The organism is Streptomyces sp. NPDC048566 (assembly GCF_043199735.1).
In the GTDB taxonomy this organism is placed as follows: domain Bacteria; phylum Actinomycetota; class Actinomycetes; order Streptomycetales; family Streptomycetaceae; genus Streptomyces.
The window spans coordinates 1-90,433 of the sequence record NZ_JBICWL010000025.1 but is presented as its reverse complement, the minus strand read 5'-3'; the positions used below and the strand labels follow the sequence as shown (position 1 = coordinate 90,433).

The 90,433-nt window shown below is 72.6% G+C and carries 76 protein-coding genes and 1 riboswitch; of the genes, 22 read left to right on the top strand and 54 right to left on the bottom strand.

The features are described from left to right. Window positions 1-304 precede the first annotated feature (304 nt). Window positions 305-766: a winged helix-turn-helix transcriptional regulator gene (locus tag ACGFS9_RS27600; protein WP_393256914.1), complete on the bottom strand. Its 462-nt coding sequence runs from the start codon at window positions 764-766 to the stop codon at window positions 305-307. A gap of 91 nt (window positions 767-857) precedes the next feature. On the opposite strand from ACGFS9_RS27600, the gene ACGFS9_RS27595 reads away from it, so the two are divergent. The 3 genes from ACGFS9_RS27595 to ACGFS9_RS27585 all read left to right on the top strand — a co-directional run bounded on the left by ACGFS9_RS27595 (window position 858) and on the right by ACGFS9_RS27585 (window position 3,500). Further along, complete coding sequence (locus ACGFS9_RS27595) at window positions 858-1,712, top strand: NAD(P)H-binding protein (protein ID WP_393256913.1); 855 nt, start codon at window positions 858-860, stop codon at window positions 1,710-1,712. A 199-nt stretch (window positions 1,713-1,911) separates the two neighbouring features. Beyond that, complete coding sequence (gene rarD, locus ACGFS9_RS27590; RefSeq protein ID WP_393256912.1) at window positions 1,912-2,898, top strand: EamA family transporter RarD; 987 nt, start codon at window positions 1,912-1,914, stop codon at window positions 2,896-2,898. 137 nt (window positions 2,899-3,035) lie between these two features. Further along, the gene (locus ACGFS9_RS27585; protein ID WP_393256911.1) at window positions 3,036-3,500 is read left to right on the top strand and encodes a VOC family protein; all 465 of its coding nucleotides are present in this window, start codon (window positions 3,036-3,038) and stop codon (window positions 3,498-3,500) included. Window positions 3,501-3,566: 66 nt separating this feature from the next. Here ACGFS9_RS27585 and ACGFS9_RS27580 read toward each other — a convergent pair whose 3' ends face one another. Together ACGFS9_RS27580 and ACGFS9_RS27575 are read right to left on the bottom strand one after the other, a co-directional pair. Further along, on the bottom strand, window positions 3,567-4,280 hold the full coding sequence (locus ACGFS9_RS27580) for a hypothetical protein (RefSeq protein WP_393256910.1): 714 nt from the start codon (window positions 4,278-4,280) through the stop codon (window positions 3,567-3,569). Window positions 4,281-4,424: 144 nt separating this feature from the next. Further along, entirely contained in the window at window positions 4,425-5,915 is a 1,491-nt protein-coding gene (locus tag ACGFS9_RS27575; RefSeq protein ID WP_393256909.1) for a tetratricopeptide repeat protein, read from the bottom strand. A gap of 547 nt (window positions 5,916-6,462) precedes the next feature. Between ACGFS9_RS27575 and ACGFS9_RS27570 the strand changes: the two genes are divergently transcribed. Further along, window positions 6,463-7,047, top strand: coding sequence for a flavodoxin family protein (locus ACGFS9_RS27570; RefSeq protein WP_393256908.1), 585 nt, complete (start codon window positions 6,463-6,465; stop codon window positions 7,045-7,047). A 21-nt stretch (window positions 7,048-7,068) separates the two neighbouring features. Here ACGFS9_RS27570 and ACGFS9_RS27565 read toward each other — a convergent pair whose 3' ends face one another. The 4 genes from ACGFS9_RS27565 to ACGFS9_RS27550 form a co-directional block, all read right to left on the bottom strand. Beyond that, window positions 7,069-8,070 carry an ABC transporter permease gene (locus tag ACGFS9_RS27565; RefSeq protein WP_393256907.1) on the bottom strand — a complete coding sequence of 334 codons (1,002 nt, stop codon included), beginning with the start codon at window positions 8,068-8,070 and terminating at the stop codon, window positions 7,069-7,071. After that, complete coding sequence (locus ACGFS9_RS27560) at window positions 8,057-9,067, bottom strand: ABC transporter ATP-binding protein (protein WP_393256906.1); 1,011 nt, start codon at window positions 9,065-9,067, stop codon at window positions 8,057-8,059. Before ACGFS9_RS27560 ends, ACGFS9_RS27565 begins: the two co-directional genes overlap by 14 nt. A 30-nt stretch (window positions 9,068-9,097) precedes the next feature. Next, the gene (locus ACGFS9_RS27555; protein WP_393256905.1) at window positions 9,098-10,345 is read right to left on the bottom strand and encodes an outer membrane lipoprotein carrier protein LolA; all 1,248 of its coding nucleotides are present in this window, start codon (window positions 10,343-10,345) and stop codon (window positions 9,098-9,100) included. A gap of 436 nt (window positions 10,346-10,781) precedes the next feature. Then, entirely contained in the window at window positions 10,782-11,792 is a 1,011-nt protein-coding gene (locus ACGFS9_RS27550) for a polyprenyl synthetase family protein (protein ID WP_393256904.1), read from the bottom strand. Window positions 11,793-13,721: 1,929 nt separating this feature from the next. After that, a riboswitch (cyclic di-AMP (ydaO/yuaA leader) is annotated at window positions 13,722-13,916 on the top strand. 4 nt (window positions 13,917-13,920) lie between these two features. Between ACGFS9_RS27550 and ACGFS9_RS27545 the strand changes: the two genes are divergently transcribed. Further along, window positions 13,921-14,637 carry a transglycosylase SLT domain-containing protein gene (locus ACGFS9_RS27545; RefSeq protein WP_393256903.1) on the top strand — a complete coding sequence of 239 codons (717 nt, stop codon included), beginning with the start codon at window positions 13,921-13,923 and terminating at the stop codon, window positions 14,635-14,637. 201 nt (window positions 14,638-14,838) lie between these two features. Here ACGFS9_RS27545 and ACGFS9_RS27540 read toward each other — a convergent pair whose 3' ends face one another. The 3 genes from ACGFS9_RS27540 to ACGFS9_RS27530 form a co-directional block, all read right to left on the bottom strand. Further along, window positions 14,839-15,660 (bottom strand): HAD family hydrolase, encoded by an 822-nt coding sequence (locus tag ACGFS9_RS27540; protein ID WP_393256902.1) that lies wholly within the window; start codon window positions 15,658-15,660, stop codon window positions 14,839-14,841. A gap of 383 nt (window positions 15,661-16,043) precedes the next feature. Then, window positions 16,044-17,267 (bottom strand): FAD-dependent oxidoreductase, encoded by a 1,224-nt coding sequence (locus tag ACGFS9_RS27535; RefSeq protein ID WP_393256901.1) that lies wholly within the window; start codon window positions 17,265-17,267, stop codon window positions 16,044-16,046. 27 nt (window positions 17,268-17,294) lie between these two features. Continuing rightward, complete coding sequence (locus ACGFS9_RS27530; protein WP_393256900.1) at window positions 17,295-18,560, bottom strand: ATP-grasp domain-containing protein; 1,266 nt, start codon at window positions 18,558-18,560, stop codon at window positions 17,295-17,297. A gap of 226 nt (window positions 18,561-18,786) precedes the next feature. Here ACGFS9_RS27530 and fahA point away from each other — a divergent pair, with 226 nt between their 5' ends. After that, a complete protein-coding gene (fahA, locus tag ACGFS9_RS27525; protein WP_393256899.1) occupies window positions 18,787-20,016 on the top strand; it encodes a fumarylacetoacetase in 1,230 nt (409 codons plus the stop codon). Between the two features lie 200 nt (window positions 20,017-20,216). Here the strand turns inward: fahA and recQ are convergent, their stop codons facing one another. Next, the gene (gene recQ / locus ACGFS9_RS27520) at window positions 20,217-22,256 is read right to left on the bottom strand and encodes a DNA helicase RecQ (protein WP_393256920.1); all 2,040 of its coding nucleotides are present in this window, start codon (window positions 22,254-22,256) and stop codon (window positions 20,217-20,219) included. A gap of 374 nt (window positions 22,257-22,630) precedes the next feature. On the opposite strand from recQ, the gene ACGFS9_RS27515 reads away from it, so the two are divergent. Then, window positions 22,631-23,635: a hypothetical protein gene (locus ACGFS9_RS27515; RefSeq protein ID WP_393256898.1), complete on the top strand. Its 1,005-nt coding sequence runs from the start codon at window positions 22,631-22,633 to the stop codon at window positions 23,633-23,635. 84 nt (window positions 23,636-23,719) lie between these two features. Here the strand turns inward: ACGFS9_RS27515 and ACGFS9_RS27510 are convergent, their stop codons facing one another. The 15 genes from ACGFS9_RS27510 to ACGFS9_RS27440 form a co-directional block, all read right to left on the bottom strand. Then, entirely contained in the window at window positions 23,720-25,549 is a 1,830-nt protein-coding gene (locus tag ACGFS9_RS27510) for a stealth family protein (protein WP_393256897.1), read from the bottom strand. 343 nt (window positions 25,550-25,892) lie between these two features. Beyond that, window positions 25,893-27,551 (bottom strand): NADH-quinone oxidoreductase subunit NuoN, encoded by a 1,659-nt coding sequence (gene nuoN / locus ACGFS9_RS27505; RefSeq protein ID WP_393256896.1) that lies wholly within the window; start codon window positions 27,549-27,551, stop codon window positions 25,893-25,895. Continuing rightward, window positions 27,548-29,119 carry an NADH-quinone oxidoreductase subunit M gene (locus ACGFS9_RS27500; RefSeq protein WP_393256895.1) on the bottom strand — a complete coding sequence of 524 codons (1,572 nt, stop codon included), beginning with the start codon at window positions 29,117-29,119 and terminating at the stop codon, window positions 27,548-27,550. Before ACGFS9_RS27500 ends, nuoN begins: the two co-directional genes overlap by 4 nt. Window positions 29,120-29,124: 5 nt before the next feature. Next, window positions 29,125-31,038: an NADH-quinone oxidoreductase subunit L gene (gene nuoL / locus ACGFS9_RS27495; protein WP_393256894.1), complete on the bottom strand. Its 1,914-nt coding sequence runs from the start codon at window positions 31,036-31,038 to the stop codon at window positions 29,125-29,127. A 14-nt stretch (window positions 31,039-31,052) separates the two neighbouring features. Beyond that, on the bottom strand, window positions 31,053-31,352 hold the full coding sequence (gene nuoK / locus ACGFS9_RS27490; RefSeq protein WP_393256893.1) for an NADH-quinone oxidoreductase subunit NuoK: 300 nt from the start codon (window positions 31,350-31,352) through the stop codon (window positions 31,053-31,055). Next, on the bottom strand, window positions 31,349-32,164 hold the full coding sequence (locus ACGFS9_RS27485; protein WP_393256892.1) for an NADH-quinone oxidoreductase subunit J: 816 nt from the start codon (window positions 32,162-32,164) through the stop codon (window positions 31,349-31,351). Before ACGFS9_RS27485 ends, nuoK begins: the two co-directional genes overlap by 4 nt. Further along, window positions 32,161-32,790: an NADH-quinone oxidoreductase subunit NuoI gene (gene nuoI, locus ACGFS9_RS27480; protein WP_393256891.1), complete on the bottom strand. Its 630-nt coding sequence runs from the start codon at window positions 32,788-32,790 to the stop codon at window positions 32,161-32,163. Before nuoI ends, ACGFS9_RS27485 begins: the two co-directional genes overlap by 4 nt. Then, window positions 32,783-34,156 carry an NADH-quinone oxidoreductase subunit NuoH gene (nuoH, locus tag ACGFS9_RS27475; protein ID WP_393256890.1) on the bottom strand — a complete coding sequence of 458 codons (1,374 nt, stop codon included), beginning with the start codon at window positions 34,154-34,156 and terminating at the stop codon, window positions 32,783-32,785. The genes nuoI and nuoH overlap by 8 nt, the downstream gene beginning before the upstream one ends. Continuing rightward, window positions 34,153-36,657, bottom strand: a complete 2,505-nt coding sequence (locus ACGFS9_RS27470; RefSeq protein ID WP_393256889.1) for an NADH-quinone oxidoreductase subunit G — start codon at window positions 36,655-36,657, stop codon at window positions 34,153-34,155. Before ACGFS9_RS27470 ends, nuoH begins: the two co-directional genes overlap by 4 nt. Then, a complete protein-coding gene (gene nuoF, locus ACGFS9_RS27465) occupies window positions 36,654-38,003 on the bottom strand; it encodes an NADH-quinone oxidoreductase subunit NuoF (RefSeq protein WP_393256888.1) in 1,350 nt (449 codons plus the stop codon). Before nuoF ends, ACGFS9_RS27470 begins: the two co-directional genes overlap by 4 nt. Next, a complete protein-coding gene (nuoE, locus tag ACGFS9_RS27460; RefSeq protein WP_393256919.1) occupies window positions 38,003-38,872 on the bottom strand; it encodes an NADH-quinone oxidoreductase subunit NuoE in 870 nt (289 codons plus the stop codon). Before nuoE ends, nuoF begins: the two co-directional genes overlap by 1 nt. Before the next feature lie 29 nt (window positions 38,873-38,901). After that, window positions 38,902-40,242, bottom strand: coding sequence for an NADH-quinone oxidoreductase subunit D (locus ACGFS9_RS27455; protein WP_393256887.1), 1,341 nt, complete (start codon window positions 40,240-40,242; stop codon window positions 38,902-38,904). Further along, entirely contained in the window at window positions 40,239-40,979 is a 741-nt protein-coding gene (locus ACGFS9_RS27450) for an NADH-quinone oxidoreductase subunit C (RefSeq protein ID WP_393256886.1), read from the bottom strand. Before ACGFS9_RS27450 ends, ACGFS9_RS27455 begins: the two co-directional genes overlap by 4 nt. Beyond that, window positions 40,976-41,530: an NADH-quinone oxidoreductase subunit B family protein gene (locus tag ACGFS9_RS27445; RefSeq protein WP_007383964.1), complete on the bottom strand. Its 555-nt coding sequence runs from the start codon at window positions 41,528-41,530 to the stop codon at window positions 40,976-40,978. The genes ACGFS9_RS27450 and ACGFS9_RS27445 overlap by 4 nt, the downstream gene beginning before the upstream one ends. A gap of 14 nt (window positions 41,531-41,544) precedes the next feature. Continuing rightward, complete coding sequence (locus tag ACGFS9_RS27440; protein ID WP_129307483.1) at window positions 41,545-41,904, bottom strand: NADH-quinone oxidoreductase subunit A; 360 nt, start codon at window positions 41,902-41,904, stop codon at window positions 41,545-41,547. Window positions 41,905-42,612: 708 nt separating this feature from the next. Here ACGFS9_RS27440 and ACGFS9_RS27435 point away from each other — a divergent pair. Then, entirely contained in the window at window positions 42,613-43,464 is an 852-nt protein-coding gene (locus ACGFS9_RS27435; protein WP_393256885.1) for a C40 family peptidase, read from the top strand. A gap of 510 nt (window positions 43,465-43,974) precedes the next feature. Here the strand turns inward: ACGFS9_RS27435 and ACGFS9_RS27430 are convergent. Further along, window positions 43,975-45,276 (bottom strand): geranylgeranyl reductase family protein, encoded by a 1,302-nt coding sequence (locus ACGFS9_RS27430; protein ID WP_393256884.1) that lies wholly within the window; start codon window positions 45,274-45,276, stop codon window positions 43,975-43,977. A gap of 99 nt (window positions 45,277-45,375) precedes the next feature. Here ACGFS9_RS27430 and ACGFS9_RS27425 point away from each other — a divergent pair, with 99 nt between their 5' ends. Then, window positions 45,376-45,882: a GNAT family N-acetyltransferase gene (locus tag ACGFS9_RS27425; RefSeq protein ID WP_393256883.1), complete on the top strand. Its 507-nt coding sequence runs from the start codon at window positions 45,376-45,378 to the stop codon at window positions 45,880-45,882. 51 nt (window positions 45,883-45,933) lie between these two features. Here ACGFS9_RS27425 and ACGFS9_RS27420 read toward each other — a convergent pair whose 3' ends face one another. Beyond that, window positions 45,934-46,629: a demethylmenaquinone methyltransferase gene (locus ACGFS9_RS27420; protein WP_393256882.1), complete on the bottom strand. Its 696-nt coding sequence runs from the start codon at window positions 46,627-46,629 to the stop codon at window positions 45,934-45,936. Between the two features lie 718 nt (window positions 46,630-47,347). On the opposite strand from ACGFS9_RS27420, the gene ACGFS9_RS27415 reads away from it, so the two are divergent. Beyond that, the gene (locus tag ACGFS9_RS27415) at window positions 47,348-48,376 is read left to right on the top strand and encodes a chitinase (protein WP_393256881.1); all 1,029 of its coding nucleotides are present in this window, start codon (window positions 47,348-47,350) and stop codon (window positions 48,374-48,376) included. Window positions 48,377-48,397: 21 nt separating this feature from the next. On the opposite strand, the gene ACGFS9_RS27410 is transcribed toward ACGFS9_RS27415, so the two are convergent. From ACGFS9_RS27410 to ACGFS9_RS27395, 4 genes are all read right to left on the bottom strand, one after another. Further along, window positions 48,398-48,997: a hypothetical protein gene (locus tag ACGFS9_RS27410; protein ID WP_393256880.1), complete on the bottom strand. Its 600-nt coding sequence runs from the start codon at window positions 48,995-48,997 to the stop codon at window positions 48,398-48,400. 7 nt (window positions 48,998-49,004) lie between these two features. Further along, complete coding sequence (gene mqnC, locus ACGFS9_RS27405; RefSeq protein WP_393256879.1) at window positions 49,005-50,204, bottom strand: cyclic dehypoxanthinyl futalosine synthase; 1,200 nt, start codon at window positions 50,202-50,204, stop codon at window positions 49,005-49,007. 306 nt (window positions 50,205-50,510) lie between these two features. After that, a complete protein-coding gene (locus ACGFS9_RS27400) occupies window positions 50,511-51,245 on the bottom strand; it encodes a prepilin peptidase (RefSeq protein ID WP_393256878.1) in 735 nt (244 codons plus the stop codon). Between the two features lie 325 nt (window positions 51,246-51,570). Further along, the gene (locus tag ACGFS9_RS27395) at window positions 51,571-54,588 is read right to left on the bottom strand and encodes a BTAD domain-containing putative transcriptional regulator (RefSeq protein ID WP_393256877.1); all 3,018 of its coding nucleotides are present in this window, start codon (window positions 54,586-54,588) and stop codon (window positions 51,571-51,573) included. 288 nt (window positions 54,589-54,876) lie between these two features. Here ACGFS9_RS27395 and ACGFS9_RS27390 point away from each other — a divergent pair, with 288 nt between their 5' ends. The 6 genes from ACGFS9_RS27390 (at window position 54,877) to ACGFS9_RS27365 (ending at window position 59,131) form a co-directional block, all read left to right on the top strand. Then, window positions 54,877-55,728 carry a helix-turn-helix domain-containing protein gene (locus ACGFS9_RS27390; protein WP_393256876.1) on the top strand — a complete coding sequence of 284 codons (852 nt, stop codon included), beginning with the start codon at window positions 54,877-54,879 and terminating at the stop codon, window positions 55,726-55,728. Window positions 55,729-55,735: 7 nt separating this feature from the next. Then, window positions 55,736-55,939, top strand: a complete 204-nt coding sequence (locus ACGFS9_RS27385; protein WP_393256875.1) for a DUF397 domain-containing protein — start codon at window positions 55,736-55,738, stop codon at window positions 55,937-55,939. A 106-nt stretch (window positions 55,940-56,045) separates the two neighbouring features. Then, on the top strand, window positions 56,046-57,626 hold the full coding sequence (locus ACGFS9_RS27380; RefSeq protein ID WP_393256874.1) for a putative T7SS-secreted protein: 1,581 nt from the start codon (window positions 56,046-56,048) through the stop codon (window positions 57,624-57,626). Window positions 57,627-57,668: 42 nt separating this feature from the next. Beyond that, the gene (locus tag ACGFS9_RS27375) at window positions 57,669-58,064 is read left to right on the top strand and encodes a hypothetical protein (protein ID WP_393256873.1); all 396 of its coding nucleotides are present in this window, start codon (window positions 57,669-57,671) and stop codon (window positions 58,062-58,064) included. Between the two features lie 46 nt (window positions 58,065-58,110). Then, window positions 58,111-58,755, top strand: a complete 645-nt coding sequence (locus ACGFS9_RS27370; RefSeq protein WP_393256872.1) for a hypothetical protein — start codon at window positions 58,111-58,113, stop codon at window positions 58,753-58,755. A gap of 34 nt (window positions 58,756-58,789) precedes the next feature. Beyond that, window positions 58,790-59,131: a hypothetical protein gene (locus ACGFS9_RS27365; RefSeq protein WP_393256871.1), complete on the top strand. Its 342-nt coding sequence runs from the start codon at window positions 58,790-58,792 to the stop codon at window positions 59,129-59,131. A gap of 68 nt (window positions 59,132-59,199) precedes the next feature. Here the strand turns inward: ACGFS9_RS27365 and ACGFS9_RS27360 are convergent, their stop codons facing one another. The 9 genes from ACGFS9_RS27360 to ACGFS9_RS27320 form a co-directional block, all read right to left on the bottom strand. Beyond that, window positions 59,200-59,679: a pilus assembly protein TadG-related protein gene (locus ACGFS9_RS27360; RefSeq protein WP_393256870.1), complete on the bottom strand. Its 480-nt coding sequence runs from the start codon at window positions 59,677-59,679 to the stop codon at window positions 59,200-59,202. Beyond that, on the bottom strand, window positions 59,676-60,122 hold the full coding sequence (locus ACGFS9_RS27355) for a TadE/TadG family type IV pilus assembly protein (RefSeq protein ID WP_393256869.1): 447 nt from the start codon (window positions 60,120-60,122) through the stop codon (window positions 59,676-59,678). The genes ACGFS9_RS27360 and ACGFS9_RS27355 overlap by 4 nt, the downstream gene beginning before the upstream one ends. Further along, the gene (locus ACGFS9_RS27350; protein WP_393256918.1) at window positions 60,119-60,499 is read right to left on the bottom strand and encodes a TadE family protein; all 381 of its coding nucleotides are present in this window, start codon (window positions 60,497-60,499) and stop codon (window positions 60,119-60,121) included. Before ACGFS9_RS27350 ends, ACGFS9_RS27355 begins: the two co-directional genes overlap by 4 nt. Window positions 60,500-60,597: 98 nt before the next feature. After that, entirely contained in the window at window positions 60,598-60,849 is a 252-nt protein-coding gene (locus ACGFS9_RS27345) for a hypothetical protein (protein ID WP_393256868.1), read from the bottom strand. Between the two features lie 78 nt (window positions 60,850-60,927). Beyond that, a complete protein-coding gene (locus ACGFS9_RS27340) occupies window positions 60,928-61,851 on the bottom strand; it encodes a type II secretion system F family protein (protein ID WP_393256867.1) in 924 nt (307 codons plus the stop codon). Further along, complete coding sequence (locus tag ACGFS9_RS27335) at window positions 61,848-62,777, bottom strand: type II secretion system F family protein (RefSeq protein ID WP_393256917.1); 930 nt, start codon at window positions 62,775-62,777, stop codon at window positions 61,848-61,850. The genes ACGFS9_RS27340 and ACGFS9_RS27335 overlap by 4 nt, the downstream gene beginning before the upstream one ends. A 116-nt stretch (window positions 62,778-62,893) precedes the next feature. Beyond that, the gene (locus ACGFS9_RS27330; RefSeq protein WP_393256866.1) at window positions 62,894-64,204 is read right to left on the bottom strand and encodes a CpaF family protein; all 1,311 of its coding nucleotides are present in this window, start codon (window positions 64,202-64,204) and stop codon (window positions 62,894-62,896) included. Continuing rightward, a complete protein-coding gene (locus ACGFS9_RS27325) occupies window positions 64,201-65,115 on the bottom strand; it encodes a hypothetical protein (protein ID WP_393256865.1) in 915 nt (304 codons plus the stop codon). The genes ACGFS9_RS27330 and ACGFS9_RS27325 overlap by 4 nt, the downstream gene beginning before the upstream one ends. Window positions 65,116-65,135: 20 nt before the next feature. Continuing rightward, entirely contained in the window at window positions 65,136-65,855 is a 720-nt protein-coding gene (locus tag ACGFS9_RS27320) for a hypothetical protein (protein ID WP_393256864.1), read from the bottom strand. 760 nt (window positions 65,856-66,615) lie between these two features. On the opposite strand from ACGFS9_RS27320, the gene ACGFS9_RS27315 reads away from it, so the two are divergent. Next, window positions 66,616-67,266 carry a hypothetical protein gene (locus tag ACGFS9_RS27315; RefSeq protein WP_393256863.1) on the top strand — a complete coding sequence of 217 codons (651 nt, stop codon included), beginning with the start codon at window positions 66,616-66,618 and terminating at the stop codon, window positions 67,264-67,266. A gap of 197 nt (window positions 67,267-67,463) precedes the next feature. Then, entirely contained in the window at window positions 67,464-68,282 is an 819-nt protein-coding gene (locus ACGFS9_RS27310) for a hypothetical protein (RefSeq protein ID WP_393256862.1), read from the top strand. A 349-nt stretch (window positions 68,283-68,631) separates the two neighbouring features. Here ACGFS9_RS27310 and ACGFS9_RS27305 read toward each other — a convergent pair whose 3' ends face one another. After that, window positions 68,632-68,940, bottom strand: a complete 309-nt coding sequence (locus tag ACGFS9_RS27305) for a WXG100 family type VII secretion target (protein WP_393256861.1) — start codon at window positions 68,938-68,940, stop codon at window positions 68,632-68,634. Window positions 68,941-69,599: 659 nt separating this feature from the next. Here ACGFS9_RS27305 and ACGFS9_RS27300 point away from each other — a divergent pair. Then, window positions 69,600-74,282, top strand: a complete 4,683-nt coding sequence (locus tag ACGFS9_RS27300) for an FtsK/SpoIIIE domain-containing protein (protein WP_393256860.1) — start codon at window positions 69,600-69,602, stop codon at window positions 74,280-74,282. 544 nt (window positions 74,283-74,826) lie between these two features. On the opposite strand, the gene ACGFS9_RS27295 is transcribed toward ACGFS9_RS27300, so the two are convergent. Together ACGFS9_RS27295 and ACGFS9_RS27290 are read right to left on the bottom strand one after the other, a co-directional pair. Beyond that, entirely contained in the window at window positions 74,827-76,731 is a 1,905-nt protein-coding gene (locus tag ACGFS9_RS27295; RefSeq protein ID WP_393256916.1) for a serine/threonine-protein kinase, read from the bottom strand. Between the two features lie 85 nt (window positions 76,732-76,816). Continuing rightward, window positions 76,817-77,665 carry a menaquinone biosynthetic enzyme MqnA/MqnD family protein gene (locus tag ACGFS9_RS27290; protein ID WP_393256859.1) on the bottom strand — a complete coding sequence of 283 codons (849 nt, stop codon included), beginning with the start codon at window positions 77,663-77,665 and terminating at the stop codon, window positions 76,817-76,819. A gap of 343 nt (window positions 77,666-78,008) precedes the next feature. Here ACGFS9_RS27290 and ACGFS9_RS27285 point away from each other — a divergent pair, with 343 nt between their 5' ends. Next, the gene (locus tag ACGFS9_RS27285; protein ID WP_067282429.1) at window positions 78,009-78,212 is read left to right on the top strand and encodes a cold-shock protein; all 204 of its coding nucleotides are present in this window, start codon (window positions 78,009-78,011) and stop codon (window positions 78,210-78,212) included. Between the two features lie 123 nt (window positions 78,213-78,335). On the opposite strand, the gene ACGFS9_RS27280 is transcribed toward ACGFS9_RS27285, so the two are convergent. Then, window positions 78,336-80,240, bottom strand: a complete 1,905-nt coding sequence (locus tag ACGFS9_RS27280) for an AMP-dependent synthetase/ligase (RefSeq protein ID WP_393256858.1) — start codon at window positions 80,238-80,240, stop codon at window positions 78,336-78,338. Between the two features lie 445 nt (window positions 80,241-80,685). Between ACGFS9_RS27280 and ACGFS9_RS27275 the strand changes: the two genes are divergently transcribed. Continuing rightward, the gene (locus tag ACGFS9_RS27275; protein ID WP_393256857.1) at window positions 80,686-81,702 is read left to right on the top strand and encodes a MaoC family dehydratase; all 1,017 of its coding nucleotides are present in this window, start codon (window positions 80,686-80,688) and stop codon (window positions 81,700-81,702) included. A gap of 37 nt (window positions 81,703-81,739) precedes the next feature. Here the strand turns inward: ACGFS9_RS27275 and ACGFS9_RS27270 are convergent, their stop codons facing one another. The 8 genes from ACGFS9_RS27270 to ACGFS9_RS27235 form a co-directional block, all read right to left on the bottom strand. After that, the gene (locus tag ACGFS9_RS27270; protein ID WP_393256856.1) at window positions 81,740-82,393 is read right to left on the bottom strand and encodes a TetR/AcrR family transcriptional regulator; all 654 of its coding nucleotides are present in this window, start codon (window positions 82,391-82,393) and stop codon (window positions 81,740-81,742) included. Window positions 82,394-82,462: 69 nt separating this feature from the next. Next, window positions 82,463-82,768, bottom strand: coding sequence for a DUF4229 domain-containing protein (locus tag ACGFS9_RS27265; RefSeq protein WP_393256855.1), 306 nt, complete (start codon window positions 82,766-82,768; stop codon window positions 82,463-82,465). A gap of 84 nt (window positions 82,769-82,852) precedes the next feature. Beyond that, on the bottom strand, window positions 82,853-83,386 hold the full coding sequence (locus ACGFS9_RS27260) for a GNAT family N-acetyltransferase (RefSeq protein WP_393256854.1): 534 nt from the start codon (window positions 83,384-83,386) through the stop codon (window positions 82,853-82,855). A 1-nt stretch (window position 83,387) separates the two neighbouring features. Next, window positions 83,388-84,551, bottom strand: coding sequence for an aminofutalosine synthase MqnE (gene mqnE / locus ACGFS9_RS27255; protein ID WP_393256853.1), 1,164 nt, complete (start codon window positions 84,549-84,551; stop codon window positions 83,388-83,390). Between the two features lie 92 nt (window positions 84,552-84,643). After that, on the bottom strand, window positions 84,644-85,099 hold the full coding sequence (locus ACGFS9_RS27250; RefSeq protein ID WP_393256852.1) for an Lrp/AsnC family transcriptional regulator: 456 nt from the start codon (window positions 85,097-85,099) through the stop codon (window positions 84,644-84,646). Between the two features lie 89 nt (window positions 85,100-85,188). Next, complete coding sequence (locus ACGFS9_RS27245; RefSeq protein WP_393256851.1) at window positions 85,189-85,878, bottom strand: UbiX family flavin prenyltransferase; 690 nt, start codon at window positions 85,876-85,878, stop codon at window positions 85,189-85,191. Window positions 85,879-85,909: 31 nt separating this feature from the next. Next, a complete protein-coding gene (mqnP, locus tag ACGFS9_RS27240; protein ID WP_393256850.1) occupies window positions 85,910-86,812 on the bottom strand; it encodes a menaquinone biosynthesis prenyltransferase MqnP in 903 nt (300 codons plus the stop codon). After that, window positions 86,809-88,260: a menaquinone biosynthesis decarboxylase gene (locus ACGFS9_RS27235; RefSeq protein ID WP_393256849.1), complete on the bottom strand. Its 1,452-nt coding sequence runs from the start codon at window positions 88,258-88,260 to the stop codon at window positions 86,809-86,811. Before ACGFS9_RS27235 ends, mqnP begins: the two co-directional genes overlap by 4 nt. Before the next feature lie 87 nt (window positions 88,261-88,347). Between ACGFS9_RS27235 and ACGFS9_RS27230 the strand changes: the two genes are divergently transcribed. Beyond that, window positions 88,348-88,746, top strand: a complete 399-nt coding sequence (locus tag ACGFS9_RS27230; RefSeq protein WP_393256848.1) for a PLD nuclease N-terminal domain-containing protein — start codon at window positions 88,348-88,350, stop codon at window positions 88,744-88,746. 200 nt (window positions 88,747-88,946) lie between these two features. Here ACGFS9_RS27230 and ACGFS9_RS27225 read toward each other — a convergent pair whose 3' ends face one another. Continuing rightward, on the bottom strand, window positions 88,947-90,149 hold the full coding sequence (locus ACGFS9_RS27225) for an IS110 family transposase (RefSeq protein ID WP_393256915.1): 1,203 nt from the start codon (window positions 90,147-90,149) through the stop codon (window positions 88,947-88,949). Window positions 90,150-90,433: the final 284 nt, after the last annotated feature.

Genomic DNA, 90,433 nt, shown 5'->3' with positions numbered 1-90,433 from the left:
TGAGCGACCAACTCGACACCGCCACCGAACGCGACGGCAAAGGCGACCTCACCACCCTCCTCACCGGCGCCGACACCTGGACCGTCATCGGCTGAGCAGAACGCCGCGGCCGGGCCGGCGCGGTGCGCCCGCGCCGGCCCGGCCGGCCCACGGCGGCACGCCCGGCGGCCGGCGCGGCGGTCACCGACCTGCGGCACGAGCGCCCGGGCCGGCGTGGCCCGGCGGAGCCCCGCGCACCTCGGGCGGAGCCCCGCGCACCTCGGGCGGGGCCCCGCGCGGCTCGGCGGGGCCCCGCGTCCGGTGCCTACGCGTCCCGGGTCCGGTGCGCGAGGCGCGCCGTCGGCCCGGGCGGCGGCGCGGGCCGGTCCCGCAGTTCCCGGGCCTCGTCGTACGCGTGACGGGAGCGTTCGACGTCGGCCATCCGCTCCTTGGTCCACAGCGCCAGTCCGCGTACCTGCTCGGCGGCCTCACGGCCCAGCTCGGTGAGCGAGTAGTCGACGCGCGGCGGGATCACCGGCTTGGCGTCACGGTGGACCAGGCCGTCCCGCTCCAGCGTCTGGAGGGTCTGGGTCAGCATCTTCTCGCTGACCTGCCTGCCCACCCGGCCCACCGCCCGGCGCAGCTCGCCGAACCGGTACGGCCGCTCCAGCAGCTCGATCAGGACGAGGACGCCCCAGCGGCTGGTGACGTGTTCGAGGACCAGGCGATACGGGCACATCGCCTCGCCCACGTCGCGCCCGTCCACCCCCTTGCTGCTTACCGTCATGCCAGTACCTTACTTCAAGGTGGGTACTTTCCAAGAGTTAGCGCCCCTCCTAGGGTGAGTGTTCACCGCACCCCACAGGGAGAGACACACCATGAGCATCGTCGTCACCGGAGCCACCGGACACCTCGGCCGCCACGTCGTCGGGCAGCTGCTGGAGAAGGTACCGGCCGAGCAGATCACCGCCGTCGTCCGCGACGAGGCCAAGGCCGCCGACCTCGAGGCCCGCGGCGTGCGGCTCGCGGTCGCGGACTACAACACGCCCGCCACCTTCGACGGCCTCTTCTCCGCCGGCGACCGGGTGCTGCTCATCTCGGGCAACGAGTTCGCCAAGGGCCGCGCCGCACAGCACCAGGTCGTCATCGACGCGGCCGGGGCGGCCGGAGTCGCCCTGCTCGCGTACACGAGCGCACCCGGCGGCCTCACGGCCTCGCTGGCGGACGACCACCGCGCCACCGAGAAGGCCCTGCTGGCCTCGGGAGTGCCCCACACCCTGCTGCGCAACGGCTGGTACCACGAGAACTACACGGAGAACCTGGCCCCCGTCCTGGAGCACGGAGCGGTCGTGCAGGCCGCCGGGGACGGCCGGGTCGCCTCCGCCTCGCGCGCCGACTACGCCGCGGCGGCGGTCGCCGTGCTGACCGGCGAGGGCCACGAGAACGCGACCTACGAATTGAGCGGCGACACGGCGTGGGGATTCGCCGAGTACGCGGCCGAGGTGGGCCGGCAGACCGGCCGGGAGATCGCCTACCGCTCCGTCTCGCCCGAGGACTACGCCGCGATGCTGACCGGCGCCGGACTCCCCGAGGCGCTCGCCGGAATCCTGACCGGCGTCGAGGCCGCCATCGAGAAGGGCGAGCTGGCCGCCACCGGCGGCGACCTGTCCCGGCTCACCGGCCGCCCCAGCACCCCGCTCGCGGAGGCCGTGGCGGCCGGCCTCAAGGGCTGACGGGCCGGCCCGCCGCCCTCGGGCGCGGGACCCCGGGACCTCGTAGGCGCCTGTCATGACCGTATGGCGATACGGGCATGACAGGCGGTGGGGTGCGGCGCTACCTTCTTGGTGGCCGCACCCGGTTCCGGTACACGGAACCCGGACGGGCGGCCGGGACGCGACGGGCGTCCACGAGCCGCACGAGAAGGAGTTGCCGGTGGCCGGGAAGCCGAAGGGCGAGCAGCGCGCGGGTCTGCTGAACGGCTTCGCCGCGTACGGCATGTGGGGACTGGTCCCGCTGTTCTGGCCGCTCCTCAAACCCGCCGGGGCCGGTGAGATCCTCGCCCACCGCATGGCCTGGTCGCTGGTGGTGGTCGGCGCCGTCCTCCTCGTCATGCGCCGCTGGGCGTGGGCGGGAGAGCTGCTGCGCCAGCCCCGCAGGCTGGGCCTCGTGGCCGTCGCCGCCGCCGTCATCACCGTCAACTGGGGCATCTACATCTGGTCGGTGAACTCGGGGCACGTGGTCGAGGCCTCGCTCGGCTACTTCATCAACCCCCTCGTCACCATCGCGATGGGCGTGCTGCTCCTCAAGGAACGGCTGCGGCCGGTGCAGTGGGCGGCGGTGGGCGTCGGCCTCGCCGCCGTCGTGGTCCTGACCATCGGGTACGGCCGACCGCCCTGGATCTCGCTCTGCCTCGCCTTCTCCTTCGCCACGTACGGCCTCGTGAAGAAGAAGGTCAACCTCGGCGGCATCGAGTCGCTGGCCGCCGAGACCGCGATCCAGTTCCTGCCGGCGCTGGCCTACCTGCTGTGGCTGGGCTCCCGGGGCGACGCGACGTTCGGCACGGAGGGGGCGGGGCACGCCGCGCTCCTCGCGGCGACCGGCGTGGTCACCGCGATCCCGCTGGTCTGCTTCGGCGCCGCCGCGATCCGCGTCCCGCTGTCCACGCTGGGCCTGCTCCAGTATCTGGCGCCCGTCTTCCAGTTCCTCCTCGGCATCCTCTACTTCCACGAGGCCATGCCCGCCGAGCGGTGGGCCGGGTTCGCGCTGGTCTGGCTCGCCCTGTCGCTGCTGACGTTCGACGCGTTGCGGACCGCCCGCAACGGAGCCCGTGCACTGCGCGCGTCGGCCCGCGCCGCGGCGAACCCCACCGGGGTGACGGTCCCCGCCGTGCGGGAGGAGTCCGGCGCCCCCGGCGCCTGAGCGACGCCGTCCGCGGCGGCCCCGCACCGGACGGGAGCCGCGCCCCGGCGCCGCACGAGGCCGGGGCGAGGGCGGTACGAGAGCGCGAAAGGCCGCTTCCCGCGCGAGCGGCACCCCGGGTGCGTATAAGTGGAGGCATGACGCCGACTCCCGTACCCGTGCACTGGAAACTGGTCATCGACGCCGCCGACCCGCACGCACAGGCCGCGTTCTGGTCCGCCGCCCTCGGGTACGAGATCGAGGACAACAGCGCTTTCGTCGAGCGGTTGCTGGGCCTCGGCGCCCTGCCGTCCGCGGCCGTCACGGAGGTCGACGGCCGCCCGGCCTTCCGGGACCTCATCGCCGTACGGCATCCCGACGACCCCTACGACGCCGAGCGCGGCACCGGGCTCGGGCGACGCGTTCTCTTCCAGCGGGTGCCCGAACCGAAGTCCGGCAAGAACCGCCTCCACCTCGACCTCCACCCCGGCGAGGGGCGCCGGGCCGCCGAGGTGGAGCGGCTGGGCGCCCTGGGGGCGACGGTGCTGCGGGACGTGCGGGAGCCGTCCGGCGCGTGGGTGGTGATGGCGGACCCCGAGGGGAACGAGTTCTGCGTGCACTGACGCCGGCGCGTCCCACCGCCGGTCCCGGCCGCGGCCCCGGCCCGCCGCGCACGGCGGGCGCGGTGCTCAGCGGTGACGGCCGCGGGCGGGCGCGGTGACCTGCGGCACCGGTCGCGCGGCGGCGCTCCTGCGGCCCAACTCCCGTGTCGTGTCGGCGCGCTCCTCGCCGAGCGCGTGCACGGACGCCGGGGTGGCCGCCGCACGCAGCGGGGCCGCCACCGAGCGGGGCAGCCGCGCGCCGAGGGCCAGATCGGCTTTGACGTGCGAGCGGAGCACGGCGACCACGGCCAGGTGACGGCGCAGGTGCTCCGGAGGCAGCGACGCCACCGAGACGTTCACGGCGGCCCGGACGTCCGCCGGATTCGTGGGCAGGGGCGCGGCTCCCTCGGAGGTGGCGGGGCGGACACCGGGCGGGGCCGGGGCGGTCCGGTCCCGGCGCGGCCCGGCACCCGGCCGGTTCCCTGCTCCGGCCGCCGGCGGCCGGACCGTGCGCCAGCTCATCATCCCGGTCAGCTCGTTGACGCTCACCTCCACCCGCGGGCGCGGGGCGTCGCGGGCGACGGAACCGCGGCGGGACACCGCCGGACGGGCGTGGGCGGCGGCGACCCGGGCCCGGTCGAGCACGGGATCGGGGAGCAGGGAAACGACGGCGCGCGGTACGGCCGTGCCGGCGGCCCGGCGCGAGCCGCGCCCGGCCACGGGCACGATCCCCAGCCCGCCCGGCGTCTTCTGCACGGCCTCGGCCTCGGCCTCCGCCTCGGCGCGCCCGACGCCGGGCACTCTCCTGTTTCCCGCCCCTCGACCCATCGGACGTCCCTCCCGTCGCCTCTCCCCCATCCTTTCCCCCGACCCGCGGCCGTCACGCGCTCCGAGGGACCGGGACGGGCGGCGGGGCCGGTCGGGGGCGTGGGCCGCCGGATGACGTCACGGGGTGTCGTTCAGGGCGCGGGCCCGCCCGGCGAGGCGGCCCATCCGGGTACGGGCGGACTCCAGCGGCCCGATGTCGTCGGCCGCCGGGCCGCCGTCGGCCGCGAGCTCGGTCCACACGCCGATCAGGTCCCGTCCGAGGTGCAGCCCTTGCAGCGGGTCGCGCACGGCACGCCACGCCGTGGCAGCGCTCTGCACGTTGCCGTACGCCCCCTCCGCGTCCCGCAGCCGGCGCCGGACCCGGGCCAGGTCGAGCGACAGGTGGAAGGACCTGAGCGCGTCCCCGGCCAGGTAGGCGATGTAGGCGGTCGTCTCGCGCAGCCTCAGCACCTCGGGATGCTCGTCGCCGAGGGCCTGCGCGGCAGCCGCGGCGGTGCGTTCCGCGAGGGCGGCGGCCTCGTCGATGCGGCCCGTCCGCACCGCCGCGTTGATGCGGGCTACCGGCTCCGCGGAGAACGCCGTGGCACCGTCCCCCGCGCGGGACGAGGCCGGCGTGAGGGACGCTTCCGCCTCCGGGGCGAGCATCGCCTCGGCCAGGGCGTCGAACCCGCGCGCGGGAGCGGGTTTCGGGTCCGGTTCCCGCACGGAGGCGGTCGGGGACACCGCCTCCGTGGGAGCGGGGGCCGCCGGCGCCGGTACGGGCGGCAACTCCACCGAGGGGTCCAGCACCGGGGCGGGGCCGAACTCGCCCAGCGGGGCCGGTGCGGGCCCGCCGGGCACGATCCCGGTCGCCGCGCCGCCGGGCAGCGGCGCGGGCTCCTGCCGAGGCCCCGCCCCAGCCCCGGCCCCAGCCGACGGCGACGGGACCGTGGAGGGGGCGGAGGGGGCGGACGTCGCTGGTCCGGAGGGCCGGACCGGTTCGGCGGCCTCGCCCGACGCCGTCGGGACGGGCGTGGGCGCGGGTGCCACCGGTGCGGCGGCGGGTGGGGCGGCGGGTGCGGGGCCGGCGGAACCGGCGTCGTCGAGGCGGCGGGGCGCCGGAGCCGCGGGTGCGGATTCGGGGCGGGGCGCGGCTGCGACGGGCGCGTGCGGGGGAACCGGGCCCGCCACCGGCGGTGGCGCGTAGGCGGGCGCCGCCGGCGCCTGCACGGGAGCCGCCTCCGGGCGGGCCGCGGCCGTCCCGGACCGCGGCGGCGTCCGCACCGGCTCGCCCGCGTAGCGACTGGAGCCGTCGGCGGAGACCTGGAGCGGCACGACGAAGCCGATGCGCTCGTCGTGCACGGCGGCGACCACCGGGTGCCCGGCGGCACGCGCCAGGCCACGCAGGTGGCGGAGGACGGCGGCCTGCACCGGCTCGCCCGGTGCGGCCGTGATCGGACTGCCGTCCGCCGTCGCCACGGCGTCCGGGGTGCCGGAGGCCGCGCCGGCCGGCGCGGCGGTCACACGGACGTCGACCGGGACCGCTCCCGCGGCCGGGAGGTCCCCGGCGTCGGCCGCCGGGTCCTGCCACTGGGGTTCGCGCTGCCGGTCGCGGCTGGGTCGAGACATCGGTTCCCTCACGAAGGGGTGGTCGGGGGTGAGGACGGGATGGGGAGCAGGGGCGGGGACACGGGGCGAGGGGGTGACGGCGGGACTGGGCCCGTCGCCCGTCGGGCGAGCCGGCGAGGGCGGACCCGCCGCCGTCGGTGGACGGCCACGGCGTCGTCGCCGGCTCCCTGTGCGGGTACCCGCTCCTTTGCCGTCGCCACCCACCGCGACCGCCCGGTCACTCCCGCGCGCGGGATGGTCCCCATTCTCGCCCCCGCACTCGTCCGGCCAGGCCGGGATTCCGGATGATCGATGGATGCGGCGCCGCTCCGCCCACGGAGTGGACCGCCGGCCGAAGGGCCTCCGCCGCCCGCCGTCCGGGGCTGCCCGGCCGGGGCCGCCCGCGTCCACCACCGAGTCTCCCCGCTGTCCCCTGCCTCCCAGGTCACCGCCACGTCACAGGCTCGTCCCAGGGCCGGGCGCAGCACCCTGGACATGTAGATGCACGTGCATATATCCTCGTCGCATCCAGTCGTCGCCGCATCGCGGTGCGCCTCCAGGGGGAGCCATGACCCGCAGTTTCCTGTTCGTACTGGGCAGCAGCCGCACCGAGGGCAACAGCGAACTGCTGGCCCGCAGAGCGGCCGAGCAACTCCCCCCGGACACCGGGCAGCGCTGGCTGAGCCTGGCCGAGCCCGCGCTCCCCGACTTCGTCGACCTGCGCCGCGACGGCGACCACGTCCGCCCGCCCGCCGGCAGCGTCGCGGCGACGCTCCTCGACGCCACCCTCGCGGCCACCGACATCGTGATCGTCTCGCCGCTGTACTGGTACGCGGTGTCCGGCCTCACCAAGCGGTACCTGGACCACTGGTCAGGCTGGCTGCGCACGCCCGGCGTCGACTTCAGGGCGACGCTGGCCGGCCGCACGCTCTGGGGCGTCACCGCCCTCGCGCACGAGCAGCCGGAGGTAGCCGACCCGCTGATCGGCACGCTGAACAACTCGGCCGCCTACATGGGGATGCGGTTCGGCGGCGTCCTGCTCGGCAACGGCAGCCGGCCCGGTGACGTGCTGGAGGACGCCGCCGCCCTGGCCCGCGCGAAGACGTTCTTCGCGGGGGAGGCCCCGTTCGCCCGCTTCCCCGGCGAGAGGTGAGCACCGGGAGCCGCCGCGCGCTCAGGCGGTGATGTCCCCGGCCGTAAAGCGCGCCCACGCCGCCGATCCGAACACGGCGGCGTACAGCGCCTGGAGGCCGAGGTCGCGCGTCAGGTCGTCCCAGTAGACCGGGTCGCGCATCAGGTCGGCGAACGACAGCCAGTAGTGGGAGAAGAAGTACGGCTGGATCGCGTGCAGTTGCGGGATCTGGTCGAGGATCTGGACGGTGATGAGGAGACCGACCGTCGTCGCCATGGCCGCGATGCCGCTGGTGGTGAGGGTCGACACGAACAGACCGAGCGCGGCGACCCCGACCAGGGACGCGGCGACGACGAGCGCGATGAGGAACGCCCGGCCCAGCCCCTCGCCGAAGCCGATCCGGGTCCCGGAGATGGTGGCCAGGTCGCCGAGCGGGAACAGCAGGGCTCCCACGGTGAGGGCCGAGACCGCCACCACGAGGGTCGCGGCCAGGCAGAACGTCAGGGTCGTCGCGTACTTGGTCAGGAGCAGCCGGGTCCGGCCCGCGGGGGCGACGAGGAGGTAGCGCAGGGTGCCCGTGCCGGCCTCGCCGGCGATCGCGTCGCCCGCGACGACGCCGACCGCCATCGGCAGGAAGAAGGGGAGGGTCGCGGCCAGCGCCGTGAAGACCAGGAACAGGCCGTTGTTGGTGATCTGCGCGATGAAGGCGGGGCCCTCGCCGCCGCGTCCGCCCACCGGCGAGCCGTCGCTCGTCTCGATCCTGACCGCCACGCCGATGAGCACCGGCACGGCCGCGAGGACGCCGAGCAGCGCGATCGTCCGCCAGCGCCGGAAGGTGGTGACCACCTCGTTGCCGAACAGGCCCAGCGTCCACAGCCGCCCCGGAGGCGGCCCGGCGGGTGCGGGGCGGGTGGCGGAGCCCTCGGGCCGTGTGCCCGCGGCGGCCTCCGACGGGTTGGCGGGCACCGGTCCGGACCGCGACCGCGCCCCCGGTCCCACCACCGCACCGGGGCGCTCGTCGCGGCGGTCCTCAGCCCGCGACATCGAAACCCTCCCCGGTGAGCGCCACGAACGCGTCCTCCAGCGAGGCCCGTTCGATGCCGAAGCCGCGCACCCGCACGCCCTCCTCGACCAACGCGGCGTTCACGTCGGCCAGTTCACGGTCCGGCGGTTCGGCGGTCACGGTGGTCCGCGTGACGACCAGGTCCGCCAGGCCCTGTTCCTCCAGTACCCGGGCCGCGTCCGCGGTGTCCGGGGTGGTCACGACCAGCCGCCCGCGTGCTCCCGCCGCCAGGTCGGCGACCGCCCCCTGGGTGATCAGCCGGCCCCGCGCCATCACGGCCGCGTGCGTGCAGACCTGCTCGATCTCGTCGAGGAGGTGCGAGGAGAGGAAGACGGTGGTGCCGTCCGAGGCCAGCTCCCTGACCAGGGAGCGGATCTCGCGCATGCCCTGCGGGTCGAGGCCGTTGGTCGGCTCGTCCAGGACGAGCAGCCGCCGAGGCCGCAGGAGCGCGGCGGCGAGCCCGAGCCGCTGCTTCATGCCCAGGGAGTACGCCTTGGCCTTCCGGCCGCCCGCCGCGGTCAGGCCGACCCGGTCGAGGGCCGCCGCCACCCGGGCCCGCCGGGTACGGGGGTCGGCCGCGGGGTCGGCGGCGTCGTACCGCAGGAGGTTGTCCCGCCCGGAGAGGAAGCCGTACAGCGCGGGGCCCTCGATGAGCGCCCCGACGTGGGGCAGCACGGACCGCGCGGCCCGGGGCATCGGCTGCCCCAGGACGCGGGCCGTGCCCGAGGTCGGCTCGATCAGGCCCATCAGCATGCGGATGGTGGTGGTCTTGCCCGAGCCGTTCGGCCCGAGGAAGCCGAAGACACTGCCCGCCGGGACGGTGAGGTCCAGGGCGTCCACGGCGAGCTGCCCGCCCCGGTAGCGCTTGCTCAGGGAGCGCGTCGCGATCACCGCGTCCGCGTCGGACACGCCGCCGCGCGGGGCGGGCGCCGGCTCCGGGGCGGACGCCTCGGACCCGGCGGCGGACAGCTCCTCCATGGGCTCCCTCGGTTCGGTGTGCCTGGGGACTCAGTGGGCCGCTTCGGCCGCCTTAACCAGCGCGTCCTTGGTGACGGCACCCGCGTAGACCGTGCCGTCGTCCGTGATCAGCGCGTTGACCAGGCGGGTCGAGAAGACCGTGCCGGAGCCGAACGAGCCGGTGACGTGGTCGCCGAGGGAGTTCAGGAACCCGTCGACGTCGCTGTTCCCGGAGGAGCCCTTGCCGCCGGACGGCAGGCCCGTGCCGCCGGTGTGGAACTCGGCGATGGTGCTCCACCCCTTGCCGATGGTCTTCACCCCGTCGAGCCCCTCGCCGCCCTTCGGCACCGCCGTGCCCGCTCCCGGGGGCATCGCCCGGCCCATGCCCCGGGGCAGGCCCTTCCCCGTGTCCGCGTGGTCGTCGCCCTCGGTGACCTTCGCGCCCTTCGGCGGGGTGAAGTCGAAGGTGGACGCCGCCGGCCGGGAGAAGTCGACCTTGGTGAAGCCGACGTCCACGACCGCCGCTCCCCCGCTCGCCGGGGTCAGCGTGAACTTCAGCGGCAGCCCGGTCCTCGCGTCCACCGCGATGGAGATCGCGCCGACGGTGGAGCCGGACTGCTTCGGCTCGACGACCAGCTTGTAGGCGTCGCGGCCCGCGACCTGCGCGGTGCCGTCGACCTTCACGGACGTCGTGTCGTCGACGGACTCGAGCGCCTCGTCGGCGAGGTCCCCGGGGGTGGCCGGCATGTCGTGCGGCGCCTTGCGCCCGGCGCCCGCGGGGGCCGTCGCGTGGTAGACCTCGTTGGACTTGCTGTCGTAGCCCCACACGTCCTTGCCGTTGTGGACGACGCTGTACTCGGCGGCGTCCTCCAGGAGCGAGACCTTGCCCCGGTCGGGGCCGTCGGTCGCGACGCGCAGGGTGTGCGTTCCCGAGACCAGCTCCATCAGCTTGGACTGCGGGTCGGCGGAGGAATCGCCGTCCCCCCGGACGGCTCCGGAGGCGAAGCCGCCCGCCAGGCCGCCCAGATCGGGCAGCCCGAGGTCGGCGGAGACCTTCACCGTGCCGGACAGCTGCTCGACGTCCGACGCGGCGATCTTCTCCAGGAGTTCCCGGGCGGTGACCTTGGGCAGGTCGGGGTCCCCGGAGGACGCGAGGGCGGGGACGAGCCCGATCGTCGCCGCCGCGACCCCCACCACCGCGACCGGAACGACGTAGCGCGCGGCCCTGTGTCGCCCGGCGCGTCGGTCGTCGGCCTCGTCGGCGGCCTTCGCGCGGTCGTCGGTTTCGTACGGTGCCATGTGTGCCTTACCTCCGTCGTCGGCGGCGGCTCTGTGGTCCTGTCCCTGCTCCACCCCTGGGCCGCCATTCTCACCCGAACCGGTGAGGAGTGGTGTTCTCCATATGACCAAATCGGCCGGACGGAAGCGTCAGCCCGCGGAATCAACTCCGCGTAGTCCTGCGGTATGACGCCGGACGACGGCATCCGGCCGGACCCGTAGGGGTCGTACGGGGAGCACGTGCCCCCGGCGTGTCACGCGTCGCGGACGCCCCGCACGGCGCACGGGTCACCGACCGGCACGCACCGCCGGAGGGGGCACCGACGGCATCCACCGCACGGCGGGTCACGCGGCGGCACGGCGTGGGGCCGCACCGGGCGTCACGGGCCGGTGCATCCTTCCGGCCCGGCACCGGGGGAAGCCGGTGCGGGGGCCGCGGGGCGGCCCCGGCGGCCACTCAGCCGGCGCGGTGCACCACGGCGTCCGCCAACTCGACCAGCGCGGCCTTCGCGTCGCCGTCGGGCAGCGGCGCGAGCGCGGCCCGCGCGTCCTCCGCGTAGCGCACGGTGTCCCGGCGGGCCTGCTCCAGCGCGGGGTGCTCCCGCAGCCGGGCCAGCGCCTCCGCGTGCCGCGCGTCGTCCGTCAGGTCGGAGTCCAGCAGCTCGCACAGCGCGACGTCCTCGGCGAGCCCCAGCCGCTCGGCCCGCTCGCGCAGCCGCAACACCGGCAGCGTGGGAATGCCCTCGCGCAGGTCGGTGCCCGGGGTCTTGCCGGACTCGTGCGACTCGGACGCGATGTCGAGGACGTCGTCCGCGAGCTGGAAGGCGACGCCGAGCCGCTCGCCGTACTGCGTCAGCACGTCGACGACCGTCTCGTCGGCGCCCGACATCATCGCCCCGAAGCGGCAGGCCACGGCGACCAGCGAGCCGGTCTTGCCGCTCAGCACGTCCAGGTAGTGGTCGACCGGGTCCCGCCCGTCGCGCGGCCCGGCGGTCTCCAGGATCTGGCCGGTCACCAGCCGCTCGAACGCCTCGGCCTGGATGCGGACGGCGTCGGGACCCAGGTCGGCCAGGATGTAGGAGGCGCGGGCGAAGAGGAAGTCGCCGGTGAGGACGGCCACCGAGTTGCCCCAGCGGACGTTGGCGCTGTCGACGCCGCGCCTGACGTCGGCCTCGTCCATCACGTCGTCGTGGTACAGCGTGGCGAGGTGCGTCAGCTCGACGACCACGGCCGAGGGCACGACACCCGGCGCGTAGGGATCACCGAACTGGGCGGCGAGCATCACGAGGAGCGGCCGGAACCGCTTCCCGCCGGCCCGCACGAGGTGCTGGGCGGCTTCCGTGATGAAGGGGACCCCGCTCTTGGTGGCTTCGAGCAAACCCTCCTCGACAGCCGCCAATCCGGCCTGGACATCGGCTTCGAGAGCCTGGTCCCGCACGCTCAGCCCGAACGGCCCGACGACGGTCACGAGAGGTTCTCCTGTCTGCTGACGATCACATGGCGAACTCGGTCGATCATTCTTTCGATGACACGGTTTGTCGATGTGTCGCTGCCATCACTCAAGTCAGCGTATCCGGTCACGTTTCGATCACCACGAGCGCCCACCGTCCCCCGGCCGACGTGACCCCGCCGGGAGGTACGCCGGAATACACCTGTAAGACACACGGAACCGCCCGTGCGCCGCATGCCGCGGGTACCCCTCCCGTCCGGGCGGTATCCGACGGCCGTCGACATGTTCACGATCACCTACTGCTCCGCCGACGGCCCGGCGCCCCGCCCCCGGGCCCTGCGGGGCCGGGGGCGCACGGGAGAGAGGGGCGTGGCCCCCGGTTCGTCCGCGTCCGGCCCCGAGCCCGGCCCGCGGACGATCACCCCGCCCCCGACCCGTCCCGCTCCCCCGGCGCGGCTTTCCGCCAGGGGCACGGAACCGCCGCCCGCACGCCCCCGCGTCCTCCCCCACGCCGTCCCGCGCGACCTCGGCCGCGCCGCCCCCGCGCCTCCTCCCTCCCGCCCGCCGTCCCCCACGACCCGGTCCGGTTGCCGCACCACCGTTCGACGCGTCCCGTGCGCCGAGGCGAGCCCCCGGGCATCCGTCCGGCCCTCCCCCGTGGAGCCGCGCGCAGGACGCCCTCGCCCCACTCCACCCCTCCCCGACGGCGCCCGACCGCTCGCCCGGACGCGGCGCCCGGCGGCCGACAAGCCACCCCGACGCTCCGACGCTCCGGGGGCGCCTCCCCGACCCGCCGACCGGCCGGACCCCACCACACGGCCGCCGGCACCCCTGGGTAAGCCGGACTCCGCCCCCCGCCCGCGTCCGGGGCCGCCCTGCACGGTCTCGGCACAGCGGACGGCACGGCGGACGGCACGCCGGACGTCGCGCGGGGCACGACCGGAGGCCCTTCCGCGTGCCGGGACCTCGGTCGCCCAGCGGCCCGCCACCCCGACCCTGGCCACCGGCCGCGCGGGCGGTTCGGTTCGGCATCCCATCGGGACCGCCCGACCGCGCCGCGGGGCGCCACCCGCGCGCCCGCCCCGCCGGGGGCGGTCGTCGCGGTCCGCCGGGCGGACGACCGCCGTGACGCACGGGCACCCCCTCCAGGCGGTTCCGACCTCGGCACGGGCCCGCCCGGGGGTCAGCCGTGCCCGCCCCGGCGGCCGGACCGCCGGCCCGGTGCCCGCCCGTGAGGTGATGGGGCGTGGCACATGGACGGGGCGCCCGGCAGGCTTCACCCGTCTCCGGTTGACCGCCCGCGCGGGGTCGGCCCGGCGCCAAGCCCGGCGCCGGGTCACATCGGATCGGGTCGATGCGGGTCGGGTCGGGTCGAGGCGGGTCGGGTCGAATCGGGGCGGGGCACAACGTCGCCCCGCTGAGTCGACGGCGTCCCGTCCCCTGACGCCGCCTCCTTTCTCCGAGGTCCGGCGGACCGACGCCGGGCCCAATCGGCCGCGCACGCAACGGCGTTCGCCCGGCGGCCCGCGCCGCTTCCGCCCCACCCCCGTCAACTCATCGCGCGCGGCGCGGCGTTCGCCGGGCCGGCCGGCCTGCGGCGCCTCCGCCGGTCCGCTCGTGCGTGACGCACCCCGGCAGGGCCTGTCCGGCATGCGGGCGCCACCGTGACCGTCCCGTAACTCCCGGCACGCCAAACGGCGGTGGCGTAATGCCCGACTTGCCCGTCATGCCGCGTTGGCGACCGTTGCACGCGTGAATTGAGTCACCCGCCGACCAGTGGATCACCCTCGGCCCACCACCCACGAACCCCTTCACCAAAGGCAAGTTGAGGATTCAATTCCGGCGCAAACGGACGTTTCGCCACGCCCCCAAAAGGGCGAAAGCGATCTTCAACGCCACATCGGGCCTTGTTCCCGACATGTGCAGTCGCATACGTTCTCGTCGACCCCGGGCGGATCGCCGAATCCTGCCGTCGCCCGGAACCCATCCACCCACGCACACACGGCAGGAGCGGGGGAACCACAGGTAGGCCGCCGATCCGGAAGACCGGACCGGCTAGGGGTGAAGCCGCGCCCGAAACGCGGCCGGGCATCTCCCGCCCGAACCCGACAGCTCACCTCGCAGGCGTCGGAGAGGACAATTCGTCATGCCCGCAGGCACGCACCGCCCCGCCCGCAAGAACATCGTCACCCGCGGAATGATCGCCGCGGGGACGGGCGCCCTGGCCTTGGCCCTGCCGCTCGTGAGCGCGACCGGCGCCCACGCCGCCACCCCCCAGGCCGCCAAGACCGCGGCCGTCCCCAACGTCCAGCTCATCACCTACAAGGTGGTCGCCGGCGACACGCTGACCAAGATCGCGAAGAAGTACCCGTCGAGCGGCGGCTGGAAGAAGCTGTACACGGCGAACCGCGCGGTCATCGGGAACGACCCGAGCCACCTGCGCACGGGCCTGACGCTCACGGTCGGCACCAAGACCCTGAAGTCGGCCGCGGCCACGACGACCGCCAAGACCACGGCCACCCAGGCGTCCGCCACCACGTACGCGAACAACCTGGACGGCTGGATCAAGGAGTCCCTGGACATCATGGGCAAGGCGGGCATCCCCGGCACCTATGACGGCATTCACCGCAACGTGATGCGCGAGTCCTCGGGCAACCCGAAGGCCATCAACAACTGGGACTCCAACGCCGTCGCGGGCACCCCCTCCAAGGGGCTCCTCCAGGTCATCGACCCCACGTTCCTGGCCTACCACGTGCCCGGCACCTCGATGGACCCCTACGACCCGGTCGCCAACATCACGGCGGCCTGCAACTACGCCGCCGCGAAGTACGGCTCGATCGACAACGTCAACGGCGCCTACTGATCCCCGCGGCGCACCCTCTCCCCCCACACCACGACATCGGCCGGCGGCACCCACGGGTCCGCCGGCGGTGCCGTACGAGAGGGGCGCCTCCGGATCGCGCGGGCACCCTCCGGGGGCCCGGCCCGCCGGGCCCCGCCGGGAGGTCCGCGCGGGCACCCTCCCGAGGCCGCGGGGCGGGCGGCGCCGGTACCGAGGCCCGGGTCAGCAGCGCTCTCCGCACCCGAAGACCCGCTCCAGGACCACCGCGATGCCGTCGTCCTCGTTGGACAGCGTCACCTCGTCGGCCACCGCTTTCAGTTCGGGATGCGCGTTGGCCATCGCGACCCCGTGTGCCGCCCAGTCGAACATCGGGATGTCGTTCGGCATGTCCCCGAACGCGAGCGTCCCCGACGGGCTCAGCCCGAGACGGGCCGCGGCGAGCGCGAGACCGGTGGCCTTGGTCACTCCGCATGGCTGGAGTTCGACGGTACCGGGCCCCGACATGGTGACCGTCGCCAGCGAACCGACCACTCCCCGCGCCGCCGAGGCCAACTCGTCGTCGGACAGCGACGGATGGCGCAGCAGCACCTTGCTGATCGGCTGCGCCCACAGGTCGTCCCGGCTCCGCACCCGCACAGCGGGCAGCGTCGGGTGCGGCATGACGTAGCCCGGCTCGATGAGGGTCAGCCCGTCCACGCCGTCCTGGTCCACCGCCGCGTACAGCAGGCCGACCTCCGCCTCGATCTTGCCGAGCGCCGTCTCCGCCAACTCCCGTTCCAGCGTGACCGACCAGAGCATCCGGTCGGTTCCGGCGTCGTAGAGCTGCGCGCCCTGCCCGCACACCGCCAGTCCCCGGCCGCCGAGTTCGTCCAGCAGCGGCCTGACCCGCGGTGCGGGGCGGCCCGTCACCACCAGGTGCCGGGCACCTGCCGCGGTCACTTTCGCCAACGCGGCCCGCGACCGGTCGGAGAGCGTGTCGTCGCCGCGGAGCAGCGTTCCGTCCAGGTCAGTGGCGATGAGTGAATATGCAGTCGGAGCGGCCATGATCCGAAGAATACGGATCGCGGGACCCGTCGACCCCGCCGGAACCGGACGACGTCCGGTATCCCGTCGGCAACGCCGTTCACCGCACGGTGGCAGGCGCGTTGCGACCGGTTGGGATCACGCACGGCCCGCTTCCGTCCGGTCGGACTTTCCCGTGCAGGACCGATCACAACGGCTCAACACCGCCGTTCCCCCCGCGCCCGTCCCACCCGAACCACCGGAGCGGCAGCACACGACGGGGTGCCGGCGGCCGGTTCCGGGACCGGGGGGGGACGCGGGCGGTCACCCCGGCGGGCAGGCGGAAACGTCCGTCGCCCGATCGGGCGACGGACGTCCACGCGCCCGGCCGGTCCCGGGTCCACCGGTGACCGGCCACCGGACGCTCACCCGTGGGCGGCCGCCAGATGCCGGGCCAGACGCGGCGACGCGAACCGGGTGCCGCACACGAACCGCATGACCGGACCGTACGAGGACGCCGCGGGCAGGCCGGTGAAGTACAGGCCGGGAACCGACGAGCGGTATCCGGCGCCCAGCCGCGGAGTGCCGCGGCTGACGGCCAGCGCGGTCCGCAGCCCGTCCCCGAGGAAGTCCATCGCGGCGATGTCCACGCGGTATCCGGTCGCCGCCACGACGTGGTCGGCGGACAGGTCGTCCAGCCGGCCGCCGTGGGTCTGCACCGTGAGGACGGGCTTGCCCTCCGCGGCTCCCGCCCGGACGATCCGCCGCACCTCGCGGACGGCGACCCTGCCCTCGAAGCGGTCCCGCAGCCACCAGGCGCCGAGCGGTCCGAGCACCCGGCGGACCAGGTAGTGCCGTGCCCCGGCGGGCAGATGGCGGTAGGGCTGCGCGTGGTGGCTGAGGGCCCACAGCGACCAGGCCCGCCCGAACGGCGACTCCGGGCGCAGCTTCGGCTGGTCCCACGGCGGCGCGCCGAAGTCCACCGCTCCCCGCCCCCGGGACACCACCGTCACCCGCGCGCCCGCCTCCGCCGCCAGCACCGCCGTCTCCAGCGCGGACTGGCCCGCGCCGACGACGATCAGGTCCTTGCCGGCGAACCGGCTCAGGTCGTGGTGCTGCGAGCTGTGCGACAGGGGTCCCGAGGGCGTCGGCCCGTCCGCCGCCGCCTCGGCCAGCGCGGCGGGCAGATACGCCAGCCCGGACAGCCCGGTGGCCACGACGACCGCCCGCGCCGTGAAGGACTCCCCCGAGTCGAGCTTGAGGACGAAACCGTCCGGGCCGCCCGGGGAGCCCCGGCCGCTCCCGCGGTCGACCGAGACGACCCGGACCTGCTCCAGACCGGGCACGAGCCGCTCCTGGAACCACTGCCCGTAGCCGATGAACGTCTCGACGGGAATGATGTCCTCGTCCGTGGCGAGCGGCCGCGTCCCCGCGGCAGCGCAGTAGTCGCCGAGGGTGTGCCCCCGCTGCGGGGCGTCGATGCTCGACGCGGCCGGGGTCGACTTCAGGAGCATCCCCTCGGGCATGTGGTCGCGCCAGCTGACCATGGGTTCGCCGAAGACCCGCACCGGAATGCCCCGCGCCCGCAGATGGGCGGCGGTGGACAGCCCGAACGGCCCCGCGCCGATGACTGCTACCGGATGGTTCACGAAGTCCCTCCCCAGGACGTACGACGCCTACTTCGTGGTGGAACCGCCGCCGCGGCGGCTGGTCCGCCACAGCTGGTGGAGATGGCGCGCGCCCGGCCGGACCAGGCGCGCGAGCATCGTGAAGAACGGCCGCAGGTCGTCACCCGCGAGCCAGGCCAGCTCCGTACCGCTCGCCCGGGCCGGCGCGTGCGGTGTCGTGTAGCCGCTGCGCCGGTAGGCGAGCAGGGCCGGCAGGTCGATGTTCTCCACGACGTACCGGTGCCCGGTGCGCTGTTCCCCCTCCGGAACCCGGCGGCCGGTCAGATGCAGGTGCAGCGCACGGACGACGTCGATCCCCGACTCGCTCTCGAAGAGGCGGAACTGGGCGCCCATGCGCGGGTTGAAGTCGAGCAGCTTGTACCGGCCGTCCCGGCGGTCGAACCGCAGGTCGAGGTCGATGACGCCGGTGAAGCCGATCCGCTGGACGAACCGCGCGGCGATGTCCGCGAGTTCCGGGTTGTCGACGACGTACGCGTGCGCCGTCATGCCCGCGTGCGGCGGCCACGAGCGGACCTTCACGCCGGTGAACATCGACAGCGGCGTCGAGTCCGCGTCGAAGCAGGCGTGCACGATCCAGTCCTCCGCCTCCTCCCTCGGCAGGTACTCCTGGAGGATCACACCGGGCCGCGGCCCCCAGTCCCGGGCGAGGGCCAGCAGCCCCTCGCGGGTCGCGATCCGCGTCGTCCCGTTCACCGCGGGCCGGCTGCGCCGCACGAACGCCTCCCGGTTCTTGGCGACGAGCGGGAAGAGCGCCTTCTCGGCGAACGCCTCGATCTCGTCGTACGACTCGGGGAACGCGGCGGCGGGGCTCGGGACGCCGTGCTCCGCGCACAGCTCGTGCAGCCCCTGCTTGCTGGCGAGCCGCCGCGGCAGCCCGGCCTCCACCCGCGGGAAGAGGAAGCGGCCCGCCAACTCCTCCTGGTGCTCCGCGATCAGGACCGCGGCCTCCTCGTCGGTCGGGACCAGCACCGTCGGCCGGCCGATGCGCCGGCCCACGCGCAGCAACCCCTCGACGAGCCGCCCGGGCTCCTCCGTCCCCCGGGTCGGCCACACGAACGCGCGCCGCAGATACCGCGACGCGGCGGCCGGCGTGTACCGGTCCTCGGTGATGGCGTACATCGGCACGCCCAGCCGGCCCAGGCTCCGGATGGCACCCACTCCGCCGTGGTGCAGCGGATAGTTTCCGAACTTGACGATGAGACCCGGGACTTCACGGTCGGCGTCGACCGGCACACCACTGGAACTCCTGGCCATGCGCCCCCCACATGTCCCCCTGCGGACCGGACCCACCCCGCCCGTTTCCCCCAAAGGACGCTAAGCCGGAATTGCCACCTCCGACAAGGCCATACCGGACATTGCAAACTCTTTAGACACTGCCGCTGTGGGGCCCCTCCCCCGTAACGTGTGCTCCGACCACACGAAACGCGTGGAACGCACGGATCACATGGCGAGTACGAATCCGAAAGCGAGGCAGCACCCGATGCCCCCCTTCGATGTTCCCGAGGGCGATCCCTTCGGCCCGCACAACCTCCCCTACGGAGTCTTCTCCCCGGCCGGACCGCAGGGCACCGGTGAGCGGCGCGTGGGCGTACGCCTCGGCGACCACGTGCTGGACGCGGGCGCCGCGGCCCGGGCCCTCGGCTCCCCCTACGCCGGGCTGCTCGCGCAGCCGACACTGGACCCGCTGCTCGCCGCGGGCCGCACCGCCTGGTCCGACGTCCGCCGCGCGCTGACGGCGTGGGTGACCGTCCCCGCCCACCGGGACGCCCTCGCCCCCCACTTCCACCCGCTGTCCGAGGTGACCCTCCACCTGCCCTTCACCGTCGCGGACTACGTCGACTTCTACGCCTCGGAGAACCACGCCCGCAACGTCGGCCGGATCTTCCGCCCCGAGGCCGCCGACTCCCTCACCCCCAACTGGAAGCACCTGCCGATCGGCTACCACGGCCGCTCCGGCACGGTCGTGGTCTCCGGCACGGACGTGGTGCGCCCGTCGGGCCAGCGCAAGGCGCCCGCCGACGCCGACCCGGTCTTCGGCCCCTCGATCCGCCTCGACATCGAGGCCGAGGTCGGCTTCGTCGTCGGCACCCCCTCCGCGATGGGCCGCCCGGTCGCGCTCGGCGACTACCGCGACCACGTCTTCGGGCTCTGCCTGCTCAACGACTGGTCGGCCCGCGATCTCCAGGCGTGGGAGTACGTGCCCCTCGGCCCCTTCCTCGGCAAGTCGTTCGCCACCTCGGTGTCGGCCTGGATCACGCCGCTCGACGCCCTCGACGAGGCCCGCGTCGCGCCCCCGGCCCGCACGCACCCCCTCCTGCCCTACCTCGACGACGCCTCCGAGGACCCGGGCGGCTACGACCTGAGGATCTCGGTCGCCGTCAACGGCCACGTCGTCTCCGAGCCCCCGTTCTCCACCATGTACTGGACGGCGGCCCAGCAACTGGCGCACATGACGGTCAACGGGGCCTCGCTGCGCACCGGCGACCTCTACGGCTCCGGCACCGTCAGCGGCCCCTCCGACGCGGAGCGCGGCTCCCTGCTCGAACTCACCTGGAACGGCCGCGACGCCCTCGAACTCCCCGACGGCAAGCGCACGTTCCTGGAGGACGGCGACGAGGTCACCCTGACCGCCTGGGCACCCGGCCCGGGCGGCTCCCGGGTGGGCCTGGGCGAGGTCCGGGGCCGCATCGCGCCGGCGGTCGCCGGATAGGGCGCCGGGCCCGCGACGCCCTGTTCCGCCGACGGCGGGCAGGGCGTCCGCCGACAGCGGGGACCGGCCGGCCGGCCGCACCCACCGCGCCTGCGGCAGGGCACGCCACACCCCGCGTCCGAGAACCCCTCGGGGGCCCGCTCTGGTCCGATCCGGACCGAGCGGGACCGGAGGCCGGGCCGGTCGGGCGCCGGGGCGGCCTACATCCAGTCCTCGGGCTCCGGTTCCTGGTCCAGCTCGGGCCAGTCGGGGTCCGGCACATGGCCGGCGGCCGGGTCCGGCAGCCGGCCCGTCGCCGGTGCCGCGGCCCGGGCCGGGGCGCCGGAGTCCGGTGCCGGGCCCGCCTGGGCCGCACCGTCGCCGAGCCCGGCGAGCACCCCGATCACCCCCTCGCCGTAGGTCGCGAGCTTCTTCTCGCCCACCCCGCCGACGGAGCCCAGGTCCCTCACCGACGTGGGCCACACCGTGGCGATCTCCCGCAAGGTGGCGTCGTGGAAGATGACGTACGCCGGGACGCCCTGCTCGCGCGCCTGCTCGGCACGCCAGGCGCGCAGCGCCTCGAAGGCGGGGACGAGTTCGGCGGGCAGCTCGGCCGCCGCGGCCTTGGCCTTGCGCTCCCCCCTGGAGCCCGAGGAGCGGGAGGCGGCCTGCTTCGGCGGCTCCTTGCGCAGCGGCACCTCGCGCTCGCGCCGCAGCACGGTCCCGCTGGCCTCGGTCAGCACCAGCGTGCCGTACTCGCCCTCGACCGCGATGAGCCCCTGAGCCAGCAACTGCCGGACCACCCCGCGCCATTCGGCCTCGGCCAGCTCCTCGCCGATCCCGAAGACGGACAGCTGGTCGTGGTCGAACTGGATCACCTTGGCGGTCCTGCGGCCGAGCAGGATGTCCACGATCTGCCCCGCGCCGAACTTCTGCCCCCGCTCCCGTTGCAGGCGCACCACGGTGGACAGCAGTTTCTGCGCGGCGACCGTGCCGTCCCAGGTCTCGGGGGGCGTCAGACAGGTGTCGCAGTTGCCGCAGGCCGGGGTGTCGGGGTCCTGCCCGAAGTAGGCGAGGAGCTGGGAGCGCCGGCACTGGGCGGTCTCGCACAGGGCGAGCATCGCGTCCAGGTGGGAGGCGGCGCGGCGGCGGAACGCCTCGTCCCCCTCCGAGCCCTGGATCAGCTTGCGCTGCTGGACCACGTCCTGGAGCCCGTAGGCCATCCACGCGGTGGACGGCAGCCCGTCGCGGCCCGCGCGGCCCGTCTCCTGGTAGTACCCCTCCACCGACTTCGGCAGGTCGAGGTGGGCGACGAACCGGACGTCCGGCTTGTCGATGCCCATGCCGAACGCGATCGTCGCGACCACCACCAGGCCCTCCTCCCGCAGGAACCGCGCCTGGTGGGCGGCGCGGGTCCCGGCGTCGAGCCCCGCGTGGTAGGGCACCGCCTCCACGCCGTTGCGGGAGAGGAACTCGGCGGTCTTCTCCACGGAGTTGCGCGAGAGGCAGTACACGATGCCCGCGTCGCCGGCGTGCTCCTCGCGCAGGAAGGCCAGCAGCTGCTTCTTGGGGTCGGCCTTCGGCACGATCCGGTACTGGATGTTGGGACGGTCGAAGCTCGCCTCGAAGTGCCGGGCGGCCGGCATGCCGAGGCGCTGGGTGATCTCCCGGTGCGTCGCGCGGGTCGCGGTGGCCGTCAGCGCGAGCCGCGGAACGTCCGGCCAGCGCTCGCCCAGCAGCGACAGGGCCAGGTAGTCGGGGCGGAAGTCGTGCCCCCACTGGGCGACGCAGTGCGCCTCGTCGATCGCGAAGAGGGAGACCTTCCCCCGCGAGATCAGATCCAGCGTGGACTCCAGGCGCAGCCGCTCCGGGGCGAGGTAGAGCAGGTCGAGCTCGCCGGCCAGGAACTCGGCCTCGACCACGCGCCGCTCGTCGAAGTCCTGCGTGGAGTTCATGAACCCCGCGCGCACGCCCAGCGCCCGCAGCGCGTCCACCTGGTCCTGCATGAGCGCGATGAGCGGGGAGACCACGATGCCCGTCCCCGGCCTGACCAGGGACGGAATCTGGTAGCAGAGGGACTTGCCGCCGCCGGTCGGCATCAGGACGACGGCGTCACCGCCCGCCACCACGTGCTCGATGATCGCTTCCTGCTCGCCGCGGAAGGCGTCGTAGCCGAAGACCCGGTGGAGGGTGGCCAGCGCCTCGCTCCCGCCCGGCGTCTCCGTCACGTCCGCTCCGGTCGTCACACCCGTCCCGCCCATCGTCCTGTCCCCCGCACCTCGCGCCTCGACCACACCGTCCACGATAGGGGTCCGCGCCGACACCCCGAGACGTGTCCACAGGCTGCGACCGGCCGGCTCCTCCGCGCACCGGGTGGGCCGCACATCGTCCCGGCACCGGGACGGCGCCCCCGCGCTCGCCGAAGTCCGGCCCGGCTCCTGCTCCGGCGGGCCCTCCGGCCGCCGCGCGGGCGACCGGGGCCCGTGCCGGGGCGCCGCCGGGCCGCGTGTCCCGCCACGCAGCCGACGCCCGTGCCGGGGCCCGGCAGGGCCGCTGTCCCGCGCGCTGCCGGAGTCGCCCCTCGTGCCGGCGGCGGCTTCGCGGGAGGCTGGCGGCGCCACGGGGAGGGGACGGGATGAGGCATGTTCCATTCTTCCGCTGGGTCCTGACGCTGGGCTTCGTGCTCTTCACCTGCGCGGTGGGGCTGTACGCGTTCGGGCCGGGCCTGCCGGACACGCGCCAGATCGATCTGACGGTGCTCGACGAGAAGCCCGACGGGGCGTGCCGGGTGCGGTGGCACGACCCGTATCAGGACCGGACGAGGGAAGAGCCGTACCGGTGCGACCCGGGCCGGTCCGACCTGCTGAAGGCGCCGCAGTGGGCCGACGGCGGCGGCTACGGCTGGGAGAGCGGGTTCATGCTGACCGAGGGACGGCACCGAGGAGATCTCGAAGATGCCGGAGCCGATACCGGCCTCGGGTCCGCGGACGTCTTCCTGCTGCTGGGGGCACCGCTCGTCACCCTCGGCCTGATCGGCGGCAATCTGCGGGCGCTGCCTCGGACCCTCGGGGTGCGGGCACCGCTCGTCCGCCGTGCGATGGGCCTGTCCTCGGCGGCGGCCCGCGTGGCCGACGACTACGAACGGGCCCTGGCCGCGGTGCGGGAGGCCGGACGCCATGCCGACCTGTCCCGCGACACCGGCAGCGGCCCGGGTGCGCGACTGGTCACCGCGCTCTGGGTGCTCAAGGAGGCGGGCCCGTCCGCGGGCGAGACGGCCGCCCGCGGACGGGCGATCGCACGGCGGCTCGACGGACTGCTTCAGGACACGGCACCCTCGGCCGACCTGCGGAGCAGCTTGCGGGCCGGACCGGTGGCCCGGGCGCGCGCCGGCCGCGCCGTCGCCGAACTGGGGGCGTTGCTGGCCGAGGCGGAGCGGGACGGCCTGCCGGAACGCTGTGCGCAGACCTCGGTCGACCTGCTCAGGGGCCAGGACGCCGAGTGGGCGGCGCTCGCCGCTGCCACGGACTTCGCGCGGGACCCCGCCGCGTACCGGCACCTGCTGGCACGCTGGGCTCCGGCCGCCGATCCGCCGCCGGCACGGCCCGCTGCCCGGACGCCCTGGTGGCGCCGGCGGCGGTGACCGTCCGGCGCCGTCCCCCGGCCGGTACGACGTCGGCCCCCGCCGCGAGCACAGCGGCCGGCACCAATCCGTACCGTGTCGGACCTACGAGACGGAGCGGCGATCGGCCGCGGTGGCGCCGGAGTCGGGAAGCTCGAAGCGACTGGGAAAGGGGAAATAGGATTCCAGGAAGGCTTCGAGCCGTTCGGAGACCTGGCGCTGCCGGTCCTCGGGCGTGTTCACGTCGTTGAGGCAGAAGAAGTCGAAACGGCGGGTCGCCAGCAGGTCCGCCATGCGCTCGGGGGCCTCGGGCTTGGCGACGTCGATGTAGCGCAGCTTGAACGTTCCCGGAACGGCACGGCCGGTGAGGTAGGCGTGATGGTGGTGCAGTGACGCGCCCATGGCGATGTCGTCGGTGGCCCGGAACCGGGAACGGCTGGTCCGCTGGACGTCTTCGGCGAATCGGTTCTCGATGTCCCGCATGACGGAGCGGATTTGCGGGTGCGGCGTGTGCATGAACTTGTTGACGGTGAACCGCCCGTGCTCCTTCAGCAGAAGGCTGCGGACGTTCTTTCCCGCCGCGTTGGGCGCGGGTTCGTCCGCGTGGGGCGCGCCCAGTCCGAGCTGGAACGGGGAGAACGGGAGCTTGGCGATGCCGTTGCCGTGGAAGAAGTGGCCGGCCGTTATGGGACGGCCGAGGAAGACGTCGTCGTTGAAGTAGAGGTAGTGCTCGGACAGCCCGTCGATGTGGTGGAGCCGGGTGCCGATGGCATGGGAGTTGAACACCGGCAGCGCGGTCGGGTCGCTGAAGATGTCCTTGTGGTCGACGACCTCGATGCCCGCGGCGTCCGTGTCGAGCCAGTGGGGGGTCTGGCCGTCGGTCACGAGATAGACCGTGCGGACGAACGGCGCGTACATCTGGAGCGACCGCAGCGAGTACCGCAGCTCGTCGTGGCTGGTGTACCGGGAAGCGCCCGTCTCGCGGGCGTGGATGCGGGAGGCGGTGCCGTCACGGTGGGCCCGGCGTTTGGCGGCGTGGACCGGGTCGTTTCCGTCGACCCAGGTGTAGACCACGTCGATCGGGAAGTCGACGGCGCCGATCGTGGGCTGCGCGTAGTCGGTCCACGTCGGGTAGGCCCGGCCGGATATCTCGCGAACGGCCGGTTCGAGCGCGTCCGCGGGCAGGACATCGGAGACGGCGTTGGAACGGGGGGCGACCAGCGCGCCCGAGAGCACCGAGAGCGGCGTCTGGGTGCGCAGGGCGTCGATCCGCTCGGAGGCCCGCCCGTCGCCGCCCTCGCTCGCCGCCACGAGGTCGTCGCCCTCGGTCCAGAACTCGACGTCGCAGCCGTGGGAGAGGTCCGCGAAGACCTCGCCCGTGCGGCCCAGCAGGATTTCACCGAAGCGGATGGTGCCGCTGCGCTTGAGGGAGGCGGGCAGGGCGCCGTCCGCGTAGAGGGCCGCGTCGGAGGGCCAGGCGTCCTTGCCGGGCTTCACCGCGTACATCGCCGTCGACGCGTACAGTTCCCGCAACGCGGTGAGCAGGGCTTTGCGGTCCCCTATACGGACGCCGACGACGTGACGCACCGGTGAGCGGCCCGGCACGAGGAAGTACTCGACGCCGGCATGGTCCAGGGCGTCCGCCACCAGGGAGAGATTGCGCGCCGATGCCCCGCCGGCGGGGAACGACGTCACTCGGCGACCGAAGTAGGTCCGCCCCTCCACGTCGAACGCCGACAGGTCGCCGTCCCCCTGAAGCCACTCCTCGCGGCGCGCCTCGATCCTGGCCGTCCGCTCGCGTTCGGCCGTGAGCCGGTCTCGCTCGGCTCTCCTGGCCGCCTCCAGGCGGAGCGCCTCGTCGCGCTCCCGCTTCCGGCGGATACGAACGCGAGGCGGAAGGAGCCGCTCCCCTGCAGTCTTCAGTCGTGACGGCATGTAGCGTTCGGCTCCTTCATCCCATGGGAACAGCGTCTTGCCCGGGACAGGCGAGCCCCGGCGAACAAGATCGAAAGAAAGACGCCGGTCATACTAATCGGTATCCCAAGTTCATCCCATGGCCGCTACAAGGTGTTCCCTCATTCATCCAAAGAAGAGCAAACAGCCCTTTTCGCGACAAGTGGCGAAGCTCGCGGGGAACGCGGTCGGCGTCCGGGAGGCACGAGTGCGAGCGCGCGCTCCCGACAGCGCCCTGCGGGCCGCTCCGCTGCGCCGGCGGTGAACGCGAAAGGGCCGGTTCCGCATCCCGAAGGGAGCGGAACCGGCCCGGGGCGCGTGACGCTCAGCGCACGAAGACCCCCGCCTGGCCGGCCAGGTCGAGGAAGTACTGCGGTGCCACACCCAGCACCAGCGTGACCGCCACACCGACCGCGATCGCGGTCATGGTCAGCGGCGAGGGCACGGCGACCGTCGGCCCCTCCGGCTTCGGTTCGCTGAAGAACATCAGCACGATCACCCGGATGTAGAAGAACGCGGCGATGGCCGACGAGATCACACCGACCACGACCAGCGCGCCCGCTCCGCCCTCCGCCGCCGCCTTGAACACGGCGAACTTCCCGGCGAAGCCCGAGGTCAGCGGAATGCCCGCGAAGGCGAGCAGGAAGATCGCGAACACCGCGGCCACCAGCGGGGAACGGCGTCCGAGACCCGCCCACTTGGACAGGTGCGTGGCCTCACCGCCCGCGTCCCGGACGAGCGTGACGACGGCGAAGGCGCCGATCGTGACGAACGAGTACGCCCCCAGGTAGAAGAGGACGGAGGAGACACCGTCGGGCGAGGTCGCGATGACACCCGCGAGGATGAATCCCGCGTGCGCGATCGACGAGTACGCCAGCAGCCGCTTGATGTCGGTCTGGGTGATCGCGACGATCGCGCCGCCCAGCATGGTGACGATCGCCACGGCCCACATGACCGGCCGCCAGTCCCAGCGCAGGCCCGGCAGGACGACGTACAGCAGGCGCAGCAGGGCGCCGAACGCGGCCACCTTCGTCGCCGCGGCCATGAAGCCGGTGACCGGCGTCGGGGCTCCCTGGTAGACGTCCGGTGTCCACATGTGGAAGGGGACGGCGCCGACCTTGAAGAGCAGGCCCATGACGATCAGCGCGGTGCCGATGAGCAGCAGCACGTCGTTGCCCATGGTGCCGGCGAGCGCCGGGTCGACGCTGGTGACCGTGCCGTCGACGACCTGGGCGATCGTCGCGTAGGACACGGAGCCCGCGTAGCCGTAGAGCAGGGCGATGCCGAACAGGGTGAAGGCGGAGGCGAAGGCGCCGAGCAGGAAGTACTTCACCGCGGCCTCCTGCGACATGAGCCGCTTGCGGCGGGCCAGGGCGCAGAGCAGGTACAGCGGGAGGGAGAAGACCTCCAGGGCGATGAACAGCGTCAGCAGGTCGTCGGCCGCCGGGAAGACCAGCATGCCGCTGACCGCGAAGAGCAGCAGCGGGAACACCTCGGTGGTGGTGAACCCGGCCTTCACGGCCGCCTTCTCGCTGTCGCTGCCCGGTACGGACGCGGCCTGCGCGGCGAAGGAGTCGACGCGGTTGCCGTGCGCCTCGGGGTCGAGGCGCCGCTCGGCGAAGGTGAACACGCCGAGGAGTCCGGCCAGCAGGATCGTGCCCTGGAGGAACAGGGCGGGTCCGTCGACGGCGATGGCGCCCATGGCCGCGATGTGGGCCTTGGTGGTGCCGTACCCGCCGGCCGCGAGCGCGACGACCGCGGCGAACGCGGCGGCGAGAGCGACGACGGAGACGAACAGCTGGGCGTGGTAACGGGACTTGCGCGGCACGAACGCCTCGACCAGGATCCCGACGATCGCGGCGCCGAGGATGATCAGCACGGGCGACAACTGCCCGTATTCGATCTTCGGTGCGTTGATCTTGGGGATCGGGTCGGCTGCGACTGCCGCCGTTGTCCACAGGCTGTGGACGGCTGATGCGCTCACTGGGCCGCCTCCACCTCGGGCCGGGGGTCCTTCTCGTGTACGTCTGACATGGTCTGCTTGACCGCCGGGTTGACGATGTCGGTGACCGGCTTCGGGTAGACGCCCAGGAAGATCAGCAGCGCGATCAGCGGGGCGACCACCAGGAGCTCGCGCACCCTGAGGTCCGGCATCTCGGCGACCTCCGCCTTGACCGGGCCCGTCATCGTCCGCTGGTACAGGACGAGGGTGTAGAGCGCGGCGAGGACGATGCCGAAGGTGGCGATGATGCCGACGGCCGGGTAGCGCGCGAACGTGCCCACCAGGACCAGGAACTCGCTCACGAAGGGCGCGAGGCCGGGGAGCGACAGGGTCGCGAGGCCGCCGATGAGGAAGGTGCCCGCGAGCACCGGGGCGACCTTCTGCACCCCTCCGTAGTCGGCGATCAGGCGCGAGCCGCGCCGCGAGATCAGGAATCCGGCCACCAGCATCAGCGCGGCCGTCGAGATCCCGTGGTTGACCATGTACAGCGTCGCGCCCGACTGGCCCTGGCTGGTCATCGCGAAGATGCCCAGGATGATGAAGCCGAAGTGCGAGATCGACGCGTACGCCACCAGCCGCTTGATGTCGCGCTGCCCGACCGCGAGCAGTGCCCCGTAGACGATGCTGACCAGCGCCAGCACGAGGATCACGGGCGTGGCCCACTTGCTGGCCTCCGGGAAGAGCTGGAGGCAGAAGCGGAGCATCGCGAAGGTGCCGACCTTGTCGACGACCGCGGTGATCAGGACGGCGACCGGGGCGGTGGCCTCACCCATGGCGTTGGGCAGCCAGGTGTGCAGCGGCCAGAGCGGCGCCTTCACGGCGAAGGCGAAGAAGAAGCCGAGGAACAGCCACCGCTCGGTGCTGGTCGCCATGTGCAGCGACCCGTCGGCCCGGGCCTGGACGATCTCCTGGAGCGAGAAGTTCCCCGCGACGACGTACAGCCCGATCACCGCGGCCAGCATGATCAGGCCGCCGACCAGGTTGTAGAGGAGGAACTTCACCGCGGCGTACGAGCGCTGGGTGGCCGCCGCCTCGTCGCCGTGCTCGTGGGCCCGGTCCCCGAAGCCGCCGATGAGGAAGTACATCGGGATGAGCATGGCTTCGAAGAAGATGTAGAAGAGGAACACGTCGGTGGCCTCGAAGGAGATGATCACCATCGCCTCGACGGCCAGGATCAGGGCGAAGAAGCCCTGGGTCGGCCGCCACCGCTTGCTGCCGGTCTCGTGCGGGTCGGCGTCGTGCCAGCCCGCGAGGATCACGAACGGCATCAGCAGCGCGGTGAGCGCGACGAGCGCCACCCCGATGCCGTCCACACCCAGCTCGTAGCGCACACCGAAGTCCGCGATCCAGGCGTGCGATTCGGTGAGCTGGTAGCGGTCACCGCCCGGGTCGAAGCGCACCAGGGTGACCACGGCGAGCGCCAGGGTGCCCAGGGAGACCAGCAGGGCGAGCCACTTGGCGGCGGCCCGCCGCGCGGCGGGCACCGCTGCCGTGGCGATCGCCCCGAGGGCCGGGAGCACCGCCGTCGCTGTCAGCAGAGGAAAGGACATCGGTATCAGACCGCCCTCATCAGCAGGGTCGCGGCGACGAGGATGGCCGCACCGCCGAACATCGAGACCGCGTAACTGCGCGCGTAGCCGTTCTGCAGCTTGCGCAGCCGCCCGGAGAGGCCGCCGACCGAGGCGGCCGTTCCGTTGACCACTCCGTCGACCAGCGTGTGGTCGACGTACACCAGGGAGCGGGTGAGGTGCTCACCGCCGCGCACCAGCACGACGTGGTTGAAGTCGTCCTGGAGCAGGTCGCGCCGGGCGGCCCGGGTGAGCAGGGAACCCCGCGGGGCGACGACCGGGACGGAACGCCGGCCGTACTGGAGGTAGGCGATGCCCGCGCCGACGACCAGCAGCACCATCGTGGCCGCCGTGACCGTGAGGGCGCTGACGGGCGAGTCACCCTCGGCGTGCCCGGTGACCGGCTCCAGCCAGTGCAGGAAGCGGTCGCCGATGCCGAAGAAGGCTCCGGCGAACACGGACCCGAAGGCCAGCACGATCATGGGGATCGTCATGGAGCTCGGCGACTCGTGCGGGTGCGGCTCGTGGCCTTCCGCGTCGGGCTGCCAGCGCTTCTCACCGAAGAACGTCATGATCATCACGCGGGTCATGTAGTACGCGGTGATCGCGGCGCCCAGCAGGGCCACGCTGCCGAGGATCCAGCCCTCGGTGCCGCCCTTGGCGAACGCCGCCTCGATGATCTTGTCCTTGGAGAAGAAGCCGGACAGGCCCGGGAAGCCGATGATCGCCAGGTAGCCGAGACCGAACGTCACGAAGGTGACCGGCATGTACCGGCGCAGGCCGCCGAACTTCCGCATGTCCACCTCGTCGTTCATGCCGTGCATGACCGAACCGGCGCCGAGGAAGAGACCGGCCTTGAAGAAGCCGTGCGTCACCAGGTGCATGATCGCGAAGACGTAGCCGATCGGGCCGAGGCCCGCCGCCAGCACCATGTAGCCGATCTGCGACATGGTCGAGCCGGCCAGCGCCTTCTTGATGTCGTCCTTCGCGCAACCGACGATCGCACCGAACAGGAGCGTGACGCCGCCGACCACGGTGACGACGAGCTGCGCGTCGGGCGCCGCGTTGAACACGTTGGCGGAGCGGACGATCAGGTACACGCCCGCGGTGACCATCGTCGCCGCGTGGATGAGGGCCGAGACCGGGGTCGGGCCCTCCATCGCGTCCCCGAGCCAGGACTGCAGCGGCACCTGGGCCGACTTGCCGCAGGCGGCCAGGAGCAGCATCAGGGCGACGGCGGTGAGCTTGCCCTCCGTGGCGTCCCCGACCAGACCCGGGTTCTCCTCGGTGCCGAGCACCGGACCGAAGGCGAACGTCCCGAAGGTGGTGAACATCAGCATGATGGCGATGGACAGGCCCATGTCGCCGACGCGGTTGACCAGGAAGGCCTTCTTCGCGGCGGTGGCGGCGCTGGGCTTGTGCTGCCAGAAGCCGATCAGCAGGTACGAGGCGAGACCGACGCCCTCCCAGCCGACGTACAGCAGCAGGTAGTTGTCGGCGAGGACGAGCAGCAGCATCGCCGCGAGGAAGAGGTTCAGATAGCCGAAGAAGCGGCGGCGGCGCTCGTCGTGCTCCATGTACCCCGTGGAGTACACATGGATGAGCGAGCCGACGCCCGTGATCAGCAGCACGAACGTCATCGACAGCTGGTCGAGCTGGAAGCCGACGTCGGCGCGGAAGCCCCCGACGGGAATCCAGGTGAACAGGTGCTGGGTCAGCGTCCGGTCCTCGGCGCTCCTTCCCAGCATGTCGGTGAAGAGCACGGCGGCGACGACGAAGGAGGCCGCCGCGAGCGCGGTGCCGATCCAGTGGCCGACCGCGTCCAGCCGCCGGCCGCCGCACAGCAGGACGGCGGCTCCGAGCAGAGGCGCCGCGATCAGCAGCGCAATGAGATTGTCCACGATTCAGCGACCCCTTACAGCTTCATCAGGCTGGCGTCGTCGACCGAGGCCGAGTGGCGGGAACGGAACAGCGACACGATGATCGCGAGCCCGACCACGACCTCCGCGGCGGCGACGACCATCGTGAAGAACGCGAAGACCTGGCCGTCGAGATTGCCGTGCAGGCGGGAGAAGGCCACGAAGGCGAGGTTGCAGGCGTTGAGCATCAGCTCGACGCACATGAACACCACGATCGCGTTCCTCCTGATCAGCACGCCGGTGGCGCCGATCGTGAACAACAGGGCCGCGAGATAGAGGTAGTTGACCGGATTCACTGGGACGCCTCCTCCGGCTTCGTGCGCCCGAGGCGCTCCTCGGCGCGCTGCTCCAGCGCCTTCAGGTCGCTGAGCGCCTCCGCCGACACGTCGCGGACCTGGCCGCGGTCGCGCAGCGTCTTGCTGACGGTCAGCTCCGACGGGGTGCCGTCGGGGAGCAGGCCGGCGATGTCCACGGCGTTGTGCCGGGCGTAGACACCGGGGGCCGGCAGCGGCGGGAGGTGCCGGCCCTCGCGGACCCGCTGCTCGGACAGCTCGCGCTGGGTCCTGGCCCGCTCGGTGCGCTCGCGGTGCGTGAGCACCATGGCGCCGACCGCGGCCGTGATGAGCAGGGCTCCGGTGATCTCGAAGGCGAACACGTACTTGGTGAAGACGAGGGCGGCGAGGCCCTCCACGTTGCCGTTCGCGTTGGCCTTCGCCAGTCCGTCGAAGTCCGTGATCGCCGCGTTGCCGATGCCGGCGAACAGCAGGACACCGAAGCCGACTCCGCACACCAGGGCCAGCCAGCGCTGTCCCTTGATGGTCTCCTTCAGCGAGTCCGCCGCGGTGACACCCACGAGCATGACGACGAAGAGGAAGAGCATCATGATCGCGCCGGTGTAGACGACGATCTGGACGATGCCAAGGAAGTACGCCCCGTTGGCGAGGTAGAACACCGCCAGGACGATCATGGTTCCGGCGAGGCACAGCGCGCTGTGCACGGCCTTCCTCATGAAGACGGTGCACAGGGCGCCGATCACCGCGACCGTGCCGAGGACCCAGAACTGGAAGGCCTCACCGGTGGAGGTCGTGTAGGCGGCCAGCTCGGTCATGCCTGCGCCTCCTTCTCCGCCGCCGCACCCGAGGCGCGCTCCGCGTGGGGGGACTCGCCCCGGGAGACGGCCACCTGCCGCTCGGTGCCGGGCGCCGCCTCGGTCACCAGCCCCCGGTAGTAGTCCTGCTCGTCCGTACCCGGGAAGATCGAGTGCGGCGAGTCGACCATGCCCTCCTCCAGACCGGCGAGCAGCTGCTCCTTGGTGTAGATGAGGTTGGCGCGGCTGCTGTCGGCGAGCTCGAACTCGTTCGTCATCGTCAGCGCGCGCGTGGGGCACGCCTCGATGCACAGGCCGCACAGGATGCAGCGGGCATAGTTGATCTGGTAGACGCGGCCGTACCGCTCGCCCGGGGAGTAGCGCTCCTCGTCGGTGTTGTCGGCGCCCTCCACGTAGATCGCGTCCGCCGGGCAGGCCCAGGCGCACAGCTCGCAGCCGACGCACTTCTCCAGACCGTCCGGGTGACGGTTGAGCTGGTGCCGGCCGTGGAAGCGCGGCGCGGTGGTCTTCGGCTGCTCCGGGTACTGCTCGGTCAGCCGCTTCTTGAACATGGCCTTGAAGGTCACGCCGAAACCGGCGACAGGGTTCTGGAAACCCGGTTTGGTCTCCTTCGGCTCCTCAGCCATCGGACCCCTCCTTTCCGTCACGAGATCCGGCGGTCGATCCGTCACTCGCAGTATCGGACCCACCACTGACAATCAACTCCCGCTCCCGGCGCGGGCGGCGCCGCGGTACCGGCGGCAGCTCCTGACCGGGCAGCGGCGGCACGGGGAACCCGCCCGCCATCGGGTCGAACGCGGCGGGCTCGGCCGGCGCCTCCTCGGCCTTGCGCCGGTCGCGGAAGACGTCCGCCACGAACGACAGCAGCAGCAGGGCCAGGACGCCTCCGCCGACGTACAGGGCGATGTCCGCGAAGTCGTAGTTCTCGTTCCGCAGCGTCCGGACGGTCGCGACGAGCATCAGCCAGACCACGGAGACCGGGATGAGGACCTTCCAGCCGAGCTTCATCAGCTGGTCGTAGCGGACCCGCGGCAGCGTGCCGCGCAGCCAGATGAAGAAGAACAGCAGCAGCTGCACCTTCACCACGAACCAGAGCAGCGGCCACCAGCCGTGGTTGGCGCCCTCCCAGAAGGTGCTGATCGGCCACGGGGCCCGCCAGCCGCCCAGGAAGAGCGTCGTCGTCACGGCCGAGACCGTCACCATGTTCACGTACTCGGCGAGCATGAACAGCGCGAACTTGATCGACGAGTACTCGGTGTTGAAGCCGCCGACGAGGTCGCCCTCGGACTCCGGCATGTCGAAGGGGGCCCGGTTGGTCTCGCCGACCATCGTGACGACGTAGATGATGAACGACACCGGCAGCAGCAGGATGTACCAGCGGTCGTGCTGCTGCTCGACGATCGCCGAGGTCGACATCGAGCCGGAGTACAGGAAGACCGAGGCGAACGCGGCGCCCATGGCGATCTCGTACGAGATCATCTGGGCGCAGGACCGCAGGCCGCCGAGCAGCGGGTACGTCGACCCGGAACTCCAGCCGGCGAGCACGATGCCGTAGATGCCCACCGAGGCGACCGCCAGGATGAAGAGCATCGCGATCGGCAGGTCGGTGAGCTGCATCGTCGTGCGCTGACCGAAGATCGAGACCTCGTTGCCCGCGGGGCCGAAGGGGATCACCGCGATCGCCATGAACGCCGGGATGGCGGCGACGACCGGCGCGAGGACGTAGACCACCTTGTCCGCGCGTTTGACGACGACGTCCTCCTTCAGCATCAGCTTGACGCCGTCGGCGAGCGACTGGAGCATCCCCCACGGACCGTGCCGGTTGGGGCCGATGCGCAACTGCATCCAGGCGACGACCTTGCGCTCCCACACGATGGAGAACAGCACGGTCACCATCAGGAAGGCGAAGCAGAACACCGCCTTGACGACGACCAGCCACCAGGGGTCGCGGCCGAACATCGAGAGGTCTTCTGCGGCGAGGTACGGCGTCATGCCTCCACCTCCTTGGGGGCCTCGGCGGCGACGGCCGCCGGGCCGATGCGGACGAGTGCGCCGGGCAGCGCCCCGGTGTCGGAGGCGACGCCCCCGCCGGTCGAGTTGAGCGGGAGCCACACCACCCGGTCGGGCATCTCCGTGACCTGCAGCGGGAGTTCGACGATCCCGGCGGGGCCGGTCACGGCGAGCGGTGCGCCGTCCGCCACGCCCGCCTCGGCGGCCGTGGCGGCCGACACGCGCGCGTACGCCGCGTGCCGGGTTCCGGCGAGCGCGTCGTCGCCCCGCTGGAGGAGACCCTGGTCGAGGAGGAGCCGGTGCCCGGCCAGCACGGCCTCGCCGGCGGCCGGACGCGGCAACTGCGCTCCCGGCTCCGCGGGGTCCGCGGCGTACGGGCCGTCCCAGGCGCCGAGCCGGTCCAGCTCCGCCCGCGCGGTGCGCAGGTCCGGCAGCCCCAGGTGCACGTCCATGGCGTCGGCCAGCATCTGGAGCACGCGCGCGTCGCTCGGAGCGAGCCGCCGGGTCATCTGGTCGGGCTTGAGGGCCGCCTCGAAGGAGCGCATCCGGCCCTCCCAGTCGAGGAAGCTTCCGGCCTTCTCCGCGACCGCGGCGACCGGCAGGACCACGTCCGCGTGGTCGGTGACCTCGCCGGCCCGCAGTTCGAGGGACACCACGAAGCCCGCCTCGGACAGTGCCTCCCGCGCGCGGGCCGGGTCGGGAAGGTCGGCGACCTCCACGCCCGCGACCACCAGGGCACGCAGTTCACCGCCCGCCGCGGCCTCGACGATCTGGCCGGTGTCCCGGCCGTGGCGGTGCGGAAGCTCGGACAGGCCCCAGACGGCGGCGACCTCCTCCCGCGCGCGCGGGTCGGTGGCCGGACGTCCGCCCGGCAGCAGCGACGGCAGCGCACCGGCCTCGATCGCGCCGCGTTCGCCCGCCCGGCGCGGAATCCACACCAGCCGGGCTCCGACGGCGGAGGCGGCCCGGACGACGGCGGTGAGCCCGCCCGCCACCCCGGCGAGCCGCTCGCCGACGACGATCACCGCACCCTCGGCGCGCAGCGCCTCGGCGGCCGTCGCCCCGTCGCCTTCGAGGCCGACGCCGCTCGCGAGCGCGTCCAGCCACGCGGTCTCGGTGCCGGGCGCGGCCGGCAGCAGGGTGCCGCCCGCCTTCGCCAGACCGGGGGTGGCGTGCGTGGCCAGGGCGTAGGTCTTCTGACCGTGCCCCCGCCACCCCTTGCGCAGCCGCAGGAAGACCCCGGGGGCCTCCTCCTCGGACTCGAAGCCCACCAGCAGCACGGCGGGCGCCTTCTCCAGCGAGGTGTAGGTGACGCCCGTACCGTCGAGGTCCCGGCCCCGGCCGGCGACCCTGGCGGCCAGGAAGTCGGCCTCCTCGGAGCTGTGCACGCGCGCGCGGAAGTCGATGTCGTTGGTGTCGAGGGCGACGCGCGCGAACTTGCTGTACGCGTAGGCGTCCTCGACGGTGAGCCGGCCGCCGGCGAGGACACCGGTCCGGCCGCGGGCGGCCGTCAGCCCCCGCGCCGCCACCTCCAGGGCCTCCGGCCACGACGCCGGTTCCAGGACCCCCTCGGCGTTGCGCACCAGGGGCGTGTCGAGGCGGTCGCGTGTCTGCGCGTACCGGAACCCGAACCGTCCCTTGTCGCAGATCCACTCCTCGTTGACCTCGGGGTCCGCGGCGGCGAGACGCCGCATGACCTTGCCGCGCCGGTGGTCGGTGCGCGTCGCGCAGCCTCCGGAGCAGTGCTCGCACACGGACGGCGAGGAGATGAGGTCGAAGGGACGCGAGCGGAAGCGGTAGGCGGCCGAGGTCAGAGCGCCGACCGGACAGATCTGGATGGTGTTGCCGGAGAAGTACGACTCGAAGGGGTCGCCGTCGCCGGTGCCGACCTGCTGGAGCGCGCCCCGCTCGATCAGCTCGATCATCGGGTCGCCGGCGATCTGGTTCGAGAAGCGCGTGCAGCGGGCGCACAGCACGCACCGCTCGCGGTCGAGCAGCACCTGCGCCGAGATGGGGACCGGCTTCTCGTAGGTCCGCTTGCGGCCCTCGAAGCGGGACTCGGCGTTGCCGTGCGACATCGCCTGGTTCTGCAGCGGGCACTCGCCGCCCTTGTCGCAGACCGGGCAGTCCAGCGGGTGGTTGATGAGCAGCAGCTCCATCACGCCGTGCTGGGCCTTCTCGGCGACCGGCGAGGTGAGCTGGGTCTTGACGACCATGCCGTCCGTGCACGTGATGGTGCAGGACGCCATCGGCTTGCGCTGGCCCTCGACCTCGACGATGCACTGGCGGCAGGCGCCGGCCGGGTCGAGGAGCGGGTGGTCGCAGAAGCGGGGGATCTCGATGCCGAGCTGTTCCGCGGCCCGGATCACCAGGGTGCCCTTGGGCACGCTGATCTCCACGCCGTCGATGGTCAGCGCGACCAGGTCCTCCGGGGGGACCGCCGCTTCCCCGCCTCCGGAGGGAGCGCTGGTGGTCACTGTCATGCGTTCACCTCCGTGTGCTTGTCGGCCCAGGCCGTCGACCTGGCGGGGTCGAAGGGGCAGCCGCCGCCCGTGATGTGCTGCTCGTACTCGTCGCGGAAGTACGTGAGCGAGGAGAAGATCGGCGAGGCGGCACCGTCGCCGAGGGCGCAGAAGGACTTGCCGTTGATGTTGTCGGCGATGTCGTTGAGCTTGTCGAGGTCGGACATGACGCCCTTGCCCGCCTCGATGTCGCGCAGCAGCTGCACGAGCCAGTAGGTGCCCTCGCGGCAGGGGGTGCACTTGCCGCAGGACTCGTGGGCGTAGAACTCGGTCCACCGGGTCACGGCGCGGACGACGCAGGTGGTCTCGTCGAAGCACTGGAGCGCCTTGGTGCCGAGCATGGAACCCGCGGCGCCCACTCCTTCGTAGTCCAGGGGGACGTCGAGGTGCTCGTCGGTGAACATGGGGGTCGAGGAGCCGCCCGGCGTCCAGAACTTCAGCCGGTGGCCGGGCCGCATCCCGCCGCTCATGTCGAGGAGCTGGCGCAGGGTGATGCCGAGGGGTGCCTCGTACTGGCCGGGGCTGGCGACGTGGCCGCTGAGCGAGTAGAGCGTGAAGCCCGGGGACTTCTCGCTGCCCATCGACCGGAACCATTCCTTGCCGTGGTGGAGGATCGCGGGAACCGACGCGATGGACTCGACGTTGTTCACCACGGTGGGGCACGCGTAGAGGCCCGCGACGGCGGGGAAGGGAGGGCGCAGCCGCGGCTGTCCACGGCGTCCTTCGAGCGAGTCGAGGAGCGCGGTCTCCTCACCGCAGATGTACGCGCCCGCGCCCGCGTGCACGGTGAGCTGGAGGTCGAGTCCGCTGCCCAGGATGTTCTCGCCGAGGTAGCCGGCCTCGTACGCCTCGCGCACGGCTTCGTGCAACCGCCGCAGGACGGGGACGACTTCGCCCCGCAGGTAGATGAAGGCGTGCGAGGAGCGGATGGCGTAGCACGCGATCACGATGCCCTCGATGAGGCTGTGCGGGTTCGCGAAGAGGAGCGGGATGTCCTTGCAGGTGCCCGGCTCCGACTCGTCGGCGTTGACGACGAGGTAGTGGGGTTTGCCGTCCCCCTGCGGAATGAACTGCCACTTCATCCCGGTGGGGAATCCGGCGCCGCCGCGGCCCCGCAGCCCGGAGTCCTTGACGTAGGCGATCAGGTCGTCGGGCGACATGGCGAGGGCCTTGCGCAGGCCCTCGTACCCGTCGTGCCGGCGGTAGACGTCCAGCGTCCAGGACCTGTCCTCGTCCCAGAAGGCCGACAGCACGGGTGCCAGCAGCTTTTCGGGACTCGTCTCGTCGATCTCTGCTGCCAAGGTCATCACTCCCCCTCCTCTGCGACCGGACCCGCCGAGTGGGACGGGTCGGAGGCCGACGTGTCCTGCGGCGCGTCGTGCGAGCTCTGGTGTCCGGCGGGCGGCTGGTCCGAGGCGGTGCGGTCCCCGGTGCCCCGGTCATCGGGGGCGGGCTCCTCGGAGGTCCGCTCGCGGGACGCCTCCGCGCCGCGGGGGTGCACCACCCGTGCGGGGCCGGTCTCGCCCTTGGCCAGCCGCAGTCCGACGAGCGAGGCGTGGCCCGCGCTGCCGCCCGCCTCCACGGCGCCCTCGCGCTCGTCGGGGAAGCCGGCCAGGATGCGGGCGGTGTCCTTGAAGGTGCACAGCCGGGCGCCGCGGGTGGGTTCGACGTCGGTCCCCGCGCGCAGGTCGTCGACGAGGCGCTTGGCCGAGCCCACGGTCTGGTTGTCGAAGAACTCCCAGTTGACCATCACGACCGGGGCGAAGTCGCAGGCCGCGTTGCACTCGATGTGCTCCAGCGTCACCTTTCCGTCGCCGGTGGTCTCGCCGTTGCCCACGCCCAGGTGGTCCTGGAGGGCTTCGAAGATGGCGTCGCCGCCCATGACGGCGCAGAGGGTGTTGGTGCAGACGCCCACCTGGTAGTCGCCGCTCGGCTTGCGCCGGTACATCGAGTAGAACGTCGCGACGGCGTTGACCTCGGCGGTCGTCAGGCCCAGCACCTCCGCGCAGAACTGCTGCCCGGTGCGGGTGACGTGGCCTTCCTCCGACTGGACCAGGTGCAGCAGCGGCAGGAGGGCCGAGCGGGAGTCGGGGTAGCGGGCGATGATCTCGCGCGCGTCCGCCTCCAGCCGGGCCCGGACGTCGTCCGGGTAGGCGGGCGCGGGCAGTCGGGGCATGCCCAGGCTGACGCCCTCGGGGGTGGTGGTCACCGGTCGACGCCTCCCATCACGGGGTCGATGGACGCGACGGCGACGATGACGTCGGCGACCTGGCCGCCCTCGCACATCGCCGCCATGGCCTGAAGGTTGGTGAAGGACGGGTCCCGGAAGTGGACCCGGTAGGGCCGGGTGCCTCCGTCGGAGGCGACGTGCACCCCGAGTTCGCCCTTGGGTGACTCGACCGCCGTGTACGCCTGTCCCGGCGGCACGCGGAAGCCCTCGGTCACCAGCTTGAAGTGGTGGATCAGGGCCTCCATGGAGGTGCCCATGATCTTCTTGATGTGGTCGAGCGAGTTGCCGAGGCCGTCGGGGCCGAGCGCGAGCTGGGCGGGCCAGGCGATCTTCTTGTCGGCGACCATGACCGGGCCGGGCTGGAGCCGGTCGAGGCACTGCTCGATGATCTCCAGCGACTGGCGCATCTCCTCCAGGCGGACGAGGAAGCGTCCGTAGGAGTCGCAGGTGTCGGCCGTCGGGACCTCGAAGTCGTAGGTCTCGTAGCCGCAGTACGGCTGGGCCTTGCGCAGGTCGTGGGGCAGGCCGGCGGAGCGCAGGATCGGGCCGGTGGCGCCGAGGGCCATGCAGCCGGCCAGGTCGAGGTAGCCGACGTCCTGCATACGGGCCTTGAAGATGGGGTTCCCGGTGGCGAGCTTGTCGTACTCGGGGAGGTTCTTCTTCATCTTCTTCACGAACTCGCGGACCTGGTCGACCGCGCCGGGCGGCAGGTCCTGGGCGAGTCCGCCGGGGCGGATGTACGCGTGGTTCATCCGCAGGCCGGTGATCAGCTCGTAGATGTCGAGAATGAGTTCACGATCACGGAATCCGTAGATCATGATCGTGGTGGCGCCCAGCTCCATGCCGCCGGTGGCGATGCACACCAGGTGGGAGGAGAGCCGGTTCAGCTCCATCAGGAGCACGCGGATGATCGAGGCGCGGTCGGGGATCTGGTCGGTGATCCCGAGGAGCTTCTCGACGCCGAGGCAGTAGGCCGTCTCGTTGAAGAACGGCGTCAGGTAGTCCATGCGCGTCACGAACGTGGTGCCCTGGGTCCACGTGCGGAACTCGAGGTTCTTCTCGATGCCGGTGTGCAGGTAGCCGATGCCGCAGCGGGCCTCGGTGACCGTCTCGCCGTCGATCTCCAGGATGAGCCGGAGCACGCCGTGGGTGGACGGGTGCTGCGGGCCCATGTTGACGATGATGCGCTCGTCGTCGGACCTGGCCGCGGACTGGGCGATCTCGTCCCAGTCGCCGCCGGTCACCGTGTAGACGGGGCCCTCGGTCGTCTCGCGGGACGAGGCTGCCGATGCCCCGGAAGGGGTGTGCGTGCTCATGAGTACGACCTCCGCTGGTCCGGAGCCGGGATCTGGGCGCCCTTGTACTCGACGGGGATGCCGCCGAGGGGGTAGTCCTTGCGCTGCGGGAAGCCCTGCCAGTCGTCCGGCATCATGATCCGCGTCAGCGCGGGGTGACCGTCGAAGATCAGCCCGAAGAAGTCGTACGCCTCGCGCTCGTGCCAGTCGTTCGTCGGATAGACCGGGACGAGCGAGGGGACGTGCGGGTCGGCGTCGGGGGCGCTGACCTCCAGGCGGATCAGCCGGTTGTGGGTGATCGAGCGCAGGTGGTAGACGGCGTGCAGCTCGCGGCCCTTGTCGTGCGGGTAGTGGACGCCCGAGACGCCGGTGCACAGCTCGAAGCGGAGCGCCGGGTCGTCGCGCAGGGTGCGGGCGACGGCGACGAGGTACTCGCGTTCGACGTGGAAGGTGATCTCGTCGCGGTCGACGACCGTCTTCTCGACGACGTTCCCGGGGACGAGTCCCTGCTCCTCCAGGGCGCCCTCCAGCTCGTCGGCCACCTCGTCGAACCAGCCGCCGTAGGGGCGGCTCGCCGGACCGGGCAGTCGGATCGAGCGGACGAGGCCGCCGTAGCCGGAGGTGTCGCCGCCGTTGGCGGCGCCGAACATGCCGCGCTGGACGCGGATCTCCTCGCCCTGGTCGCCTCGCTGGCCGGGGAGGTTGGAGGCGCCGAGGTCCTTTTCGGGGTTGACCCCGTTGCCGTTCGCGTCACTCACCGCAGCAGGCCCTTCATCTCGATGGTGGGGAGCGCCTTGAGCGCCGCTTCCTCCGCCTCGCGGGCCGCCTCCTCGGCGTTGACGCCGAGCTTGGAGCTCTGGATCTTCTGGTGGAGCTTGAGGATCGCGTCCATCAGCATCTCGGGCCGCGGCGGGCATCCGGGCAGATAGATGTCGACCGGGACGATGTGGTCGACACCCTGCACGATGGCGTAGTTGTTGAACATTCCGCCCGATGAGGCACAAACCCCCATGGAGATGACCCACTTGGGGTTGGGCATCTGGTCGTAGACCTGCCGCAGCACCGGCGCCATCTTCTGGCTGACCCGGCCCGCCACGATCATCAGGTCGGCCTGGCGGGGCGACCCGCGGAAGACCTCCATACCGAAGCGCGCCAGGTCGTAGCGCCCGGCGCCGGTCGTCATCATCTCGATGGCGCAGCAGGCGAGTCCGAATGTCGCGGGGAAGACGGACGCCTTGCGCACCCAGCCCGCGGCCTGCTCGACCGTGGTCAGCAGGAATCCGCTCGGCAGCTTTTCTTCGAGTCCCATGTCTTAAAGGCCCCTCAGTCCCATTCCAGGCCGCCGCGCCGCCATACGTACGCGTACGCGACGAAGACGGTGAGCACGAAGAGCAGCATCTCCACGAGCCCGAAAACACCCAGGGCGTCGAAGGTGACAGCCCAGGGGTAGAGGAAGACGATCTCGATGTCGAAGACGATGAAGAGCATCGCCGTCAGGTAGTACTTGATGGGAAAACGCCCGCCGCCGGCCGGCGTGGGGGTCGGCTCGATGCCGCACTCGTAGGCATCGAGCTTGGCGCGGTTGTACCGCTTCGGACCGATCAGCGTGGCCATGACCACGGAGAAGATCGCAAAGCCTGCCCCGAGGGCTCCCAGTACGAGGATCGGCGCATACGCGTTCACGCTCCTCGCTCCTCTCAGTCGGCACTGACTGGTGGCGTTCCAGGGCCCGCCCCCGCCTCGTCAGCACCGCGACCCCCACCCGTACCGACGAAGATCGCGGACATGTGAAGCAGGTCACAAGCCCAACTGCCACGCATCCTATGCCCGGCGGTCTGTGATCTGCGACACGGGGTATTGCACAAGCTTTGTGATCTCCACCACCTGACGAACGATCATGAAGTCGGATGAGCGGTGATCTTCACACGCGAAGCGTCCGGTCGATCACCAGAGGTGACATTTCCGCTCGTCACCGCAGGTCCGAGGGGTCGTCTCCATATCAAGAGACTTCCGCTGCATGCAAATTGGTGCTGGACGCGGGGCCTTGATAGAGGACGGCGTTCACACGTCGGAGGGACGAGGGGACGGATGTGGACGCGTGCACGCGTTCACGAGCGGGGGGCCACCCCCTCACCCGCGCGGGACGCGACGGCGCCGGTGACCGTTCCGTGACCTCCGCCACATCTGCCTGTGAGTCAGATAAACCGGGCTTGGCCACCGGCCTCAACCGATGGTAGGTCGGGGGCAATTCGGACGTATTACCGAAAGGCCATGATCACGGCCCTGGCGGACGGTGTCCGCAATGCCCGTTACGGCGTCAATAAGGAGCGTCGCGCGGTGAATTCGACCGCCGATTGAACAACTGTGGCGCACCACACGTTTCTTGAAGGTATGGAGGAGCCCCTGGTACCGCTTGTTCCCATGTCCCACACCGCTCACATACGAAGCCACCGGAAGCCCCGCCGCAACGCGTCGTCGCTCGCGATGCGCGCCGGAGTTGCCGGTGGCGTTCTCAGCACCCTGGCCGTGGCCGGGGCGTCGGGTTCGGCGAACGCCGCCGAGCCCGTGACGCAGACGCTGGAACTGCCGACCCTGACGGCCGACCTGGCCACGCAGGTCGCGCAGTCCGCGGACGCCACGCAGCAGGCCGCGGCGAACTACGAGCTCCAGGCGGAGCGCGACGCGGCGGCGGCGAAGGCCGCCAAGCAGGCCAAGGCCGACCTGGCCGACGCCAAGAAGAAGGCCGAGGCGAAGAAGAAGGCCGAGGCCGCACGGCGCGCCGCGGCGGAGCGGGCCGCATCGCGCTCCTCGGAGCGGACCGTCCTGTCCGCCTCCGCCTCCCCCTCCGCCGGCTCGTCCGCCTCGACGAACGCCCCGGCACCCGCCGGCGGCAGCGTCGCGACCGTCATCTCCTTCCTGAAGGCCCAGGTCGGCGACGCGTACGTCATGGGCGGCACCGGACCCAACGCGTGGGACTGCTCGGGTCTGGTCCAGGCGGCGTTCAAGCAGGTGGGCGTCGACCTGCCGCGCGTCTCGGAGGCCCAGTCGACGTCCGGTACGCCGGTTTCACTGTCGAACGTCCAGGTCGGCGACATCCTGTACTGGGGTTCGGCGGGCTCGGCCTACCACGTCGGGGTGTACATCGGTGGCGGGCAGTACCTCGACGCGGCCAACCCCTCCAAGGGCGTCGTGATCCAGGACCTCTCGGGCTACCCGGCGACGGGCGCGGTACGCGTGCTCTGAACCCGCGAGCCGAACAGCAGGAAGGACCGCCCCCGACAAGGGGGGCGGTCCTTCCTGCTGTTCGGCTCGCGGGAGGCGGCGGGCCCCGCGTCGCGCGTCGGCGGTGCCGGGCGCACGCGTGCGCGCGCCCTGGCCGCCCGCAGCGGTCCGCGCCGGCGTCCCCGGGACGTGCTCCGGCCCCCGCCGCCCGGGCCTGCCGGCACCGGAAGGACGGCCGAGGAGCCTGCCGACACCGGCCGGTCGGCCAGAGAGCCTGCGGGCACCGGCCCGTCGGCCAGAGAGCCTGCGGGCACCGGCCCATCGGCCAGAGAGCCTGCGGGCACCGGCCCATCGGCCAGAGAGCCTGCGGGCACCGGCCCATCGGCAGAGAGCCTGCGGGCACCGGCCCGTCGGCCAGGGAGCCGGCCGGCTCACCGGCGCCCGGGGCGGGCGCCCGCGCCACGGGCGGCCACCGCGCTCCGGGCCGGCCGCTCCGCTCCGCTCCGCGACGAGCGGCCCGGCTCCGACCGGTCAGGCCTTCGGGGCCACCTTCGACAGGCCGTTGATGATGCGGTCCGCCGCGTCGCCGCCGGTGGGGTCGGTGAGGTTCGCCAGCATCTTCAGGGTGAACTTCATCAGCATCGGGTGGGTGAGCCCGCGCTGCGTGGCGATCTTCATGACCTTCGGGTTGCCGATGAGCTTCACGAAGGCGCGGCCCAGCGTGTAGTAGCCGCCGTAGGTGTCCTTGAGGACGCGCGGGTACCGCTGGAGGGCCAGTTCGCGCTGGCCCGGGGTGGCCCGCGCGTGCGCCTGGACGATCACGTCGGCGACGATCTGGCCGGACTCCATCGCGTAGGCGATGCCCTCGCCGTTGAAGGGGTTCACCAGCCCGCCGGCGTCACCGACGAGCAGCAGGCCCTTGGTGTAGTGCGGCTGGCGGTTGAAGGCCATCGGCAGGGCGGCACCGCGGATCGGGCCGGTCATGTTCTCCGGGGTGTACCCCCAGTCCTCCGGCATCGAGGCGCACCACGCCTTCAGCACCTCGCGCCAGTCCAGCTCCTTGAAGGACTCGGAGGTGTTGAGGACACCGAGACCCACGTTCGACGTGCCGTCGCCCATGCCGAAGATCCAGCCGTAGCCGGGCAGCAGCCGGTCCTCGCCGCCCCGGCGGTCCCACAGCTCCAGCCAGGACTCCAGGTAGTCGTCGTCGTGACGCGGCGAGGTGAAGTAGGTACGCACCGCCACGCCCATCGGGCGGTCCTCGCGGCGGTGCAGGCCCATCGCGAGGGAGAGCCGGGAGGAGTTGCCGTCGGCCGCCACGACCAGCGGGGCGTGGAAGGTGACCTCGCGCTTCTCCTTGGAGTCGGCGTCGCCGAGCTTGGCGTGCACGCCGGTGATGCGGCCGGTGCGGTCGTCGACGATCGGGGCGCCCACGGTGCAGCGCTCGTGCAGCCGCGCGCCCGCCTTCTGCGCCTGCCGCGCCAGCTGCTCGTCGAAGTCGTCCCGCTTGCGCACGAGTCCGTAGTCGGGGAAGGAGGCGAGTTCCGGCCAGTCCAGCTGGAGCCGGACGCCGCCGCCGATGATGCGCAGCCCCTTGTTGCGCAGCCAGCCGGCCTCCTCGGAGATGTCGATGCCCATCGACACCAGCTGCTTGGTGGCGCGGGGCGTCAGGCCGTCGCCGCACACCTTCTCGCGCGGGAAGGCGGTCTTCTCCAGGAGCAGGACGTCGAGCCCCGCCTTCGCCAGGTAGTAGGCGGTGGTGGACCCGGCTGGCCCGGCCCCGACGACGATGACGTCGGCGGTGTTCTCGGAGAGGGGTTGGGGCTCGGTCACGGCGGGGTCTCCCCAAGGCTCGAAATCAACGTGCCGACGGGCACTGGACATGGGCAGTCTATGCAGCGGTACCGATCACCGGCTGAAGGGCTGCCCCCTGTGAACCGAGCTCTCCCCGATGTGCGCCTGCGCGTTCCCACCGACGAGGACGCCCACGCGTGGCACCGGATCTTCGCCGACCCGGAGGTCATGGAGTTCCACGGAGGCCGCGCGGCCGAGCTGTCGGTGTACGAGGAGCTCACCGCGCGCCAGCGGCGGCACGACGCGGAGCACGGGTTCTGCCTGTGGACGCTGGTCGACGCGCGCGGCGAGGTGCTGGGCTTCACCGGCGCCCAGCCCTGGCCGCACGCGTGGGGGCCGGCCGGCCGCATCGAGATCGGCTGGCGGCTCGGCCGCGAGCACTGGGGCAAGGGGTACGTCACCGCCGCCGCCACGACCACCCTGGAGCGGGTGCGCTCGGCCGGCGTCACGGACGTCGTCGCCATGGTCAACGCGGGCAACACCCGCTCCATCGCGGTGACGCGGCGCCTCGGCATGGAACTCGCCGAACGCTTCACCCTGCCGTCGTCGAACGCCGAGGGCCACCGCTACCGGCTGGCCCTCTGAGCGGCGCCTACCCGCCCCTCGGCCGCGCGGACCCGGTCCCGGGTGGCGGCCTCAGACCTGCTTGAAGCCGCGGTGGAGTGCCACGATGCCGCCGGAGAGGTTGCGCCAGCCGGTCCGGGACCAGCCCGCCTTGCGCAGCCGCTCGGCCAGCTCCGGCTGGGTGGGCCAGGCGCGGATGGACTCGGCGAGATACACGTAGGCGTCGGGGTTCGAGGAGACCGCGCGGGCCACCGGCGGCAGCGCGCGCATCAGGTACTCGGTGTAGACCGTGCGGAACGGCGCCCAGGTGGGGTGCGAGAACTCGCAGATCACGACGCGCCCGCCGGGCTTGGTGACGCGGTACAGCTCCCCGAGGGCCGCGTCGGTGTCCTGCACGTTGCGCAGCCCGAAGGAGATCGTCACCGCGTCGAAGGTGTCGTCCTTGAACGGCAGTCGCGTCGCGTCGCCGGCGGTCATCGGCAGCCACGGATGGTTGCGCTTGCCCACCCGCAGCATGCCGAGCGAGAAGTCGCAGGGGACGACGTACGCGCCGCTGCGGGCGAAGGGCAGGGACGAGGTCGCCGTGCCCGCCGCCAGGTCCAGGACCTTCTGCGCGGGCCGCGCGTCGACCGCCTTCGCGACCTCCTTGCGCCACACCCGGTCCTGTCCGAGCGACAGCAGGTCGTTGGTCAGGTCGTACCGTTCCGCCACGTCGTCGAACATCGAGGCGACTTCGTGCGGCTGCTTGTCCAGGGATGCGCGGGTCACCCGCCCATTGTGGCAGGGCGGTCCGCGCGATCCGGCGGCGCCCGGCCGAACGCCGCTCCCCCGCGCCCCTGCCGGTCGGGACGGCGGCGAGGCGGGCCCCGGCATCCGGCGCACCCCGCCCCGGGGCGCGCAGCAGGGCGGCCGGCGGCGGGGGCACGTCGCCGGCCACCCGGGCACGGCCGAGCCGGCCGCCGTCCGGGAGGCGCACCGGCGCGGGAAGGTCATGGCGGGCACGGCTGCTCGGCCGAGGCGGCCCGCACCGGCCAGGAATCCGGCTCCGCGCGGGAACCGGGCGCGGCGCCGGTGTCCGGGAAAGGCCCCGTCCGCGGTCCCGCTGCCGCGTTCGCAGCAGGGCCCCGCACCGGCGCGCGCTGTTCGCGGACGGATGCGCACGACGTCAGGCCCGAGGAAATTCCACTTTCCGCGTGAACGGCCCACAGGGGCATCCCACGCTGTATTTTTCACCAGGGGACCGGCGGTGCAGCCGGGGGAATTCTCACCGTGCCGATGCTCCGGTCGTGCCCGTCATGGGCTTGAACGCACCACCACAACACCCTCCCGCCCAGGGCGAAATCCTCCCGTGCGGTGGCCGACTCCCCATTCCGGGGCTGCCTCCGCAGGAATCCTTCGGTATCTCCTTGCGGAAGTGACCCAATTCCCGTCAGGAGACGACCGTTTTTGTTGCGAGACAGACTTCACGAGAGCGGGTGCGTACGCAATGAGGAGTTTTCCGAAACCGGCCGCGGGAGTCCTTTGCCTGGTGGCCCTGGCGTGTGCCGGGTGCTCCTCGGGCGGAGCGGGCGGCACCGACGCCGCGGCGGGCCCGTCGGCCGCGACGTCGTCGTCATCGCCGTCGTCGTCGGCCGCGTCCGGCACGTCCTACGCCCCCTACGTGAGCGCGACGACGGCCGGCGCCACGGACGCCGCCGGCTCCCCGGCCACGTACAACCTGGCCTTCGTCATCGCGGACGGCAGCACGTGCGCACCGGCGTGGAACGGCACGGAGGCCGTCGACGACCCGGCGGTGCGGTCCCGGATCGCGGCGCTCCGCACGTCCGGCGCGAGCGTGCGCGTCTCCTTCGGCGGGGCCTTTGGCAAGGAGCTCGCCTCGGTGTGCGGCAGCGCGAGGGAACTGGCGGACGCCTACGCCACGGCACTGGACCAGGCGGGCTCCTCCCAGGCCGACTTCGACGTGGAGGGCTCCCAACTCGCCGACTCCGCCTCGGTCGCCCGGCGCTCCGAGGCCATCGCGCTGCTCCAGAAGGAACGCGGCGACCTCAAGGTCTCCTACACGCTCCCCGTGATGCCCTCCGGCCTCGACGCCGACGGCCTGGCCCTGCTGGAGTCGGCCAACGACCACGCGGTGGAGGTCTCCACCGTCAACATCATGACCATGAACTACGGCAGCTCGTACGCCGAGGACATGGGCGACTACGCGATCGCCTCGGCCGGGGCCGCCCACCGGCAGCTGGAGAAGGTCTTCGGGCTGTCGGCGCGGGACGCCTGGCGGGGACTCGCGCTCACCTCGATGATCGGCGTCAACGACGTGGACAACGAGACGTTCACCCTCGACGACGCGGCACAGGTACGGGCGTTCGCCGAGGGGAAGGAGATCGCCTGGGTGTCCATGTGGTCGGCCTTCCGCGACCGGAGTTGCGCGCGAGGGGCCGCCGCCGCAGACGCCGCCACCGACTGCAGCGGCGTGCGGCAGACCCCGGGCGCGTTCGCCGAGGCCCTCGCCGGCTGAGCGCCTCCGCCGGCGGCCCGGTCAGCGGGCCCGGTACACCAGCCGCCCGCCGATCACGGTCGCCACGCAGGTCCCCGCCCCCCGCGCGACAAGTTCGGCGCGGTCCGCGACGTCGAACACGGCGAACCGGGCGGGGCCGCCCGGCACCAGCGCCGGGAGCAGGACGAGCGGCGTCGGCGACAGTGCCGGCGGCCCCGGGAGCCGGTCCGGCCGCCGGCCGACCGCGAGGCCGGCCCGGCGGACGGCGTCCGCGACGGCCCGCGACCGCGGCTCCCCGGCCACCGCCACGGTGCCGTGCGCGAGCATCCGCTGGATGCCGCGCCGCGCGCTGGCGCCCAGACGCGACGGCTCGCCGCGGAGGATGGTCCGGCCGCGTTCCCCGCCGATCGGCGCGGTGCCGAGGGCGTCGGCCTCCCGCGGATCCGGGTGGTACGTGCCCTCCAGCAGCTCGGGGCCGTACGGGTTCAGCAGCCCCGGCGTCAGGATGCCGGGCCATCGCCGCACCCGCGCGCCGGGGTGGGCGGCGGCCAGCTCCTCGTACGGGCCCACGGCGGCGACGGTGGCCCCGTCGACCAGGACCGCCGCCTCCGGCGACCGCTCGGCTGCGTGAATCGTCAGCATGGAGGCGTCAGTTGGAGGCCAGCAGCTTCAGCTCGGGGTGGGCCGTGCCACCGTCGATGGCGGTCGAGGAGATGTGGGACATCACGCGCTCGTCGACCGGGTCGTCCGCCGGGTCGTCGTGCACGACGATGTGCTCGTACGTCGTCGTCCGCTGCGCGGGCACGCGGCCCGCCTTGCGGATGAGGTCGATGATCTCCAGACGGTTGGAGCGGTGCTTGGCACCGGCGGAGGAGACGACGTTCTCCTCCAGCATGATCGAGCCGAGGTCGTCGGCGCCGTAGTGCAGCGAGAGCTGACCGACCTCCTTGCCGGTGGTCAGCCACGAGCCCTGGATGTGCGCCACGTTGTCCAGGAACAGCCGGGCGATCGCGATCATCCGCAGGTACTCGAAGAGCGTCGCCTGCGTGCGGCCCTTCAGATGGTTGTTCTCGGGCTGGTACGTGTACGGGATGAAGGCGCGGAAGCCGCCCGTGCGGTCCTGCACGTCGCGGATCATCCGCAGGTGCTCGATGCGCTCGGCGTTGGTCTCGCCGGTGCCCATCAGCATGGTGGACGTCGACTCGACGCCCAGCCCGTGCGCGATCTCCATGATCTCCAGCCAGCGCTCGCCGCTCTCCTTGAGCGGCGCGATCGCCTTGCGCGGGCGGGCCGGGAGCAGCTCGGCGCCGGCGCCGGCGAAGGAGTCGAGACCGGCGGCGTGGATGCGCCGGATCGCGTCCTCGACGCTCACCCCGGAGATCCGCGCCATGTGCTCGACCTCGGACGCGCCGAGGGAGTGGATGACCAGCTCGGGGTAGGCGGCCTTGATCGCGGCGAAGTGCTTCTCGTAGTACTCGACGCCGTAGTCGGGGTGGTGCCCGCCCTGGAACATGATCTGCGTGCCGCCCAGCTCGACGGTCTCGGCGCAGCGCCGCAGGATGTCGTCGAGGTCGCGCGTCCAGCCCTTGGCGGTGTCCTTCGGAGCCGCGTAGAAGGCGCAGAACTTGCACGCCGTGACGCACACGTTCGTGTAGTTGATGTTCCGCTCGATGATGTACGTCGCGATGTGCTCGGTACCCGCGTACCGGCGGCGGCGGACGGCGTCGGCGGCGGCGCCGAGGGCGTGCAGCGGGGCGTCGCGGTAGAGGACGAGCGCCTCTTCCGGGGTGATCCGCCCACCCGCGGCGGCACGGTCGAGGACGGACTGAAGGTCGGCCTTCTCGGTCACCGGGAGCGTCCCTTTCGTAAGGGTTGTGGACAGACCAAGCCAGCCTACGCCAGCCCCTCGGAGGTCCCGACGCCAGGCCGCGTCCCCGCAGGTCCGCCCCTCGGGTCCGCCCCGCCCGACCCGACCCGACGAGGGAAGCGGCCGGTTGCGCGGGGCGGCGGTCCCGTCGGCACGGGCGGGGCGTCCGCGTGCGGGCGGGGGCAGGGCAAGAGCGGACGGGGGCGGGGCGCGGCGCGTGCGGGTGGGCAGGCCGCGCGCGGGTAGGGCACGCCCCGCGCGCGGCGCCGGCCGGTCCGGCCGGCGGGCTCAGGCCGCGTATGCGCCGGCCAGCAGCCCCACGTAGGCCCCCGCGATCAGGAACGGGCCGAACGGGATCGACGTCTTGCGGCCCGCCCGCCGCACGATCACCAGGCCCAGCCCGTACAGCCCGCCGAACAGGAACCCGGCGAAGGTGCCGAGGAACACGGCGCTCCACCCGTACCAGCCGAGCACGGCGCCGAGCCCCAGGGCCAGCTTGACGTCCCCGAAGCCCATGCCGTCGGGGTTGACGAGGAAGAGGACGAAGTAGCCTCCGCCGAGGGCGCCCGCGCCGAACAGGGCGGTGGGCCAGTCCCCCGCGTGCTCGGGCAGCGCGGCGGCCACTCCGAGCAGGACGAGGGCCGCCGCCGCGAACGGCAGGGTCAGCGGGTCCGGCAGCCGCTGCACCCGGAAGTCCACCAGGGCGAGCAGCACGCCGAGCGGGGCGAGCAGCAGCCAGGCGGCCAGTTCCGGCCGGACGCCGGTGGCGAGCGCGAGCCCGGCGCAGAGCAGCGCGGTGACGAGGCAGACGGGGCCCGCGGCGGGCCCGTAGCGGGTGCCCCGCGACCGCGCGAGTCCGAGCCAGCCGCGCGCCGGGCCGGTGATCGCCTCCCCGTCCGGGCACCGGTCGCGCCACGGCTCGCCGGGGTCGACGGCGAACCGGTAGGCGGGCCTCGGCACGAACAGGCCGGCCGCCGCACCCCACAGCGCGGCGGCGCCGGCCGTCCAGAGGTCGGGATCCACGCGTTCCCCCCGGGAAGAGTCGGTACGGAGTGTGCGGGGCCGTGCCCCGCAGCGGAGTCTGCGGGGTCGTGCCCCGCTCCGAGGCAGTCAGCCGCCGCCCTCGGAGCAGCGACCGTACGGCGCCCGCAGGCCGGGCACCCGGCCGGCCCCGCTCCCCCATCTCGCGGACCACGGGCCGGGACCGGGGACCGGGGACCGGGGACCGGGGACCGGGGACCGGGGACCGGGGACCGGGGACCGGGGTGAGGATGCCGGGTCGCCGGGAGCGGGCGTCGGCGTCCCGGTCACCGGGGTCGGGCGGGGGCGGCGCGGTGGCGCGCGGCGGTCAGCCCACGGCTGCCTCCCCCGTCCGCCAGGCGGGGAGAAGCTCGTCGAGGAGCGCCTCGGTGCGGGGCGGCAGCCCCCGGACACCGCCGCGGGCGACCAGGTCGGCGGCGAGCCGCCTCAACCGGTCGGTGTCACCGGTCGCGTGGGTGGCGCGCAGCAGTTCGTTCCACAGCCGCTCGTCGTGCGGCGCCGAGCCGAGGGCGGCGTCCAGTGCCTCGATGGCCTTCTCCGCGCGAGCCTTCTCCAGGTGGAAGGCGGACAGGGCGAGGCCGATGTCCGCGACCAGCAGCGGCAGCCGGGCGTCGATGATCTCGTGCGTGAGCCAGCCGTACCGGCCCTGCGGGCGGTCGGCGAGCAACGGGCCCCGGACGAGGACGAGGGCGTCGGTGAGCAGCCGGCCGCGCACCACACGGCTGTCGGCTCCCTTGCCCTGGGTGGCCTCGTGGTACAGCGAGCGCAGCACGTCCAGGTCGGAGACGACGGACGGCGCGAGGGTGAGCCGCCCCGCCGCGTCGGTGCGCAGGCGCGCCGTGCCGTCGGGGTCGGTTCCGAGCCAGCCGTGCAGCCGCTCGACGAGGGCGTCCCGCACGTCGTCGGTCACCCCGCGCGGCCACAGCGCCGCCGACAGCACCCGCGGGTGCACGCCTTCGCGGTGCAGCAGGAGCAGTGCGAGAGCCTCGTGGAGCAGCGGGCTGCGCTCGCCGTCGGGCGTCTCCAGGCCGATGATCTCGTACGAGCCGACCAGGCGCGCGTAGACGGCCGGCCTGCCCTGTTCGCTGACGTCGACCAGGAACGGCGGGGTGGTGGTCGGCCCGTCCGGATCGTCCTCGGGATCGGCTTCGACGAACAGCTCGACGACCGCCTGCCGCTGCCGAGTCGGCAGGACCTGCGCGTCGAGTTCGAGGCCCAGCAGGGGTGCGAGCAGCCTGCCCTCGGCGGTGATCTCCATCTCCCAGGCGGCGCCCGGCAGTTCACCGCCTTCGGTGCCCACCAGGTATCCGATGCCCAACCGCGCCGCGTCCGCAGCGAGTTCGGCGAGCCGGACGGCGTCGTCGGCGTCGGGTTCGGTGGCGAGGAGGACGAGGTGCGGGGCCCAGCGGGTGTGCTGCGCCGGTCCGGTGCGCCCGGTGAGGACCGAGTCGTGACCGGCGGCGCCGAGGGCTCCGCGCCGCTGCCGGGTCTCCGCTTCCATGGCCTCCAGGAGCGCCTCGACGCCGTCGAGGTACCGCAGCCGGCTGGGCGCGAGGGGGGTGAGCTCCTCACCGAATCCGACGAGGGTGATCGTCATGCGGTCGGACCAGCCGTTGGTGGCCAGTTCGGCCGCGACGGACGCGAAGACGCCGGCGCGGTCGGCCGCGTCCCCGCTCAGCGAGACGATGCCGGGCACCGCCTCCAGGTTGAGCAGCAGGCGCGAGTCGTCCATGGTGCCCAGGCTGACCAGCCCCGGGTACGGGGCGGCCGTGTCGGCCTCCTCGCAGCGCTCGGCGTCCGCGCGGGCCAGCATCCAGAACGTCTGGTCCTGCCCGAGCTGCCACGGCGTGGGCGGCTTGCCCGCGGGCTGGGCCAGTTGGAGGTGCAGGTCGCCGTTGCCGCCCAGCCAGGCCGCGTAGACGGTCGGCAGCGGGCGGGACTCGGCGGCGAGCGCCGCCGCCAGGCCGCGCAGCGAGAGGTCGAGCAGCCGGACGCCCTCGGGGTCGGCGCCGACGAGCAGGGCGTCCTGGGCGTCCGCGGCGGACCCCGTCGGGACCGGCGGCTCAGCGGAGCGCCGCCCTCCGACCGCACCGAGCGCCGACTGCCACAGGGCCTGGCGGCGGCGCCGGCCTAGGGCGCCGAGGAGGCCGGCGGCGAGCAGCGGTGCGCCGAGGAGGGCTTCCGGCAGCCCGAAGGAGTCGCCGTCCGCGGTGGCGCGTTCGGCCCTGTCTGCCGCCGCCCGCCGGTCCGGCGTGGCCTCGGCGGGGGCGGGCCGGCCGTGCTCCTCGCCGCCCGCCGGCTGCTCGTCCGTGGGGCGCTGACGCGGCAGGGAGAGGTGCGCGGTGTCCCGGTCGCCCCGATCGCTCTGCCCGCCGGCCGCGGCGCCCCGGTGCTGGTCGCCGGTCTCGGCGTAGTCGTGGATCTGCTGCCGGAGCGGCTGCGGGACCTCGGGGGCCGCGCCGGGCATCTCGACGAGTTCGCCGCCGTGGGCGTCTCCGGGCATCTCCAGGATCCAGCCGGGCCGGATGAGGCTGGCCTCGGACAGCTTCGAACCGTCGGGCTGCGTACGGTCCTTGTTCAGCCGGTAGATCTCCTTGTAGCGGCGGCCGTCGCCGAGGTGGCGCTGGGCGACCTCCCAGAGGGAGTCGTGGTGCCGGCCCTCGGGCGGGTGAATCCGGTAGTACTTCGTCGCGGCGTCCTCGCCCGAGCCGTCGGCGCGGACCGCGGCGCCGGCCGCCGTGGCGGCCTGCTCGGCGACCGCGGCGGCGGCGCGGGAGGCGCTCTGCTCCTGCTGCCCGCCGAACAGTCCGGGCGTCTGCTGCGCGGCGGCGGCCACGGGAGCCTGCCGGCCGGCCTCCGGTCCCTGGCCGAGCTGCGAGAGGCCCGGGGTGAAGCTCGCGGCGGCGGCGCCGACCAGGAGCAGCGAGGCGACGAGTTGGCGGGCCAGCAACTGGCTGGGGCCGGCGCCGGGCACCCGGTTGGGCATGCCGACGCCCGACAGTGCGGCCTTCACCTCGACGAGCACACAGGCCGTGAACTGCGCCCACGCGCACCACACCATGACCGTCAGCACGTTGACGAACGTGCCGACGGAGATCTCCCGTTGCAGCCAGTCCAGGCCGGGCGCACCGTGCGGCAGCGGCCAGCCGACGCCGACGGCGAGCGCGCCGGGGACGCCGACGAGCAGGACGAGGAGCGCGAGGAGCGCCCCGAACGCCTTCACGAAGTCCCCGACCGTTCTGCGGCGCCGGGGCAGGGGCTGCGGCGTCCGATTCCTCGGACTCGGCGAGGTGCCCGTCGAGCTGGAAGTGGTGCGTCGCGCCATGGCGGGTGTCCCGGGGTCGTGTGCGGAGGGAGATTGCGGTGGGGTCGGCGTGAACCGGCCCTCCTGAGATCTTAGGGAGGGCGCCGCAGGCCGGGCAGGGGGTGTGGACAACTGCCGGGACCTTCGGTGACCAGCCGCCGCACATCGCCGATATGCCCGCATCCGCGCGCCTCGGCCCCTTCTCTCCGTGCCTCCCCGGGGCGGCGCCACGTCCCTCTGCCCACCGCCCGCCGGTCACGTAATCTGAGCGCCCGACGAGGCTCGCCGCGCGCTCCGGAGAGGCATGCCATGGCATTGAGGGGCGAGGTGACCGCACGCCAGGCACGCCTGGCGGTCGAACTGCGCCGGTTGCGCGAGGCGGCGGGCCTCACCTCGCGGGAGGCGGCGATCCTGCTCGGCGTGAACCCGGCGCAGATCAGCCAGATCGAGGCGGGTCTGGCCGGAGTGAGCGAGAGGCGGCTGCGCCGGCTGACGGCCCAGTACGCCTGCACGGACGAGGCGTTCGTCGACGCGCTGGCCGCGCTGGCGACGGAGCGCACGCGCGGCTGGTGGGAGCGGTACCGGGGGCTGCTGCCCTCGCCGTTCCTGGACCTCGCGGAGTTGGAGCACCACGCGACCTTCCTCCGCGAGGTCCAGTTCCTCTACGTCCCCGGGCCGCTCCAGACGGAGGACTACGCGCGCGCCGTCTTCTCCTACCGCCTCCCCGAACTCACGCACACCGATGTCGAGTTGCGCGTCCAGCACCGCATGCAGCGCAAGGTGATCCTCGACGGCCCCACGCCGACGCCGTACGACGGCGTGATCCACGAGGCGGCGCTGCGGATCATGGTCGGGGACCGGGCCGCCTCCCGCGCCCAACTGGCCCACCTCGCCGCGCTGTCCGAGTCGCCGCACGTCACCGTGCGGGTGATCCCCTTCGCCCTGGAGGGATTCGCCGGGGCCACCAGCGCCATGACCTACGCAGGAGGGCGGGTGCCGAGGCTGGACACCGTCGTCCGGGACGCGCCACAGGGCGCCGCCTTCATCGACTCGGCAGCCCAACTCGACGCCTATAGAACGCTTTTCCGTAAAGTGGAGGCCGTTTCGCTGGGCGCCAAGAGGTCCCGCGACTTCATCCACAGGTTGTCGAAGGAGCTGTGAGGCACCGATGAACACCCCCCGCAACTGGCGGAAGTCCTCCTTCTCGGGCCCGGGGGACGGCGACTCCTGCGTCGAACTCGCCTCCACCCCCACGACGCTGCACCTCCGCGAGTCCGACGACCCCGCCACGATCCTCACCACGACCCCGGCCCCCATCGGCCACCTCCTGGAAGCGATCCGCACGGGAGCGGTCACCGCGCCGGGCGCGTAACAACCTTTGTACGGGGGGCCTGTCGAGCGAACAGCCCCCAACAATCGGCGCGATAGATTCACCCTCACATCCTGATCAAGAAGGTGCGGGTGCTACGGGGGACAATGTGTCGAACAGGCCGACGGACTGGCACATACTCGACCTGGACCACGATCCGACACCGGGTGACCCGCAACGCGTCCGCACCTTGGCGGGCTCGCTGCACGACTTCGCCGACGACGTGTCGGACATCCTGCGGGACATCAAGGGTCTGGCCCACGACGACGCGGTCCTGAAGTGGGCCGGCAAGACGGCCGACTCCTTCGCGTCGGAGTTCGAGGACGTCCCCTCCAAGCTCAAGAAGCTCAAGAAGTCCTACACCCTCGCGGGCGACGCGCTGGCCTCGTACTGGCCCGACCTGGAGGACGCGCAGGACACGGCCGACAAGGCACTGCGCGACGGCCGCAAGGCCCGGTCGGAACTCGGCACCGCGCAGCAGGCGCTGACCGGCGCCGACGACTGGGTACGAACGGCCACGGCCAAGGCCGACGCCTACGACCTGTCCACGCACAAGGGCAAGGACGTTCCGGCACCCGACGAAGCCGACGTCCGCCGCGCCACACGCGACGCCCGGCACGCCAGGGAACGGCAGACGGCAGCCCGCAAGGACGTCGACGACGCCCAGGGCCTGCTCGACGCCGCGAAGAAGCTCGCCGCCCACGCCAAGGGGCTTCGCGAGGACGCGGCACGCCGCACGGTGAAGAAACTGCACGAGGCGTCGGACGCCGGCATCCACAACCGGCACTGGTGGGAGGAGCCCATCGACTGGGTCTCCGACCACTGGGACGAGATCGTCACGGTGTGCAAGTGGGTCGTGACCATCGTCGGCGTCATCGTCATGATCGTGGGCGGCCCACTGGGCTGGCTCGTCTTCGCGGCAGCACTGGTCGTCCTGGCCGACACCGTCAGAAAAATGCTCGAAGGACAGGCCGGCTGGGGCGACCTGATCTTCGCCGCTCTCGACTGCATCCCGGCGACCAAGGGATTCACCAGCCTCGCCAAGCTCGGCAAACTCTGGAAGGCGGGCGGTCTGCGCGCACTGGGCGGCGGTGCGCTGAAGGGCATCGGCGGGGGTCTCACAGGTCTGGCCGCGAGCATCCGCAGTGCCAAGAATCTGCGCTTTTCAGCGTTCAGCGGCATGGGGAAGAGACGCTGGTGGAAAACGGACTCACCCCACGCCGGCCCACCCACCAGACCCACCTCCGATTCCCTGCCGTCCGACATACCCGTCTACCACAAGGACGGGGCTACAGCCATCGGCTACGATCCCTCCACCCTTCGGAACTTCGACGTGGCCGAGCGGCTTCCGGGATATCAGGACGTCATTATCCACGGGACCACTGACGGAAGAATGCTGGCGGGCCAAGCAAACCGTGCGGGACAGGCAACCGCGGGGCATACCGTCCATCCGAATCACGTCCTCGACACGATCCGGCAGATACCGGGATACGACGGAGGGCCCATCAGGATGCTCACCTGCCACTCCGGGGTCGCGCAACCTCAGGCCATTCAGGGAATTGCCAATTCCTTGGGAGTTCCGGTCAAGGCACCGACGAACGTGGTGGGCGTCCCGAGCTTCGGCAAGGGCCCCTTCAAGCCGACAATCAACGACGGCGGCAGTTGGCTGACATTCCTGCCGATGGCTTAGAGTCGGGGAGCGCCGACACCACGGAGCGGCCAAGGAGGCCAGATGATTCGAACCGTAGGGTTTTTCGCTGAACTTCCCTCAAGTTGGGGTTTTCCGATCGAAGGCCATATGCGCGATCACGTGAACGGCGTCGCGGCTGCCGATGAGGAAAAGATTGTCGCATACCTCAGAGCAGGCGCGGGCGTGTGGAGTGAGATGAGCGCAGGGCCCGACGTTCTGGACTTCGAGGCCCCCGAACTGTCCGGAATCGGATCACTCTTCACCGACGGAAGATGGTTGTGGCGCCAGGATCTTGCTTACTATCTCGCGAAATACCATCTCTCCCTCGATCCAGATTTCATTCAGCATGTGAGAAATTCCGACTACCGCGTCCCCGCTGTGCCGGAAGAGCGTTTGCGTGAGATCTTCACCGAGGATTTGAGGATGAGTCTCGGCTGACCGCAGGCCCAGGAATCTCAACCAACCAACAACAGAGGATCACGACGTGGCATCGACCCCCGACCACCTCGAACGTCGGGATATATCGACCGGCTTCTCCCTCGCGGTCCCCGACTCCTGGTGGGAGTTCGACATCCGCCCGGAAGGCAGGGACGCCACCATTCGGGCGCTCGTCGACGAACGGGTCCGGGAGGTCCCCGACCTCGCTCCCCACCGGTCGGACCTGGCCACCCTGCTCCGCGGGATGGCCAAGGACGCGCACGACTCCGGGGCCGTGTACATGGGGTGCATGGCGGAGAACCTCGACGGCGTCCCCCTCTCGGCGACGATCACGGTGTCCGTGGTCGGAGCCGACGGCAAGCAGGGCGCAACCCTGTCCACGGACCCGCGGGACATCGCGGGCGGCCTCCGCACGATCACACCCCGACGCGAGGGAGACGCCTGGCGCACCGTGACCATCGTCGACCTCCCCGACGTCGGGCTCGCGGCAAGGACGTTCGGTGTCGAGGACGTGCCCGTCGCCCAGGGCGACACCCGCACCCTGCGGATGGTGCTCACCCAGACGTACATCCCCGTCCCGGGAACCGCCGACCGCATCGTCCTCGTCTCCGGCGCCAGCCCCGTGCTGGACCTCGCCGAGGCGTTCCACGACATCTTCGACGCGGTGACCGGCACCTTCCGCTTCGTCTGACCCAGACCGCAGGACTCCAGGAGAGGGAACCGGCATGAGTGGTGGCGGCGAGAGCGACCTCGCGCTCCCGTTGAGTGAGCTGGAGGACTACGGCGGGCGGCTGCGGGACATCAAGAAGCGGCTGAACCGCACCAGGAAGTTGTTCGAGTCCTACCGCGACGACCTCGGCGACGACACCGTCCACGACGCCCTCGACGACTTCGAGTCGGGCTGGGAGGACGGACGGGAGGACATCGGCCAGGCTCTCGACGCTCTCGCCGAGATGTCCGACGCCGTGGTCCGGGAGTTCCGCAAACTCGACGACAAGCTGGCCAGGGAAGTGAGGGACGGGGTGAAGATGAAGGACGACCGCGGGCGGAAGGGCAAGGGCGCCTAGCGCACCACGACGCCCCGGGCCGACCCGCACGATGGCCGCTCCCGGCTCCCGGCTCCCGGCTCCCGGCCTCAGCCCACCTCGTTCTCCGCCACCGCCGATCCGTGGACGATCACGTCGCCCCCGTAGAACATGCCGGTGAAGACCGGTGAGTAGGTCAACTGCACCTCGACCTCGACCCGGTCGGCGTCCGCGGTCACGCAGTGCGTGGCGGCGATGTCCGGACCCGACATGCCCATCTCGCGGGCGAAGGCGCGGACCCGGGCGCCGCAGTTGCGGAAGTTGATCGGGGCGGCGCCGTTCTTGTTCTCGTAGAGCGACTCCAAGTCGACGTCCTGGGCGGCGAAGCGGGCGGCCTGCTCGGCGATGTCGGCGGCGCGCTCCCGCTTCGAGATCGACATGCCCCCGTCGATGACGAACGCCGCCAGGGACAGGAAGACGAGCGCGAACACGATGACCGCGCCCGCACCCGACCCCCGGTCGTCCCCTCGGGCGCCGCGTGCCGCGATCCAGGCGCCGCAGCGGGCGCCGACTGGGAGGCTCCGCCTCATGCCGTCCTCCGGAACGGGTCGAGGGGCGAACTGAAGCGGGACGTCAGGGTCGTGGGGATGTCGAGGCCGATCATCGCCAGGCCCCGCACCCGGCAGCTCACCTCGACGGAGAAGATCGTGTTCGGCTCGAACCCGGTACTCGTCTGCGTCACCGTGACCGGACCGGAGCAGACGTCCGCGAGGTCGGCCTCGGCCGCCTTGCGCGCCTCCGCCAGGGCGGTCCCGTGGTCCTTCTGGATCGAGCCCGCGCGGGCCGCGTCCCGGGCCGCTCCGTCCAGAGCCCCGCGCCCGTCGACCAGTTGGCCGAAGGCGACCAGCACCAGGACGAACAGGATCATCACGGGAGCGAGGATCACCACCTCGACGGTGGACAGGCCCCGGTCCCCGCGGCCGGCGGATGCCAGGGCGCGCAGCGCCCCCGGCGGCGATGTCGGCTCCGTCACGGCCCCACGTCCTTCACGAACCGCTCCACGGGCCCCGCCGACCGCGCGTGCACCGTCAGGTCGAGACCGGGGAAGACCGTGGGGATGCTCGCCGTGATCTCGACACCGACCGTTCCCGGCTCCGGCTGGAGCGTCCTCACGTCCGGGGACAGCACCAGCTGCGGACCGAGCTGGCGGATGTAGCTGTCCGCCACGTCCCGCGCGTCCCCGCGCCACGCCCCGGGCCGCTCGTCCGCCGTCGCCCGCGCCTTGCGCGCGCCCGCCTGCGCCGCCGCCTGGGCCACATGGTCGGCGAAGAAGTACAGCGCGAACTGCACGGTCGCGAAGATCATGAAGAAGAGCACCGGGGTGAGCAGCACGAACTCGATCGCGGTCATGCCGGAGTCGCCGCGGGCGGAGGCAGCCTCCACCCTGCGGCGCACCCAGCGGTGTACCCCTCGGCGTGCGCGCACCGGCGTCCCCGTCCGCGTCGCGTTCAGCAGGTCTTGCCCGCGTCGGCGCCCTTGATGCAGTCGCCGACCTTGTTGGCACCGTCGCTCAGCGCCGCGTTGATGATCGCGGCGACCACGCCGACGATCGCGACGACGACCGCGGAGATGATGACCCACTCCACCGCGGACGCGCCCCGGTCGAGCTCGCCGGAGCGGGCACGCTGCACGCGCCCCTGGAGGAAGGTGATCAGGAAGTCCACCCCCGGGATACCGGTGCTGACGTTCCGTCCGTTCATGGTGGGTTGTCCTCTCGAAGTCGTTTCGGTGGTCGGCGGGGCGCCGAGGTGGGGCGCTTGCGGTGGCCCGGGAGACGTTCAGACCTGGAACACACGCATCGCCGCCGGGAAGATCAGGAACACCAGGAAGCCCGCACACAGCAGGAGTTGGGCCACCAGCATCGACTGCGACTGCTCTCCCGCGCTGCCCTCGATCTCCGAGAGCTCGCGGTGCCGCATCGTCTCGGCGCGCGAGGCGAGCGACTCCCGCACCTTCGCACCGTCGTCCGCGACCAGCGCCAGCGAGGCGGACAGGTCCTTCAGCTCCTCGACGCCGAGTTCCTCGCCGAGCGAGCCGAGCGCCTGCCACTGGCTGATGCCGGTGATCCGCGCGTCGGCCAGGGCGTTGCGGATGCGCCGGGTCGCCCAGCCGTCGGAGATCTCGGCGGCGGCCATCAGCGCCTCCGGCAGCCCCCGCCCGCCCGCCAGGCTCATCGAGACGAGGTCCAGGTACGCGCCGATCACGCGCCGCAGGTCGCGCCGCCGTTCCACCGCGTCGCGCCGGACCTCCAGGTCGGGCAGGAAGAAGAACACGCCGGCGAAGAGGAGGGCCAGCCAGACCGGGACGATCGGGCTGTGCCCGAAGCCCATCGTCCACACGACCGCAAACAGCAGCGGACCGAAGAACACCCCCGCCGCGGCCAGCAGCACCTTCGTCGCGAGGAACTTCTCCCAACTCCGGTCCAGCACGGCCAGGTCGGCGCGCAGCGACCGCTGCTCCCAGCCCTGCTGGAAGTAGAAGTCGGCCACGCGGGCACCCACCTGGGCCCGCAGTCCGGCGAGCCGGCCGCTGTCCCGCCGCCCCGGGTGCGCCGACGCGTAGGCGGCGCCGCGCGCCCGCATCGCGTCGATCCGGGCGACCTGGGCGACCGCGCTGCGCTTCGAGGGCATGAGCGCGCGGACCAGGGCGTAGATCCCGAGTCCGAGCACGGCGCCGATGAGGATCGGCATGGTCAGGTTCATCGGCGTACCGCCTCCTCACCGGGCACCGGGGTCCGGGGGCCCACGAACCGCACGGACGCCTCCTCGCGCACCAGGAACCGCTCGGGTGTCTCGATGGTGGACAGTTTGCGCAGCCACCAGAAGCCGAGCGCGAACAGGCCGCAGACGCAGGCGAGGACGAGCTGCCCGACCGCCGTTCCGTACGGCTCGACGAAGTCCCGGTTGAAGATCGACAGTCCGAGGACGAAGGCGATCGACACCGCGACGACGATCTGCACCGACCGCCGTGTCGAGGCACGCTGCGCCATCACGCGCTGACGCATGTCGACCTCCTCGCGGGCGGACTTGGCGAGCGCCCCGAGCACCTGCCGCAGACCGGGGCCGCGCAGGCGCGCGTTGAGGATGAGCGCGGCGACGATGATGTCGGCGGACGCGTCGTCGATCTCGTCGGCGAGTTGCTGGAGCGCCTCGGGCAGCGGTGTGCGCGACCGCAGGCGGTCCACCAGGGCGTCGAGATGCGGGCGCAGGACGGGGGCGGCGGCGCGCGCCGAGGCCGGGATGGCCTGCTCCAGGCCGACCGCGCCCGCGATGGTGTCCCGCAGCGACTCGGTCCACGAGGCGAGCGCCTCCACGCGGCGCATCGCGGCCCGTTCCTCCGAGGCACCGCCGAAGAGCTTGTTCCAGAAGAAGACGAGGACGCCCGCGGCGATCCCCGCCACGGCCCAGCCGGTGAGCAGCAGGACGACCAGACCCGCGATCGCCGCGACCGAGCCGCGCCGGCCGGCGAACCGGATCAGCTCGCCGGCCCGCTCGGCGGACTTCTGCCGCTCGTGCTCGGGCTTGGCGGGCAGGCCCCGGACCGCGACGGCGAGGAGCGCGAGGCCGCCGCCCACCGCGACCCCGCAGCCGATCGCGTAGAGCACGGTCGGGGAGAACAGGCCGCCCATGGTGCCGGGCGAGCCGAGCGCGAGCGCCGCCGCGCCGCGGCCACCGGCCGGCGGGACGGCGGTGGACCCCGCCGGTGTGAGGGCGGCGGCCGTCGTGGTCGTGAGGGTCATCGTCATCACCAGTTCCCGCTGCCGGGCAGCCGGTAGCCCTGCGCGACGAGTTCGTCGAGGCAGGCGATGGGCGCGTGCGGAACGATCCGGCCGTCGGGGGCCTCGGCGAACACCTCGCTGGACAGCACCCGTCCGTCGACGCCGTTGACCTCCCGCACGGAGGTCACCATGCGCTGGAGCCGGCCCCCGGACTCGTAGTCGTTGCGCCGCTGGATGAAGACGACGAAGTTCACCGCGCCCGCGATGAGCATCTGGCTCGCCTCGATGGGCAGGCGCTCGGCCGCCTGGAGCGCGTACGTGGAGATACGGTTGAAGACCTCGCTGGAGCTGTTCGCGTGGATCGTCGACAGGGAGCCGTCGTTGCCCTGCGACATGGCGTTCAGCATCGTCACGATCTCGTCGCCGAGCACCTCGCCGACGATGACGCGGGAGGGGTTCATACGCAGCGAGCGGCGCACCAACTCGGCCATGGTGATGGCGCCTTGACCCTCCGAGTTGGGCAACCGCTCCTCGAAGGCGACCACGTTCGGGTGCAGGTCGGCGAAGGTGTCGAGCCCGAGTTCCAGTGCGCGCTCGACCGTGATGAGGCGCTCGTGCGGCGGGATCTCGTTGGCGAGGGCGCGCAGCAGCGTCGTCTTGCCGGCGTTGGTGGCGCCCGCGATCATGATGTTCTTGCGGGCCCGGACCGCGCAGGCCAGGAAGTGCGCGACCTCGGGGGTGAGGGTCCCGTTCCCCACCAGGTCGGACATGAAGACCTTGCCCATGCGGGCGCGGCGGATCGACAGCGCGGGACGGCGGGTGACGTCCATGACGGCGGAGAGCCGGGAGCCGTCCGGCAGCCGCAGGTCGAGCTGCGGGTTGGCGGAGTCGAAGGGGCGCGACGACAGGCCGGAGTAGGCGCCGAGGACCTGGATCAGTTCGATCAGTTCCTCGTCGGTCTCCGCGACGGGATCCCCGGTCGTCTCCCGGCCGTCGGCGTATCCGATGAAGACCTGGTCGTAGCCGTTGATGTCGATGTTCTCGACGTCGGCGTCGTCCAGCAGCGGCTGGAGCCGGCCGACACCGAACAGCGCGGCGTGCACGGCGGCCGCATACTGCTCCTCGGTCTCCGCGTCGAGCGGGGTGCGGCCGAGGTTGATCTCGGTGCGGGCGTGGTCCTCCAGTATCTGCGCGATGACGGCGCGGGCGTAGTGCCGCTCGTCCTCGCCGGACATCGGGGTGACGCCGCGGACCTGGTCCTGCCGCCGCTGCTCGGAGATGCGGTCGCCGGCGTCCTGCCGGAACCGCTTGACGAGCTGGTGGTCGACGGCGGTCATCGCCCGGCCCCGGCGGCGGGCTGCCCGTGCGGCCCGACGGGACCGTGCGGCGCGGTGGAGCCGTCGGGCGCGGGCGCTCCCGGGGCGACCGGGGCGCCGTCGGCCGGTACGGACCAGGCCGCGCCGTACTGCTGGTACAGGTCCGCCGTCACCTTGCGCGCCGAGCGGATGAGCAGCGACTTGTCGAGCCGCCCGCGCCGCCGGCCGGCCAACTGCTCCGCTCCGGCCGGGTCGGCGGCGAGCGTGCCGACGACGCGGGCCCCGGTCTGCCCCGCCACGAGCATGTCGTCGACCTGGTGGACGAGTTTGGCGGAGTCGCCCGGATCGGCGACGAGGATCACGCCGACGAGCGGAGTGGCGCTGCCCGCGGAGCCGCGCGGGCCGCCGTGCAGCCGGGCGGTGAGCGCCGCGGCCCGGTCGCGGACCCGCGCGATCGACTCGGGCTCGGTGCGGGCGAGCAGCAGCACCAGGGCGGCGTGCGGGAACAGTTCACCGGCCGGGGTGTCCCCGCTGATCCGGCCGCAGTCGGCGATGACGTCGGCGGGCGCGGCCGGGGAGTCGGCGAGCCGGCTGAAGGCGCGGCCGAGGGTGGGCCACAGCCCGGCGAGCCCGGCCGCCTGCTCGGACGAGCCGAGACCCACGAGGACTTCGAGGCCACCGCTCAACGGCTGGACGTGGTCCCAGAGTTGGTCGGGTACCAGGCCGCGCCGCGCGGTGGCCGCGATCGACAGCATTCCGGTGTTGGGGTTCAGCGGGCCGCCGTGGGCCGCCGCGCTGCGGTACACGAGGTCGCCGCCGGCCGGGTCGGTCTCGGCGAGCAGGACGCGGCGGGGCCAGACCGCGGAGAGCGCCACCGCGGCGGTGGTCACTCCGGGGGAACCCTTGTCGGCGGCGAGGGCGATGAGCGCCATGGCTGTCTCCTGTCCCGCCTCTAGTTGCCGGGGACGAGGACGAGGGCGACCTTGCCGGCCGAGGACGCCTGGGCGACGGCAGCGGCGTCCGCGCTGTCCACGATCAGGGTGACCGGCAGGTTGGTGCTGCTGATCGTGGAGTCCGAACCGGCCTTCACGGACGCCACCTTGGCCTGCTCGACCAGGGGACCGTCACCGCTCGACGACCCGGCTGCGGCGGAGGCGGACGACCCCCGGCTGCCGGAGCCCTCGTCCCCGACCCGGTAGACGGCGACCGTGTCACCCGTCTTGATGCCCGCCGGGTACTGCCCCTCCTTGAGGGACACCCCCACGGACGCCTTGCCCTCCGGGAGGGACGCGCCGACGGAGAACATGTCGCCGATGACGACCGTCCCCTTGTAGATCGTCGACTTCGCCTTGAGCTTGCGCAGCTGCCCGAGCTGGCTCCACTTGACGTAGTTGATGTCGGGGTCGTCCGCTACCAGGACCGACTGCACGCGGTTCCCCACGGACTCGCCGGCCTGGATCTCGCCGGTCACCTTCACGACCTCGACGCGGTCACCGGCCCGCAGCACCAGCATGGTGGCGCCGAGCGCGCCGACGAGGATGAGCAGGACGGCGAGAGCGGCCAGCGCGGGTTTGCGCTCGCGAGGCGGCGTGGGAAGCCGGTCGCCCATCACCGGATGCGCCGACGAGGCGGAACGGCCCGCGCCCGCCCCCGTACGCTCTTGGATTTTCACGCAACCGCTCCCCGTACACCCAAGAAGATGTCTGCCGAATAACGTGCCCAACAGGACACTTCGCCCCCACACCCCTGGTGGCGGGGTGTACCGCCCGACCTGGCCGGACAACCGGCGCTCAAGCGCGTGTCAGGCCAAGGCACCGTATCAGCCGCACATAAGCCCCTCAAGGCACGTCAATTCACCCGGAGCACGCCCGACCCAACGGTGTCGACGCGCAACCAGAGTCCCGTGGTTCCCTGTTGGACACCCGGGTTCAGCAGCCGTCCACCCTGTGCGGCAGCGAAGCCCCGGCACATACCCCGACCTCTGGCTCGTCACGGACCGTCCACGATGTCCGCACAGGAGACGCACGGGTGAGCGGTGTGGGAGGGGGGCCATCCGCACGCTCGCCTGACGCACGCACCCACACGCGGGCGGTCGACCGGCGACGGTCGGCGGGCGGAGGCGTCCCGGCAGCCGGTCACCTCGCCGATCGACACGCCGGCCCATCCGGTGCGGGGTATCCCGGGCGCCAAAAGAGTAGGGAAAGCAAAGTCCCGACGCTGCCGGAAGGCCGTCGAACCCTGAAGCACACGGCCGGTTCCGCGACCCGCGGACGTCCGCCCACGCGCTCCGCGAACAGCGGCCACCCCCACCGAATGTCCCGGTACGGGCGCTTCCAGGGGGAGTTACCGCCTGGCGAAACCGCCCGCCCCACCGATAGCGTCAAGGCCCTCGACCACCTTCGCTCGACCGATGTCCCACGGGGAGTTCACCAGTGAAGCGCCGCTCTTTGCCCGTTGCTGCCGCGTTCGCCGCGACGGCGACCCTCCTGCTGTCCGCGTGCGGCGGCGGGGACGACGACACGAAGGCGAACGACAAGATCGCGGGGGCGGAGGAGGGGGCGTCCGCTTCTCCGTCGGCTGCCACGAGTACCCCGTCGGTCGACCGCCCGGAGATCACTCTTCCGAAGGACCTCACCGACCGCTTCGAGGGATGGAAGACCGGCGAGACGGTCAAGGACGCCATCCTGGCCGACGTCGAGGGTCGCGTGGACGCCACCAACTACGCCATCGTCAAAGGCGAACCCGATCTCCCGGCGCTCGGCTACTACTACGAGGGAACGGCCCTGGCCGAGGCCGGCGACTGGGTCTCCACCATCGTCAAGGGTGGCTACACGATCACCGGCGTCAATCGCTACTACAACGCCAAGGTCGATGTCTTCGACGACGGCTCGGCGGGGGTCGTCTACTGCGAGGACCAGTCCAAGGCCTTCGCCAAGGACCGCAAGTCGGGCGAAGTCCACAGGACCGAGGTCACCGACAAGTCGTACGTCCTCTATTCCACCCGTGTGGAAAAGGACAGGCGCGGCGTGTGGAAGACGACAAAGCTGACCTCGAAGAGGGGACACGCGTCGTGTACGGGCTGACGGGGTGGAATCGCACCTTTGTGGTTGCGTTCTCCACAGGCTCGCTCGTCCTGGTGTCGGGAACCGCGTTCGCCGACTGGCCGCCCGACTCGGGAACCCAAGGCGACACACGCCAAAGCGCGGACTCACAGTCCGGGACTCTCATCTCGAGGGTCACCTACCGCGGTTCCGTCCGTCCGTCCGGTGACACGAAGTCCGTGCAGCCAGTCGGCGACTGGACACCACCCGCATGCTGGTACGAGCCCCGCTCGGTCGCGGAGTTCAGCAAGTACGTCGAAACGATGTACGACGAGACGATCAATGCACCAGGGCAGGCGAACTACGCGAAGACGGCCGTCGGCCAGTTCCGCGACACCTACAAGGACGGCGAGTACAAGGACTACAACAAGGACAAGGTCGACGAAGGGAACTGGTGGGTCGCGGTACAGAACCCGGACCGACTAGATGATCCCGCCAGTATGAAATGCGGCGAGCTGCCCTTCTGGGTGGCGAACGGCGACGATCCCGGTGTCCCCCAGGCAGTGACCCCCCAGGTTCTGGCTGAGGCCGCCTACAACGCCATACGTCTCCCCGACACCAAGGTCGCTCTCGCCCCCGAGAATGCCACCAAGGTCAACCTGCCCACCTGGGCCTGGCTCGACAAGACGGCCTTCAAGGACGTGTCCGTCACCGCGTCGCTCGATGTCGCCGGGTTGAACATCTCCGCCACCACCACCGCGCGGCCCGTCGCGCTCACCCTCGAACCCGGTACGGCCGACGCGGAGACCCACCCCGCTTCGGGTGAGTGCCGGATCGACGACGACGGCTCGATCGGTGAGCCGTACGCCAAGGGCAGGGCCACCGAGACACCCCCGTGCGGGATCACGTACCTGCGCGCCTCGGGCCAGGCGCCCTACGAACTCAAGGCCACCGTCACCTGGACCGGCTCGGGCGGCGCGGGCGGCGATCTGCCCGACGGCGTCTTCGGGACCACGCAGGACGTGACGGTGCAGGAGATCCAGTCGGTCAACCGCTGACGAACGCCGGCGGGCCCACACGCGTTCCCGGGACGAGGGATGCACTGCCGAACGGGACGTCAACACGACGGCTCCTGACCGCGGGAGCCGCCATCACAGCGGCGCTCGGTTCCGCGGCAGGCAACGCCTCCGACACCGACATCCCGGACGCCCGCTCCGGCCCAAGGACGACCTGGTGAACAAGGTGCTGGGCTTCCCGTCACGCAGACGGCGCCCGAGGCGACAGCCGACGCACTCTGCCCTGCCGACTGGATGTCGCCCGCGGACGGCTCGCTCGGCCGGCCCACGGCCGCCGGTGCCGCCGGAGCACAGCCCCGCTCCGGCGCACCCGGCGCTGCCGCGCGAGCCGCTAGGAGCCCTTGACCCCGTTGGCCAGCTGGATGTCCAGTTCCTCGTACGCCTTCGCGGCGTCCTCGATGAACTTGGCCATACCCTGGAGACCCTTCAGGGTCTCCTTCATGCCCCTGGTGAAGTCCTTGAAGGAGTCGTCGAAGGCCTGCGAGCCCTTGGACGTGGTGTAGCCGTCGGCGACAAGGCCGTCGATGTAGCTGTCGAGGGCGTGGAGCTTGTCCTCCATCTTCTCCTTCTCGTGGCCCAGCTTCTTCGCAGCGTGCCGCATCTTGTCGTACGTGATGTCAGCGTCTTTGCCGCCGGCCATGTGGCGCCCTCCATACTCAACTCGCCGCAGGGCCAACCCCCGTGGCTCCTGATGCGGATGATGCGATCGTCCGCGGTGAGCTTGCAGCTTACTTATCGCGCTTGCAGGAGCACACCCTGGTTCCGTCACGAGCGAGCACCAGAGGCGAGGTCCGGCCCGGCTCCGGACGACGGCCGAGCGGTTCGGTCGACCGCCCGCGCGAGCCTCGTGCGATGTGCCCGCCAACGCAGTGACAGCCGGCCGTTCACCGAGCCCGACCGGGGCCGTACGGCCGCACGTGACGGAGTGGTCCGCCTCTGCCAGCGCGGGGCGCTTCCCCCGGCAGGAGGGCTCGGCCGTGCCAGGCGCGGCGCACCGGCCGATGCCGAACCATGTCACGTCCCGCGCCTCGCGCGACGTCCCGCCGACCTTCCTTTCGGACGACTCCGTTCACACCCCGCCGAGTGTCCCGCGGCCCCCGAGCGGATCTCCCTCATGCGAGGGAAGCGCCTCTTCGGGTGAAGGGGGCGCCCCCTCGGGCCCGGGGTCTTCCTGCCCCGAGCTGCCTGCGCGCCTCCCTCACATCACCCGTTGCCTGCGGGAAGGGGTGAGCCGATATCGTCGGGGCCACTGTGGCGCGCGTTCCGGAAGCGGCCGCGGGTACCAGGGGGAGGACGAGCGTGCGGCTCACTCTGACCGTCGTCGATCCGCTCGGCGGGGTCACCGCCGACGTCGTTCTGGACGCGGATCCCGAGTCCTCGGTGGGGGACATCGCCAAGGAGCTGGCCGGGCACGTCGGATACGCCGGCGGCGCGCGGATCATCCCGCTCGGGCACCGTCAGGGCACCTCGGGCGCAGGCGCGCCCGTCGCGTACGTCGACGGGTACGCGGTCGATGCCGACGCCACCATCGGCACCTCGCCCCTGCGCGAGGGCGCCGTCGTCAGCCTGCACGACCCGGCCGGCTGCCTGCCCGGGGAGCCGACCGGCCTGGTCGAGCTGCGGGTGGCCGGCGGCCCGGCCGCCGGCGCCGTGCACCGGCTCGGCGTCGGCCGCTACGACATCGGCAGCGGCGCCGCCTGCCCCATCCGCATCGACGACCCCGAACTGGCCTCCCGCGCGCTGACGTTGTCGGTTGCAACCGACGGAACCTGCCGCCTCGACGTCCACGGGGCACCGCGGGAGGCCGCGGACGGTCGGCGCGGCAAGCGGACCCGGAAGGCCGGGCGCAGCGAGGACGGCACCGAGCCCGAGGGGTCGGGGCGGGACGGCGGGGTGCGGCTCGACGGGGAGCCGTTCGCGCCGGCCGAGGACGACGGCTGGCCGCTCGGCGGCCAGATCGCCGTCGGCAACACCCTGCTGGAGCTGGACCGTTACGCTCCGCCGAACGCGGCGCTGAAGTGGTCGGAGGACGGTGCGGGTCTGGACTACAACCGGCCGCCGCGGCTGCGCCCGCCGGAGCGGGAGACGACGTTCAGACTGCCCGCTCCCGTACGGGACTACGAGGCACGGCCGTTGCCCTGGCTGATGGCGTTGACCCCGCTGGTGAGCGCCGTCGTCATGGTGATCGTCTTCGGCCGCTGGTACTACATGATCATGGCTCTGATGAGCCCGCTCATCCTGCTGGGCAACTTCTTCATGGACAAGAAGCACGGACGCACGTCCCATGCCAAGCAGGTCAAGGAGTACAAGGAGCACAAGGAGCGCATCGAGAAGGACGCCCGGGAGGCGCTCACCGCCGAGCGGCTCGACCGGCGCCGAGCGATACCCGATCCGGCCACCGTGCTGTCGCTCGGCACCGGCCCGCGCACCCGGCTGTGGGAGCGGCGGCGCACCGACGCCGACCATCTGCTGCTGCGGGTCGGCACCGGCCGGCTGTCGTCCGAGGTCGTGCTCGACGACCCGGAGCAGGACGACCACAAGCGACAGGTGACCTGGACCATCGAGGACGCGCCGGTGTCCCTGCCGCTCGCCGAACGCGGGGTCGTCGGCGTCGCCGGTCCCGGCGACTCGGCGCGGGCGCTGGGGCGTTGGGCCGTCGCGCAGGCCGCGGTGCTGCACAGCCCGCTGGACGTGCAGGTCTACGTGCTCACCGAGAACGGCGGCCGGGACGACTGGGACTGGGTGCGCTGGCTGCCGCACAGCCGGCCCGCCGGCGCCCAGGACGCCAACGTGCTCATCGGCACGGACGCCGAGACCGTCGGCGCCCGGATCGGCGAACTCACCCAGTTCCTCGACGCCCGCCAGAAGGCCGCGAAGGAGAACGGCAACAGGGCCGACTTCGGCGATCCCGACATCGTCGTCGTGTGGGACGGGTCCCGCCGGCTGCGGTCCCTGCCGGGAGTGGTGCGGCTGCTGCGCGAGGGGCCCGCCGTGGCGATGTACGCCATCTGCCTGGACACGGAGGAGCGGTTCCTGCCCGGCGAGTGCCAGGCCATCGTGATCGCCGAGCCGAGGGCCGGGGAGCACACGGCGGCGCGGCGGCCCGCGTCGCCCCCGCAGGCCGCTCCGGCCGCTCCGGCCGCGCCTGCGGTGCCCGGCGGCTTCCCCTCCTTCCACGCCTGGCACGCGGCGGAGGCCGAGGACCCGGCCGACGGGACCGGCACGGCCCTCGAACTGCGACTGCGGGTGCAGCAGACGGGCATCGCGCGGGTCGGCGACGTGCGGCCCGACCTCGTGTCCGCGGCCTGGTGCGGACGGCTGGCGCGTGCGCTGTCCCCACTGCGCGACATCAGCGGCGAGACCGAGGACTCGGCACTGCCCGGGTCGAGCCGGCTGCTCGACGTGCTCGGGCTGGAGCCGCCGACGAGCGACGCGATCAGCGCGCGCTGGCGGATGGGCGGCCAGTCGACGACGGCCGTCATCGGGGAGTCCTACGACGGGCCGTTCGGCATCGACATGCGGCGGGACGGGCCGCACGGCCTGATCGCCGGCACGACGGGCTCCGGCAAGTCGGAGCTGCTCCAGACCATCGTGGCGTCGCTGGCAGTGGCCAACACCCCCGAGAACATGACGTTCGTCCTCGTCGACTACAAGGGCGGCTCGGCGTTCAAGGACTGCGTGCAACTCCCGCACACCGTCGGCATGGTGACCGACCTGGACGCCCATCTGGTGGAGCGGGCCCTGGAGTCGCTGGGCGCGGAGTTGAAGCGGCGTGAGCACATTCTCGCCGCGGCGGACGCCAAGGACATCGAGGACTACCAGGACCTCGTCCGCCGCGACGCCTCGCACCCGCCGGTTCCCCGACTGCTCATCGTCATCGACGAGTTCGCCTCCATGGTGCGCGACCTGCCGGACTTCGTGACGGGCCTGGTCAACATCGCGCAGCGGGGCCGGTCGCTCGGCATCCACCTGCTGCTCGCCACCCAGCGCCCGAGCGGTGTCGTCTCGCCGGAGATCCGGGCCAACACCAATCTGCGGATCGCGCTGCGCGTGACCGACGGCGGCGAGTCCAGCGACGTCATCGACTCCCCCGAGGCCGGGCACATCTCCAAGAACACCCCGGGCCGGGCGTACGTGCGGCTCGGGCACGCCTCGCTGGTGCCGTTCCAGTCGGGACGGGTCGGCGGGCGGCGGCCCGGTGCCGCCGATCCGGCGGCGCTCGCGCCGTGGGCGGGGCCGCTGGGCTGGGAGGACCTCGGGCGGGCCGCGCTGGTGAAGCCGAAGGCGGAGCGGCGCGAGGAGGAGGAGATCACCGACCTGAAGGTGCTGGTGGACGCGGTCCGCGACGCCAACCGGACGCTGGGCATTCCCCCGCAGCACAGCCCCTGGCTGCCGGCGCTGTCCGAGACGCTGCTGCTGGACGAGATCGCCGTGCCGGCGTTCGCGGGTGGTCCCGGCGCGCTGCCGCCCGCCCCGTACGGCGTCGAGGACCGGCCCGCCGACCAGGCGCGCCGGCCGGTCGTGGTGGACTTCGCCACCTTCGGGCACCTGCTCGTGGGCGGCGCCCCGCGCAGCGGCCGGTCCCAGATCCTGCGCACCCTCGCCGGCTCGCTGGCCCGTACGCACTCGGCCGCCGACGTCCACCTGTACGGCATCGACTGCGGCAACGGCGCCCTCAACGCGCTGACGCGGCTGCCGCACTGCGGTGCCGTCGTGGGCCGCAACCAGACCGAGCGCGTGGTCCGGCTGATCGCCCGCCTCAAGGGTGAACTGACGCGCAGGCAGGACCTCTTGGCGGAGAAGGGGTTCGCCGACATCGGTGAGCAGCGGGCCGCCGTGCCGGAGGGGCAGCGGCTGCCGCACATCGTGGTCCTGCTCGACCGCTGGGAGGGCTGGCTGCCGACGCTCGGCGAGTACGACCACGGCGACCTCACCGACCAGCTGACCGCGATGCTGCGCGAGGGCGCGAGCGTCGGGATGCACCTGGTGATGACGGGCGACCGGCAGATCCTCTCCTCACGGATCGGCTCGCTCACCGAGGACAAGTACGCCCTGCGGCTGGCGGACCGCTCCGACTTCTCGCTGATCGGCGTGAACGCCCGCAAGGTCCCCGAGGAGATCCCGGCGGGCCGCGGCTACCGCAACGAGCACGGCACGGAGACCCAGTTCGCGCTCCTCGCCGAGGACGCGACGGGTCAGGGGCAGGCCGCGGCCGTCACCGCGATCGGCGAGGCCGCGGCGGCCCGGGACGCGGGGCTGCCGCGCGAGAGGCGTCCGTTCCGCGTGGACGTGCTGCCCACCCGGATCGGTTTCGCCGACGCCTGGGAGATGCGCGACCCCGAGGCCTCGCGGTCCCCGCTGTGGGGTCTCGTCGGCATCGGCGGCGACGACATCACGGGTTTCGGTCCGGACCTGGCCCGGGGCGTGCCGACGTTCGTGGTCGCCGGGCCCGCCAAGTCGGGCCGCAGCACCACGCTGATGAACCTGGCCCGCTCCTATCTGACCCAGGGGGTCCGGCTGGTCGTCGCGGCGCCGCGGCCCTCCCCGCTGCGCGAACTCGACGGTGTGGACGGCGTGTTGAAGGTGTTCGACGAGGACGACATCGAGGGCGACGACCTGCGCGAGGCCATCGGCTCGGCGACCTTGGAGGAGCCGGTCGTGGTGCTCGTCGACGACGGTGAGGTCCTGGAGGACTGCGACGCCGAGACGGTCTTCAAGCGGATCGTGCAGCGCGGCGGCGAACGCGGCCTCGCACTCGTCATCGCCGGGGACGAGGAGGACGTGTGCAGCGGCTTCTCGGGCTGGCAGGTGGAGATGAAGAAGGGCCGCCGGGGCATCCTGCTGTCTCCGCAGGACTCCTCCGCGGGCGAGCTGATCGGCATCCGCACCAGCCGCAGCATGGTCGGCGGCCCGGTCGCGCCGGGCAAGGGCCTGCTGCACCTGGGCGACGGCGAACCGCTGACGGTGACGACACCGATCTGACCCGCACCCGCGGTCGCGCGGGCACGGCGCGACGACGGTCCGCCACGGGCCCGGCACGGCGCCACCCGGGAGCGACCCGGCACGGGGGCGGTCCCGCGCGGCCTGGCCCGACGATGCGGCGACCCGGTGCGAGCCCGGACGGGCACGGTCCGGCACGGCCCGACCCGACGGGACGGCGACCCCGTACGGACGCGAAGCGGCGCGGGAACGGTCCGGCACGGGTGCGGCGCCCCGAGACGGGAGCCGCCCGGCCCGGGCGGCGGCGACCCGCCACGGGAGCGGCCCGGCCCGGCTGGCGGCGCCCCGACGCAGGGGTGACCGCCTGACGGCGACCCGCCACGGGGACGGCCCGGTGTGGGAGCCGCTCGGCGCCGGGCCCCCGGCCTCACCGGCCCCCGCCGCTCCCACCCTGCGGGGCACGCGATCGCACGCCGGGGCGCGGCCCGCCCGGCCGACCACGGAAGACGTCCCAGCGGGCGCGGCCCGCGGCCGACCGCCGGACGGCGTCCCCGTAGGCGCGGTCCGGCCGAACCGACCGCCGGGGCTACTCGACCCGTGTCATCCGGGCCACCGGATCGCCCGCCTCGGCGTTGTCCGTCTCGTAGGTGAGGGTGCCGGAGGCCGGGGTCAGGCGTACCGCGTGGCGGCCGGTGGTGCAGACGTCGCGGTTGGACGCGGCGGCCACGCTGGTGGCGAGGATCTGCCGGTCGGTGACCTTCTTCAGGATGAGGGTGTCGTCGCAGACCCCGCCGATCTGGTCGGTCTGCCGAAAGGTGCCCAGTTCCTCGCCGACGGCGGCCTGGTGGACGGTGACGCGGAACGTGCCCATCGGCAGGGTGCCACCCAGGCCGAGTCCGTTGCCCTCCCAGGTGCCGAGGTAGGAGGCGGGGACGGCGGTCGGGCGGCCGGACGCGCCCGGCGTGCCGCCGGTGGGAGCGGGCTCGGCGGCCGTCGCGCCCGCGGACGGCTCTCCGGTGCCGGACTCGCCGGCGTCGCCCGGGGCCGTCGGGGCGGAGCCCGCGGCGCTGTCCCGGCCGCCGGAGCCCGTGCCGGGGAGCAGGTCGAAGAGGAACGCCGAGCCGACCGTCACGGCGGCCAGCGCCCCGGCGACGGCGAGCGCGACCGTGCAGCTCGTCCTCCGGCCGCGGCCGTCCGTGCCGGGCCCGCTGGTGGCGGCGACGCTGACGGAGACCTTGCCCGGCCGCTGCTGCGCCGGGAGCTTGCCCGGCCGGTCCGGCTCCGGTTCGCCGGGCGCCCGGTCGCGGGGGCCGGCGTCCCGGAGCGCACCGGCCGCGGTGTCCGGCCGGCCGGGCGGGCGGGGCGCTGTCGCGGGTGGCGGGCCGAAGCCCGGCGGGGGCGGGCCGAACCCGGGCACCGGCGCGCCGGCCGCCGCGGAGCGGCCCGGGTCCGTCCCCGCGGACGGCGCACCGGCCCCGGAGCCGGGCGGACCGAAGGCGCCCGCGCCGCCGGTGTCCCCGGGGCCGGCCGCGCCCGTCTCCACCGCCGGGCTGCTGAACCCCACGACTCCGGACGCGGGCGACCCCCCGGACCCGGCCGCGTCGAGGTTGAGCAGCTGCACGGCACTGCGGCTCACCTGCTCCACCAGCGGGCCCGGCAGCCAGCCGGCCGTGACCAGGCGCGCCGCGCCCTGCGGGGCGAGCCGGGCGGCGATCTGCTCCGGGGTGGGCCGCCGCGTGGGCTCCTTCGCCAGACAGGCCGCCACCAGGTCCCGCAGCGTGCCCTCCACGGCGTCCAGCCGGGGTTCCTCGTGGACGACCATGTAGAGGAGGGAGGCGGAGGAGTCGCCGGGGAACGGGGGCTCGCCGGTGGCCGCGTACGCGAGGACGGCGCCGAGCGAGAAGACGTCGGCGGCGCCCGTGACGCCCTTGCCGAGGATCTGCTCCGGGGACATGTAGCCGGGCGAGCCGACCGAGACGCCGGTCGAGGTCAGGGAGGCGGTGCCGTCGGTGGCGCGGGCGATCCCGAAGTCGATCAGCAGCGGACCGTCGAGGGTCAGCAGCACGTTGGACGGCTTGACGTCCCGGTGGACGAGCCCCAGCGCGTGCACGGCCGTGAGGGCCTCGGCGAGTCCGGCGCCGAGGGCCCGCACGGAGTGGTCGGGGAGCGGTCCGGCGTCGGCGACGGCCGCCGTCAGCGACGGCCCGGCCGCGTAGCCGGTGGCGACCCAGGGCACCGGCGCCTCCGGGTCGGCGTCGAGCACGGGCGCGGTCCAGGCGCCGCCCACCCGCCGGGCCGCCTCGACCTCACGGCGGAAACGGGCGCGGAACTCCTCGTCGAGCGCGAAGTGCGGGTGCACGATCTTGACCGCGACCGTGCGTCCGCCCGCGCTGCGGCCGAGGTACACCCGGCCCATGCCTCCGGAGCCCAGCCGGCCCAGCAGCCGGTAGGGCCCCACGGCCGTGGGTTCGTCGACGCCGAGTGGCTGCATGGCACCCACGGATCACCCCTCCCCCGTACACACTGCCCAGCAGCGTAGTGCCGTGCGCCGCGCCGGCCCCCTCTCCGGGAGCGGGTCAGGGCGTCAGGAGCCGCACCGACACGTCCGCCGGGAAGCCCGTGGTCGGGCCGACCCGGCGCGCGAACTCCTGCACCGCCGCGAGCTGGGGGTCGCCGAAGCGGAAGTCGAGCGTCGTGAAGTACTGCTCCAGGACCGCCTCGTCGAAGCCCTCCCAGCGGGCCGCCTGCTCGGCCACCTTGGAGACCTCGTCGAGCGAGAGGTCACGGGAGGCGAGGAACGCCTCGTGCACCCTGCGGGTGACGAGCGGCTCGCGCTCCAGGTAGTCGCGGCGGGCGGCCCACACGGCGAAGACGAACGGAAGGCCCGTCCACTCCTTCCACAGGGTGCCGAGGTCGTGCACCTGGAGCCCGTACTTCGGGCCGTCGAGCAGGTTGGCCCGCAGCGCGGCGTCGCCGATGAGGACGGCGGCGTCGGCCTCCTGCATCATCAGGCTCAGATCGGGGGGGCAGGTGTAGTACGACGGCCGCACGCCGACCTTCTCGGCGAGCAGCAGTTGCGCCAGCCGCACGGACGTGCGCGACGTCGAGCCGAGGGCGACGCGTGCGCCGTCCAGCCGGTCGAGCGGGACCTGCGAGACGATCACGCAGGACATCACGGGGCCGTCGCAGCCGACCGCGATGTCGGGGAAGGCCACCAGCTCGTCGGCGTGCTTGAGGAACTCCACGAGGGTGATGGGCCCGATGTCGAGGTCGCCCCGCACCAGCTGCTCGCTGAGCTTCTCCGGGGTGTCCTTGGTGAGCTCGAAGTCGAGGAGCGTGCCCGTTCTCGCGAGCCCCCAGTACAGGGGCAGGCAGTTCAGGAACTGGATGTGGCCCACGCGCGGCCGGGTGCGAGAATTGTCCACATCGCGAGGCTAGACCCCGTGGGATACGGTGCGACCCGCAGGGTCCGCAACCGTGGCGGAAACCGCCCGGTTCCCCTGCGTCAACCCTGATGACACCGCGAAATCAACGCACGTCAGGCGGCTCGTCCGTCCGGGCGAAACTTCCCGGTGGCGTGATCTTCGCCTCTATTGCTTCCGGCGGCCCGCGTGCTAGGCTCGCCCGCAAGTTGCAGTTTGGTTTCCCTTGCAGTACAGAGCCTGCGGAGCATGTGACCGCGGGCTCTCGTCGTTTTCAGACATATGCAGTTGTTTACACAATCGCAGGTTCTGGAGCAGGGCAACCCTTTGGGCCCAAGGAGGGCTTATGGCTACCGGAACCGTGAAGTGGTTCAACGCCGAAAAGGGCTTTGGTTTCATCGCCCAGGAAGGCGGCGGCCCGGACGTCTTCGTCCACTACTCCGCGATCAACGCGAGCGGCTTCCGCTCCCTGGAGGAGAACCAGGCGGTCTCCTTCGACGTCACGCAGGGTCCGAAGGGCCCGCAGGCGGAGAACGTCACCCCGATGTAAGGGGTCGGCTCCTGGAGCCGATGCTTTGATCAGGACCTGAGAGCAGTACCCAAGGAGCCCCGCACCGGCCGGTCGCGGGGCTCCTGCCTTGCCGCCCGGCAGCAGGAGGCGGGCGCCGGCCGCTCAGCGGGCGTAGATCGCCTCGATCTCGCGGGCGAAGTCCGCCTCGATCGCCGCGCGCCGCAGTTTCATCGACGGGGTGAGATGCCCCGCCGCCTCGGTGAACTCGCCGGGCAGCACGGTGAACCGGCGGATGGACTCCGGGCGGGAGACCAGCTTGTTCGCCTCGTCGACCGCCCGTTGCAGGATCGCCAGCAACTCCGGGTCGTCGAGGATGAGTTCGGGCGGCACGCCGTGCTTGCCGTTCATCCGGCGCCAGTGCGTGACGCCCTCGGGGTCGAGGGTGACGAGCGCGGAGACGAAGGGGCGGCGGTCGCCGACCACCATGCACTGGGCGATCAGCGGGTGGGAGCGGAGCCAGTCCTCCAGCGGCGCCGGCGCGACGTTCTTGCCCCCGGCGGTGATCAGGATCTCCTTCTTGCGCCCGGTGATGGTGAGGTAGCCGCCGTCGTCGAGTGCGCCGATGTCGCCGGTCGCCAGCCAGCCGTCGGGCGCGGCGTCGACGACACCGCCCGCGTGCGGGTCCCAGTAGCCGCGGAAGACCTGCTCGCCGCTCAGCAGCACCTCGCCGTCGGCGGCTATCCGCACCCGGGTGCCGGGCAGCGGCCAGCCGACGGTGCCCAGCCGGGGCCTGACCGGGGGTGTGACCGTGGCGGCGGCGGTCGTCTCGGTGAGGCCGTACCCCTCGAAGACCTCGATGCCGGCACCCGCGTAGAACGCGGCGAGCCGGCGCCCGAGCGGGGAGCCGCCGCAGATGGCGTAGCGGACCCTGCCGCCCAGCGCGTTGCGGATGCGGCGGTAGACGAGCGGGTCGTACAGGGCGCGGGCGGCGCGCAGCCCGCGGCCGGGTCCGGGGCCGGTGCCGTGCTGCCGGGCCTCGACCGCCTCGCCGTACGAGCGGGCGATGCGGGCGGCGCGGTCGAAGGACGAGCCGCGGCCCATCCGCTCGGCGGTGGCGCGGCCGGTGTTGAAGACCTTCTCCAGGACGTAGGGGATCGCCAGCAGGAAGGTCGGCCGGAACGTGCCGAGGTCGGCGAGGAGTTCCTCGGTCTGGAGGCTCGGGGCGTGCCCGAGCCGCACCCGGGCGCGCATGCAGGCGACGGCGACCATGCGGCCGAAGACGTGCGAGAGGGGGAGGAAGAGCAGGGTGGAGGCGGGGTCCCGGGTGCGCGCCTTGAAGATCGGGTGGAGCAGTTCCACCGCGTTGTCGACCTCGGCGAAGAAGTTGCCGTGGGTCAGGGCGCAGCCCTTGGGGCGGCCGGTGGTGCCCGAGGTGTAGATCAGCGTGGCGAGCGTGTCGGGTCCCAGCACGCCGCGGCGGACGGCGACCTCCTGGTCGGGGACGTCGCGGCCGAGTTCCGCGAGGCGCTCCACGTGGCCCTTGTCGAAGACCCACATGTGCCGCAGGTCGGGGATGCGTTCGCGTTCGGGGCCCAGCGTCGCGGCCTGGGCCGCGCTCTCCACGGCGACGGCGACGGCTCCGGAGTCCTGGAGGATCCAGCGGGTCTGGAAGACGGAGGACGTGGGATAGACGGGGACGGTGACGAGTCCGGCGGCCCAGGCGGCGAAGTCGAGGAGGGTCCACTCGTAGGTCGTGCGGGCCATGATGGCGATGCGGTCACCGGGCATCAGGCCCTCGGCGACGAGGCCCTTGGCGACGGCGAGCACCTGGCCGGCGTACTCCGCGGCGCTCACGTCGATCCAGCCGTCGCCGTCGGGCGTCTTCCTGCTGAGCACCGCCTCGCCGGGTGCCGCCGCCGCGTTGTCGAACGGGATGTCGGCCAGCGAGCCGTGCGTCACGCGGCCGGCGAGCGGGGGCACCGCGACCTCCCGCACGACGCCGTCCAGGCGCCGGATCTCGGGTTCCCTCAGGGGCGGCGCGGCGTCGTGGGCGTACGTGCTGGACACAAGGCGGCTCCTTGTCGGCCTGCGGCCGGGGCGGGTGCGAAGCGGGTGCGGGCGGACTGGGGGAAGCGGGGCGCGCACCCTCATACGGGCCCGGGGGGCGGGGAGTTCAGGGGCGGCGCCCCGGTCAGACCGGGGAGCCTACGGCGCCCGCGTGTGGGGTTTGTGTCGCTTTGGGGCGGGCCAGGTGGGGGTTACCCGAGGTAGCGGTGAGGGTGCGATCCGATGCGGCACGCGCCGCCACCGGGCTCCGCCGCACCGCCGCGCGACGTCCCGGTCCGACGCGTCCGCCTCGGCCCGCATCCCCGACCTATCCGGCCTTACCCGCGGTAACCTTACTGCGGAGTAAGAGAGTGCGCCTCCGTCTCCGGCGAAGAGCCGCGCCCTCCCCCGCGCCGCTCCTCGCGAAGCCCCGCCGCCGGACCCGCCGACCACCCCGGAGAACGAGATGCGCACGCCCCCCTCCGCCCGCCCCGAGCCGGCGACCCGGACCCTCACGGCCGCGCCCGCCCTCACGCCGCTGCTGGCCCGCGGCGCCCTGCTCTCCCCGTTCAAGCGCCCCCGCCCCCACGCGCCCGCCCCGCCCGGCCGGCTCGTCCTGCCGGGCGTGCGCGTCGACCTCGCCCGGCTCGCCGCGTACGAGCGGGTGTGCGGGTTCGCGACCGGGCAGGAGGTCCTGCCGGTCACCTATCCGCACGTCCTGGCCTTCCCGCTGGCGATGCGGATCATGGCGGGACGGGACTTCCCGCTGCCGCTGCCGGGGCTGGTGCACACCTCGATCACGATCACCCAATACGCGGCTCCCGCCGTGAACGCGGCGTACGACCTCGCGGTGCGGGTCGAGGGACTGGCGCCGCACCGGAGGGGCACCGAGGCGACGGTGCTGACCGAGGCGCGGACCGCGGACGGGCTCGTGTGGGCGTCGCGGAGCACCTATCTCGCCCGGCACCCGGCACGCCCACCTGCTCCCCCGCGCGGCGGCCCGGCGAGCACCCCGGCGGACACGGCGCGCGGACCGGCCGCCGACGGGCCGCACCCCCTCGCGGCGGGCGCCGCGGAACCGGCCGCACCCGATCCGCGCGGACCGCTGCCGCCGCTCGCCGAGTGGCGGCTCGGCCGGGACGTCGGCCGCCGCTACGGCGCCGTCTCCGGCGACCGCAACCCCATCCACCTGCACCCGCTGACCGCACGCCTCTTCGGCTTCCCGCGCGCCGTCGCGCACGGGATGTGGACCGTCGCCCGCTGCCTCGCGGAGTTCGGACCGCAGGGCGCGGTGGAGGTACGGGCCGACTTCCGGGCGCCGGTCCTGCTGCCGGGCACCGTCACCTACGCGGCACAGGGCCTGGCCTTCGCCCTCCGCTCGGGCGGGCGCGTCCACCTGACCGGGCACGTGCGCCCGCTTCCCGTGCGGGCGGCGGACGCGGGCGGGGCGGCGGACGGTGCCCCGGACCCGACGGCCCCCTGACGACCGGCGGCCGGCGGGAACGCCGGGCGGGCGACGGCTACGGCCGGCCGCTGCGGGGCGGGGTCCAGGGGCGGTCGCGCAGGAGGTCACCGAGCCCGGCCCAGGCGAAGTTCATCAGGGTGCCGGCCGCCTCCCGGGCCGAGACGCCGGGCGTCGCGTTCGCCCAGGCGGCCAGCGACTCGGCCGCGCCGACGAGGGCCTGCGCCAGCCCGGCCGCCTCCCGCTCCGGCAGGGACGGGTCGCGGTGCGCCTCCCGGGCCGCTTCGACGATCAACTCCGTGACGAACGCGACGAGTTCCTCACGCATCGCGGAGACCACGGTCGCGAACGGCTCGCCGTGCGTGCGGGCCTGGAGGTGCAGCACCGTCCAGCCGTCCGGGTGCTGGGCGGTGTGCGTGAAGAACGCCCCGAGCCCTTCCCAGAGCTGGCGGTCGGCGGGCAGCCCGCGGGCGACACCGGCACGGACGGCCGCGGTGAGCGCCGCGGCCTCACGCCGGATGCACGCGGTGAACAGCTCTTCCTTGGAGTTCAGGTACAGATACACCAACGGCTTGGACACGCCCGCCAGTTCGGCGATCTCGTCCATCGAGGCGGCCCGGTAGCCCCGCTGCCCGAAGGTCCGGACGGCGGCGTCCAGCATCTGCTGTTCGCGGACCGCGCGGGGCATCCGCCTGCTCTTCACAGCACCCATGCGGGCAAGCGTACGATCGCGCGGCGCCGGGCCGGGCGCGCCGATACCGGGCGGGGCCGCGGGCCGGGATCAGGAGGTGCGGCCGCCGGCTCCGCGGGCCGTCTCGTCCAGGACCTCGTCCTCCTGGCTGCGGTTGCGGTCCAGGTTGGCCTTGACGCGGTCGACCCGGGCGACGACCTGGGCGGAGGCCCGGTCGCGCTCGCCGCGCAGGACGACGAAGCTGATCGGCGCGGAGATCACCAGGGCGAGCAGGACCACCCACATGTAGTTCGAGTCGCCGAGGCCGCGCGGGGCGACACCCGAGTAGACGAGGCCCCAGACGACCACGAGGCAGCCCAGGAAGACACCGAGGCGCATCAGTGTGTAGCGGAACATCCCAATCCACTCTTTCCGTTCCGAACGGTCCCGAAGAACACCGTCCAGTGAAGCACGCCGAGAGGTCGATCTTTCAGGGGGGCCTCAGTCGCACCGGCCGAGGGGGAGCAGCATGGTGACGTCGTCGCGGTCCTCGCCCGGCGCGACGCGGATCGCCCCGGGCACCCGGCCGACCTCCTGGTAGCCGCAGGAGGCGTAGAAGCGCTCCAGGCCCTCGCCACCCCGGCAGGTGAGCCGGATCGCCTCCACCCCGGGGAGCGAGCGGGCCGCCGTCTCGGCCGCGGCGAGCAGGTCGCGGCCGTATCCGCGGCCCTGGTGACGGGGGTGCACCATCACGGTGTACAGCCACACCCAGTGCCGCATCAGCCGGTGGCCGTTGTGCGTGAGGAAGGCGGTCGCGGCGACCCGCCCGTCCTCGTCCCGGCCGACCAGCAGCCGGGTCCGGCCCTCGGCCATGGCACGCAGGTGCCGGAGGAGTTCGGGGCGCACGTCGGCCGCCGTCACCGGCGGCACGAAGCCGACGGAGCCGCCCGCGTTCGAGACGTCCGCCCACAGGGCGGTCACCCCGTCCCGCAGGGCGGGGGTGACCGCCGGGTCCGGCTCGAAGCGCAGGGTCACGTCAGACCCGCATGGGCTGCGGCGACTCGCGGCGCTCGGGGTCCGGGCCGTCGTACTCGCGGATGATCTCGTAGCGGGTGTTGCGCTCGACGGGGCGGAAGCCGGCGTCGCGGATCAGGTCGAGGAGGTCCTCGCGGGTCAGCTTGTTGGGCGTCCCGTAGTTGTCCGCGTCGTGCGTGATCTTGTACTCGACGACCGATCCGTCCATGTCGTCGGCGCCGTGCTGGAGCGCGAGCTGCGCGGTCTGCACGCCGTGCATGACCCAGAAGACCTTGACGTGCGGCACGTTGTCGAAGAGCAGCCGGGACACCGCGAAGGTCTTCAGCGCCTCGGCGCCGGTCGCCATCTGGGTGCGGGCCTGGAGCCGGTTGCGGACCTTGCCGTCCTGCATGTCGACGAAGTCGTGCTGGTAGCGCAGCGGGATGAAGACCTGGAAGCCGCCGGTCTCGTCCTGCAGCTCACGCAGCCGCAGCACGTGGTCGACCCGGTGCCGGGGCTCCTCGATGTGCCCGTAGAGCATCGTGCACGGGGTCTTGAGACCCTTCTCGTGCGCGAGCCGATGGATGCGCGACCAGTCCTCCCAGTGGGTGCGGTGGTCGACGATGTGCTGCCGGACCTCCCAGTCGAAGATCTCCGCCCCGCCGCCGGTCAGCGACTCCAGGCCGGCGTCGATCAGCTCGTCGAGGATCTCGGAGGCGGACAGCCCGGAGATCGTCTCGAAGTGGTGGATCTCGGTGGCCGTGAAGGCCTTCAGGGAGACCTCGGGCAGGGCCTTCTTCAGCTCGCTCAGGGAGCGCGGGTAGTACCGCCACGGCAGGTTCGGGTGCAGGCCGTTGACGATGTGCAGCTCGGTGAGGTTCTCGCCGCGCATGGCCGTCGCGAGCTTGACGGCCTCCTCGATGCGCATCGTGTACGCGTCCTTCTCGCCCGGCTTGCGCTGGAACGAGCAGTACGCGCAGGACGCGGTGCACACGTTCGTCATGTTGAGGTGACGGTTGACGTTGAAGTGGACGACGTCGCCGTTCTTGCGCGTGCGCACCTCGTGCGCGAGGCCGCCGAGCCACGCCAGGTCGTCCGACTCGTAGAGCGCGATGCCGTCCTCGCGGGTCAGCCGCTCACCGGCCCGGACCTTGTCCTCCAGCTCGCGCTTGAGCCCGACATCCATGCGTTTACCTCTCCCTGTGACGAACCCTGCCCACCGTACTCCCCCGCCTTCCGGCACCCGGGCCCCACCAGGGGCTTCGCGGGTGGCCCGTGTCACTCCTCCTCGGGGAGCTCCCCGACCCGGTTCTCCCACTTGGTGGAGAGCACGATGGTCGTACGGGTCCGGGAGACGCCCTTGGTGCCCGACAGGCGCCGGATGGTCCGCTCCAGGCCGTCGACGTCGCTGGAGCGCACCTTGAGCATGAACGAGTCGTCACCCGCGATGAACCAGCAGTCCTCGATCTCGCCGAGGTCGCGCAGCCGGTGCGCCACGTCCTCGTGGTCGGCGGCGTCGGAGAGCGAGATGCCGATCAGCGCGGTGACACCGAGCCCGAGCGACGCCGAGTCGACCGTCGCGCGGTAGCCGGTGATCACACCGGCCGCCTCCAGCCGGTTGATCCGGTCGGTGACGCTCGGCCCCGACAGCCCGACGAGTCGTCCCAGCTCCGCGTAGGAGGCCCGGCCGTTCTCTCTCAGGGCCTGGATGAGCTGCCTGTCCACCGCGTCCATGCGATCGAAGCCTTCCGCTGTATGTGTCCGAAGAAATCCGAAGGGCGGCGGACCGGCCGGGAGGACCCGGGGTGCGCCGCCCGGGTTGCTCAGGTGGTGTCGCCCCGGGAGCCGCCCCCGAGTTCGCCCTTCCACCGCCGGTACAGGTCGTGGCCGACGCCCGCCGCGTCGAGGACCCGCCCGGCGACGAAGTCCACCAGGTCCTGGATGTGCGTGGCGCCCGCGTAGAAGGCCGGCGAGGCCGGGACCACCGTCGCTCCCGCGTCGTCGAGGGAGACCAGGTGCCGCAGGGTCTGCCCGTTCAGCGGGGTCTCCCGCACGGCGACGACCAGTCTGCGCCGCTCCTTGAGCGTGACGCTCGCGGCCCGCTGGAGCAGGTCCTTGGAGAGGCCGAGGGCCACTCCGGCCACGCAGGCCGTGGACGCGGGCACGATGATCATGCCCTTGACCGGGTACGAGCCCGACGAGGGACCCGCCGCGAGGTCGCCCGCGCTCCAGTGCCGCACCGCGTCGAGGTGCTCCTCGAAGGCGGTGAAGGTGCCGGGCTTGCCGTCCGCGCCCCGCGCCAGCCATCCGCGCAGGTCCTCCCGCCAGTGCGCGTCCCGGAACGGCAGGCCCGTCTCGTCGAGCAGCGTGAGCCGCGAGGCCCGGCTGACGACCAGGTCGACGCTCTCCCCCGCCTCCAGCAGCGAGCGCAGCACCGCCCCCGCGTACGGCGTACCGGACGCGCCGGACACCCCCACGATCCAAGGCCGGCGCTCCGTCTGTCCTGGCTTCATGATGTCGAGCCTATCCGGCCACCGCCCTGATTCAGACCGTGAGCCCGCGCACCAGCAGATCCAGCAGGGCGCACACGAACAGCGCGATCCCGATGAATCCGTTGACCTGGAAGAAGGCGCGGTTGAGGCGGGACAGGTCGTGCGGCCTCACGATCGTGTGCTCGTAGAGGAACGCGCCCGCGACGATCACCAGGCCGAGCCAGAAGAACACGCCGGCCCCGGTGGCCAGCCCGTACCAGACGAACAGCCCGGTCGTCACCGCGTGGCAGACGCGGGCGCCCTGGACGGCGGCCGGGATGCCGAAGCGGGCCGGCACCGACAGCACGCCGATCTCCCGGTCGGTCTCGACGTCCTGGCAGGCGTAGATCAGGTCGAAGCCGCCGATCCAGACGCCGACCGCAAGACCGAGGATCACCGCGTCCCAGGACCAGGTCCCGGTGACGGCGATCCAGGCGCCGATCGGGCCCATGGCCTGCGCGAGACCGAGGATGGCCTGCGGGAAGTTGGTGAACCGCTTGCCGTAGGGGTAGACGACCATCGGGATGACGGCGATCGGCGCCAGCGCCAGGCAGAGCGGGTTCAGCAGGGCCGCGGCGCCCAGGAAGAAGACGAGGGCGACGAACGCGCCCGTCCAGGCGTGCCGCACGCTCATCGCGCCGGTGACCAGTTCGCGGTGGGCGGTGCGCGGGTTGCGGGCGTCGATCTCGCGGTCGATGATCCGGTTCGCCGCCATCGCGAAGGTGCGCAGCCCCACCATCGCCACGGTCACCAGGAGCAGCCGCCCCCAGTGGATGTTCCCGTCCACCTCGTACATCGCCGTCAGCGCGGCGATGTACGCGAAGGGCAGCGCGAACACCGAGTGCTCGATCATGACGAGCCGCAGGAACGCCTTGGTGCGGCCCGGCTGCGGAAGCGCCGCGGAAGCTGAACTCACAGCCCGTACTCCTTCCAGCGGCGGTCGACCTTCGCCGCCGTCTCCGGGTCGGACAGCACCATCTCGGGCCAGCCGCCGTCCCGGGTGTAGCCCTCCTCGGGCCACTTCCTCGTCGCGTCGATCCCCGCCTTGCCGCCCCAGAACTGCTGGTAGGAGGCGTGGTCGAGGTGGTCCACCGGGCCCTCCACGACGGTCAGGTCGCGGCTGTAGTCCGTGTTGCCGAGGGCGCGCCAGGCGACCTCGTGCAGGTCGTGGACGTCGCAGTCGGCGTCGACGACCACGATGAGCTTCGTCAGGGACATCATGTGGGCGCCCCAGACGGCGTGCATGACCTTCTGGGCGTGCTTGGGGTACCTCTTGTCGATCGACACGATCGCGCAGTTGTGGAAGCCGCCCGCCTCCGGCAGGTGGTAGTCCACGATGTCCGGCACGATGATCTTGAGCAGCGGCAGGAAGAACCGCTCCGTGGCCCGGCCGAGCGGCCCGTCCTCGGTGGGCGGCCGGCCCACCACGATCGACTGGAGCAGCGGCCGCTTGCGCATCGTCACGCAGTCGATGGTCAGCGCCGGGAACGGCTCCTGCGGGGTGTAGAACCCGGTGTGGTCGCCGAAGGGGCCCTCGGGCAGCATCTCGCCCGGTTCCAGCCAGCCCTCCAGGACGACCTCGGCGTTCGCCGGCACCTGGAGCGGCACGGTCTTGCAGTCGACCATCTCGATCCGCTTGCCCTGGACGAAGCCGGCGAAGAGGTACTCGTCGATGTCCCCGGGCAGCGGGGCGGTGGAGGCGTAGGTCACGGCGGGCGGGCAGCCGAAGGCGATCGCGACGGGCAGCCGCTCGCCGCGCCGGGCCGCCACCTGGTAGTGGTTCCGGCTGTCCTTGTGGATCTGCCAGTGCATGCCGATGGTGCGCTTGTCGTGCCGCTGGAGCCGGTACAGGCCGAGGTTGCGGACCCCGGACTCGGGGTCCTTGGTGTGGGTGAGCCCCAGGTTGAAGAAGGAGCCGCCGTCGTCGGGCCAGGTGAACAGGGCGGGCAGCGTGTCGAGGTCGACGTCGTCGCCGCGCAGCACCACCTCCTGCACCGGCGCGTCCTTGACCTTCTTCGGCGGCACGTGCGCCATCGCGCCGAGCTTGCCGAAGGCCTCGCGCATCCCGACGAACCCCTGCGGCAGCTCGGGCCGGAGCAGCCCGCCGATCTTGTCGGAGATGTCGGCGTAGGACTTCAGGCCGAGGGCCTTGAGCAGGCGGCGGTCGGTGCCGAAGACGTTCATGGCGAGCGGCATCGCCGACCCGCGCACGTTCTCGAAGAGGAGCGCGGGCCCGCCCGCCTTCTGCACCCGGTCGACGATCTCCCCGACCTCCAGGTACGGATCCACCTCGGCCTTGATGCGCTTGAGGTCTCCCTCGCGCTCCAGCGCCCTGAGCAGGGAGCGAAGATCGTCGTAAGCCATGTGTTCCAGTATCGGCCACCGGCTACCCTGTGCCCGTCACCGGGGCCCCGAGCGGTCCCTCCGTCGCGTTCTGGGGGCCGTTTCGTCATGTTCAGGTATCTGCCGTTCCTGCTGGTGCTGGCGTTGTGGATCTACGCCTTCATCGACTGCCTGAACACGCCGGAGGAGGAGGTCAGGGGGCTGCCGAAGGTGGTCTGGGTGATCATCATCCTGCTCTTCGGTGAAGTGCTCGTCGGCCCGATCGCCTGGCTGGTGGCGGGCCGCAACCGCCGCGGTCCCGCCGGCGGCTCGACCCCCTCGGAGTGGCACCGCAACCACCGCACCGCCTACGTCGCCCCGGACGACAACCCCGACTTCCTCAGGTCCCTCAAGGCCGAGAACCGCAAGGACGAGTCCCTGCTGAAGGACTGGGAGGCCGACCTCAGGCGCCGCGAGGAGGAACTGCGGCGGCGCGAGGACACCGGCCGGTCCGGCGACGAGTCCTGAGACTCCCGCACCGAGACGCGCGCGCCGGGGCCGGGGGGCACGCGGGCCGAGGCGGTGTCCGCGGAGGCAGCGAGGCCGAGACGGAGACGGCCGGCCGGTGCGCAGCCGCCGAGCGGGCGGCACCGAGTGCGGGACGCGGTGCGCGAGGAGGCCGCGCGCGGGCGGCGGGGCCGTGCCGGGGGGTGCCTCTATGTCTTTCGTCAAGCTGTGCGAGGGCTTCTGGGTTCGTAGAAGGTTCCGTCGCGGAGCATGGCGAAGAGGACGCTGATGCGGTGGCGGGCGAGGCGGAGGAGGGCTTGGGTGTGGGTTTTGCCTCGGGCTCTGCAGCGGTCGTAGTAGGTCCGGGAGGCGGGGTCGTGCAGGGCTGCGAACGCGGAGAGGAACATCGCTCGTTTCAGCTGCCGGTTGCCGCCTCGGGGGGCGTGTTCACCGTGGATCGACGTGCCGGACTGGCGGGTTGCCGGGGCGAGTCCCGCGTAGGAGGCCAGGTGGGCGGCGGTGGGGAACGAGCTGCCGTCGCCGACGGTGGCCAGGAGGACTGCGGCGGTCCTGACGCCGATGCCGGGCATCGAGGTCAGGACCTGGGAAAGAGGGTGGGCCTCCAGCAGGGCTTCGATCCGGGCCTCCAGGGCCCGGCGTTGTTCATGGACGGCAGCCAGTGACTTCGCCAGGGACGGAACGATCACGTCGAGGGTGCCGGTGCCGGGGACGACGACGGTCTGCTCGTCGAGTGCGGCGAAGATGTCGTCGACCAGCCGCTCGGCCATCCGCGGAGCCCTGGGGCGGATGACCTCGATGAGCCTGCGGCGGCCTGCCTTCCGCAGTGCCTGCGGGGATCCGTAACGCTCGAGGAGCCAGGTGACGGCCTGGTGGTCCAGACGCGGTCCCAGGACGCGCTCCAGGCTGGGGTGGAACTGGGTGAGCAGGCCGCGGATGCGGTTGGAGGTGCGGTTGGCCTCGCCGACGAGGTCCTGGTCGAAGCCGACCAGCATGGTCAGCTCCGCGGTGACCTCGTCGGTCAGGTCGAGGGCGCGCAGGGTGTGGGGCATGGTGCGGGCGGCGTCCGCGATGACGGCGGCGTCCTTGGCGTCGGTCTTGGCCTCGCCGGGGTAGAGGTCGGCGATCCTGCGCATGGCGAGTCCTGGCAGGTAGGCGACCTGACAGCCGGCGTCCCTGGCGACGGTCAGTGGGAGGGCGCCGATGGAAGCGGGCTGGTCCACGATCACCAAGACCGTGCCGAACTTGGCCGTGAGCTTGTCGAAGACAGCTCGGAGCTTCGGTTCGCTGTTCGGCAGCGGCTTGTCGAAGACCCTCTTCCCGGCCAGGGTCAGGCCGTGTCCGTGGTGCGTGTGCTTGCCGACGTCCAAGCCCAGGAAGACGCCCACCTTGTCGATGTCGACCATCGTGCCCCCACATGCGTCGATGCCGTGCCGGCCCAGGGTCGGGAGCCGTTCTCGCGCATCCACGTTATGCAGACCTGCCGCCCGCAAAACGGCCGGGCATTACGCCCGGCCGGACGGTGGTCGGGCCTCTGATCAGCGTCTCCGACGGCACCCCTCGGGCCCGGTGACACCACCCCCCAGGTCATCCGTTCCAATGCCGTTGCTTTAGTGGTCGTGCCACCGGTTGTTCAAGGCCACGGCGATCGGTGGACGTCGGCTGCTGGAAGGCTCGCCAGGGGCTTTGC

Coding starts and splice junctions, on each gene's coding strand:
- ACGFS9_RS27600 (WP_393256914.1), bottom strand. CDS start 766: ATGACGGTAAGCAGCAAGGGGGTGGACGGGCGCGACGTGGGCGAGGCG.
- ACGFS9_RS27540 (WP_393256902.1), bottom strand. CDS start 15,660: ATGGCCGCTCCGACTGCATATTCACTCATCGCCACTGACCTGGACGGA.
- ACGFS9_RS27410 (WP_393256880.1), bottom strand. CDS start 48,997: ATGCTGACGATTCACGCAGCCGAGCGGTCGCCGGAGGCGGCGGTCCTG.
- ACGFS9_RS27485 (WP_393256892.1), bottom strand. CDS start 32,164: ATGACCGAGCTGGCCGCCTACACGACCTCCACCGGTGAGGCCTTCCAG.
- ACGFS9_RS27455 (WP_393256887.1), bottom strand. CDS start 40,242: ATGAGCACGCACACCCCTTCCGGGGCATCGGCAGCCTCGTCCCGCGAG.
- ACGFS9_RS27350 (WP_393256918.1), bottom strand. CDS start 60,499: ATGACCGCGATCGAGTTCGTGCTGCTCACCCCGGTGCTCTTCTTCATG.
- ACGFS9_RS27365 (WP_393256871.1), top strand. CDS start 58,790: ATGAGTGGTGGCGGCGAGAGCGACCTCGCGCTCCCGTTGAGTGAGCTG.
- ACGFS9_RS27265 (WP_393256855.1), bottom strand. CDS start 82,768: ATGTTCCGCTACACACTGATGCGCCTCGGTGTCTTCCTGGGCTGCCTC.
- ACGFS9_RS27245 (WP_393256851.1), bottom strand. CDS start 85,878: ATGAAGCCAGGACAGACGGAGCGCCGGCCTTGGATCGTGGGGGTGTCC.
- nuoI (WP_393256891.1), bottom strand. CDS start 32,790: ATGGCTGAGGAGCCGAAGGAGACCAAACCGGGTTTCCAGAACCCTGTC.
- ACGFS9_RS27270 (WP_393256856.1), bottom strand. CDS start 82,393: ATGGGTGCTGTGAAGAGCAGGCGGATGCCCCGCGCGGTCCGCGAACAG.
- ACGFS9_RS27330 (WP_393256866.1), bottom strand. CDS start 64,204: ATGACCGCCGTCGACCACCAGCTCGTCAAGCGGTTCCGGCAGGACGCC.
- ACGFS9_RS27275 (WP_393256857.1), top strand. CDS start 80,686: ATGCGCACGCCCCCCTCCGCCCGCCCCGAGCCGGCGACCCGGACCCTC.
- ACGFS9_RS27395 (WP_393256877.1), bottom strand. CDS start 54,588: ATGGCGCGACGCACCACTTCCAGCTCGACGGGCACCTCGCCGAGTCCG.
- ACGFS9_RS27390 (WP_393256876.1), top strand. CDS start 54,877: ATGGCATTGAGGGGCGAGGTGACCGCACGCCAGGCACGCCTGGCGGTC.
- mqnE (WP_393256853.1), bottom strand. CDS start 84,551: ATGGATGTCGGGCTCAAGCGCGAGCTGGAGGACAAGGTCCGGGCCGGT.
- ACGFS9_RS27570 (WP_393256908.1), top strand. CDS start 6,463: ATGACCCGCAGTTTCCTGTTCGTACTGGGCAGCAGCCGCACCGAGGGC.
- ACGFS9_RS27285 (WP_067282429.1), top strand. CDS start 78,009: ATGGCTACCGGAACCGTGAAGTGGTTCAACGCCGAAAAGGGCTTTGGT.
- ACGFS9_RS27235 (WP_393256849.1), bottom strand. CDS start 88,260: ATGGCTTACGACGATCTTCGCTCCCTGCTCAGGGCGCTGGAGCGCGAG.
- ACGFS9_RS27250 (WP_393256852.1), bottom strand. CDS start 85,099: ATGGACGCGGTGGACAGGCAGCTCATCCAGGCCCTGAGAGAGAACGGC.
- fahA (WP_393256899.1), top strand. CDS start 18,787: ATGCCCCCCTTCGATGTTCCCGAGGGCGATCCCTTCGGCCCGCACAAC.
- ACGFS9_RS27585 (WP_393256911.1), top strand. CDS start 3,036: ATGACGCCGACTCCCGTACCCGTGCACTGGAAACTGGTCATCGACGCC.
- nuoH (WP_393256890.1), bottom strand. CDS start 34,156: ATGACGCCGTACCTCGCCGCAGAAGACCTCTCGATGTTCGGCCGCGAC.
- ACGFS9_RS27500 (WP_393256895.1), bottom strand. CDS start 29,119: ATGTCCTTTCCTCTGCTGACAGCGACGGCGGTGCTCCCGGCCCTCGGG.
- ACGFS9_RS27375 (WP_393256873.1), top strand. CDS start 57,669: ATGATTCGAACCGTAGGGTTTTTCGCTGAACTTCCCTCAAGTTGGGGT.
- ACGFS9_RS27415 (WP_393256881.1), top strand. CDS start 47,348: ATGAGGAGTTTTCCGAAACCGGCCGCGGGAGTCCTTTGCCTGGTGGCC.
- ACGFS9_RS27230 (WP_393256848.1), top strand. CDS start 88,348: ATGTTCAGGTATCTGCCGTTCCTGCTGGTGCTGGCGTTGTGGATCTAC.
- ACGFS9_RS27545 (WP_393256903.1), top strand. CDS start 13,921: ATGCCCGCAGGCACGCACCGCCCCGCCCGCAAGAACATCGTCACCCGC.
- ACGFS9_RS27325 (WP_393256865.1), bottom strand. CDS start 65,115: ATGGCGCTCATCGCCCTCGCCGCCGACAAGGGTTCCCCCGGAGTGACC.
- ACGFS9_RS27530 (WP_393256900.1), bottom strand. CDS start 18,560: ATGGCCAGGAGTTCCAGTGGTGTGCCGGTCGACGCCGACCGTGAAGTC.
- ACGFS9_RS27295 (WP_393256916.1), bottom strand. CDS start 76,731: ATGCAGCCACTCGGCGTCGACGAACCCACGGCCGTGGGGCCCTACCGG.
- ACGFS9_RS27470 (WP_393256889.1), bottom strand. CDS start 36,657: ATGACAGTGACCACCAGCGCTCCCTCCGGAGGCGGGGAAGCGGCGGTC.
- ACGFS9_RS27510 (WP_393256897.1), bottom strand. CDS start 25,549: ATGCCGTCACGACTGAAGACTGCAGGGGAGCGGCTCCTTCCGCCTCGC.
- ACGFS9_RS27335 (WP_393256917.1), bottom strand. CDS start 62,777: ATGGGCGGCCTGTTCTCCCCGACCGTGCTCTACGCGATCGGCTGCGGG.
- ACGFS9_RS27595 (WP_393256913.1), top strand. CDS start 858: ATGAGCATCGTCGTCACCGGAGCCACCGGACACCTCGGCCGCCACGTC.
- ACGFS9_RS27515 (WP_393256898.1), top strand. CDS start 22,631: ATGAGGCATGTTCCATTCTTCCGCTGGGTCCTGACGCTGGGCTTCGTG.
- ACGFS9_RS27305 (WP_393256861.1), bottom strand. CDS start 68,940: ATGGCCGGCGGCAAAGACGCTGACATCACGTACGACAAGATGCGGCAC.
- ACGFS9_RS27555 (WP_393256905.1), bottom strand. CDS start 10,345: ATGGCACCGTACGAAACCGACGACCGCGCGAAGGCCGCCGACGAGGCC.
- nuoE (WP_393256919.1), bottom strand. CDS start 38,872: ATGCCCCGACTGCCCGCGCCCGCCTACCCGGACGACGTCCGGGCCCGG.
- ACGFS9_RS27560 (WP_393256906.1), bottom strand. CDS start 9,067: ATGGAGGAGCTGTCCGCCGCCGGGTCCGAGGCGTCCGCCCCGGAGCCG.
- ACGFS9_RS27340 (WP_393256867.1), bottom strand. CDS start 61,851: ATGAACCTGACCATGCCGATCCTCATCGGCGCCGTGCTCGGACTCGGG.
- ACGFS9_RS27345 (WP_393256868.1), bottom strand. CDS start 60,849: ATGAACGGACGGAACGTCAGCACCGGTATCCCGGGGGTGGACTTCCTG.
- ACGFS9_RS27575 (WP_393256909.1), bottom strand. CDS start 5,915: ATGTCTCGACCCAGCCGCGACCGGCAGCGCGAACCCCAGTGGCAGGAC.
- ACGFS9_RS27435 (WP_393256885.1), top strand. CDS start 42,613: ATGGAGGAGCCCCTGGTACCGCTTGTTCCCATGTCCCACACCGCTCAC.
- ACGFS9_RS27225 (WP_393256915.1), bottom strand. CDS start 90,149: ATGGTCGACATCGACAAGGTGGGCGTCTTCCTGGGCTTGGACGTCGGC.
- ACGFS9_RS27360 (WP_393256870.1), bottom strand. CDS start 59,679: ATGAGGCGGAGCCTCCCAGTCGGCGCCCGCTGCGGCGCCTGGATCGCG.
- ACGFS9_RS27565 (WP_393256907.1), bottom strand. CDS start 8,070: ATGTCGCGGGCTGAGGACCGCCGCGACGAGCGCCCCGGTGCGGTGGTG.
- nuoF (WP_393256888.1), bottom strand. CDS start 38,003: ATGACCTTGGCAGCAGAGATCGACGAGACGAGTCCCGAAAAGCTGCTG.
- recQ (WP_393256920.1), bottom strand. CDS start 22,256: ATGGGCGGGACGGGTGTGACGACCGGAGCGGACGTGACGGAGACGCCG.
- ACGFS9_RS27385 (WP_393256875.1), top strand. CDS start 55,736: ATGAACACCCCCCGCAACTGGCGGAAGTCCTCCTTCTCGGGCCCGGGG.
- ACGFS9_RS27445 (WP_007383964.1), bottom strand. CDS start 41,530: ATGGGACTCGAAGAAAAGCTGCCGAGCGGATTCCTGCTGACCACGGTC.